General features: G+C 64.0%; 110 protein-coding genes (2 of these 110 running past the window's edge). 78 read left to right on the top strand and 32 right to left on the bottom strand.

From position 1 onward, the window contains the following. Positions 1-3,749: the 5' portion of a YhdP family protein gene (locus ACKVEX_RS03265; protein ID WP_473214246.1), read on the bottom strand. 64 nt of this gene lie to the left of the window's left edge; only the first 3,749 of its 3,813 coding nucleotides appear in the window; the start codon lies at positions 3,747-3,749; the stop codon falls past the left edge of the window. Positions 3,750-3,942: 193 nt separating this feature from the next. Between ACKVEX_RS03265 and glnE the strand changes: the two genes are divergently transcribed. The 5 genes from glnE to ACKVEX_RS03240 all read left to right on the top strand — a co-directional run bounded on the left by glnE (position 3,943) and on the right by ACKVEX_RS03240 (position 10,629). Next, positions 3,943-6,648: a bifunctional [glutamate--ammonia ligase]-adenylyl-L-tyrosine phosphorylase/[glutamate--ammonia-ligase] adenylyltransferase gene (gene glnE / locus ACKVEX_RS03260; protein WP_473214245.1), complete on the top strand. Its 2,706-nt coding sequence runs from the start codon at positions 3,943-3,945 to the stop codon at positions 6,646-6,648. Between the two features lie 111 nt (positions 6,649-6,759). Next, entirely contained in the window at positions 6,760-8,274 is a 1,515-nt protein-coding gene (locus ACKVEX_RS03255) for a CYTH and CHAD domain-containing protein (RefSeq protein ID WP_473214244.1), read from the top strand. Between the two features lie 85 nt (positions 8,275-8,359). Then, positions 8,360-8,812 carry a SixA phosphatase family protein gene (locus ACKVEX_RS03250; protein ID WP_473214243.1) on the top strand — a complete coding sequence of 151 codons (453 nt, stop codon included), beginning with the start codon at positions 8,360-8,362 and terminating at the stop codon, positions 8,810-8,812. A 140-nt stretch (positions 8,813-8,952) separates the two neighbouring features. Next, positions 8,953-9,516: a DUF2062 domain-containing protein gene (locus tag ACKVEX_RS03245; RefSeq protein ID WP_473214242.1), complete on the top strand. Its 564-nt coding sequence runs from the start codon at positions 8,953-8,955 to the stop codon at positions 9,514-9,516. A gap of 186 nt (positions 9,517-9,702) precedes the next feature. Then, complete coding sequence (locus ACKVEX_RS03240; RefSeq protein WP_473214241.1) at positions 9,703-10,629, top strand: hypothetical protein; 927 nt, start codon at positions 9,703-9,705, stop codon at positions 10,627-10,629. Positions 10,630-10,728: 99 nt separating this feature from the next. Here the strand turns inward: ACKVEX_RS03240 and mnmA are convergent, their stop codons facing one another. From mnmA to ACKVEX_RS03225, 3 genes are read right to left on the bottom strand one after another with little or no spacing between them, the layout of a single operon-like run. After that, positions 10,729-11,826, bottom strand: coding sequence for a tRNA 2-thiouridine(34) synthase MnmA (gene mnmA, locus ACKVEX_RS03235; RefSeq protein ID WP_473214281.1), 1,098 nt, complete (start codon positions 11,824-11,826; stop codon positions 10,729-10,731). Between the two features lie 16 nt (positions 11,827-11,842). Next, on the bottom strand, positions 11,843-12,550 hold the full coding sequence (locus ACKVEX_RS03230; RefSeq protein WP_473214240.1) for a hypothetical protein: 708 nt from the start codon (positions 12,548-12,550) through the stop codon (positions 11,843-11,845). Next, positions 12,547-13,002: an NUDIX hydrolase gene (locus ACKVEX_RS03225; protein WP_473214239.1), complete on the bottom strand. Its 456-nt coding sequence runs from the start codon at positions 13,000-13,002 to the stop codon at positions 12,547-12,549. Before ACKVEX_RS03225 ends, ACKVEX_RS03230 begins: the two co-directional genes overlap by 4 nt. 437 nt (positions 13,003-13,439) lie before the next feature. Here ACKVEX_RS03225 and ACKVEX_RS03220 point away from each other — a divergent pair, with 437 nt between their 5' ends. From ACKVEX_RS03220 to ACKVEX_RS03160, 13 genes are all read left to right on the top strand, one after another. Beyond that, positions 13,440-14,801 (top strand): Na(+)-translocating NADH-quinone reductase subunit A, encoded by a 1,362-nt coding sequence (locus ACKVEX_RS03220; RefSeq protein WP_473214238.1) that lies wholly within the window; start codon positions 13,440-13,442, stop codon positions 14,799-14,801. Beyond that, positions 14,801-16,015, top strand: coding sequence for an NADH:ubiquinone reductase (Na(+)-transporting) subunit B (locus ACKVEX_RS03215; RefSeq protein ID WP_473214237.1), 1,215 nt, complete (start codon positions 14,801-14,803; stop codon positions 16,013-16,015). Before ACKVEX_RS03220 ends, ACKVEX_RS03215 begins: the two co-directional genes overlap by 1 nt. Further along, positions 16,002-16,829: a Na(+)-translocating NADH-quinone reductase subunit C gene (locus ACKVEX_RS03210; protein ID WP_473214236.1), complete on the top strand. Its 828-nt coding sequence runs from the start codon at positions 16,002-16,004 to the stop codon at positions 16,827-16,829. Before ACKVEX_RS03215 ends, ACKVEX_RS03210 begins: the two co-directional genes overlap by 14 nt. A gap of 3 nt (positions 16,830-16,832) precedes the next feature. Further along, positions 16,833-17,495, top strand: a complete 663-nt coding sequence (locus ACKVEX_RS03205) for an NADH:ubiquinone reductase (Na(+)-transporting) subunit D (RefSeq protein ID WP_473214235.1) — start codon at positions 16,833-16,835, stop codon at positions 17,493-17,495. After that, a complete protein-coding gene (gene nqrE, locus ACKVEX_RS03200) occupies positions 17,496-18,104 on the top strand; it encodes an NADH:ubiquinone reductase (Na(+)-transporting) subunit E (protein WP_473214234.1) in 609 nt (202 codons plus the stop codon). Between the two features lie 19 nt (positions 18,105-18,123). After that, positions 18,124-19,344 carry an NADH:ubiquinone reductase (Na(+)-transporting) subunit F gene (gene nqrF, locus ACKVEX_RS03195; RefSeq protein WP_473214233.1) on the top strand — a complete coding sequence of 407 codons (1,221 nt, stop codon included), beginning with the start codon at positions 18,124-18,126 and terminating at the stop codon, positions 19,342-19,344. A gap of 53 nt (positions 19,345-19,397) precedes the next feature. Further along, a complete protein-coding gene (gene nqrM / locus ACKVEX_RS03190; RefSeq protein WP_473214232.1) occupies positions 19,398-19,589 on the top strand; it encodes a (Na+)-NQR maturation NqrM in 192 nt (63 codons plus the stop codon). Between the two features lie 17 nt (positions 19,590-19,606). Continuing rightward, a complete protein-coding gene (locus tag ACKVEX_RS03185; RefSeq protein WP_473214231.1) occupies positions 19,607-20,005 on the top strand; it encodes a CBS domain-containing protein in 399 nt (132 codons plus the stop codon). Positions 20,006-20,206: 201 nt separating this feature from the next. Next, complete coding sequence (locus ACKVEX_RS03180; protein ID WP_473214230.1) at positions 20,207-21,127, top strand: branched-chain amino acid transaminase; 921 nt, start codon at positions 20,207-20,209, stop codon at positions 21,125-21,127. A 10-nt stretch (positions 21,128-21,137) separates the two neighbouring features. Next, entirely contained in the window at positions 21,138-21,332 is a 195-nt protein-coding gene (locus ACKVEX_RS03175; RefSeq protein ID WP_473214229.1) for a zinc-finger domain-containing protein, read from the top strand. Positions 21,333-21,376: 44 nt separating this feature from the next. Then, a complete protein-coding gene (locus ACKVEX_RS03170; RefSeq protein ID WP_473214228.1) occupies positions 21,377-21,817 on the top strand; it encodes a YybH family protein in 441 nt (146 codons plus the stop codon). Beyond that, the gene (locus ACKVEX_RS03165) at positions 21,814-22,815 is read left to right on the top strand and encodes a YheT family hydrolase (RefSeq protein WP_473214227.1); all 1,002 of its coding nucleotides are present in this window, start codon (positions 21,814-21,816) and stop codon (positions 22,813-22,815) included. Before ACKVEX_RS03170 ends, ACKVEX_RS03165 begins: the two co-directional genes overlap by 4 nt. A gap of 92 nt (positions 22,816-22,907) precedes the next feature. Continuing rightward, on the top strand, positions 22,908-24,296 hold the full coding sequence (locus tag ACKVEX_RS03160; protein ID WP_473214226.1) for a phosphomannomutase/phosphoglucomutase: 1,389 nt from the start codon (positions 22,908-22,910) through the stop codon (positions 24,294-24,296). 10 nt (positions 24,297-24,306) lie between these two features. Here ACKVEX_RS03160 and alaS read toward each other — a convergent pair whose 3' ends face one another. Then, positions 24,307-26,928, bottom strand: coding sequence for an alanine--tRNA ligase (alaS, locus tag ACKVEX_RS03155; protein ID WP_473214225.1), 2,622 nt, complete (start codon positions 26,926-26,928; stop codon positions 24,307-24,309). Between the two features lie 124 nt (positions 26,929-27,052). Here alaS and ACKVEX_RS03150 point away from each other — a divergent pair, with 124 nt between their 5' ends. The 5 genes from ACKVEX_RS03150 to ACKVEX_RS03130 all read left to right on the top strand — a co-directional run bounded on the left by ACKVEX_RS03150 (position 27,053) and on the right by ACKVEX_RS03130 (position 32,840). Next, positions 27,053-27,604, top strand: a complete 552-nt coding sequence (locus ACKVEX_RS03150) for a cob(I)yrinic acid a,c-diamide adenosyltransferase (protein WP_473214224.1) — start codon at positions 27,053-27,055, stop codon at positions 27,602-27,604. 354 nt (positions 27,605-27,958) lie between these two features. Further along, entirely contained in the window at positions 27,959-28,939 is a 981-nt protein-coding gene (locus ACKVEX_RS03145; RefSeq protein WP_473214223.1) for a TAXI family TRAP transporter solute-binding subunit, read from the top strand. Positions 28,940-29,040: 101 nt separating this feature from the next. Then, on the top strand, positions 29,041-31,248 hold the full coding sequence (locus tag ACKVEX_RS03140) for a TRAP transporter permease (protein WP_473214222.1): 2,208 nt from the start codon (positions 29,041-29,043) through the stop codon (positions 31,246-31,248). Between the two features lie 117 nt (positions 31,249-31,365). Continuing rightward, complete coding sequence (locus ACKVEX_RS03135) at positions 31,366-31,842, top strand: universal stress protein (RefSeq protein WP_473214221.1); 477 nt, start codon at positions 31,366-31,368, stop codon at positions 31,840-31,842. Then, positions 31,839-32,840 carry a TAXI family TRAP transporter solute-binding subunit gene (locus tag ACKVEX_RS03130; RefSeq protein WP_473214220.1) on the top strand — a complete coding sequence of 334 codons (1,002 nt, stop codon included), beginning with the start codon at positions 31,839-31,841 and terminating at the stop codon, positions 32,838-32,840. Before ACKVEX_RS03135 ends, ACKVEX_RS03130 begins: the two co-directional genes overlap by 4 nt. A 66-nt stretch (positions 32,841-32,906) precedes the next feature. On the opposite strand, the gene aroG is transcribed toward ACKVEX_RS03130, so the two are convergent. Further along, positions 32,907-33,992 carry a 3-deoxy-7-phosphoheptulonate synthase AroG gene (gene aroG / locus ACKVEX_RS03125; protein WP_473214219.1) on the bottom strand — a complete coding sequence of 362 codons (1,086 nt, stop codon included), beginning with the start codon at positions 33,990-33,992 and terminating at the stop codon, positions 32,907-32,909. A gap of 169 nt (positions 33,993-34,161) precedes the next feature. On the opposite strand from aroG, the gene msrP reads away from it, so the two are divergent. Both msrP and ACKVEX_RS03115 read left to right on the top strand, forming a co-directional pair. Beyond that, positions 34,162-35,106, top strand: coding sequence for a protein-methionine-sulfoxide reductase catalytic subunit MsrP (gene msrP, locus ACKVEX_RS03120; RefSeq protein WP_473214218.1), 945 nt, complete (start codon positions 34,162-34,164; stop codon positions 35,104-35,106). Positions 35,107-35,117: 11 nt separating this feature from the next. After that, positions 35,118-35,792, top strand: coding sequence for a protein-methionine-sulfoxide reductase heme-binding subunit MsrQ (locus ACKVEX_RS03115; RefSeq protein ID WP_473214217.1), 675 nt, complete (start codon positions 35,118-35,120; stop codon positions 35,790-35,792). 137 nt (positions 35,793-35,929) lie between these two features. On the opposite strand, the gene mog is transcribed toward ACKVEX_RS03115, so the two are convergent. Then, complete coding sequence (gene mog, locus ACKVEX_RS03110; protein ID WP_473214216.1) at positions 35,930-36,520, bottom strand: molybdopterin adenylyltransferase; 591 nt, start codon at positions 36,518-36,520, stop codon at positions 35,930-35,932. Next, the gene (gene yjgA, locus ACKVEX_RS03105; RefSeq protein WP_473214215.1) at positions 36,517-37,092 is read right to left on the bottom strand and encodes a ribosome biogenesis factor YjgA; all 576 of its coding nucleotides are present in this window, start codon (positions 37,090-37,092) and stop codon (positions 36,517-36,519) included. Before yjgA ends, mog begins: the two co-directional genes overlap by 4 nt. 60 nt (positions 37,093-37,152) lie before the next feature. On the opposite strand from yjgA, the gene pmbA reads away from it, so the two are divergent. Continuing rightward, entirely contained in the window at positions 37,153-38,493 is a 1,341-nt protein-coding gene (gene pmbA, locus ACKVEX_RS03100) for a metalloprotease PmbA (protein WP_473214214.1), read from the top strand. Positions 38,494-38,724: 231 nt separating this feature from the next. After that, on the top strand, positions 38,725-39,825 hold the full coding sequence (locus ACKVEX_RS03095) for a TRAP transporter substrate-binding protein (protein ID WP_473214213.1): 1,101 nt from the start codon (positions 38,725-38,727) through the stop codon (positions 39,823-39,825). Positions 39,826-40,102: 277 nt separating this feature from the next. Here the strand turns inward: ACKVEX_RS03095 and ACKVEX_RS03090 are convergent, their stop codons facing one another. Together ACKVEX_RS03090 and ACKVEX_RS03085 are read right to left on the bottom strand one after the other, a co-directional pair. Next, complete coding sequence (locus tag ACKVEX_RS03090) at positions 40,103-41,494, bottom strand: TRAP transporter large permease (RefSeq protein WP_473214212.1); 1,392 nt, start codon at positions 41,492-41,494, stop codon at positions 40,103-40,105. Positions 41,495-41,500: 6 nt separating this feature from the next. Further along, positions 41,501-42,055, bottom strand: coding sequence for a TRAP transporter small permease subunit (locus ACKVEX_RS03085; RefSeq protein ID WP_473214211.1), 555 nt, complete (start codon positions 42,053-42,055; stop codon positions 41,501-41,503). 175 nt (positions 42,056-42,230) lie between these two features. Between ACKVEX_RS03085 and ACKVEX_RS03080 the strand changes: the two genes are divergently transcribed. From ACKVEX_RS03080 to ribD, 4 genes are all read left to right on the top strand, one after another. After that, positions 42,231-42,866, top strand: coding sequence for a histidine phosphatase family protein (locus ACKVEX_RS03080; protein ID WP_473214210.1), 636 nt, complete (start codon positions 42,231-42,233; stop codon positions 42,864-42,866). Positions 42,867-42,986: 120 nt separating this feature from the next. Continuing rightward, complete coding sequence (gene glyA, locus ACKVEX_RS03075; protein WP_473214209.1) at positions 42,987-44,237, top strand: serine hydroxymethyltransferase; 1,251 nt, start codon at positions 42,987-42,989, stop codon at positions 44,235-44,237. Between the two features lie 84 nt (positions 44,238-44,321). After that, complete coding sequence (nrdR, locus tag ACKVEX_RS03070) at positions 44,322-44,837, top strand: transcriptional regulator NrdR (protein ID WP_473214208.1); 516 nt, start codon at positions 44,322-44,324, stop codon at positions 44,835-44,837. Beyond that, positions 44,818-45,921 carry a bifunctional diaminohydroxyphosphoribosylaminopyrimidine deaminase/5-amino-6-(5-phosphoribosylamino)uracil reductase RibD gene (ribD, locus tag ACKVEX_RS03065; protein ID WP_473214207.1) on the top strand — a complete coding sequence of 368 codons (1,104 nt, stop codon included), beginning with the start codon at positions 44,818-44,820 and terminating at the stop codon, positions 45,919-45,921. The genes nrdR and ribD overlap by 20 nt, the downstream gene beginning before the upstream one ends. Before the next feature lie 161 nt (positions 45,922-46,082). On the opposite strand, the gene ACKVEX_RS03060 is transcribed toward ribD, so the two are convergent. From ACKVEX_RS03060 to gpmA, 5 genes are read right to left on the bottom strand one after another with little or no spacing between them, the layout of a single operon-like run. Then, positions 46,083-46,832 (bottom strand): HesA/MoeB/ThiF family protein, encoded by a 750-nt coding sequence (locus tag ACKVEX_RS03060; protein ID WP_473214206.1) that lies wholly within the window; start codon positions 46,830-46,832, stop codon positions 46,083-46,085. 53 nt (positions 46,833-46,885) lie between these two features. Then, a complete protein-coding gene (locus tag ACKVEX_RS03055; protein ID WP_473214205.1) occupies positions 46,886-47,335 on the bottom strand; it encodes a hypothetical protein in 450 nt (149 codons plus the stop codon). A 25-nt stretch (positions 47,336-47,360) separates the two neighbouring features. Next, on the bottom strand, positions 47,361-48,746 hold the full coding sequence (locus ACKVEX_RS03050; RefSeq protein ID WP_473214204.1) for a S41 family peptidase: 1,386 nt from the start codon (positions 48,744-48,746) through the stop codon (positions 47,361-47,363). A 43-nt stretch (positions 48,747-48,789) separates the two neighbouring features. Continuing rightward, complete coding sequence (locus ACKVEX_RS03045) at positions 48,790-50,046, bottom strand: murein hydrolase activator EnvC family protein (RefSeq protein ID WP_473214203.1); 1,257 nt, start codon at positions 50,044-50,046, stop codon at positions 48,790-48,792. Between the two features lie 42 nt (positions 50,047-50,088). Then, positions 50,089-50,838, bottom strand: coding sequence for a 2,3-diphosphoglycerate-dependent phosphoglycerate mutase (gene gpmA, locus ACKVEX_RS03040; protein WP_473214202.1), 750 nt, complete (start codon positions 50,836-50,838; stop codon positions 50,089-50,091). A gap of 262 nt (positions 50,839-51,100) precedes the next feature. Here gpmA and ACKVEX_RS03035 point away from each other — a divergent pair, with 262 nt between their 5' ends. From ACKVEX_RS03035 to ACKVEX_RS03010, 6 genes are read left to right on the top strand one after another with little or no spacing between them, the layout of a single operon-like run. Next, entirely contained in the window at positions 51,101-51,439 is a 339-nt protein-coding gene (locus ACKVEX_RS03035) for an ArsR/SmtB family transcription factor (protein WP_473214201.1), read from the top strand. 33 nt (positions 51,440-51,472) lie between these two features. Continuing rightward, a complete protein-coding gene (locus ACKVEX_RS03030) occupies positions 51,473-51,907 on the top strand; it encodes a rhodanese-like domain-containing protein (RefSeq protein WP_473214200.1) in 435 nt (144 codons plus the stop codon). Then, the gene (grxC, locus tag ACKVEX_RS03025) at positions 51,904-52,167 is read left to right on the top strand and encodes a glutaredoxin 3 (RefSeq protein ID WP_473214199.1); all 264 of its coding nucleotides are present in this window, start codon (positions 51,904-51,906) and stop codon (positions 52,165-52,167) included. Before ACKVEX_RS03030 ends, grxC begins: the two co-directional genes overlap by 4 nt. 46 nt (positions 52,168-52,213) lie before the next feature. Continuing rightward, positions 52,214-52,687 (top strand): protein-export chaperone SecB, encoded by a 474-nt coding sequence (gene secB, locus ACKVEX_RS03020; protein WP_473214198.1) that lies wholly within the window; start codon positions 52,214-52,216, stop codon positions 52,685-52,687. Positions 52,688-52,694: 7 nt separating this feature from the next. Further along, entirely contained in the window at positions 52,695-53,141 is a 447-nt protein-coding gene (locus ACKVEX_RS03015; RefSeq protein ID WP_473214197.1) for an SH3 domain-containing protein, read from the top strand. Positions 53,142-53,145: 4 nt separating this feature from the next. Next, the gene (locus tag ACKVEX_RS03010; RefSeq protein ID WP_473214196.1) at positions 53,146-54,132 is read left to right on the top strand and encodes an NAD(P)H-dependent glycerol-3-phosphate dehydrogenase; all 987 of its coding nucleotides are present in this window, start codon (positions 53,146-53,148) and stop codon (positions 54,130-54,132) included. Between the two features lie 102 nt (positions 54,133-54,234). On the opposite strand, the gene ACKVEX_RS03005 is transcribed toward ACKVEX_RS03010, so the two are convergent. After that, the gene (locus ACKVEX_RS03005) at positions 54,235-54,699 is read right to left on the bottom strand and encodes a tRNA (cytidine(34)-2'-O)-methyltransferase (protein WP_473214195.1); all 465 of its coding nucleotides are present in this window, start codon (positions 54,697-54,699) and stop codon (positions 54,235-54,237) included. A 1-nt stretch (position 54,700) separates the two neighbouring features. Then, positions 54,701-55,393 carry a double zinc ribbon domain-containing protein gene (locus ACKVEX_RS03000; protein WP_473214194.1) on the bottom strand — a complete coding sequence of 231 codons (693 nt, stop codon included), beginning with the start codon at positions 55,391-55,393 and terminating at the stop codon, positions 54,701-54,703. 158 nt (positions 55,394-55,551) lie between these two features. Here ACKVEX_RS03000 and ACKVEX_RS02995 point away from each other — a divergent pair, with 158 nt between their 5' ends. Together ACKVEX_RS02995 and ACKVEX_RS02990 are read left to right on the top strand one after the other, a co-directional pair. Next, positions 55,552-56,445, top strand: a complete 894-nt coding sequence (locus ACKVEX_RS02995; protein WP_473214193.1) for a methyltransferase domain-containing protein — start codon at positions 55,552-55,554, stop codon at positions 56,443-56,445. Continuing rightward, on the top strand, positions 56,442-57,095 hold the full coding sequence (locus ACKVEX_RS02990; protein ID WP_473214192.1) for a pyrimidine 5'-nucleotidase: 654 nt from the start codon (positions 56,442-56,444) through the stop codon (positions 57,093-57,095). Before ACKVEX_RS02995 ends, ACKVEX_RS02990 begins: the two co-directional genes overlap by 4 nt. A 16-nt stretch (positions 57,096-57,111) precedes the next feature. On the opposite strand, the gene hemB is transcribed toward ACKVEX_RS02990, so the two are convergent. Both hemB and yihA read right to left on the bottom strand, forming a co-directional pair. Continuing rightward, positions 57,112-58,128: a porphobilinogen synthase gene (gene hemB / locus ACKVEX_RS02985; RefSeq protein WP_473214191.1), complete on the bottom strand. Its 1,017-nt coding sequence runs from the start codon at positions 58,126-58,128 to the stop codon at positions 57,112-57,114. A gap of 164 nt (positions 58,129-58,292) precedes the next feature. After that, positions 58,293-58,997 (bottom strand): ribosome biogenesis GTP-binding protein YihA/YsxC, encoded by a 705-nt coding sequence (gene yihA, locus ACKVEX_RS02980; RefSeq protein ID WP_473214190.1) that lies wholly within the window; start codon positions 58,995-58,997, stop codon positions 58,293-58,295. Positions 58,998-59,118: 121 nt separating this feature from the next. On the opposite strand from yihA, the gene ACKVEX_RS02975 reads away from it, so the two are divergent. Beyond that, positions 59,119-59,733: a c-type cytochrome gene (locus tag ACKVEX_RS02975; RefSeq protein ID WP_473214189.1), complete on the top strand. Its 615-nt coding sequence runs from the start codon at positions 59,119-59,121 to the stop codon at positions 59,731-59,733. Positions 59,734-59,803: 70 nt separating this feature from the next. Here the strand turns inward: ACKVEX_RS02975 and ACKVEX_RS02970 are convergent, their stop codons facing one another. Then, entirely contained in the window at positions 59,804-60,619 is an 816-nt protein-coding gene (locus ACKVEX_RS02970) for a ferritin-like domain-containing protein (protein ID WP_473214188.1), read from the bottom strand. Between the two features lie 321 nt (positions 60,620-60,940). On the opposite strand from ACKVEX_RS02970, the gene moeA reads away from it, so the two are divergent. The 3 genes from moeA to phoU all read left to right on the top strand — a co-directional run bounded on the left by moeA (position 60,941) and on the right by phoU (position 63,701). After that, positions 60,941-62,194: a molybdopterin molybdotransferase MoeA gene (gene moeA, locus ACKVEX_RS02965; RefSeq protein WP_473214187.1), complete on the top strand. Its 1,254-nt coding sequence runs from the start codon at positions 60,941-60,943 to the stop codon at positions 62,192-62,194. A 33-nt stretch (positions 62,195-62,227) separates the two neighbouring features. Further along, positions 62,228-62,899, top strand: a complete 672-nt coding sequence (rpiA, locus tag ACKVEX_RS02960) for a ribose-5-phosphate isomerase RpiA (protein WP_473214186.1) — start codon at positions 62,228-62,230, stop codon at positions 62,897-62,899. Positions 62,900-62,999: 100 nt separating this feature from the next. Then, the gene (phoU, locus tag ACKVEX_RS02955; protein WP_473214185.1) at positions 63,000-63,701 is read left to right on the top strand and encodes a phosphate signaling complex protein PhoU; all 702 of its coding nucleotides are present in this window, start codon (positions 63,000-63,002) and stop codon (positions 63,699-63,701) included. 139 nt (positions 63,702-63,840) lie between these two features. Here phoU and ACKVEX_RS02950 read toward each other — a convergent pair whose 3' ends face one another. The 5 genes from ACKVEX_RS02950 to ACKVEX_RS02930 all read right to left on the bottom strand — a co-directional run bounded on the left by ACKVEX_RS02950 (position 63,841) and on the right by ACKVEX_RS02930 (position 69,716). Next, positions 63,841-64,113 carry an oxidative damage protection protein gene (locus ACKVEX_RS02950; protein ID WP_473214184.1) on the bottom strand — a complete coding sequence of 91 codons (273 nt, stop codon included), beginning with the start codon at positions 64,111-64,113 and terminating at the stop codon, positions 63,841-63,843. A gap of 4 nt (positions 64,114-64,117) precedes the next feature. After that, positions 64,118-65,899, bottom strand: coding sequence for a sensor domain-containing diguanylate cyclase (locus ACKVEX_RS02945; protein WP_473214183.1), 1,782 nt, complete (start codon positions 65,897-65,899; stop codon positions 64,118-64,120). After that, positions 65,896-67,224, bottom strand: a complete 1,329-nt coding sequence (gene argA, locus ACKVEX_RS02940) for an amino-acid N-acetyltransferase (protein WP_473214182.1) — start codon at positions 67,222-67,224, stop codon at positions 65,896-65,898. The genes ACKVEX_RS02945 and argA overlap by 4 nt, the downstream gene beginning before the upstream one ends. A gap of 114 nt (positions 67,225-67,338) precedes the next feature. After that, a complete protein-coding gene (pap, locus tag ACKVEX_RS02935; RefSeq protein ID WP_473214181.1) occupies positions 67,339-68,826 on the bottom strand; it encodes a polyphosphate:AMP phosphotransferase in 1,488 nt (495 codons plus the stop codon). A gap of 140 nt (positions 68,827-68,966) precedes the next feature. Further along, entirely contained in the window at positions 68,967-69,716 is a 750-nt protein-coding gene (locus ACKVEX_RS02930; protein ID WP_473214180.1) for a 16S rRNA (uracil(1498)-N(3))-methyltransferase, read from the bottom strand. 166 nt (positions 69,717-69,882) lie between these two features. Between ACKVEX_RS02930 and ACKVEX_RS02925 the strand changes: the two genes are divergently transcribed. The 7 genes from ACKVEX_RS02925 to fba all read left to right on the top strand — a co-directional run bounded on the left by ACKVEX_RS02925 (position 69,883) and on the right by fba (position 77,936). Then, a complete protein-coding gene (locus ACKVEX_RS02925) occupies positions 69,883-70,440 on the top strand; it encodes a thioredoxin family protein (RefSeq protein ID WP_473214179.1) in 558 nt (185 codons plus the stop codon). A 1-nt stretch (position 70,441) separates the two neighbouring features. Beyond that, on the top strand, positions 70,442-71,251 hold the full coding sequence (locus ACKVEX_RS02920) for an inositol monophosphatase family protein (RefSeq protein ID WP_473214178.1): 810 nt from the start codon (positions 70,442-70,444) through the stop codon (positions 71,249-71,251). A gap of 55 nt (positions 71,252-71,306) precedes the next feature. Then, positions 71,307-72,182, top strand: coding sequence for a phosphoribulokinase (locus ACKVEX_RS02915; protein ID WP_473214177.1), 876 nt, complete (start codon positions 71,307-71,309; stop codon positions 72,180-72,182). Between the two features lie 102 nt (positions 72,183-72,284). Beyond that, the gene (gene tkt, locus ACKVEX_RS02910; protein ID WP_473214176.1) at positions 72,285-74,300 is read left to right on the top strand and encodes a transketolase; all 2,016 of its coding nucleotides are present in this window, start codon (positions 72,285-72,287) and stop codon (positions 74,298-74,300) included. 75 nt (positions 74,301-74,375) lie between these two features. Beyond that, positions 74,376-75,392: a type I glyceraldehyde-3-phosphate dehydrogenase gene (gene gap / locus ACKVEX_RS02905; RefSeq protein WP_473214175.1), complete on the top strand. Its 1,017-nt coding sequence runs from the start codon at positions 74,376-74,378 to the stop codon at positions 75,390-75,392. Between the two features lie 84 nt (positions 75,393-75,476). Next, a complete protein-coding gene (locus tag ACKVEX_RS02900) occupies positions 75,477-76,661 on the top strand; it encodes a phosphoglycerate kinase (RefSeq protein ID WP_473214174.1) in 1,185 nt (394 codons plus the stop codon). Positions 76,662-76,871: 210 nt separating this feature from the next. After that, the gene (gene fba / locus ACKVEX_RS02895; protein ID WP_473214173.1) at positions 76,872-77,936 is read left to right on the top strand and encodes a class II fructose-bisphosphate aldolase; all 1,065 of its coding nucleotides are present in this window, start codon (positions 76,872-76,874) and stop codon (positions 77,934-77,936) included. A gap of 267 nt (positions 77,937-78,203) precedes the next feature. Here the strand turns inward: fba and ACKVEX_RS02890 are convergent, their stop codons facing one another. Then, entirely contained in the window at positions 78,204-78,581 is a 378-nt protein-coding gene (locus tag ACKVEX_RS02890; RefSeq protein ID WP_473214172.1) for a LysR substrate-binding domain-containing protein, read from the bottom strand. A 66-nt stretch (positions 78,582-78,647) separates the two neighbouring features. On the opposite strand from ACKVEX_RS02890, the gene fumC reads away from it, so the two are divergent. Together fumC and ACKVEX_RS02880 are read left to right on the top strand one after the other, a co-directional pair. Next, on the top strand, positions 78,648-80,048 hold the full coding sequence (fumC, locus tag ACKVEX_RS02885) for a class II fumarate hydratase (RefSeq protein ID WP_473214171.1): 1,401 nt from the start codon (positions 78,648-78,650) through the stop codon (positions 80,046-80,048). 128 nt (positions 80,049-80,176) lie between these two features. Beyond that, positions 80,177-81,409, top strand: coding sequence for an EAL and HDOD domain-containing protein (locus ACKVEX_RS02880; protein WP_473214170.1), 1,233 nt, complete (start codon positions 80,177-80,179; stop codon positions 81,407-81,409). A gap of 88 nt (positions 81,410-81,497) precedes the next feature. Here ACKVEX_RS02880 and ACKVEX_RS02875 read toward each other — a convergent pair whose 3' ends face one another. Next, positions 81,498-82,433 (bottom strand): DUF3179 domain-containing protein, encoded by a 936-nt coding sequence (locus ACKVEX_RS02875; protein ID WP_473214169.1) that lies wholly within the window; start codon positions 82,431-82,433, stop codon positions 81,498-81,500. Positions 82,434-83,026: 593 nt separating this feature from the next. On the opposite strand from ACKVEX_RS02875, the gene ACKVEX_RS02870 reads away from it, so the two are divergent. The 6 genes from ACKVEX_RS02870 to ACKVEX_RS02845 all read left to right on the top strand — a co-directional run bounded on the left by ACKVEX_RS02870 (position 83,027) and on the right by ACKVEX_RS02845 (position 87,039). Further along, complete coding sequence (locus ACKVEX_RS02870) at positions 83,027-83,536, top strand: cytochrome c peroxidase (RefSeq protein ID WP_473214168.1); 510 nt, start codon at positions 83,027-83,029, stop codon at positions 83,534-83,536. A 19-nt stretch (positions 83,537-83,555) separates the two neighbouring features. Further along, positions 83,556-84,359 (top strand): DUF6969 family protein, encoded by an 804-nt coding sequence (locus ACKVEX_RS02865; RefSeq protein ID WP_473214167.1) that lies wholly within the window; start codon positions 83,556-83,558, stop codon positions 84,357-84,359. A 74-nt stretch (positions 84,360-84,433) separates the two neighbouring features. Continuing rightward, positions 84,434-85,363 (top strand): HD-GYP domain-containing protein, encoded by a 930-nt coding sequence (locus ACKVEX_RS02860; protein WP_473214166.1) that lies wholly within the window; start codon positions 84,434-84,436, stop codon positions 85,361-85,363. A gap of 57 nt (positions 85,364-85,420) precedes the next feature. Next, positions 85,421-86,044 (top strand): sigma-70 family RNA polymerase sigma factor, encoded by a 624-nt coding sequence (locus ACKVEX_RS02855; RefSeq protein ID WP_473214165.1) that lies wholly within the window; start codon positions 85,421-85,423, stop codon positions 86,042-86,044. After that, complete coding sequence (locus ACKVEX_RS02850) at positions 86,044-86,232, top strand: zf-HC2 domain-containing protein (protein ID WP_473214164.1); 189 nt, start codon at positions 86,044-86,046, stop codon at positions 86,230-86,232. The genes ACKVEX_RS02855 and ACKVEX_RS02850 overlap by 1 nt, the downstream gene beginning before the upstream one ends. Before the next feature lie 30 nt (positions 86,233-86,262). Next, positions 86,263-87,039: a YiiX/YebB-like N1pC/P60 family cysteine hydrolase gene (locus tag ACKVEX_RS02845; RefSeq protein WP_473214163.1), complete on the top strand. Its 777-nt coding sequence runs from the start codon at positions 86,263-86,265 to the stop codon at positions 87,037-87,039. Here the strand turns inward: ACKVEX_RS02845 and ACKVEX_RS02840 are convergent. Beyond that, the gene (locus ACKVEX_RS02840) at positions 86,991-88,427 is read right to left on the bottom strand and encodes a hypothetical protein (RefSeq protein WP_473214162.1); all 1,437 of its coding nucleotides are present in this window, start codon (positions 88,425-88,427) and stop codon (positions 86,991-86,993) included. The two genes, ACKVEX_RS02845 and ACKVEX_RS02840, sit on opposite strands and share 49 nt — an antisense overlap. Positions 88,428-88,728: 301 nt before the next feature. Here ACKVEX_RS02840 and ACKVEX_RS02835 point away from each other — a divergent pair, with 301 nt between their 5' ends. The 7 genes from ACKVEX_RS02835 to gor all read left to right on the top strand — a co-directional run bounded on the left by ACKVEX_RS02835 (position 88,729) and on the right by gor (position 95,472). Beyond that, positions 88,729-89,700, top strand: coding sequence for a hypothetical protein (locus tag ACKVEX_RS02835; RefSeq protein WP_473214161.1), 972 nt, complete (start codon positions 88,729-88,731; stop codon positions 89,698-89,700). A 187-nt stretch (positions 89,701-89,887) separates the two neighbouring features. Then, positions 89,888-90,151, top strand: coding sequence for an EF-hand domain-containing protein (locus ACKVEX_RS02830; RefSeq protein WP_473214160.1), 264 nt, complete (start codon positions 89,888-89,890; stop codon positions 90,149-90,151). Between the two features lie 30 nt (positions 90,152-90,181). Beyond that, positions 90,182-90,793 carry a TlpA family protein disulfide reductase gene (locus tag ACKVEX_RS02825; protein ID WP_473214159.1) on the top strand — a complete coding sequence of 204 codons (612 nt, stop codon included), beginning with the start codon at positions 90,182-90,184 and terminating at the stop codon, positions 90,791-90,793. Between the two features lie 194 nt (positions 90,794-90,987). Then, positions 90,988-92,208: a patatin-like phospholipase family protein gene (locus ACKVEX_RS02820; protein ID WP_473214158.1), complete on the top strand. Its 1,221-nt coding sequence runs from the start codon at positions 90,988-90,990 to the stop codon at positions 92,206-92,208. Positions 92,209-92,218: 10 nt separating this feature from the next. After that, on the top strand, positions 92,219-92,719 hold the full coding sequence (locus ACKVEX_RS02815; protein WP_473214157.1) for a DUF302 domain-containing protein: 501 nt from the start codon (positions 92,219-92,221) through the stop codon (positions 92,717-92,719). 112 nt (positions 92,720-92,831) lie between these two features. After that, positions 92,832-93,947: a YeeE/YedE family protein gene (locus tag ACKVEX_RS02810; protein ID WP_473214156.1), complete on the top strand. Its 1,116-nt coding sequence runs from the start codon at positions 92,832-92,834 to the stop codon at positions 93,945-93,947. A 151-nt stretch (positions 93,948-94,098) separates the two neighbouring features. Next, a complete protein-coding gene (gor, locus tag ACKVEX_RS02805) occupies positions 94,099-95,472 on the top strand; it encodes a glutathione-disulfide reductase (protein WP_473214155.1) in 1,374 nt (457 codons plus the stop codon). Between the two features lie 83 nt (positions 95,473-95,555). On the opposite strand, the gene ACKVEX_RS02800 is transcribed toward gor, so the two are convergent. The 3 genes from ACKVEX_RS02800 to ACKVEX_RS02790 form a co-directional block, all read right to left on the bottom strand. After that, positions 95,556-96,533, bottom strand: a complete 978-nt coding sequence (locus ACKVEX_RS02800) for a glutathione S-transferase family protein (protein ID WP_473214154.1) — start codon at positions 96,531-96,533, stop codon at positions 95,556-95,558. Positions 96,534-96,626: 93 nt separating this feature from the next. Beyond that, the gene (locus tag ACKVEX_RS02795) at positions 96,627-97,757 is read right to left on the bottom strand and encodes an FAD-dependent oxidoreductase (protein ID WP_473214153.1); all 1,131 of its coding nucleotides are present in this window, start codon (positions 97,755-97,757) and stop codon (positions 96,627-96,629) included. A 96-nt stretch (positions 97,758-97,853) separates the two neighbouring features. After that, positions 97,854-98,636, bottom strand: coding sequence for a DUF3047 domain-containing protein (locus ACKVEX_RS02790; protein ID WP_473214152.1), 783 nt, complete (start codon positions 98,634-98,636; stop codon positions 97,854-97,856). A gap of 186 nt (positions 98,637-98,822) precedes the next feature. On the opposite strand from ACKVEX_RS02790, the gene arsS reads away from it, so the two are divergent. From arsS to ACKVEX_RS02760, 6 genes are all read left to right on the top strand, one after another. Then, on the top strand, positions 98,823-99,776 hold the full coding sequence (gene arsS, locus ACKVEX_RS02785) for an arsenosugar biosynthesis radical SAM (seleno)protein ArsS (RefSeq protein WP_473214151.1): 954 nt from the start codon (positions 98,823-98,825) through the stop codon (positions 99,774-99,776). Further along, the gene (locus ACKVEX_RS02780; RefSeq protein WP_473214150.1) at positions 99,773-101,947 is read left to right on the top strand and encodes an FAD-dependent oxidoreductase; all 2,175 of its coding nucleotides are present in this window, start codon (positions 99,773-99,775) and stop codon (positions 101,945-101,947) included. Before arsS ends, ACKVEX_RS02780 begins: the two co-directional genes overlap by 4 nt. Next, entirely contained in the window at positions 101,944-102,618 is a 675-nt protein-coding gene (locus ACKVEX_RS02775) for a TIGR04283 family arsenosugar biosynthesis glycosyltransferase (protein WP_473214149.1), read from the top strand. The genes ACKVEX_RS02780 and ACKVEX_RS02775 overlap by 4 nt, the downstream gene beginning before the upstream one ends. Then, positions 102,615-103,289: a TIGR04282 family arsenosugar biosynthesis glycosyltransferase gene (locus ACKVEX_RS02770; protein ID WP_473214148.1), complete on the top strand. Its 675-nt coding sequence runs from the start codon at positions 102,615-102,617 to the stop codon at positions 103,287-103,289. Before ACKVEX_RS02775 ends, ACKVEX_RS02770 begins: the two co-directional genes overlap by 4 nt. A 133-nt stretch (positions 103,290-103,422) precedes the next feature. Continuing rightward, the gene (locus ACKVEX_RS02765; protein ID WP_473214147.1) at positions 103,423-104,073 is read left to right on the top strand and encodes a YiaD family glycine zipper/OmpA-like lipoprotein; all 651 of its coding nucleotides are present in this window, start codon (positions 103,423-103,425) and stop codon (positions 104,071-104,073) included. 186 nt (positions 104,074-104,259) lie between these two features. Further along, a complete protein-coding gene (locus ACKVEX_RS02760; RefSeq protein WP_473214146.1) occupies positions 104,260-105,021 on the top strand; it encodes a tetratricopeptide repeat protein in 762 nt (253 codons plus the stop codon). A 61-nt stretch (positions 105,022-105,082) separates the two neighbouring features. Here the strand turns inward: ACKVEX_RS02760 and ACKVEX_RS02755 are convergent, their stop codons facing one another. After that, positions 105,083-105,775 (bottom strand): sulfotransferase family 2 domain-containing protein, encoded by a 693-nt coding sequence (locus ACKVEX_RS02755; RefSeq protein ID WP_473214145.1) that lies wholly within the window; start codon positions 105,773-105,775, stop codon positions 105,083-105,085. Positions 105,776-105,971: 196 nt separating this feature from the next. Here ACKVEX_RS02755 and ACKVEX_RS02750 point away from each other — a divergent pair, with 196 nt between their 5' ends. From ACKVEX_RS02750 to xth, 7 genes are all read left to right on the top strand, one after another. Further along, positions 105,972-107,264 carry a DUF3422 family protein gene (locus ACKVEX_RS02750; protein WP_473214144.1) on the top strand — a complete coding sequence of 431 codons (1,293 nt, stop codon included), beginning with the start codon at positions 105,972-105,974 and terminating at the stop codon, positions 107,262-107,264. Between the two features lie 50 nt (positions 107,265-107,314). Continuing rightward, the gene (locus ACKVEX_RS02745) at positions 107,315-108,238 is read left to right on the top strand and encodes a phosphoribosylaminoimidazolesuccinocarboxamide synthase (RefSeq protein ID WP_473214143.1); all 924 of its coding nucleotides are present in this window, start codon (positions 107,315-107,317) and stop codon (positions 108,236-108,238) included. A 79-nt stretch (positions 108,239-108,317) separates the two neighbouring features. Continuing rightward, positions 108,318-109,577: an MFS transporter gene (locus ACKVEX_RS02740; protein ID WP_473214142.1), complete on the top strand. Its 1,260-nt coding sequence runs from the start codon at positions 108,318-108,320 to the stop codon at positions 109,575-109,577. A 118-nt stretch (positions 109,578-109,695) separates the two neighbouring features. Next, the gene (locus ACKVEX_RS02735; protein ID WP_473214141.1) at positions 109,696-110,469 is read left to right on the top strand and encodes a DUF2189 domain-containing protein; all 774 of its coding nucleotides are present in this window, start codon (positions 109,696-109,698) and stop codon (positions 110,467-110,469) included. A gap of 210 nt (positions 110,470-110,679) precedes the next feature. Next, positions 110,680-112,737 (top strand): M3 family metallopeptidase, encoded by a 2,058-nt coding sequence (locus ACKVEX_RS02730; protein ID WP_473214140.1) that lies wholly within the window; start codon positions 110,680-110,682, stop codon positions 112,735-112,737. A gap of 258 nt (positions 112,738-112,995) precedes the next feature. Continuing rightward, on the top strand, positions 112,996-113,613 hold the full coding sequence (locus tag ACKVEX_RS02725; RefSeq protein ID WP_473214139.1) for a LysR substrate-binding domain-containing protein: 618 nt from the start codon (positions 112,996-112,998) through the stop codon (positions 113,611-113,613). A gap of 74 nt (positions 113,614-113,687) precedes the next feature. Further along, a protein-coding gene (gene xth / locus ACKVEX_RS02720) for an exodeoxyribonuclease III (protein WP_473214138.1) crosses the window boundary here: on the top strand, positions 113,688-113,774 show its beginning. It continues 678 nt past the right edge of the window; only the first 87 of its 765 coding nucleotides appear in the window; it begins with the start codon at positions 113,688-113,690; its stop codon lies beyond the right edge, outside the window.

The raw sequence follows: 113,774 nt of genomic DNA, 5'->3' as shown, positions 1-113,774 counted from the left end.
ATTGCGTAGCTGAACGCGAACATCCGTTCGATCGGATCGCTGAGCATCCTTTGCGCCAGCAGCGCAACCACGCCGGCCACCGGATTGATCAGACCGGCCGCAGCACCGATCGCGACCGACTCGGACAGCGTGGGCTGAACGATGACGCGAAGGTCCTGGGTCTCCTCCGCCACGTTGGCGCTTCCTGTCACCCAGACCTTGGCGGCCGGACCGCTGATCTGCAGATCCTCCGTGCGCATCACGCCCGAATCCATCGAAATGCTACCGGAAATGAGATCGAAGGCGAACCCTTCGCTGAACACGTCCCGAAAATCCAGCGTCAGACGGCGCGGCAAGGACTGCAGGCTCAGGATGCCGAGGAGACGACCCACACCGGGCTCGAGTTTGCGGAACTGCCCCTTGCTCGCCTTCAACTCGATCGCGCCCGACAGCGAAGGATAGTCGATGCGCAGCGGCGTGCCACCCCAGGCGGCGCTGCCCTCCATGCTGGCGACGCCTCCGTCGATCACCGCGGGATACCCGAGCCGATCCAACAATGCCCCCGCATCGTCGGTCGCGAGCGCGAACGACAACTCGGTCCATGGCGTGGCTCCGGGTCGCCACCAGCCGGCGCCGCGCAACTGCCCCTGCTCGGCAGAGAGCGTCAGCGCATGCAACCTCCACAGCGCGCCCTCGTTGCTCGCATTCAGCTCGAGCCGCCCCAGATCCATGCCGCCCAGCGAGAACTGGTCGGCAATGATGTCGAGCGACGGTAACCGCCGAAGCGGTTCGGCGGCCGCGCGATCCCGCTCGGATGACGGCTGCGGCTTCTCGTCGCCGCCGATCTCCAGACGTTCGAAGCGGGCCTGAAGCGCTCCGCCGCCTCTGTCATCCCAGACGAAGTCGCCCTGAGCCCGCCTGCTCGACATTCGACCTCGCATACCCACCTCGTCGGCCGTCGCCGCAAGCGTGAAAGCATGCAGTTCCATATCGAAAACCTTGAGCCGCGCAATCTCGACATCGACCGCCCCGATCAGGCCGGCACCCGGGAGCGGCGCATCCGCCTCGTCGACCGACGCATCCGCATCGATCAGGTCCCGCCATGTATCCAGATCGAACTCGTCGAGCTTCGCGGACAGCATCAGGCCGCGTTCGGCCAGTTGAAGCGGCGCGAACAGACTCACTCCGCCACGCACGGAGGCCGCGCCGGATTCCAGCCGCCGCCGGAAGATGTCGAGCGCTCCCCGCCCCTGCAAGTCCGCTCGAAGCTGCGCGACCGCGCCGCGCTCGGTCAGATCGAGCGACAACGCCAGTGGCCACGCTTCGGTGGCGCGCTTGTTGAATGGAGCGGGGAGACTGGATGCGATACCGTCGAGCCCGCTTGCGACCCGCACGGTCACGGCATCCCTGAGAAGCTCGATGCTCGCGCTCCAGGCGGTGGAGCCGGACAGATGGGACAGCACCGGCCAGTCGTGTTGCTCGCGCAGCGCGCGCATGGCGATGCCGCCCGCGACCTCGAACCGGATGCCGCCTTCCGCACGGGTCGTCGCGTTCAGTCGCAGCGGCTCGCCCAGCGCACGCGCACTCGCGTCGCCGATGGTCAGCGAGTTTTCCGTAAATGACACCCGGCCTCGAGCGTCGGTGAGTGGCGGAAAACCCTCCATCAGCTCGAACCGGTTGCCGCTGAAGCGATACTCGCCCTTGACCGTGGCGTTCAGGATCTCGCTTAGCGGCAGCACCAGGGTCAGGTCGAGATCACCGCTTCCGGCTGCCCGAATGTGGTCGGTGAAGCCGCCGAGATAGGTGTGCAACGGACTTTCGGCGATGAATGCAAGAAAATCCGGGGTCGCACCCTGCGCTCGACCGGTGAGAGTCATGACCCCACCCTCCGGCGCACCGAGTCTCGGCACTTCGGCGATCACGTCCAGCAGTTCCACCCCCAGTATCCGGCCGCTGTCAGCCGACATGCGCATGCCCGACCCTTCGAAGCGGATCTCGCCGTTGATCCCCTCGATGGCCGGCCACAGCTCGCCGTAGCGCAGCGAGGCGTCACCGACGCGTACCGTCACCAGAAACTGCCCGCCCCGGCCCTCCTCGAACGGAAAATCCGCCAGGTTCCCGCGCAAACGCAGCCGCGCGTCCGGCACGGCACCAGCAATCAGCGCATTCCGCAGCCATTCGCGCGCACGGGCGTTCACCTGAAGGGGCATGTATCGCCACACTGCCGCCCCATCGGCGCGGGTCAGGCGCGCCGCGATGTCGATCTCGCCGCGCCCGCCGCCGACCGTCCGGTAGGTGCCTGAGCCGGAGCCGGCAGCATCCGGGTTCTCGAAGCGCAGTCCATCGAGCGAGAACGCCCACTCGGATTCATGCCGTGTCCAGCCACCGTCGGCCTGCAACGTCGAAAAACGCATCACCGGCTCCGGCAACACGCGCGGCATCTCTATCGCAGCATCGCGACTGTCGAGGCGAAAGCGGCCACTGACCTGGTCACCGTTCAACTCGCCCGATATCCGGTCGACACCCGGAATCGTCCCGGAAGGGCGCCATGCGATGCCGTCGAACTGCGTCCGAACCTTCCATTGTGGCCAATGCCCGTCCAGGTCTCGCCATTCCAGGTGCAATTCAGTCAGTGTCCCGGCCGGTCGGAGCGCTTCGATCCGACTTCGTGCGGTTTCAGCCAGTGGATAATGGGCAATCCATCCCGCCAGCACGTCCAGGTCGACTCTATTCACACTCAGACTGCCGCTCGCCAAAGGCCGATCGGCCCCCGACACTGCATTGAGCTCGAGCGTGAGCGGTACCAGCCGGATCGACTCGCCAGCGCGGATCTCGAGCTCGGACGTCGCCAGCTCGAAGCCATCCGATCGCGGACGATAGGCAATCCGTCCGCGCAACACTTCGAAAGCGAGCTCAGGGCGCTCGTCATCGAGGCGCAACAGGCCATCGACCATGGCGAGCTCGGTATCGATCGACATCAGTCGGCCAGCGTCGACATCGAGCCACGCGTGCAAGGACCCGAAGGCACCCTGCAGCACGGGCGGGGAAAACCATGGACGCAGTCCGGCCAGGTCGACGTCGTCGATCGCGACATGCACCTGGCCGGTCCAGTCGCTCGGATCGGAAGCGATCCCGCCGACGAGATCACCACGAATCTCGAGCTTTCCACCGATCTCGATCGGGGGTCGGGTGCGCACAGCGAAACGATGACGTCCGCCGACCGAGGTCAATCGCAGGTCGACTGAATCCAGTTCGAGGGCTGGTGCCCCGCGCAAGGCGTCCGTCCAGCGCACGCTTGCGTTCCAGATCATGACTTCGCGATGGCTCAATGCCCATCCGACAAAACCCGAACCCGCTGCCCCGGATCCGACCGGAACCCCGGCAACGAAGATTCGGCCATCGGCGTCCCGTCGCAGTCCGAGATGCGGGGCATCGACGACAAACTGATGGAAGCGGATCTGACCACTCAACAGCGATGACCACGACAAGACCGCATCGACACGCTCGAGTCTGAATTCGGTCGCCCCCTGCGCATCGAGCACGCTCAGACCCGACACATGAAAGCGTGGACGCAGGCCCTGCCAGTCCGCCGACAACGACTCGATGCCGACCGACATACCGATCGCACGTCCGAGCGCGCGTTCGATCTGAGGCCGATAGTCATGCACACCGGGGATGAAGACCTCCCGAATCACCAACAGCAGCAAGCCTGCCAGGAAAAAGGCCAGCACGAACACGTTCATCAGCATGCCGGTCCATCTCGAGGGCATGCGGCGCGGCGCGGCTGCGTCTGGATCAGACGGGAACGGTGGGTCGGTTGTCATCTTCAACATTGTAAGGCGGACCGTCGATCACACCGGGCGGCCCCGCCTTCGCTACAATCGATCGCATGGCTGCTCGGGGTCACCCGGATGCCCACACATCGGGTCGATCATTCTAGCAACGAACCGGAATCACGCTTCCATGTCCTTCGACATCTCCCTCCTTCCTGCCCCGGTGCAGCATGCGGCCGGCCTGTCGCGGTTCCTTTCCCGCATGCTGCAGAGCCGAGCCTGGCTGCCGCAAACGCTCGCTGCCTCGGTCGATCGCACGCTCGACACCGACGCAATGCAGGCCTTCCTCGCCGAGCGCAGGCTATGTGAGGACAATCTCGCCCCGGCCCTGCGCGATCTGCGCACGTGGGTGCTGTGTCATCTCGCGTGCCGGGATCTGAACGATGTCGCCGACCTGGCCGAGGTGACCGAGTCCATGACCTGCCTCGCCGAGGTCGCGGTCCGTTCGGCACACGATATCCTGCGCGAGTCGTTGGTCCTGCGCTATGGCGAACCGCTGTCACCGGCGGGTTGGGTGCAGGAGTTGCTGATTATCGGCATGGGCAAGCTTGGCGGACGCGAGCTGAACGTCTCCTCCGACATCGACCTGATCTTCGTCTATCCGGAGGACGGCGATACCGGGGGCAAGAAGATCATCAGCAACTTCGAGTTCTTCGAACGACTCGGAAAGCGCATCATCAAGACCTTGTCCGAGGTCACCGAGCACGGCCAGGTCTTTCGCGTGGACATGCGGCTACGCCCGAACGGGGATTCGGGCTCCCTGGTCTGCTCCTTCGACACGCTCGAGAACTATTTCATCACGCAGGGGCGGGAATGGGAGCGTTACGCCTGGATCAAGGCCAGGGTACTGAACGGCGAGCGCTACCAGGAACTCGAGGACATCGCCCGCCCGTTCGTGTTCCGCAAGTATCTGGACTTTGGCGCGTTCAACGCGATGCGTGACCTCCACAGCCAGATCCGTCGCGAAGTCGCGCGCCGGGACCGAGCCCACAACGTCAAGCTCGGGCCGGGCGGCATCCGCGAGATCGAGTTCATCGCCCAGGTCTTCCAGTTGATACGGGGCGGCCGGGATCGCGAACTGCAGATTCGCCCCACCCTCAAGGTTCTGAACGAACTGGCGTCACGCGGCATCCTGACCCCTTCAGCGGTGAAGGAGTTGTCGGAAGCCTATGTGTTCCTGCGCCGTCTGGAGCACCGTCTGCAGTATCTCGACGATGCGCAGACCCACGACCTTCCGGAAACGAGCGAGGATCGCCGCCTCATCGCCGCGGCGACCGGCCACAACGACTACGATGCACTGTGCGCCGAACTGGACGCGCACAGGAGAGCGGTCAGTCACCATTTCGACGACGTCTTCAGCGATCCGAGCGACGAGGACCACGCCCTCGATTCGGTGTGGACGTCTGCCGAGCACGGTGATCAGATCGACCCGATCCTGGCGCGGCTCGGTTATAAAGATCCTCAGGCAGTCGCCCGCCGACTGGCCGCCATCCACGAGAGTCCGCGTTACCAGCAGTTGCCGCCGCGCAACCGCAGCCGCCTCGATGCGCTGATGCCCCGCGTGGTCGAGGCCGCTGCCGCCACCCCGATGCCGGACGACACGCTGTCTCGCTGCCTGAGCCTGCTCGAGACGATCACCCGCCGCGGCGCCTACCTGGCCTTGTTGCAGCAGTACCCGAATGCGCTGAGGCGCGTCGCCGACCTGATGAGCGCATCCAGCTGGGCAGCGGATTATCTGACCCGTCACCCGATCCTGATGGATGAACTCCTGGACGATCGCAACCTGGAAGCGGAGCCGGACTGGGAGACGCTGGAGGCGGAGCTCCGCGCGGCGCTCGATGCGATCGAGCCGGACATGGAACACCAGATGGACATGATGCGCGAGCAGCACCATGCGCAGGTTTTCCGTCTGCTGACCCAGGACATCGCCGGCAAGCTGACGGTGGAGCGGCTGGCCGACCATTTGTCGGCCCTTGCCGATCTGATTCTCGAACTGACGCTGCCGCCGGTATGGCGCAAGATCCGCAAGCGTCATCGCGACGATCCGTGCTTCGCGGTGATCGCGTACGGCAAGCTCGGCGGCAAGGAGCTCGGCTACGCGTCGGACCTGGATATCGTGTTCCTGTTCGACGACGCCGCGCCGGAGGCGATCGAGGTCTATTCGCGCTTCGCACAACGCATCAATACCTGGCTGTCCACCCGCACCGCCGCCGGCATTCTGTTCGAAACCGATCTGCGTCTGCGACCCAACGGCAATTCCGGTCTGCTGGTCACCTCGCTCGAGGCCTTCCGCGCCTACCAGCTCGAATCCGCCTGGGTCTGGGAACACCAGGCCCTGACCCGTGCCCGCTTCGCCGCCGGGGACAAGACGCTGGGTGCCGCCTTCGAACGCATCCGCTGCGAGGTGATGCGCCAGCCCCGGAACCTCGACACGCTGAGAGCCGAGGTGCTCACCATGCGGCGCAAGATGCGCGATGCGCATGCCAACAAGAATGCGCGCTTCGAACTCAAACACGATGCCGGCGGACTGATCGATGTCGAGTTTCTGATCCAGTATCTCGTGCTCGGCCATTCGCATGCACATCCGGAACTGACGGCCAACCTCGGAAACATCGCGCTGCTGCGCATCGCGGGCGAACTGGGTCTGATCCCGACCGACCTTGCGGCAAGCTGCGGTGACAGCTATCGCCTGTTGCGTCGCCTGCAGCACCGCCAGCGCCTCAACGGCCAGGCGTCGAGCGTCGCACCGGCAGAGACCGCGTCGGCCCGCGAACCTGTGATCACACTGTGGAAGAAAGTCATGGGAGAGGATCAGTCCGCGGCGAAGGGCGAATGAACCAATTCGATGCAAGACTAAGCCGGTGGCACAGGCTAGAATGAAAGCCCAGCACTCTTGATGAGCATTCCATGGTCTTGCCACTCCCTCGCAACGGTAATCGATAGGCATATGGCCCAGGAAATCGAACTCAAGCTCGGCCTGGCGCGCAGATCCCTGCCTGCGCTGCGCCGGCATCCCATCGTGCAGGCCGCGACCAAACTCGGCAACGCGGCAACCCTGGAAAACACCTATTACGACACCTCGGACCTCAGGCTCAGGGAGCGCAAGATTGCGCTGCGCACCCGTCGCCATGGGCGTCAGTGGTTGCAGACGGTCAAATGTGCGGCCGAATCCACCGCCGGTCTGTCCCAACGACCGGAGTGGGAACAGTCCTTTTCCGGGAGCTTCGATTTCTCGGCGATCGACCGGACGGATGTACGCAAGCGGCTGACGCAACTGCACGACGATCTCGTGCCGGTGTTCTCGACGCGCTTCCGTCGCGAAACCCGACTGTACGCGCCGGACCCGAAGGTGCGCATCCTGATGATGATCGATACCGGGGAGATCGTCTGCGGCGAGCATGTCGAACCCATCTGCGAGCTGGAGCTCGAACTCGAGCAGGGCAAGCCGATCGACCTTTTGCTGCTCGCGTGTCGCCTCGCAGCCGACCTGCCCCTGATACCCAACGACGTCAGCAAGGCCGAGCGAGGCTATGCACTGCACCTGGGGCTGACACCCCGGCCGCTGCGGGCGGCACCGTCCGACATTCGCCCGGACCAGAGCCCGGTTGAGGCGTTTCAGGCGCTCGCCTCCTCCTGTGTCCGGCAATGGCAGGCCAATGCGAGCGGCGCAGTGGGCAGCCTGGACCCGGAGTTCATCCACCAGTTGCGGGTCTCCCAGCGTCGGCTGCGCTCACTGATCCGCCTGTTCTCCCCCGCATTGCCGGAGGCGTTCGTGACCGACTGGAGCGATCGGCTGCGCGATAACGCCAACAGCTTCGGTGATGCCCGCGACCTCGACGTGCTGTACGAGGAGGTTCTTTCACCGGTTGCGGGAAGCAATCCCGAAGAGGATTCCGCGCTTGCGCGACTGCAGGGCCTCGTCCATGCGGCCCGCGATCGCGCGCGCGGCGAGGCCCTGCAGAGCCTCGATCCGGCCGCGCAGGGCCGGCTGCTGATCGGCTTCATCGCCGCACTGTATGCCTTGCCGACCAACAACCTGATCGGCGCGGCCGACCTGCGCGTTTTCGCCAGGCTGCAGATGTCACGTCTGCAAAAAAAGATCCGGCGACGTTTCGAGGCCGCCCAGGATCTGGTGCCCGCCAAGCTGCATGCACTCAGGATCGCGCTCAAGCAGCTTCGCTACGGCATGGAGTTTTTCGGGCCGCTGATGCCGGCCAAGAAGGCGGCGCGCTTCCTGCGGTCGCTCACCCGCGCGCAAAATGCGCTCGGCTTCATCAACGACGTAGACGTCGCCCGCAATCGACTCGCCGACTATGCGGCCGACGACCAGGAACTGCGCGCGGCTGCTGCATTCGTCTGCGGTTGGCACGGGCCCCGATACGCAAAACTTTGCCGTCAGTCCATTCGCGACCTGGAGCCGCTTATGAAGGGCCACGCCCCATGGAACGCGAAACCTACGTGACGGTCTTCCTCAATCCGGGCCGTCACATGACTGCAACATCCGACATCGATACTCGCGGGTTCGATCGACTGGAATGATTGATGCTATGGATTTACTGTTGTGGCGCCATGCCGAAGCGGTCGAGGGTTCGCCCGACCATGGTCGTGAGCTGACCCTGCGCGGCCACCGGCAGGCCGAATGCATGGGCGCCTGGTTGCGAAAGAAACAGCCCAAACGACTCAAGGTACTGGTCAGTCCGACGGTTCGGACCCGCCAGACGGCCAGCGCCTTCACGGAAGATTTCGAGATCGTCAGTGCGCTCGGCCCTGAGGGCAGCGTTGCCGACATTCTGGCGGCAAGCGGATGGCCGGACTCCAGCGGCGCATGCCTCATCGTCGGGCATCAACCCACGCTCGGTCGGCTTGCGTCACTGTTGCTTTCCGGAGCGGAAGCGGACTGGACGGTCAAGAAGGGCGCGCTGTGGTGGTTCTCGAACCGGGTGCGCAACGGAGAAACGCAAACCGTGCTGCGCGCAATGCTCCCGCACGATCTGGTGTGATCGGCGATTCAATGCTCCGAACCGGCGGGCACTTTTCGACCGACCGGACAGTCAATCGGATTGAGCCGGGGAAGGAACTGTCGCATATCGGACGATCCTCCCCCGATATACAATGAGGGCCGAACGACGAGAACCGACAGATGAAGCGCTTCCTGCCCACCCGAGACAGCATCAAGCAAAATCGCCTGCTGAGGTGGCTCGGGCCGCGCATTCACGATCCGGTTCTTTGGCACATCAACCGTAACTCGGTGGCGAAGGGTGTGGCGATCGGTGCGTTCTTCGGCCTCATGGTTCCGATCGCGCAGATTCCGGCTGCTGCGATCGCTGCGCTGATCCTGCGCGGCAACCTGTGGATCGCCGCGATCGCGACGCTGATCAGCAATCCGTTCACCTATGGCCCGATCTATATTTTCGCGTATCGGCTCGGCAGCACCATCCTGCCGCCGGCGGTCGCGAGCGGCGCAGTCCCCGCAGAGGACCACGCGACGACCACGCTGCAGTGGCTGATCGACGCGATACACTGGTTGACCGGTATCGGCCGGCCCCTCGTTCTGGGCATGTTGATCATGGCGGTGACAGCCGCGGTGGTCGGTTACTTCGGCATGCTGCTGATATGGCGGATCAAGGTGATCATCAAGCGCCGCCGCCAGCGCAGCGAGCGCAGTGCCCGGATCGCGGTGGGTCGCGCGTCCGACATCTACTGATCCCCCTCCGCGGGTCGGTGCTCAGGCACCTCCATCCCCCGCCTTTGCCTGCGTTTCCGTCCATGTCGGCCAAGGGGGCTTTTTTGCCGTGCACAACAAGCGTATCCTTGGTCCCCTCAACAGAGCCGGGAGTGGTCTTGAGTACCTCGCTCACGCGCGGAAAGGCGAGGACACAACCGAACGATCATGAAGAAGCCCATAGCCAATGGCACCATCCGCAGCATTGCGGGCGTCAAGCGTGTCCATTACGATGGATACTGGATCAAGGCATACGAGGCTCCGCAGGATTCGCTGAAAGCCAAGCGTCGGCTGATCGAGGCTCTGACCAGGCGCCTGTTCAACCATGTCGAACATGGCATCAACATCCCGGGCAAACGCCTGAAGGAAGCGCGCCAGGCCTTCGAGGAGGAACTCGACCCGGAGCGTCGTCGCGTCAAGGGCGCGATGCTCGCCGGTGCGCTTTTCAATCGGGCGACCGACATCTTCACCAAGCTGGTCGACCTGCAGGAAGAAGGTGTCGAGGTCGAACAGGACAGCGCCCTGATGCGCGAATGCGGGCAATGTCTGCAGGAGTCGCTGAATCTCGGAAAACTGGTCCGCCACATCAGCGGTGACGAAGGGATCGACGAACTCTGGGGCGAACCCTTCCGCGCCTTCTCCATTCCGATCGAATCCTTCTACGAGAGCCGATACATCAAGATCGCGCAGACACTAAGGGACATCGATCGCATCGCCGCAGTGATGATCGCAACTTTTTCTAATAACCCATTGTTCCCCGGCGTCGAGACAAAGGTGCGCGAGTTTGCCGAGTCGGCCAAAATCAAGTGCGAGACGCTGCGAACCGACCCGAACATCTTCGACATATGGACCGACTTCGCGGTCGCTTCCGAGCACCTTGCCGCATTCACGCCGCATCTGGTGATCGCGCCCACACCGGAAACGTTACAACTCGCGACCGACGGCATGCAGTTGATCAATCAGGGTCGGGAACTCGTCGGCTACATGACCCGTGCGCGCGTGACAATGCCCAAGAGTACGCGCGAATTCACCGAACGTTGCGAGCACTACGCCGAACTGAGCCTGACGCGCCTGAAGACGCTGTCGGCCGCCTGAACGTCCGTGGGACCGCCGAGGCGGGCCCGCCCCCACACCCTTTCGTCCAGGGCTGCCGAGCCCGAGCGGTGACACGCGCATCGAGCGCGCACCCTCGACTCAGACGATGACGCCGCCGCCCAGACACACGTTGGATTCATACACGACGACGCTTTGACCGGGCGTCACAGCCCATTGCGGCTGGGCGAAGACAATCTCTGCCCGCTCCGCGTCGACCGCATCGATCTCGCACGGCATGTCCGGACTGCGATAGCGCGGCTTGGCCGTATAGACCCAGTGTGTGTGCGGATCGCGGCCGGCGATCCAGTTCAACTGCGTCGCGACCAACCGGTCCCGCAGCAGCGCCGGATGGTCATGTCCCTGCACGACATACAGGCGGTTCGCCGCAACGTCCTTGCCCGCTACATACCAGGCCTCGTGTTCTCCGGCCTCGTCCTGCCGCCCTTTGATGCCGCCGATGTGCAGGCCCTTGCGCTGGCCGATGGTGTGGTACATGAGCCCCTGGTGCTCTCCGATGACGCGATCGTCGTCCAGACAGCGGATCTCGCCCGGCGTCGTCGGCAGATATCGCATCAGGAACTCCCGGAACGGGCGCTCGCCGATGAAACAGATGCCGGTGGAGTCCTTCTTCTCCGCGACATGCAGACCCGCTTCGGCCGCGATTCGGCGCACGTCCCGCTTGTAGAGTCCACCGAGCGGGAACAGCGTCTTCGCCAGTTGGGCCTGATTCAGCCTATACAAAAAATAGCTCTGATCCTTAGTTCCGTCCTCGGCCTTGAGCAACTGAAACTCGGCACGACCATCATTGACCCATTCGCGCACCCGCGCATAGTGCCCGGTGGCAATACGTTCGGCTCCGAGTTGCATCGCGTGGTCCAGAAAGCAGCGAAACTTGATCTCCGAGTTGCACAATATGTCCGGATTGGGCGTGCGGCCCGACTGATACTCGGCCAGGAAGTCGGCAAACACCCGATCCTTGTACTCCTGCGAAAAATTGACGACCTCGAGGTCGATGCCGATCACGTCGCAGACCGAAGCCACGTCGACCAGGTCCTGGCGGGTCGAACAATACGCATCGTCGTCGTCGTCTTCCCAATTCTTCATGAACAAGCCCGTGACCCGATAACCCTGCTGCTTCAGCAACAAGGCCGTCACCGAAGAATCCACGCCGCCCGACATGCCGACCACGACCTTCATTCCCGCACCAGCGGCATCAATAGACATTCGGCCCTCCCCCTCTCAACCACTCGGCCAGCGGCAAGACGATCGCAGGCTCACCATGATCGACGAACCAGCTGTCCACTGCGAAACGCGCAGCGTCGCGCGGTGGGGTTTCCGCAGTACCGCCAGCAGGCCGTGGTAAATCGTCGAGCACGTCTTCACAGTCACACAGAGCCAGCAGTATCGGCACATGATCCGGCACCATGCCGGGCGAGTGCGTCGACGCGAGCAGGTCGGCCTCGAGTTCTTCGATGACCGCCGAAAAATGCTGAAAGATCAAACGCTGGCGCCGCGCCGGATCGCGCACGCGATGAAAACGCAGCCAGGCACGCTCCTCGATCAGGTTCAAAAAACGACTCGTCGTCGTCGAATGATCGATGCAATCCATCCGTCCGGCCACCCCGGCGTCGAGCAGGTTGCCTGCACGATCGGCATGGATAGGCGACTGCGCACCGGCAGCGCGATACAGCTCACCCAAGACCCGCGCGAGTGCCTCACGCTCGGCCGCCGCATCCGATGACGATCCGAGCAGCATTTTCACCTTCGACATCGTGCCTTCATCGAACAGCACCTCCGCCTCGGACAGGCAACCATAATCGAAACACACCTCGACGCGTGCGGGCAACACCGACGCCACGGCGGCGGACGACAGCATCGTCAGCCAGCAGCACAGCAGGACCTTGCGGAGACCCCGCCTCATGCCGTGAAGTCCCTGACCAGGTCGAGCGGAAAACGGCGGCCCGAAATCCAGTCCGCGCAGCATTGCAGCACCAGCGGGCTTCGGTGGCGGGCGACACTTGCCCGCAGGTCATCGAAGGACATCCATAATGCGCGCACGATGCCGTCGTCGAGGCGGTGCAAGCCTGCTGCGGGGTCGGCTGTTCCACCGAACGCGAATCGCAGGTAGGTCAGATCCCCCTGAGGCCTGGGCCATCGATAGACACCGACCACACACGACGGGACAAATTGGTGCGCCGTCTCCTCCATCGTCTCGCGCACGGCGGCATCGACCAGCGACTCTCCCAGCTCGAGATGCCCGGCAGGCTGATTGAGGCGCACACCCTCCGCCGTCTCCTCCTCGACGACGAGGAAGCGGCCTTCCCGCTCCACGATGGCCGCAACGGTAACGTTCGGCTTGAAGCTTCTGTCCATCACACTCCTCGGTGCGCACGCGCCGCGCATGGCCCTGCCACCTACGCCGGCAATCCGCACGATCGGAAAAGAACGGATTCTATCCCGACAGGCCGGTCGTCCGCGACCTTCCGTGCAGGCACAGCTCCACACCGCGCCGGTGCGCGGTGGGCCGCTCGGTCCGCGCACGCAAACGAGCGCTGCCCGTGAGCGGGGCACCCTCGCGCAAGCGTTCATCGGGCGCGACCGCCGAAACGGCACCCCATCGTTATTTCAGTCCTTATATAACCACCAACTGTTTGATGACAGGGGCGCAAAAAAGTAATATTGAGCAGTTTTGTACTGCTGGCCCAAAACGCACTTTAGCGAATGCTTGAGTCAATCGGGAGGCTGACCAGGGTATTCCGCCGATTGCGCGAACGACGAGCCGGCTTTCGTCAACCAGGATCGAGACCTCTATGCACATAAAGATCAAGAAAGGCCTGGATCTGCCGATCGGCGGAAAACCCGAGCAACGCGTACATGTTGCTCGCGCTGTCAGGCACGTGGCGCTCCTGGGCGTTGATCATGTCGATCTCAAGCCCACCATGCTCATCGCCGAAGGCGACAGGGTCAAGACGGGGCAGGTGCTCTTCGAGCATAAGAAGCTACCCGGGGTCTGCTTCACCGCACCTGGAGCGGGCGAGATCATCGCCATCAATCGCGGCGCGCGCCGGATGCTGCAGTCGGTCGTGATTCGCCTGGACGACACCGAGGACCAGGAGGTCTTTGCGTCCTACCCGGCCGACAGGCTCGATAGCCTCACCAACGAACAGGTCGTGGACAACCTGCTCAAGTCGGGCTTGTGGACTGCATTGCGCACCCGTCCATTCGGCAAGCTGCCCGATCCGACCACCCGACCGGCCGCAATCTTCGTCACTGCGATCGACACCAATCCGCTCGCCGCCGACCCGGCCCCGATCATCGAGGCGGAGGGCGAGGCGTTCGCTCAGGGGATCACGGTGCTCTCCCGTCTGACCGAGGGCAACGTCTGGGTGTGCAAGGCAGCAGACGCCCAGTTGCCGGATGCGAAGATGTCGGCCAGGGCGCAGGTCGCAAGTTTCGACGGACCGCATCCGGCCGGCCTGCCCAGTACACACATCCACTTCCTCGATCCGGTGAACGCCCACAAGACGGTGTGGCACCTGAACTATCAGGACGTGATCGCGATCGGCAAGCTGTTCACCACCGGCCACGTCCCGACCGAACGCATCGTTGCGCTCGGCGGCCCCCAGGTCAAGGAGCCGCGGCTGTTGCGCACCCGGCTCGGCGCCTGCATCGAGGAACTCCTGGAAGGCGAACTCGTCGAGGGCGACAATCGGGCCATCTCCGGGCCGGTCTGGTCCGGTCGTCGCGCCGCGGGCTGGTCGTCCTACCTGGGCCGACACCATCTGCAGATCAGCGTGCTCAAGGAAGGCAACCAGCGCGAGGTGCTCGGCTGGCTCAACCCGGCCGGCGCGACCAAGTTCTCGTTCCTGAACGTGATGCTGTCCAGTTTCAAACGCCAGGCCGCGGAACCGATCGCCTTCACCACCTCTCAGAACGGTAGTCCGCGCGCAATGGTTCCGGTCGGCACGTTCGAGGACGTCATGCCGCTCGACATCCTGCCCACGCAGTTGCTTCGCTACCTGCTGGTCGGTGACACCGACATGGCTCAGAAGCTCGGCTGCCTGGAGCTTGATGAAGAAGATGTCGCACTGTGCTCCTTCGTCTGCGTCGGCAAGTACGACTACGCGCCCGTGCTCCGCAAGAATCTAAACCAGATTGAGAGGGAAGGCTGATGTCCGCGATTCGACGCTATCTCGACAGTATCGAGCCGCAGTTCCACAAGGGCGGCCGGTTCGAAAAGTATTACGCAGTGTACGAGATGGTGGATACCTTTATGTATTCACCGCCGGACACGACCCGCACCGCACCCCATGTGCGCGACGGCATCGACCTCAAGCGAATGATGAGCTACGTGGTCGTCGCCCTGATCCCGTGCATTCTGTGGAGCTGGTTCAACAGCGGCTATCAGGCCAACCTGGCACTGGCCGAACTCGGGGTGACGCGCGGCGACTGGCGCGGCGGCCTGTTGTCCATGCTCGGCATCGGTTTCAACCCGGGCAACATCTTCGCCAACATGGTGCATGGCTTCCTGCTGTTCCTGCCCATATACCTGACCACGCTGATCGTTGGAGGCCTTTGGGAGGTCCTGTTCGCGACGGTGCGAAATCACGAAGTCAACGAGGGCTTCCTGGTCACGTCGATGCTGTTCACGCTGACCCTGCCGCCCGAGATGCCGTTGTGGATGGTCGCGGTCGGGATCAGCTTCGGGGTGGTGATCGGCAAGGAGGTTTTCGGCGGCACCGGCAAGAACTTCCTCAATCCGGCGCTGACCGGGCGGGCCTTTCTGTATTTCGCCTATCCTACCGAGATCTCCGGCGACCAGGTCTGGGTCGCGGTCGACGGGTACTCCCATGCCACCCCGCTCGGTCTCGGCGAGACCGGCGGCATGGCGGCGATCGCGGACAGCGGGTTGAGCTGGTTCCAGGCGTTCGTTGGACTGATGCCGGGTTCGCTCGGCGAGACCTCGACGCTGATGATTCTGATCGGCGCGGCGTTCCTGCTCTACACCCGCATCGCCTCCTGGCGGATCATGCTCGGGGTGGTACTAGGCGTGATCGGTACGTCGCTGCTGTTCAATCTGCTCGCAACCGATGCGCGGCCGATGATGGCGATGCCGTTCCACTGGCACTTCGTCGTCGGCGGACTGGCCTTCGGTCTGGTGTTCATGGCGACCGATCCGGTGTCGGCTTCGATGACGAACGCGGGGAGACTGGCCTTCGGCATCCTGATCGGCTTCATGACCGTGCTGATTCGCGCGATCAATCCTGCCTTCCCGGAGGGCATCATGCTGGCGATCCTGTTCGCCAACCTGTTCGCACCGCTCATCGACTATGTCGTCATCCAGAACAACATCCGACGGAGGGAGCGCCGCCATGTCAGCGCCTGACCAGCAATCCGCCAGCAATCCGCTGGCGTCCATCCTCGCCCTGCCGAACGACAGCCCGAAGAAGACCGTCTTCATGGCGCTCGCCGTCTGTCTGTCATGTTCGGTCGTTGTTGCCTCGGCCGCGGTCGGCTTGCGCCCGCTTCAGGTCGCGAACCAGGAAGCCGACAAGATCCGCAACATCGTGGCAGTGGCCGGCGTGCAGCGCCCCGGACAGACCGTGCAGGAGGCGTTCCAGAGCGTCGAGGCGTTGATGATCCGTCTCGCCGATGGCACCGAGACCGATGCCCATCCGGTCAGCGGCTTCAGCATCGAGGCCGCGAGCAAGGACCCCTCGATGTCCCGTGCGCTGAGCCGGGCCGAGGATCGTGCGAACATCAAGCGCCGGCCGGAATTCATGCCGGTGTACAAGGTGCGCGGAACCGACGGCGACATCGAGACGCTGATCCTGCCGGTTCATGGTGCGGGCCTGTGGTCCACGCTTTACGGCTTTCTCGCGCTCGAAGGCGACCTGCGCACCATTCAGGGCCTCAAGTTCTACCAACACGCCGAAACCCCCGGCCTGGGCGGCGAGGTAGACAACCCCAACTGGCGCAATCTTTGGCGCGGCAAGGTCGCGTTCAACGATGCAGGTGAACCGTCGATCGAGCTGATCAAGGGCACGGTGGACGCGAGCACGCCCAACGCCGAGCACCGTATCGACGGACTCGCCGGTGCGACGCTGACCGGGCGCGGCGTCGAGAATCTCATCAACTTCTGGCTTGGCGATCAGGGCTACGGCCCCTTCCTAGCCCGCCTGCGCAACGAGAGGGGATAAGCCATGGCCAACGCCACCAAGGACCTAGTCTACAAGCCGATTGCGGACAACAACCCGATCATCCTGCAGGTGCTCGGGATCTGCTCGGCGCTCGCAGTGACGACCAAGATGTCGACAGCGCTGACGATGGCCATCGCACTGACGGCCGTGCTGTGCGCATCGAACGTGCTGATCAGTATCATCCGCAACCACATCCCTGCCAGCATCCGGATCATCATTCAGATCACGATCATCGCGTCGCTGGTGATTCTGGTCGATCAATTGCTGAAGGCCTTCGCATTTGGCCTGTCCAAGGAACTGTCGGTCTTCGTCGGACTGATCATCACCAACTGCATCGTTCTCGGGCGCGCGGAAGCCTTCGCACTGAAGAACCCCCCGCTGCCCAGTTTCTGGGACGGTCTCGGCAACGGTCTCGGCTACAGCGCCATCCTGCTGCTCGTCGGCTTCATCCGGGAGTTGTTCGGCTCGGGATCCCTGTTCGGCCTGCAGATCCTGACCCTTGCCAAGGACGGTGGATGGTACGTACCCAATGGCATGCTGCTGCTGCCACCAAGCGCGTTCTTCATCATCGGCCTGATCATATGGGGCGTCCGCGCCTGGAAACCCGCCCAGGTCGAGAAGCCCGACTTCGAGATTCAGGCGGCCCACCGCCCGGAGGTGTCTTAAATGGCCAACTATTTCAACCTGTTTATCAGCGCGGTCTTCGTAGAGAACCTCGCGCTCGCGTTCTTTCTCGGGATGTGCACCTTTCTGGCCATCTCCAAGCAGGTCAGTGCGGCCTTCGGACTGGGCGTAGCGGTGGTCTTCATCCAGACCCTCACCGTTCCGGTAAACCACCTGATCTATTACTACCTGCTGCGTGACGGCGCGCTCGCGTGGGCCGGCCTCCCGGAAGTCAACCTGAGCTTCCTCGGCCTCATCAGCTATATCGGCGTCATTGCTGCCCTCGTGCAGATCCTTGAGATGTTCCTCGACAAGTACGTACCCGCGCTGTACAACGCGCTCGGCGTGTACATGCCGCTGATCACCGTGAACTGCGCGATTCTCGGAGGCACGCTGTTCATGGTCGAACGCGACTACAATCTGGGCGAGAGCATCACCTACGGCATCGGCACCGGCGTCGGCTGGGCGCTCGCGATCACCGCCCTGGCTGGTATCCGGGAGAAACTCAAGTACTCCGACATTCCAGCCGGCCTGCAGGGGCTGGGCATCACGTTCATCGCAACCGGTCTGATGTCGCTCGGCTTCATGGCCTTCTCCGGTATCCAGCTCTGACGCGACGAGGTATCCATCCATGACTGAAATCATCCTAGGTGTGTTCTTCTTCGCGGCGATCGTGCTGCTGCTGGTGTTCGTGATCCTCAGCGCGCGTACCAAGCTGGTCGCGACCGGCAACGTGAAGATCAACGTCAATAACGAAAAAACCATCGAAGTACCGGTCGGCGGCAAACTGCTGAATGCGCTCGCGGGCGCGCAGCTCTTCGTCGGGTCGGCCTGCGGCGGAGGCGGCACCTGCGCACAGTGCCGAGTCAAGGTTTTCGAGGGTGGTGGCGCGATCCTCCCGACCGAAACCGGCCACATCAACAAGCGCCAGGCCCGCGAAGGCGAGCGCCTCGCCTGCCAGGTCGCGGTCAAGCAGGACATGAAGATCGAGGTCCCGGAAGAGGTCTTCGGCGTGAAGAAGTGGGAGTGCACGGTGCGCTCCAACGACAACGTGGCAACCTTCATCAAGGAACTGGTGCTGGAGTTGCCCGAAGGGGAGCATGTCGATTTCCGGGCCGGCGGCTACATCCAGATCGAGTGTCCGCCACATGTGGTCGACTTCAAGGACTTCGACATCCAGGAGCGCTTCCACGAGGACTGGGACCGGTTCAATGTGTGGCAATACACGTCGAAGGTCACCGAGGACACGGTGCGCGCCTACTCGATGGCCAACTATCCGGAAGAGCGCGGCATCATCATGCTGAACGTGCGGATCGCGACGCCGCCGCCGCGCGCCGAAGGCGTGCCTCCAGGCAAGATGTCCTCCTATATCTTCGGACTGAAGCCAGGGGACAAGGTCACGATTTCCGGCCCGTTCGGCGAATTCTTCGCCCGCGATACCGACGCCGAGATGGTCTTCATCGGCGGCGGGGCGGGCATGGCGCCGATGCGCTCGCACATCTTCGACCAGCTGGGCCGGATCAAGACAAAGCGCAAGATTTCGTTCTGGTACGGGGCGCGCTCGAAGCGCGAGATGTTCTATGTCGAGGACTTCGACACGCTCGCCGCCGAGAACGAAAACTTCGAATGGCACGTCGCACTGTCGGATCCGTTGTCGGAGGATGACTGGAAGGGCTACACCGGGTTCATCCACAACGTCCTGTATGAAAACTATCTCAAGGACCATCCGGCCCCGGAGGATTGCGAGTACTACATGTGCGGACCCCCGATGATGAACGCCGCGGTCATTCAGATGCTGCTGGATCTCGGTGTCGAGCGCGAGAACATCATGCTCGACGATTTCGGCGGATAACCGTCCTTGCGGCCCGGCGTTCGCGTCGTACCGGCACCAACCGTGGAGGTTTCATGGGTACATTCCTCGTCACATTCCTCGTAATGAGTCTTGCGATCGTTGGCATGGCCGTCGGGGTGATCATGAATCGCAAGCCCATCGCCGGCAGTTGCGGCGGAATGGACAAACTCGGCATCGAATGCGAAGCAGGTTGTGACAAACCCTGCCCGAAGCGCCTCGCGCGACAACACGCTGAACAACACTGATAACGGCACAAGGGGAGATGATGCTTCATTCTCTGCTCGTCAAGGACTACATGTCCGGAGATCCGCTCGCGTTCGCACCGGAAATGGATGTGCTTGATGCGATCCATCAACTGCTCAAGCATGAGATGACCGGTGCGCCGGTCATCGACCACCTTGGCAAGGTCGTCGGCTTTCTGTCGGAGAAGGATTGCCTGAAGGTCGCGCTGAGTGCGTCGTACTACAAGGAACGCGGCGGTCGTGTCAGCGAATTCATGACCACCAACGTGATCACGCTGGAGGGCGACGCGTCGCTGACCGAGGCCGCAGAGCTGTTCGTGGCGCAACACTTCCGCTGCTATCCCGTAGTCAGCGAAAGCAAGCTGATCGGGCAACTGTCGCGCAGGAACATCCTGAAGGCGCTCGAAAAGCTCTGGTGATCCGGAGCGACCCCGCATGCACGAAGGGACAGGGGCACCTGTCCCTTCGTGCTTTCCGGCGGAGATGCCCTCGCGGCTGCAATTTCGCGCCCCTGGTCGGGGCAAGCCCGCACCGCGGCGCGAAGTTTGCGCTAAAATCGCGGATCGTCCTGCGCCTCGATCGGCGCACGCATACCAACAACACCGCTGGAGATTTTCACCATGTCCATGGCTGACCGCGACGGTTTGATCTGGTACGACGGCAAACTCGTGCCATGGCGCGATGCGACCACGCATGTGCTGACGCACTCTCTGCACTACGGTCTCGCCGTCTTCGAAGGTGTCCGTGCATACAACACGGTCAAGGGCACCGCGATCTTCCGGCTCGCCGAACATACACAGCGCCTGATCAACTCGGGCAAGATCTACATGATGGACATCCCGTACAGCAGGGATGAACTCATGGAGGCCCAGCTCGAAGTGGTGCGGGCCAACAAGCTCGAGTCCTGCTACATCCGGCCGATCGCCTTCTATGGTTCCGAGAAGATGGGCATCTCGACACGCGGCTCGACAGTGCACGTCTCGATCGCCGCCTGGCCGTGGGGTGCATATCTGGGCGAAGAGGGTCTGGAAAAGGGGATCCGCGTCAAGACCTCGTCCTATGCGCGCCATCATGTGAATGTCACGATGCCGCGCGCCAAGGTCGCCAGTACCTACGCGAACTCGATTCTGGCCAACCTCGAAGTCACCGCCGAGGGCTACGATGAAGCCCTGTTGCTTGACACCCAGGGTTTCGTCGCCGAAGGCGCGGGCGAGAACCTGTTCGTTATCAAGGACGGCAAGATCTACGAACCCGAGATCGCGTCTGCGCTGACCGGGATCACCCGCGACTCGGTCTTCCGGATCGCTGCCGAAATGGACCTGCAGGTGCAGTCCAGGCGACTGACCCGCGACGACATCTATATCGCCGACGAGGCCTTCTTCACCGGAACCGCGGCCGAGGTGACCCCGATTCGCGAACTCGACAACCGGGTCATCGGCACCGGCAGGCGTGGTCCGATCACGCAGAAGATCCAGTCACGCTTCTTCGAGGTCGTCAACGGGCGCGCACCCGAGTACGAGAGCTGGCTGGCGTTCGTTTGAGGAGTCGATCATGAATGAAACGCGCAACAAATCTGTCACGGTATCGATCAAGGATCTTCCGCTCGCGTGTCCGCGCCCGAATGCGCCGCTCTGGGCTCAGCATCCACGCGTCTTTCTCGATGTCGTCAAGGAAGGCGAGGTGGTGTGCCCGTACTGCAGTGCGCGTTACGTGTTCACAGGCGATCACCCCAAGGGGCATCACTGAAACCCACGGCCACGCGCGTTTTTCCTGGCAATGCCCATTCCACCGTGACATCCGGCAGACCCACCTTCAACTCGGCTGCGGAAGTGGAAAGCGCCTTCTACGAGGCGCTTGAGCGCTCTGACCTCGATGCGATGATGAACCTCTGGTCCGAGGACGAGGAAGTCGTGTGCATTCATCCCGACGGGCCGCGATGGGTCGGGCTGAATGCGATCCGTGAGTCCTGGCGAAGGCTGTTCACAGGTGGCGCGCGGCTGATCGTGCGCACCTCGCATCAGGTCATCAGCAACAGCATGCTGCTGACCGTGCATAACGTGCTGGAGCATGTCGCGATCGAAGGCGACGATCAGTTCCATCCGCCCATGATCGCGACCAACGCCTATGTTCGCGGTCCGACCGGATGGCGCATGGTCCTGCATCATGCCTCCCCGGCGTCCGAAGCGCTCGCCATGGGCAGCGCCAGCGGCAACCCGCGAATGATGCATTGAGCGCCGGGCACCCCGCGAACCTTGCCGGGCTAGAACCCGCCTTCCATGCTCCACTCTGGCTGCCCGGCGGACACGCACAGACCATCTTTCCGCTGACCCGCCGTGGGGCACCGCCGCCCTACCGGCGCGAGCGTCTCGAAACGCCGGATGGCGACTTCATCGATCTGGACTGGCTTGTCGGCATCCATCTTCCGGAAGCACCGCTGGTGGTACTGTTCCATGGACTAGAGGGATCAAGTCGTTCCCACTACGCACGCAGCCTGATGCGCGCCATCGCGCGACGAGGCTGGCGTGGCGTCGTACCCCACTTTCGGGGCTGCTCGGGCGAACCCAATCGGCTGGCCCGAGCCTACCATTCCGGGGACAGTGACGAGATCGACTGGATTCTGCGGGCACTGAAACCGGCCGCAGGCTCAGCCCCGCTGTTCGCGGCCGGCGTGTCACTGGGCGGCAACGCATTGCTGAAGTGGCTCGGGGAGCGTGAGCGCGATGCAGGCGCCGTCGTGGCCGGTGGCGCGGCGATCTGCCCACCGCTGGATCTGACCTTGTCCGGGCATGCACTCGAACGCGGGTTCAACCGGATCTACACGCTGAACTTCCTGCAGACCCTGCGTCGCAAGGCGCTCGACAAGCTGGCACGCGATCCAGCGCTGTTCGATCCGGCACGGCTGCGCGCAGCGACCACGCTGCGGCAGTTCGACGACGTCTACACGGGTCCGGTTCATGGCTTCACCGGCGTTCGCGACTACTGGACCCGCGCCTCCAGCAAACCCTGGCTCAAAGGCATCACGACGCCGACCCTGCTGCTCAATGCGCGCAACGATCCCTTCGTCCCGCCCGACGCACTCCCGGCCCCTGCCGAACTGTCGGGCCAGGTCGTCTTCGAATGCCCGCTGGCCGGCGGCCATGTCGGTTTCCTGTCGGGACCCTGGCCGGGCCATATCGACTGGATGCCGCAGCGCGTGCTGGAATTCTTCGATCGGCTTCACAAAGCCTGAGGCTGACGGCATGACGCTCGTGACGGACTGAGATGTGGTGCCCATGCCCATGCGATAATCGCGCTTCACTCATCAACCTGCCGCACGCCGACATGACCACATTCAGCCCCGTTCCCGCTCCCGAGATCTTCAAGGCCTACGATATCCGCGGCATCGTCGACAAGACGCTGACCGAAGATGCGGTCAGAGCGATCGGGCGGGCGATCGGTTCCGAGGCGGCGCGCCGCGGACAATCGACGATCGCGGTCGGGCGTGACGGTCGACTGTCGGGACCATCGCTTGCCGCGGCCCTGGCCGACGGGATCCGTGCCGCCGGAATAGACGTGATCGACATCGGTTGTGCGCCGACACCGCTGACCTATTTCGCCGCATTCCATCTCGACACGCATTCGTGCGTCAGCGTCACCGGCAGTCACAACCCGCCGGACTACAACGGGCTGAAGATGGTTCTCGGCGGCGAAACCCTGTATGGCGAAATGATCCAGGATCTGCGCCGGCGCATCACCGACAATGACTTCAGCACCGGGCAAGGTGCGCTCCGATCCACATCGGTCAAGGAAGCCTATCTTTCACGGGTGACTTCGGACGTGCGGCTGGCGCGCCCGATCAAGGTGGTCATCGACTGTGGCAACGGTGTGGCCGGAGCGGTCGCACCCGAACTGCTGCGCGCGCTCGGCTGCGAAGTCGTCGAACTGTTCTGCGACGTCGACGGCACGTTTCCGAATCACCACCCAGACCCGTCCAAACCCGAGAATCTTCAGGACCTCATCAGGACGCTGCGTGACACGGATGCCGAACTCGGTCTCGCGTTCGACGGCGACGGTGATCGCCTCGGGGTCGTGACCCGGGACGGCGAGATCATCTACCCGGACCGCCAGTTGATGCTCTTCGCCGCCGACGTGCTGACCAGGGTGCCGGGCGGCGAGATCATCTATGACGTCAAATGTACCCGCAAGCTGGCCGACTGGATCCGGGCCCATGGAGGCAAGCCAACCATGTGGAACACCGGTCACGCGCTGGTCAAGGCCAAGCTGAAGGAGACCGGGGCGCCGCTCGCCGGAGAGATGAGTGGCCATGTGTTCTTCAAGGAGCGCTGGTTCGGTTTCGACGACGCGCTCTACACCGCCGGCCGGCTGCTCGAGATCCTGTCCCGCCATCCCGATCCATCTGCGGTCCTGAAGGCTCTGCCGAATTCGATCAGCACACCCGAACTGAACATCGCGATGCGCGAAGGCGAGCCCTTCGAACTGGTGAAGCGCCTGCGTGAATCAGCCGACTTCGGCGCACCGGACGAGATAATCACGATCGACGGCGTACGGGTGGAGTATCCGGACGGCTTCGGCCTGGCACGGGCCTCGAACACGACCCCGGTGGTCGTGCTGCGCTTCGAGGCCGACGACGTGCAGGCCCTGGGCCGGATCCAGAATCAGTTCCGCGTCGCCATCGAACGCGTCTGGCCAGGGCTCGCGCTGTCCTTCTGACCGCGCACGTTCAGAGGCGCGCGGCCACCCAATCGCCGACGCTGGCAAGCGCCGCGGGCAGCTTGGACGGGTCGGTGCCCCCGGCCTGGGCCATATCCGGACGGCCGCCGCCCTTGCCACCGACCTGCTGCGCGACCATGTTCACCAGCTCGCCGGCCTTGATCCGCGCGGTCATGTCGGGTGTGACGCCCGCGATCAGGGTCACCTTGCCCTCCCTGACCGACGCGAGCACGATCGCCGCGCTTCCGAGCTTATCCCTGAGCTTGTCCATGGTCTCGCGCATCGCCGGCACGTCGGCGCCTTCCAGCGTCGTCGCGAGCACCTTGCAGCCATTGATCTCTCGTGCCCCGGCCACGAGGTCGTCACCCTGGCTGCTGGCCAATCTGGATTTCAAGCGCGCCAGTTCCTTTTCGAGCGCACGCACGTTCTCCAGCATTCCTGTCACCCGTTCGGCCAGGTCGTCCGGCTGCACCTTCAGCAGCGCCGATACGCCCTGCACCCGTCGCTCCTGCTCCTGCACATAGCGCAGCGCGTTGGCCCCGGTGACCGCCTCGACCCGACGCACGCCCGCCGCCACACCGCCTTCGGTCACGATCTTGAACAAGCCGATATCGCCGGTGCGCCCGACATGCGTTCCACCGCACAGTTCGACCGACGAGCCGATGCTGAGGACCCGTACCTCGTCGCCATATTTCTCGCCGAACAACATCATCGCGCCGGTCTTCTGCGCGGCTTCGAGCGACATCGCCTCGGCCCGGGTTTCGGCGTTGTCGAGGATCTCGCGATTGACCAGTTCCTCGACTTCCCGGATCTCCTCGGCGGTCATCGGTGCGTGATGCGTGAAATCGAAGCGGGTCTTGTCCGGATCGACCAGCGAACCCTTCTGCTGCACGTGCGCCCCCAGCACCTCGCGCAAGGCCTTGTGCATCAGGTGCGTGACCGAATGGTTGCGGGCGGTGGCGTCTCGCGCGGCGGCGTCCACGCGGGCGCCCACGCCCTGCCCGACCGACAGGCTGCCGGTCCGGACGATGCCGTGATGGCCGAATACGGTCGCCTGGATCTTCTGCGTGTCCTCGACCGCAAAGATCCCTGCGCTGCCGCGCAGCTCACCGCGGTCGCCGACCTGGCCGCCCGATTCCGCGTAGAACGGGGTGTGATCGAGCACGATGACGCCGAGGTCGCCCTCGTCGAGCTGATTGACCGGCGTGCCATCCTTGTACAGCGCCAGAACGCTGGCGCGCGTCTCCAGCGTCGCATAACCCTCGAAGGCCGTTTCGGGCCCACCATAATCCAGGCTGGCCGCCATCCGGAACCTGCCGGCTGCCCGCGCCTGCTCACGCTGCCGGCTCATCGCCGCATCGAAGGCAGCCGAGTCGACCGTCACGCCCCGCTCCCGGCACACGTCGGCGGTCAGATCGAGCGGGAAACCGAAGGTGTCATGCAGCTTGAAGGCGGTCTCGCCGCTGAAGCGCTCTTCTCCACGCTTGTGCATGGCGGCGAGCTCGGCCTCGAGGATGTCCATGCCGTTGTCGATGGTCGCCAGGAAGCGCTCCTCCTCCTGCCTCAGCACCGCGACGATGCGCGTCTGGTCGGTCTTGAGCTGCGGATAGGCTTCGCCCATCTCGGCCGCGAGATCGGGCACCAGGCGGTGGAAGAACGCGCCGCGTGCGCCCAGCTTCCAGCCGTGCCGGATGGCGCGTCGAATGATCCGGCGCAGCACGTAACCCCGACCCTCGTTGCCCGGAATGACGCCGTCCGCGATCAGGAAACAACAGGCCCGGATATGATCGGCGATCACCTTGAGGCTGGGACTGGCCGGGTCCGCACACCCGGTCTCGCGCGCGGCCGCGCCGATCAGACTCCGGAACAGATCGATCTCGTAGTTCGCATGAACGTGCTGCAGCACTGCCGAGATGCGCTCCAGACCCATGCCGGTGTCGACGCTGGGCTTGGGCAGCGGATGCATGACGCCGTGCTCGTCGCGGTTGAATTGCATGAAAACCACGTTCCAGATCTCGATGTAGCGGTCGCCGTCCTCCTCAGGCGACCCCGGCGGCCCGCCCCAGATCTCGGGACCGTGATCGTAGAAGATCTCGGTGCAGGGCCCGCAAGGACCGGTCTCGCCCATCATCCAGAAATTGTCCGACGCGTAGCGCGCACCCTTGTTGTCGCCGATGCGGATGACCCGCTCGCTCGACACCCCCATGTCGCGCGTCCAGATGTCGTAGGCCTCGTCGTCTTCCGAATAGACGGTGACCCACAGCTTGCTCTTGGGAAGTTTGTAGACGTCGGTCAGCAGTTCCCACGCGTAGCCGATCGCGTCGCGTTTGAAATAGTCGCCGAACGAGAAATTGCCGAGCATCTCGAAGAAGGTGTGATGACGCGCGGTGTAACCGACGTTCTCGAGGTCGTTGTGCTTGCCGCCGGCGCGAACGCACTTCTGCGACGTGGTCGCGCGGGTGTAGGGCCGTTTGTCGAAACCGAGGAACACATCCTTGAACTGGTTCATGCCGGCATTGGTGAACAGCAGCGTCGGATCGTCCTGCGGCACCAGCGAACTGGACGAGACGATCTGGTGTCCCTTGGAGGCGAAGTAGTCGAGGAACTTTTTGCGGATTTCGGCGCTTTTCATGGATACTCTGACTGTGCGAAGACGAGGAAACCGGCCCAACCGGCGAGTCAGCAAGTTTATCATGCGCCCCTCCGCCGATTACGAACCGGCTCGGCGCGAAACCCGAGATCAAAGGAAGGCTTGAATGGGACACCGACTGTCGAAGATCTACACCCGCACCGGCGACGCCGGCACCACCGGACTGGGCGACGGCAAGCGTGTGTCCAAGAACAGCCTGCGCATCCACAGTCTGGGTGACGTCGACGAATTGAACGCGGTGATCGGTTTGCTGTTGTGCGAGGAACTGCCCGACGACGTTCGCACGCTGCTGACCGACGTGCAGCACGACCTGTTCGACCTCGGCGGTGAAGTCTGCATCCCCGGCATGAGCATGATCACCGGCAAGCAGGTCGACAAACTGGAGCACGAACTCGATCGCCTCAACGACGACCTCGAACCCCTCAAGGACTTCATCCTGCCCGGCGGCACGCGCCCGGCCGCGCTGGCTCATCAGGCGCGCACGGTGTGCCGCCGTGCCGAGCGCATGCTGGTCGCCCTGACCCAGGAGGAGGCGATCAACGACGGGCCCAGACAGTATCTCAATCGCCTGTCGGACCTGCTGTTCGTGCTCGGCCGAGTACTGAATCGCGCCGGCGGGCGCGGCGACGTGCTGTGGCAGAAGGGCAAGAACGCCTGATCCCCGAAGCCCGGATACGGGGTATCCACAATTGCCGCCCAGCCCCGGGCGGCCTAGTCTTGCATCCAACAGGTTTTCGGATGCAACGACAATCCGCATCGAGCCCCGGCAGGCAGGTCACCGGCATAGTCCGATCGCCCCGACCCGGGCGGGGGCAACAAGCCGAGTCTTGCCTCCCGGCCTTGGTCGGTGCGATCGTCACGACCGAAATACCGGCGCATCGAATCGGCTGACTTCGTTGATCAGATGCGCGCCGAATGGGTTGCGCGGCATGCACATGCGAGCATGTCCGCGTGGTTCATCCTTGCGATTCCATCGCTTGCACTAGTACTTAGACAACACAAGGAGACAGCAATGAAAGGACTCGTCAAAACGTTGGTGGCGGTCGCCACCGGGGTCGCCGTGGTCAGCGGCGCGGCCGTCGCGCAGGATCGCACTGGCTGGCCGCGCGACCTCACCGTCGGCACCGCAAGTCAGGGGGGCACCTACTTCGTGTACGGCAACGGCGTCGCCAGCTTCATCGGCGAATCCCTCGGCCTCAACTCCAGCGGCGAAGTCACCGGCGGTCCGGTGCAGAACGTGACGCTCGTGCAGATGAAGGAGCACGGGATCGGACTGGTCACCATGGGCCCGATGTATGAAGCCTGGAACGGCAGGAGTGATCTCGCTCCGGGCCTGCCGCACACCGATGTGCGCGCACTGTTTCCAATGTACCAGACGCCGTTCCAGTGTGTCTCCATGGCCAACTCTGGCATCAAGTCGGTGAGCGATCTTGGCGGCAAGCGTGTCAGCGTCGGCCCTGCAGGTGGCACCCCGGGCACCTACTGGCCGCGCTTCATGGAAACCCTCGGCGTCCAGGCGCGTCAGTCGAATACCGGCGCGGCCGACGCCGCCAGCCAGCTCAAGGATGGCCTCCTCGACGCCTTCTGCTTCGCCGCCGGCATACCCATCTCCGCGTTCAGCCAGTTGGCAGCCGAAGCCAACGTGGTGATGTTCGGCTTCAACGACCAGGAGCTTCCGGTCATCCTGGAAAAGCACCCGGAAGTGTCCGCCCTGACCATCCGGGCCGGCACCTACGCGGGCCATGACTACGACCAGAACACCGTGGCCATGTGGAATTTCGCCGTCGCCCACAAGGACATGCCGGACAGTCTGGCCTACGAGGTCACCAAGCTGGTGATGGATAACCACGAGCGGATGATGCAGGTGCACAGCGCCGCGCGTGAAACCCTGCCCGAAAACGTGGACAAGAACAGTTTCCTGCCCTTCCACGCCGGTGCCGTGCGTTACTACGAGGAGACAGGTGTGACCATCCCGGCAAGCCTCAGGGACTGAGCACCACGCGCACTTGAAATCGACGGGCCAGACACCACGGCAGCACCGGTGCTCTGGCCCTTTTTATAAGCAAATCGAGAACAGCACCGGGAGGCACCCCAATGACCAGCCAGACACCCCGAACGGCGACGACCGCCGCCGCGGACGGCATTGATTTAGAGATAGTCGAGAAGGACAACATCGCCGCCGGCGTCGATGCCGAGGTCGTCGTTTCCAACCAGCGGGTGTTCACCGGCAAACCTGGGCTGATCTTTGCCACATTCTGCATTCTCTACACCGCCTTTCACATCGGGGTCATGAACCTCTATCCCCTGGAGACATGGGTCTATCGTCTGACGCACGTGGCTGCGGGCCTGGCGCTCGGCTTCATCTTCTTCTCGGCCAAAGCCTTTCCCGCCGAACCTGCGGGCAGGCAGTCCGTCACCCCGCTCGAGTGGCTTCTGCTGGTACCGGCCGCAGTGCTGATCGTCACCGCGCTGGGGCAGATCTTTCTCGCCATCGTCACCGGTGATCTCGTTCAGACCGGTGCCCCGAAGGAAAAGATGTTGATGACCTTCGGATATCCGCTCATTGCCGGAACCGTGCTCGCACTGCTGGCCTCGTGGATCTCGCCGACCCGAAACCGTGGCGGTGTCGCGACGCCCGATGTCCTGCTCGCGCTCGCCGCTATCACGGTCGGCGCCTACATCATCGCCCACGCGGAATTTCTGCGTATTCGCGCCCAGGTATTTCCGCACGTCAACGATATGTACGCATCAGTCGCCGGCATTGTGCTGATTCTGGAGATGACACGGCGTCTGGCGGGCCTGGCGCTCGTTGCGATCGTCGCCGTGTTCATCGCCTACGGTTTCGTCGGTCCATGGCTGCCCGGGGTGCTGGAGCATCGGGGCTATGCGCCGGCGCGCTTCTTCGCCTTCTTATACACGGACAACGGTGTGCTCGGGCCGACCACCGCGATCTCCTCGACCTACATCATTCTCTTCATCACGTTCGCAGCCTTCCTGCAGGCGAGCCGCGTCGGCGAATACTTCGTCAATTTCGCGTTTGCCGCAGCCGGCGGCGCGCGCGGCGGTCCCGCCAAGGTGGCCGTGTTCTCATCCGCGCTGATGGGCACCATCAACGGCACCTCGGCAGGCAACGTGGTCTCGACCGGCTCCCTGACCATTCCGTTGATGAAGAAGGTGGGCTACAAGCCCCAGACCGCGGCCTCGATCGAGGCGGCCGCATCGTCGGGCGGGCAGATCCTGCCGCCGATCATGGGGGCCGGCGCGTTCATCATGGCCGAGATCACCGGCATCGCCTATGCCGACATCGTGATTGCCGCCATCATTCCAGCAGCACTGTACTTCCTGTCGATCTACTTCATGGTCGACAAGGAAGCGCTCAAGAAGGGCATGCGCGGCCTGCCGCGGGAGGAACTGCCCGAGTTCTCCAAGCTCGCCCGTCAGGTCTTCCTGTTCATTCCGATCTTCACGCTGATCGGCGCCCTGTTCCTCGGCTACTCGGTGATTCGTGCCGGCACGCTGTCGATGGCGGCGGCTGCCGTGGTGAGCTGGTTTACGCCGTTCCGGATGGGTATCAAGGAGATCCTTTACGCTTTCGAGATCGCGGCCCGCATGTCGCTGCAGCTCGTGGCCGTATGCGCCGCGGCGGGGGTCATCGTCGGCGTGATCGCGCTGACCGGTATCGGCACCCGATTCTCGTCGATGCTGCTGGAACTCGCGGGGCAAAGCCAGTTGATCGCACTGTTCTTCGCGATGTGCGTATCGATCATCCTCGGCATGGGCATGCCGACCACCGCAGCCTACGCCGTGGCGGCCAGCGTCATCGCGCCAGGCCTGATCCAGTTGGGCATCGAGCCGCTGATCGCACACTTCTTCATCTTCTATTACGCGGTGATGTCGGCAATCACCCCCCCGGTGGCGCTGGCGGCCTATGCCGGCGCGGCCATCGCGCAGTCGGATCCGATGAAGACCAGCGTCGAGAGCTTCAAGATCGGACTGGCGGCCTTCGTCGTGCCGTTCATGTTCTTCTACTCGGCGCCGCTGCTGATGCAGGGCGAGTGGCACCAGAACCTGCACGCCTTCGTGACCGCAGCCTTCGGCATCTACCTGCTGGCGTCCGGCATTCAGGGCTGGTTCTTCGGCGTGGTCGGCTTCGTTCTGCGCATCGTGCTCATTCTCGCCGCGCTGGCCATGATCGCGGGTGGTGTGATGACGGACGTGATCGGTCTTGCTGCAGCGGGGCTGGTCTTCGTGATCCAGCAAAAGCTCCTCACTCCGAGAAACGCAGCCAGGGGACTCGACTAGACGGCACCGGGCATACGGTAAAACCGGGTCGCATCGCTCGGGACAACGCCCCCGGGACGCCGCGCCATGGATACCAGGCTCGCGCGCCTGGCCGAATCAGAACGCAAGGAGAATCGAATGTATAAGCACGTGTTCATCGCCATCGACGACAGCCGTACCTCGCAGAAAGCGCTGGACGAGGCAATCGCGGTCGCCAAGGCTCACGAGGCGGTGCTCGAGATCGCGCACGCGATCGACGAGCAACTGGTCCACGTCTTTCATGCCGGAGGGGTCTCGACCACCAGCGCCAAGCAACTAAAGCACGTGCTCGAGACGGGCGGTCAGGACGTGCTGAGCAAGGCCGTGAAGAAGGCGCAGACTGCCGGCGTGAACGCCAAAACCCACCTGCTAAAGGGGCACGGGGAGCACACCGACGATCTGATCGCCGATGCGGTCAGGAAGTCGGGTGCGGATCTCCTCGTGGTCGGTTCACACGGGCGCCGTGGCGTGCGTCGACTGCTGCTGGGTAGCGTGGCCGAGAACCTGGTGCGAAAGGTCGGGGTGTCGGTGCTGGTCGTGCGTGGCCATGATGACGAGGCCGATACGAAGACATGAGTGCCTGCGCGCGAGCCCTGATCGTACGGGGCCTCCGTCATGCGGCCCTGACCTTGGCGCTGGGCCTGGGTATCGCGACGTCTGTGGCGGCCCAGGTGCAGCGGCTCGCCCTGTCGGGCGGACCCGACGGTAGTGTCCCGCAATTCGTCGGCGACGGACTGTCCACGCTGTTGTCGCGCAAAATCGAGGGGATCGGGGTTTCCTACGCTGCGTCGGCCGGTTCAATGGAAAACCTGCGTCGTGTCGGCAACGCCGGCGCAGACTTCGGCATCGTCTATGCAGGCGACCTGTACCGGAGCATGCAGGATCCAGCCGATGAAATCACGCAAACGACCCGGAACGTTCAGGTGATTTCGTCGCTTTACGGCATGCCCGCGCATCTGGTGGTACGCGCCGACTCAGGCATCACCCGCGTTGACCAGTTGGCAGGCCGACGCGTCGTCGTGGGTGCGGCCGGATCTGCAGTCGCGGCCTCGGCGCAGCATTTCTTCGACAGCCTGGGCATCTGGCAAAAGATAAACGCTCAGTTCATCCCGCCCGGGCAAGGCGTTGCCGCGCTGCTGGAAGGCCGCGCCGAGGCGCTGTGGATCGTCGCCGAGCTGCACAACACCCCTGTCACGCAGGCAGGCCTGAGCGGCCAGTTCAGCATGCTGCCGCTGCTCGACGCCGCGAGACAGGGCGCGCTGCTGACCGAGCATCCGTACTACGTTCCGGTCACGATCGCCGCCTCGACCTATCCCGGCATCGACTACGACGTGACGACCTTCCAGGACTCGGCGCTGTGGGTCGCCGGCGCGCATGTCGGCCAAGACCTGACCTACCAGGCGGTCGCGGAGGTGTATTCCAGCAACGGTCTGGAATTCATGCATTCGGTCTCGGCCGCCCTCCAGACCATGATACCGGCCAACGCACTGACCGGCGTCATCTCTCCGCTGCACCAGGGTGCCCGGCTGTTCTGGGAAGAACAAGGCCTGATCCCGAGCGAGGCGAAGCGTTGATGCCAGAGCCGCCAGCCGAACGGTTCGAAGGCCGTGGTGTATGGCCGCTGCTGCTGCCGCGAGCGCTTACTCCAGCGCCGCTGCGCGCGCGACCCGGCGCGCCCGCACACCCTCGGCCAGCTTGTCTAGCACACTGACGCTGTCGTCCCAGCCAATGCATGCATCGGTGATGCTCTTGCCGTACTCCAGTTCCTTGCCCGGAACCAGATCCTGGCGGCCTTCCTTCAGGTAAGACTCGACCATGACGCCGACGATACGATCCTCGCCGCCGGCCATCTGGGCGGCGACGTTCTCGGCAACCTCGATCTGAAGCATGTGCTGCTTGCGGCTGTTGGCATGCGAGCAGTCGATCATGATCTTGGGCGGCACGCCGGCGGCTGCCAGATCACGGCAGGCGGCCTCGACGCTGTCGGCGTCGAAGTTCGTCGACTTACCGCCGCGCAGGATCACATGGCAATCCTCGTTGCCACGCGTCGTCACGATTGCGGAATGCCCCGCCTTGGTGACCGACAGAAAATGATGCGGCGCCTGCGCCGCCTTGATCGCATCGACTGCGATCCGCACGTTGCCATCGGTCCCGTTCTTGAACCCGACCGGACAGGACAAACCCGACGCGAGTTCGCGATGAACCTGGCTTTCGGTGGTGCGGGCACCGATCGCCCCCCATGAGATCAGATCCCCGATGTACTGCGGCGTGATCATGTCCAGGAATTCGGTGCCGGCCGGCAGTCCGAGTTCATTGATCTCCCAGAGCAGCTTGCGTGCGAGTCTGACCCCCTCGTTGATCTTGAAGCTGTTGTCCAGGTAAGGATCGTTGATCAGGCCCTTCCAGCCGACCGTGGTGCGCGGCTTCTCGAAATACACACGCATGACGATCAGCAGGTCGTCCTCGAGCCGATCGGCCTCCGCCTTGAGACGGCGCGCATATTCGAGCGCGGCATCGGCATCATGAATGGAGCAGGGTCCGATGATGACCAGCAGACGATCATCCGCGCCGAACAGAATGCGGTGGATCGCCTGACGGGTCTGATAGGCGACTTCGGCTGCGGCCTGCGACGCGGGGAATTCCCGCAGCACGTGGGCTGGCGGGATCAATTCCTTGATCTCCTGGATACGGACGTCGTCGATGTGAATCTTTACCGATGCGGACATAATGCGACTCTGCTCAATCGTTTTTCAAGCTCTCAAGTTTAGCGCATTCGACGCGCCGGCAGTCGGTGCGGAAACCAAGCGGCGATCGCATGGTCGCATTGCTGTATTCACAACAGCGCAGCGACAACGAGCGCCACGCCACCCCAACCCCGCCCGTCAGGACCTCACCATGCTGATCAAGCGCCCCGCAGACATCGCTCCCTCCGAGATCACGCCCCGCGAGCTGTTCGCCGACCGCCGTCGCTTTCTGAGGGATGCAGGCATCGGCACGCTCGCCGGCGTGGCCGGAATGGGCGGATTCGCCAACCTGGCGTTCGCGTCGCCGCAAGGACTCGGACCCCTCACCCCCAGCCCGTTCAGGACCGACGAAGACAAGACCAAGCTGGATTCGATCACCTCGTACATCAACTTCTACGAATTCGGCACCGACAAGTCGGATCCGTTGCAGCACGCACACAAGATGAAGGTGCGGCCGTGGACCGTGTCGGTCGAAGGTCTGGTCGGAAAACCCCGCACTTTCGACATCGACGACCTGCTCAAACTCGCGCCGCTCGAGGAACGGATTTACCGCCTGCGCTGTGTCGAGGCGTGGTCCATGGTCATTCCGTGGGTCGGTTTCCCGCTCGCGTCCCTGCTGAAGACGGTCGACCCGCTCGGCAGTGCGAAGTATGTCGAGTTCGTCACCCACTACGACCCGGAGATCATGCTCAGACGCCCGGTCATCGACTGGCCCTACACGGAGGGCTTGCGCCTGGACGAGGCGATGCATCCATTGACGCTGCTGTCGGTCGGACTGTACGGCGAGGTGCTGCCCAATCAGAACGGCGCCCCGATCCGCCTGGTGGTGCCCTGGAAGTACGGCTTCAAGAGCATCAAGTCAATCGTCACGATCCGGCTGACCGAGCATGAACCGGCGACCGCGTGGAACAAGGCCGCACCGCAGGAGTACGGCTTCTACTCCAACGTGAATCCGGATGTGCGCCACCCGCGCTGGAGCCAGGCGACCGAACGGCGCATCGGCGAATTTCGTCGCCGCGACACGCTGATGTTCAACGGCTATGCCGATCAGGTGGCGCACCTGTATCAGGGCATGGATCTGAAGAAATTCTACTGAGCCCACCCCACATGGATCTTCGCAGTCCGAGTGCGGGCCAGATCGCCGCGCTCAAATCCGCCCTCTTCGCCCTGTGCACCTTGCCGGCGGTGCTGCTCGCGTTCGGTTGGTTCGACCAGACGCTGGGCGCCAATCCAATCGAAACGGTGACGCACACCACCGGGGAATGGACGCTGCGATTCCTGCTGATCACGCTCGCGGTCACCCCGTTGCGGCGACTGACCGGCTTGCACTGGCTGTTGCGCATGCGCCGCATGCTCGGACTTTTCGTGTTCGCCTACGCCTGCCTGCACTTCAGCGCCTATGTCTGGCTGGACCTTTATTTCGACTGGAACGCGATCGCACTGGACATCCTCGAGCGGCCTTTCGTCACAGTCGGCTTTGCCGCTTTCGTGCTGCTGATCCCACTGGCGGCCACCTCGAACAAGGTGGCGATCCGGCGCATGGGCGGACGCCGATGGCAGAACCTGCATCGATCCGTCTACGGCATCGCGATTCTCGCGATCGTGCACTACTGGTGGCTGGTCAAGGCGGATCTGCTGCAGCCGGCGATCTACGCGGGCCTGCTGGCAGCGCTGCTCGGGGCGCGCGCATGGTGGCGGGAAGTCGAACGGCGACGCCAGCTATCGCAGACGCCGGCCGTGCCGGCATTCAAGGGCAAGGTCATCCGCATCGTGCCAAAGTAGTCCAACCCGGACAGCCCGACGGATCGGAGCCCGAGTCACCGCGCGTTCATCCGAAAAGCGTCCCTGCCATCGATCGGATGAAGCGCTCGGGACCACTGCGATGATGCGCCCCACCCTGCCGGCAGACCGCGAACCGATCAGGTCGTCCTCGGTCGCAGCGCGTGCTTGGGCCGGAAGACCTTGATCACCGACTCGTCGGTCTCGACATACGGACCGCCGATCAGGTCGATGCAATACGGGATCGCGGCGAAGATCCCGACATGGCGCACCCGGCCGTCGGCGTCGCGCACGCCTTCGAGCGTCTCGCGGATGGACTTCGGCTGCCCCGGCAGATTCACGATCAGGCTGCTGCCCCGCACCACCGCGACCTGGCGGGACAGAATCGCGGTCGGAACGAAATTGAGGCTGATCCGCCGCATCTCCTCGCCGAATCCCGGCATTTCCCTGTGCCCGACCGCCAGCGTCGCCTCCGGGGTCAGGTCGCGCGGCGCCGGTCCGGTTCCGCCGGTGGTCAGGATCAGCGAGCAGCCCGCGTCGTCCGCCAGCTCGATCAGCGTGCGCTCGATCAGCGGCCGGTCGTCCGGGATCAGTCGCAATTCGGCGCGCCACGGCGACGTCAGCGCCTTGCCCAGCCAGTCCTGCAAGGCCGGGATGCCTTGATCCTCATAGGTTCCATCGGACGCACGGTCACTGATGGATACCAGGCCGATCGTGATCTCTTCGCTCATTGCTGCTCCTCGTGATCATCCGCCGCTGCACCGCCGTCTGCGCCCTCATCCAGCGTACGCAACACCCTGAACAACTCCCGGTACGCGCGCGGTGGCTTCTGAACTTCGCGCTCCTTCAGCGCATTGCGCCGCAGGACCCGCAGATGCTGCAGATCGGCATCCGGCCAGACCTCCGCGATCCGGCCGATCACCGTCTCGTCTTCGAGAAACTCGTTGCGCAGCCGTTCCAGGCGATGCTGGCGTGCGATCTCTGAACGGGACAGCCCCTTGAAGACATCGAGCTGCGCCTGGATCGGCTCCGGATCGATGTGACGCATCAAGCGCCCGATGTACTGCATCTGGCGCCGCCGTGCTTCGTGCTTGGTGAAACGCTTCGCATCCTTGACCGCGAGCAGCAGATCGTCCGGAATCGGAACCTTCGCGAGCTGGTCCGCGGACAACGCCACCAGCGCCTCACCCAGGTCCTGCAGTCTGTGCATGTCGCGCTTGCGGCTGCTCTTGCTCGGGCCGCGCCAGACTTCCTCGTCAGGCTGCGGCGCATCCTGGTCGGACACATCGGGTCGGTCGATCATCGGCTTAGGGGTCATGGGTTCGGGTTAAGATTATAACCTTTCGTCCACAAGCACTCGCCCATGTCCGATCAAGGCTTTTCATTCACGTCCGACCGACTCCGCGAGATTGCGGTCGAGGTCCTGGAGCATGCGCGCGCCGTCGGCGCCAGCGCATGCGAAACCGATGTATCCGAGGGTTTCGGTCAGACCGCCTCGGTGCGCAAGGGCGAAGTCGATACCATCGAGTACAACCGCGACAAGGGCGTCGGCGTCACCGTCTACCTGGGTCAGCAACGCGGTCATGCGAGCACGTCGGACTTTTCGCCGCAGGCGCTGCGCAACACCGTCGAAGCCGCACTGTCCATCGCGCGATTCACGGCGTCAGACCCCTGTGCCGGCCTGCCGGATCCCGGACTGCTCGCGCGCGACTGCCCGGATCTCGACCTCCACCACCCGTGGCCGCTACCGATCGAAGACGCGATCGCGATGGCGCGCGAATGCGAACGGGCGGCCTACGCCGTCAGCCCACGGATCACCAACTCCGAGGGTGCGAGCGTGTCCACGCAACAATCCCACTTCATCTCGGCCAACAGCGCGGGATTCATCGGCGGATACGCCAGTTCCCGTCACGGCGTGTCGTGCTCGGTGATCGCCGGCGAAGGCGACGAAATGCAGCGCGAATACTGGCACGACTCGCGTCGTGACGCTCGGGACCTTTTGTCGGTGGACACGATCGGTCGCCGAGCCGGCGAACGGGCACTGGCGCGTCTGGGCGCACGCCAGATCGACACCTGCGAGGTACCGGTGCTTTTCGAAGCGCCGATTGCGGTGACGCTGCTCGGCAACTTCGTGCATGCGGTGAGCGGCGGCGCACTGTATCGCAAGTCGTCCTTTCTGCTCGACAGCCTCGGGCAGCAGGTGTTCTCGCCGGTGATCACGATCCGCGAACGTCCGCACGAAAGAAAGGCCTTCGGGGCCAGTCCGTTCGACGATGAAGGCGTCGCCACCCATGCACGGGACGTCGTCGTCGACGGCGTGTTGCAGGGTTATTTCCTGTCGAGCTATTCGGCGCGCAAGCTCGGCATGCAGACCACCGGCAATGCCGGCGGCTCCCACAACATGGTCGTCGAACCGGGCGAACTCGACCTCGAGGGTCTGATCCGGAAGATGGATCGCGGCCTGCTGGTGACCGAACTGCTCGGTCACGGCGTGAATTACGTGACCGGCGACTACTCGCGCGGCGCGGCCGGCTTCTGGGTCGAGAACGGGCGCATCCAGCATCCGGTCGAGGAGATCACGATCGCCGGCAACCTGCGCGACATGTTCCGCGACATCGTCGCCGTAGGCAACGATGCGCTGCCGCGCAGCGCCAAGCACTGCGGTTCGGTGTTGATCGAGCGGATGAAGATCGCGGGTAGTTGAGCCCCCGGTGTCGATGCCCCGTCAGTCGTCGCCCGCACGGCAGTCGAGTCGCCCCCGAAGATGGCGCGTCGAGCCGCGCGTCGCAAGGCGACTGAGCGGCCATCCCGGACAGGCGCCGTCCGACCGTATCGACCCGGATCATTAGGGTTTTCCGCGCTTCCATGCTTCGCGCCAGTCCCTATAATCGGCGGGTATTTCAAACATCCACATCGAGGAGAGGAGTGAAGACACATGGATAGGAGATCGTTCATCAAACGGGCCGGCGCAGCGGGCGCCGGTGTCGCCGCAGCGACGGTCGCCGCGCCGGCGATCGCGCAACGCAAGACGACCTGGCGCATGGTGACCACCTGGCCACGCAACTTCCCCGGCCTCGGCGTCGGCGCGCAGCGTCTGGCCGACCGAATCACCGCGGCCACCAATGGCGAGCTGACCATACAGGTGTTCTCGGCCGGCGAGATGGTTCCCGCGCTGCAATCGATCGACGCTGTCATCGACGGCAGCGCCGAGATGATGCATGGGGCCGCCTATTACTGGCAAAACAAGAGCGTCGGCCTGTCGTTCTTCACCGGCGTGCCGTTCGGCATGACCAGCCGCGAGCTCGCCGCGTGGGTGCGCTACCTCGGCGGCCAGGAGGCGTGGGACGAGATCTACGACCAGTTCGGCCTGCAGGGCTTTCTGTCCGGCGACACCGGCACCCAGGCCGGTGGCTGGTTCCAGAACGAACTGAAAGGCATCGAGGACATCCAGGGCATGCGCTTCCGCACGCCGGGCCTCGGCGGTCAGGTGTGGCAGAAGATGGGCGCTTCGGTGACCAACCTCGCCGGTGGCGAGATCTTCCAGGCGCTGCAGTCCGGTGCGCTGGATGCGGCCGAATTCGTCGGCCCGTACAACGACCTGGCGCTCGGCTTTCACCAGGTCCGCAAGCACTACTACACCTCCAGCTTCATCGAGCCGGGTCTGGCCACGGAACTCGTTGTGGACAAGGCCAAGTTCCAGGCGCTGCCGGCCAATATCCAGGCCATCGTGCGTGACGTGTGCCAGGCGGAATATGATCAGGTCGCATCCGACTTCTATGCGAACGACCCGCGCGCGCTCGCGACGCTGATCAATAATCACGGCGTGATCACCCACCCACACTTCCCGGACAGCATTCTGGAGGCCGGCGCCAAGGCCTCCATGGAACTGCTGGCCCAGATTCGCGAAACGGGTGACGTACTGACCAAGAAGACGGCCGAAAGCTTCGTGTCGGCCCTCAACCTGCTGCGCGAACGTACCGAAGGAACCGACATGGGGTTCCTGGAAGCGCGTGAGAAACACTTCAAGCTCAGCTGATCTCGACCGCCCGAAGAAACCGGAGGCACGCCTCCGGTTTTTTTATGCGCAGAAGAAACGGAGCGCATGACGCGCTCCGCAGCACCCGGCCCGAGTGACAGGCCCTAGGAGGCTGTCGGACTTGAGGCTGATCTACTGCGCCGGTGGGAGAAGCGGTCCATATCTGCCCGATTTTTCGTTGCATAGAACCACTATGCGCCTCAAAATCGACCAGATCTGTCCTCGCTTTCCCACCCGGCTCGTGACGATCGCTCAAGTCCGACAGCCTCCTAGCAGCTCAGCGGCTCAGCACGCTGGGCAGCCAGGTCACGATCTCGGGGAAGATGAACAGCAGCGCGATCGCAACGACCTGCAGGACCACGAACGGTATCGCCCCACGATAGATCATGCCGGTGGACACGCTGTTGGGTGCCACGCCGCGCAGATAGAACAGCGAGAATCCGAACGGCGGCGTCAGGAAGCTCGTCTGCAGGTTCACGCCGACCATCACGCCCACCCACACCGGATCCAGCCCCAGCGTGAGCAGAATCGGCGCGGTGATCGGGATCACGATGAAGATGATCTCGAAGGTATCGAGGATGAAGCCCAGCACGAACATGATCAGCATCACGACGATCATCGCGCCGATCGCGCCCCCCGGCAGGCCGGACAGGAACTCATGCACCAGGTTGTCGCCACCCATCTGGCGGAACACCAGCGCGAACACCGATGCGCCGAACAGGATGATGAAGATCATCGACGTGATCGACGCGGTCGAGATCACCGCTTCGCGCAGCACCGTGAAGGACAGTCTCCAGCGCAGCGCGGCCAGCACGATCGCTCCGACCGCACCGACCGAAGCGGCTTCGGTCGGCGTCGCGATGCCGCCCAGAATGGAGCCGAGCACCGCGACGATCAGCAGCAGCGGCGGCACCAGCGCGGTGAACACCTCCTTCATGAGGCCACGCCGTTCCGCCTCCGGCACCGGTGTCGCGGGGCAGGACTTGGGGTCGATCAGGGTCTTGATGAAGACCCACATCAGATACAGCACGACCAGCATGAAGCCCGGCAGAAAGGCCCCCGCGAAGAGATCACCGACCGACACCGGGGTCGGTGCGAAATTGCCCTTCGCCATCTGCACCTGGGCGTTGATGCCGCCCAGCATGTCGCCCATGAAGATGAGCACGGTCGAGGGCGGAATGATCTGTCCCAGCGTACCGGACGCGCAGATCACGCCGCTCGCGAGCTTGGGATCGTAACCGGCCCGCATCATCGCCGGCAGCGAGATCAAGCCCATCGTGACCACGGTGGCGCCCACCACTCCGGTGGAAGCGGCGAGCAGCGCACCGACGATGATGACGGAGTAACCGAGGCCGCCGCGCATGTTGCCGAACAGTTTGCCCATCGTCAGCAGCAGTTGTTCGGCGATCTTGGAGCGCTCCAGCATCACGCCCATGAAGATGAACAACGGCACCGCGACCAGCACCTCGTTGGTCATGTAGCCGACGTAACGACCGGCGAGCGCCGCGAAGTTCGACGGATCGAAGACTTCGAAGTGGTATCCGACCAGCGCGAACAGCAGGGACGTGCCGGCCAGCGTGAACGCCACCGGGAAACCCAGCATCAGCATGCCTATGACGCCGAAGAACATCAGGCCGGCGAGGATTTCACCGATCAGAACGGGATCCATCCTTGCTCACTCCTTGTCGTATTGGTAGCCGAAGTCGGCCGGCACCAGATCCTCGCGATTCGCGATGATCAGGATAGAGCGGATCAACACGGCCAGCCCCTGCAGGGCCATGAGCGCGGTGAATACCAGCAGGAAGCTCTTCAGGATGAACAGCCCGGGCATGCCGCCGATATTCGCGGAGCCCTCCATGAAACGCCACGAACGCTGGACATACGGCAGGCTGTAGATCGTCAGGATGTACGTGAACGGCAGCAGGAACAGGCACACGCCGAGCAGATCGGCAATCGCCTTGCGCCGAATCGAGGCCGGCCGGTAGAAGATGTCCACCCGCACATGCTGATTGCGAAACAGCGCGAAGCCCGCAACCGCGGTGAACATCGCGCCATTGAGCCAGACGTAGAGGTCCTGCATCCACAGCCGCGTGCTCCCGAACACATAGCGCTCCACGACGACCGCAAAACACACGAGCACGATCGCCAGCGACAACCATGAAAACAGGTTCCCGACCAGCTTGTTCAGCGCGTTGATCGCACGCATGACAAACGCAAGAAGCTTGAACACGATCACCCCACCCGGTATTCGTCGCCCGCAATCGACCGCTTGCCAAGGCAGCGACACTGCCCGATACGACGCTTGACGCCCTTCACATGTGCGCCGATTCTATCTCAGAACCGAGACCCGAGAAGGACGGGAAAACCCGCAATCCGACGCCTTGAAACCGGAGGAACCGATGCTGATGACCCGGCTCTGTCTCGTTCGCCACGGCGAGACCGCCTGGAACGCCGAGCGACGCCTGCAGGGGCATGTCGACGTCCCGCTCAATGAGACCGGGCTGGAGCAGGCATGCGCGACCGCCGATGCGCTGGCCACACATGCGTTCAGCGCGCTCTATTGCAGCGACCTCGCGCGGGCGCGGCAGACTGCCCAGGCGACCGCGATTCGGATCGGGCTCACCCCGACAACGCTGACCGGCCTGCGCGAACGTCACTACGGCGTGTTCCAGGGACTGACCTACGACGAGGCGGCCAACCGCTTTCCGCAGGCCTATGCGCGCTTTCAGCGGCGCGACATCGACTTCGCCATTCCCGAGGGTGGTGAGAGTCTGAGTGCCTTCAGCCGGCGCGTGTCGGCCGCGCTCGACGACATCGCACGACGACACGCAGGCGAACCGATACTGATCGTCACCCACGGCGGCGTGCTCGATGTCGCGCATCGCATCGCCACCGGCAAACCCCTGGACACGCCACGCGACTTCGAGATCCCGAACGCTGCGCTGAACTGGATCGAACACCGCGACGGCATCTGGAAACTCATCGCATGGGCCGAGCGTAGCCATCTGGTGGGTAGTCGCGACGAATTGCCGCACGGATGAGACGACTGGATCAGGCTTGAATGGCCGCCTTCCCCGCTTGCTGTCGTACAGCCGCATTCCGCGCGAAATAGCCCACGTGATAAGATTCTGCCTTTATATCCATCGCTTCGAGTGCCGCACATGTTCGCTTCGCAAGACACCATCGCCAAGGTCGACCCCGAGCTCTGGGCCGCAATCACCGCCGAAAACCGTCGCCAGGAGGATCACATCGAACTGATCGCCTCGGAGAACTACGTGTCACGGGCGGTGATGGAGGCCCAAGGCTCGCAACTGACCAACAAATATGCGGAAGGCTACCCCGGGAAGCGCTACTACGGCGGATGCGAATACGTGGATGTCGCCGAGCAGCTCGCGATCGATCGCGTCAAGCAGTTGTTCGGCGCCGAGGCTGCGAACGTGCAGCCGAACTCGGGTTCGCAGGCCAACCAGGCCGTGCTGATGGCCTTCGCGAAGCCGGGCGACACGCTGTTGGGCATGAGTCTGGCCGAAGGCGGGCACCTGACCCACGGCATGAAGCTGAACATGTCCGGCAAATGGTTCAATGCGGTCGCCTACGGACTGAACGACAAGGAAGAGATCGATTACGACGCGATGGAGGCGCTGGCCCACGAACACAAGCCGCGCATCATCATCGCCGGCGCATCGGCCTATTCGCTGCGCATCGATTTCGAACGCTTCGCCAAGGTCGCCCGGGACGTCGGCGCAATCTTCTGGGTCGACATGGCGCACTACGCCGGTCTGATCGCGGCCGGCTACTACCCGAACCCGGTGCCGCACGCGGACGTGGTCACCTCGACCACGCACAAGACCTTGCGCGGACCTCGCGGTGGCATCATCCTGATGAAGGCCGAACACGAGAAGGCGATCAATTCGGCGATCTTCCCGGGGCTGCAGGGGGGTCCGCTGATGCATGTCATCGCCGCGAAGGCGGTCGCGTTCAAGGAGGCGGCCGAACCCGGCTTCCGCAATTACCAGGAGCAGGTCATCGCCAATGCGCGCGTGATGGCGCGGGTGCTGTCCGAGGAGCGCGGCATGCGCATCGTGTCCGGCCGCACCGAAAGCCATGTCTTCCTGGTCGACCTGCGCGCGAAGCACATCACCGGCAAGGATGCCGAAGCCCTGCTCGGCAGGGCGCATATCACCGTCAACAAGAACGCGATCCCGAACGACCCGGAAAAGCCCTTCGTGACGTCCGGCATCCGCATCGGCTCCCCGGCCATGACGACGCGCGGATTCACCGAGATCGAAGCCGAGCAGGTCGCGCACCTGATCGCCGATGTGCTCGACACGCCGAACGACGAGGCCGTGCTCGACCGGGTCCGGAGCAAGGTTGCGGCCTTGTGCGCACGCCTTCCGGTGTATGGTGACTGACCCGACATTCACGCTCCATGACGGCGGACCGCGAAGGCCGCAGGTCCGGCAGACCGATGCAGGCCTGGCGGCTTATCTCCGACCATGAAATGTCCGTTCTGCTCGGACCCGAACACCCAGGTCACCGATACGCGTGAAAACGAGGAAGGCGACGTCGTCAGACGTCGTCGTCGCTGCATGCGCTGCGACAAGCGTTTCACGACCTATGAGCGCGTCGACCTGAAGATGCCGCACGTGGTCAAGCGCAACGGCAATCGAAGCGAGTTCGATCACGACAAGCTCGCCGGGAGCATGAAGCTCGCGCTGCGCAAGCGCCCGGTGACGCTCGAAGCGGTGGAAGCCGCGATCGGTCGGATCGAGGCCAGACTGCTGTCGCTGGGAGAGGCCGAGATTCCGAGCGAGAAGATCGGCGAGTTGGTCATGCGCGAACTGAAGCAGCTCGACAAGGTCGCCTACATCCGTTTTGCGTCGGTCTATCGCAACTTCGCCGACGTCGACGAGTTCTCCGAAGTCATCCGTGAGGTGCAGGCCCGCCCTCGACGGGGACGCCCGCCGAAGAAAACCGAAGCACCGCCGGAAGATGACCTTTTCGGCCGCTGATCATGCTGCGATGGCACGCGCACTCAGGCTCGCCGAGCGCGGCCTCGATACCACCACGCCCAATCCGCGGGTCGGTTGCGTGCTGGTCAGCAACGGCGTCATCGTCGGCGAAGGATGGCATCGACGCGCAGGCGAACCGCATGCCGAGACGATCGCGCTGTCCGCAGCCGGCGATTCGGCGCGTGACGCCACGGCCTATGTCACGCTGGAACCCTGTTCTCATTTTGGACGGACGCCACCCTGCTCCGACGCGCTGGTTTCGGCGGGAGTGACACGGGTCGTGTGCGCGATGCACGACCCGAACCCGCTGGTATCCGGGCGCGGCCTCGAGCGTCTGCGCGCGAGCGGCATCCGTACCGAGGTCGGACTCCTGGAAGCCGAGGCGCGCGAACTCAATATCGGCTTCGTGTCACGCATGACCCGCGGGACACCATGGCTGCGCCTGAAGGCGGCGACCACGCTGGATGGCAAGACGGCGCTCAACAACGGCGTCAGCCAGTGGATCACCGGTCCGGCCGCACGCCGGGACGGCCATCGCTGGCGTGCGCGCGCCTGCGCGATCCTGACCGGAATCGGCACGGTCAGGGAAGATGACCCCAGCCTGACGGTGCGCGGCATCGACTGCGAGCGGCAACCGATGCGGGTGTTGATCGACGCCCGGCTGGAGGTGCCGCTGTCCGCGAAGATACTGGCTGATGGACACTGTCTGGTCGCCTGCGCGGGGGGTGACGCGGAGCGCGTCGCAGCACTCGAGGATCTGGGGGTTCAGATCGTGATGCTGCCCAATCCAGCCGGCAAGGTCGCGCTTCCCGAACTGATGAAGGAGCTTGGTCGACGCGGATTCAACGAAGTTCACGCCGAGGCCGGCTTCAAGCTGAATGGATCCCTGCTCCGGGAAGGCTGCGTGGATGAACTGTTGCTGTACATGGCCCCGATGCTGTGCGGGGACGACGCACAGGGGCTCTTCAATCTGGCCGCGATGACCGGCCTGGATCAGGCAACCCGACTCGACATCCGGGATGTGCGCAGCATCGGCCCGGACATCCGGATCGTCGCACGACCGCAGACCTGTCCGAGCGCCTAGGAGGCTGTCGGACTTGAGGCTGATCTACTGCGCCGGTGGGAGAAGCGGTCCATATCTGCCCGATTTTTCGTTGCATAGAACCACTATGCGCCTCAAAATCGACCAGTTCTGTCCTCGCTTTCCCACCCGGCTCGTGACGATCGCTCAAGTCCGACAGCCTCCTAGCGTCCGCCGCAGACGGTGCAGTCTGGATCACGCCCCAGCACGATGCTCCGCCATTCCATCGCGAGGCCATCGAGCAGCAGCAGGCGCCCATCCAGGGTCGTACCGCAGCCGACGATGAGCTTGAGGGCTTCGGCGGCCTGAGTCGTGCCGATGATGCCGGTCAGCGGCGCAAACACGCCCATCACCGCGCATCGCACTTCGTCGACTTCCTGACCTTCCGGAAAAAGGCAGTGATAGCACGGACTGTCGGATTGCCTGAGGTCGAACACCGACACCTGACCATCGAATCGAATGGCCGCGCCCGACACGAGCGGCTTGCGATGCATGACGCAGGCACGGTTGATCGCGTGCCGGGTATCGAAATTGTCGGTACAGTCGAGCACCACGTCGGCCAGTGCCACGTGCTCTTCGAGCGCAGCCGCCTCCAGTCTCAACGCGACGGTTTCGACCCGGATGTGAGGATTCAGTCGCAGCAGGGTTTCCCGACCGGAAACGACCTTGAGCTTGCCGACATTGTCCTCGGAGTGCAGGATCTGGCGCTGCAGATTGGTCAGGTCCACGGTGTCGCCATCACACAGGACCAGCGTGCCGACACCGGCCGCGGCGAGATAAAGCGCCGCCGGAGAGCCCAGGCCACCGGCGCCAACCACCAGCATGCGGGCACCGATGATTGCATCCTGACCCTCGATGCCGATCTCGGGCAGCAGGATATGCCTGCTGTAACGCAGAAGCTGTTCGTCGTTCATGCGCAGCTCATCGTAGACACGGCACACACCTCGGCACAACCGGCACAAGGCCGCTATTTGTATTCACGCAATTCCGGTGGCGTGTCGTCATGATCCCCATGCGGATGCTGATCATAGACCTTGATGTAGACCTCGTTGGACTTCTTGATCAGCCGCTCGGGCGACTCCAGGTTATGACGCTGGGTCTCCTCACAGAAATACACCAGTGCCCTCACCAGCTTGGAATAGAGGGCATTGTCGAGGTGAAAGCCGGCTTCGCGCAGTGCGTTCTCCAGGCCTTCGAGCGAGTAATCGAGCACCGAATAACGCACATTCAGCGACCGTTCACGATCACCCTCGCCGACCACCAGCCCCTTCAGCATCCGCAGGGACTGTAGCGCCTGGGCGGTCTGACCCGGCGGCAAGGTCGCAAAGCGGATCACGCGCTCCTTGATCAGGCCCGCACCCACGACCGGATGATTGTGATTCCGTCCGGCCAGTTTGTATGCGGTTTCCCGGCGCATCGCCCAATCCCCTTCGGCAAAGCTCTCAGTTGCTATTCTGGACGATCTCCTCACCCTTGAGAAGCTTGATCGCCCGAGCCAGCTGGTAGTCATCCGCGCCGCCCAGTTCGAAGCGCGGTGTCGGCGCCGCCGACTCGCCATCGTCGTCGACCGGTGCGGTCTCACCTTGCTCGCTCGTCGCCTTGACTTGGGCCTCCTCATCCGTGCCGTTGCCCAAGTGGCCTTGCAGATCCGCCTCGCGTACCCGTCGAGCGGAACCGTTCTCGCTTTCTTCGACCACGTGGTCCGGTTCGATGCCCTTGGCCTGGATAGACCGACCACTCGGCGTGTAATAGCGTGCCGTGGTGAGCTTGATCGCCGTATTGTTGTTCAGCGGCAGGATGGTCTGCACCGAGCCCTTGCCGAAAGTCTGCGTACCCATGACGACCGCTCTATCATGGTCCTGCAGCGCACCCGCCACGATCTCGCTCGCCGACGCGGACCCGGCATTGACCAAAACCACCATCGGCACCTCACGCGCCGCGGCCGGCAGCTTGCGCAGGAAATCGCCCCGCCTGCCGCGAACATAGTCCTCCGGCGCAGCGCGATATTCACGACGGGCGTCCGGCGTCCGGCCATCGGTGGAGACCACCAGCGTGTCGCGCGGCAAAAAGGCTGCAGCGACGCCGACCGCACCATGGAGCAGACCACCCGGATCATTGCGCAGATCCAGCACCAGACCCTTCAGCGGGCCCTGCACGACCAGCCTGTTCAAGTGCTCGACCACCGCCTCGGCCGTATTTTCCTGGAACTGCGCCACACGCAGATAACCGAAGCCCGGTTCGATGATCTTCGAGCGTACGCTTTGCACGCGAATGACCTCACGCGTGATCCTGACCTCGAGCGGCGCGCTTTCGCCCTCGCGCACGACGGTCAGCAGAATGCTCGTGCTGGGCTTTCCGCGCATGCGCTTGACCGCATCGGCAAGGCTCATGCCCTTGACCGGCGTGTCGTCGAGCTTGATGATCAGGTCACCGGCCTTGATGCCGGCCCGAAACGCGGGGGTATCCTCGATCGGCGAGACCACCTTGACGAAACCGTCCTCCATGCCGACCTCGATGCCGAGCCCACCGAACTCGCCCTGAGTCCCCTCGCGCAGCTCCCGAAAGGCCTCGACGTTCAGATAAGCCGAATGCGGGTCGAGCCCGCTGAGCATGCCGCTGATCGCATGGTTGATGAGCTTGCCATCCTCGACCGGCTCCACGTATCCCTGCTTGATCGCATTGAACACGTCCGCGAATGCGCGCAGTTCTTCGACCGGCAACGGAGCGACGGCGGATCGGTCGGCGCTGGCCGAGAAATTGAGACTGATCAGCACGCCGGCGAGCAGGCCGGTCAGGATCAGACTGAGTTTTTGTAGCTTGCTGCGCATGACGACTCCATCCTCTTGTGGGCGAGCGGCAGATGACCGATCGCTACCTTGCACCAATCCATTTCATCGGGTCCATCGGCTCACCCTTGTGCCTGACTTCGAAGTATAAACCCGATTCCTGACCACCTCCGCTCGCCCCGACACTGGCGATCGGCGTACCTCCGGAGATCCTGTCGCCGACGACTTTCAGCAGCGCGTCGTTGTTCCCATAGATGGTGAGGTAGTCGTCGCCATGATCGACGATGATCAGATTGCCGTAACCCCTCATCCAGTCGGAGAAGACGATCTCTCCGGCTGCGACCGCGACGACGTCCTCACCACCGCCCGCACGAATGAAAATGCCCCGCCACCGGGTACCTCCTTCCGCCCTTGGAGCACCGAAGCGTCCAATGAGTTCGCCCCTGACTGGAAATCCCATCGTTCCGCGCAACTGAGAGAAGCGAACACCGGTCGGCGTCGGTCCCGCGAGCTGCCGCGCCTCACGGACCGCGGCTGCCGGGCGGCTTGCCTCCGGGCGGCTGCGTGGCGCCGACATCGCCGATGCATCAGGCCGGTCTCCCGCCGCGGCGCGCGCGCGCGCCGCGCGTTCGCTCGCCTGCCTCGCCAGCACCTCGACCAGGCTGGCGAGCCGCTGCTCGTTCTCGCGCAGACCACGCACCTCCTCCCGCTGTCCGGCCAACTGCGCTGCGAGTTGCTCCACTGCGACCGCTCTGGCTGCGCGCGTGCGGTCGAGCGCCCCCTGACGCGCAAGCTGCTCGGCTTTGAGCTTCACCAGCTCGTCACGGCGCTGGGCAATCGACGCGGCAAGCGCCCGCTGCGCCGCGAGATCGGTCCGCAAACCCTCGATCAGTTCGAGCCGGGCGCGTCCGAGATGCTCCAGGTAGCGTGCGTTCCTGGCCAGCTGATTGGGGTCGCCGCCCGCCAGCAACGGCGCCATGTCCCGCCCGCCATGAATGTAATGGCGCCGCAGCCAGCCGGCGAGTTCGGCCTGCCGCTCTGCGATCCGCGCCTCGACGGCGACTTTCTCGGCCTCCCGATCGATCAGATTCCGCTCCGCCGCAGCCAGTTCGTCGGTCAGCTCGCGCAGTCGGCGGTTGGCCGCGGAGACCGCCCGCTCGGCGCGGGCCAGACGTTCGGCAGCCGCGCTGCGACTCGATTCGGTCTCGCCGATCGCCTTTTCCAGCTCCGCGATGCGACGCTGCATCGCCTCGAGATCGGCCCGCCCGGTGACCACATCGGGATCGGCCGAAGCGGACTGAAGACCGCCGAGACACAGCAGCGCGACGAGGGTGACACGCACACCCCGGAAACCTCGAATACTGGCCCGTCTCACCGGATATCGTCAGGTGTGCGCCTTGCCCTGGCCGGCGACCGCCGCCTCGGCTGCACGAATGGTCTCTTCATCTGCCAGGTAATAGCTGCGGACCGGCCTGAGATCGGCATCCAGTTCATACACCAGCGGCTGCCCGGTCGGAATGTTCAGCCCGACGATGTCCGCGTCGGAAATGCCGTCGAGATACTTGATCAGCGCCCGCAGGCTGTTGCCGTGCGCCGCGATGAGGATGCGTCGGCCTTCGAGGATGCGCGGCATGATCTCGGTTTCCCAGTACGGCACGAAACGCGCAACGGTGTCCCTCAGGCATTCGGTCCGGGGGAATCGCCCCTTGGGTAGTGACGCGTAACGCGGGTCGTCGTACGCCAGTCTTTCATCGCCGTCGGCAAGCGCCGGTGGTGGCGTGTCGTAGGAACGGCGCCAGATCAACACCTGGTCGTCGCCATACTTGGCCGCAGTCTCGGCCTTGTTCAGACCCTGCAGCGCGCCATAATGGCGCTCGTTCAGCCGCCACGAGTGCCGCACCGGCAACCACAGCGCATCGAGTTCCTCGAGCACGATGTTCAGCGTCTTGTTCGCGCGCTTGAGCACCGACGTGTACGCGAGGTCAAAAACAAAGCCCTTGTCCTTCAGCAACTGACCGGCCTGCCGTGCTTCCTGCACGCCCTTTTCGGTCAGATCGACATCGGTCCAGCCGGTGAATCGATTGTCCTTGTTCCACGTGGACTCGCCATGGCGAAGCAAAACGATCTTGTACATGAGCTCTCGGAATGAAATGATGGCAAAGGATGTTGAGGCGCATCGCTGCGCCAGCCGCAGCATTACGGCGATCGAGTCCCGTCTGCCTCGATTCGCCGGGCTATCGACCGGTACTGACGAATCTCGCGCTTCATCGCGCCGCGATATTTTATACTACTCCCTTTGCCTTGATGCCCGGTCTGGATAGGTAGCGACAGAATCGACCGATCCGGACACCTGTTCATCCGACGCAGAAGGCGAAACAACGAGGTGTCAACGCATCGTGGATAACAACGCAATCATCGACCTGATGGACAAGCACGAGCACATCGAGACGGCGGCTCGGGCGCTCAAATCCATCGCTCATCCGCTGCGACTGAAGATCCTGTGCGTACTGGGCGAGGATGAAGTGTGCGTGCAGGACATCGTCGATGCGGTCGGCACCTCGCAAAGCAATATCTCGCAGCATCTCGCGATCCTTCGCGACAAGGGTGTCCTGCAGACCCGCAAGGATGCCAATCGCGTCTATTACCGGGTCGGCGACCAGCGGACACTTCAGCTAATCGTGCTGATGCGCGAGGTCTTCTGCGGCATTCCGCATACCGACAACAATCATCACTGAAACTCGACGACGGTCACAACGGAGCATCACGACGTGGAATTCTTGCAGGCCAACTGGTATTGGGCAGCCCTCGCCGCGGTGAGCGGCGGCTGGCTGCTCGTCGAAATGATCCGCAGCGCAGGAGACAAGTCCCAGCTCTCCGCTGTCGAGGCGACCTTGTTGATCAACCGTGAGGACGCGGTGGTGATCGATGTGCGTGACCAGGGCGAATACACGCAGGGGCATATCCCGAACGCGCGCCATATCCCGCTTTCCGAACTTCCGAAGCGCACCGCCGAGCTCGAAAAGCTCAAAGAACGTCCGCTCATCCTGTGCTGCGCAAGCGGCATGCGCTCGGCGTCGGCGGCGTCCAAGCTCAGGAAGGAGGGATTCGACAAGATGTTCAACCTGCGCGGCGGCATGCTCGAATGGGAGAAGGCCGGGCAGCCGGTGAGCCGCAAGAAGAAGGAGAAAGAGAAATCAAAATGAACAGTCCCCCTGTCCGCATGTATGCCACAGCGGTGTGCCCATACTGCATCCGCGCCGAACAGCTGTTGCAGCGCAAGGGCGTGGTCGATCTCGAGAAGATTCGGGTCGACCTCGATCCTGAACAACGCGACCAGATGATGAGGGTCAGCGGTCGCCGGACCGTTCCACAGATCTTCATCGGCGACTTCCATGTGGGCGGCTGTGATGACCTGTTTGCCCTCGAACGCAGCGGCAAGCTCGATGCCTTGCTGAACCCGTGACGAACCGACTCACCCATTCACATTCACACCCACCTCAGGCCGAACAATGACTGAACAAACTCAACCCGTATTCTCGATCGAAAAACTCTACGTAAAGGACTTGTCGCTGGAAGTGCCGAACGGCCCCAAAGTCTTTCTGGAGCGTGAGAACCCGCAGGTGAACGTACAGTTGCGCACCGATGCGAACACGATCGAAGAAGGCATTTTCGAAGTGACGCTGACGGTCACGGTGTCGGCCAAGCTGCCCAGCGACAAGACCCTGTTCATGATCGAAGTGGCCCAGTCCGGCATCTTCCAGATCCGTAACGTGCCGCAAGGCGATCTGGAGCCGGTCATGATGATCGGCTGCCCGAACATCCTGTTCCCCTACGCCCGCGAAGCGGTCTCGGATGCCGTCACCCGTGCCGGATTCCAGCCGGTCATTCTGGCTCCGGTCAATTTCGAGGCCTTGTACCAGGCTCAGAAGCAGAAACGTGACGCAGCTCAGGCCGATGCTTCGGGCGAGATCAAGATCCAGTGATATCGAGATGAAAACGCTACTGCGCACCGCCCTGCTTGCCGCCATGACGGTCCTGCCCGTCGCGGCGGCATACGCGATCGAGTTCCGCTCGGTCGGCGTACCCTCGATTCTGTACGACACGCCATCCGATCAGGGAAAGCGGATGTTCATCATCGCACCCGGCACGCCGGTCGAAGTGGTGGTGGAACTCGACGCCTGGACCAAGGTTCGGGCGCCCGGTGGTGCGATCACGTGGATCGAGCGGCGCGCGCTCACTCAGAAACGGACCGTGCTGGTCACGTCGGACAGCGCCATCGTTCGTACCGCCCCGCAAGCGGGTGCCCCGGCCGCGTTCGAGGCCGCGCGCGATCTGGTGCTGGAACTCGTCACGGCGCCGGTGGCGGGCTGGGTGGAGGTCCGTCACCGGGACGGGACCACCGGTTTCGTGCGCATCACCGAGGTCTGGGGTCTGTGAACCCATGCGGATAGCGGTCTTCGGCGCCGGTGCCTGGGGAACCGCCCTCGCGGTCGCTTTCGCGCGCGCCCACGAGGTCACCTTGTGGAGCCACAGATCGAAGCAGGCCCAGGCACTCGCGACGGTGCGCGTCAATGCGCGCTATCTGCCGGGGGTCGTGTTTCCTGAAAAACTGACCGTCAGCGCCGATTTCGACCAAACCGCCATCGGCGCCGACCTCCACCTGGTGGTAACGCCGCTTGCAGGTTTGCACGAGACGGTCAGCGCATTGTATGCGCGCGCGCCCGGCACCCCGTTGCTATGGGCATGCAAGGGCCTGGAGGCCGGAACCGGCCGTCTGCCCCACGAGATCGTCTTCAGCATCGTCGGGCAGGATGCCCCCTGCGGCGTGCTGACCGGCCCGAGCTTTGCGGCCGAGGTCGGCGCGGGGCAACCCACCGCGGTCACGCTCGCAGCTTTGGACCAGGATTTTGCCGCGCACTGGGTCCAGGTCCTGCATCAGCCGAGATTCAGGATCTATGCGAACAACGATCTGATCGGCGCAGAGATCGGCGGTGGACTGAAGAACGTCATTGCGATCGCGGCCGGTGTCTCGGACGGCCTGGGTTTCGGTCTCAACGCCCGCGCCGCGCTGATCACGCGCGGTCTGGCCGAGATCACGCGGCTGGGGGTCGCGCTCGGCGCACGCGCGGAGACGCTGATGGGGCTGGCCGGCATGGGCGATCTGATCCTGACCTGCACCGGCGACCTGTCGCGCAATCGTCGCGTCGGACTGGCGCTGGCGCAGGGCAAACCGCTCGCTGACATTCTACGCGACCTCGGCCATGTGGCCGAAGGGGTGCCGACGACCCGGGCCGCGGTCCGACTCTCCTCTGCGCAAGGGGTCGAGATGCCGATCAGCGAGGCGATCGACGCGCTGCTGCACAGCGAGCACATCGGCCCGCGCGATGCGGTCGAACTGCTGCTGGCGCGCGAACCGCGCCACGAGTAGATCAGCCTCGTCCGTCGTGCGGAGGAATCCGGGGCGTTCAGGGGCCCCGTCGCCCCACGTAAAGGCAGGAAGTCGCCCAGACCAACTGCGCTACTTAAGCGCTCAGGTCCCGCCCCGAAATCCCGTCTGTCGCCAGGCCTCGAAGACGACGACCGCTACCGTGTTGGCAAGATTCATGCTTCGGTTGGACGGCAGCATCGGCAATCTCAGCACCTGGTCCGACGGCAGCGAATCGAGCAGTTCCTGCGGCAGCCCCCGCGTCTCCGGTCCGAACACGAAAGTGTCGCCCGGCTCGAAGACGGGCTCATCGTATCGAACCTTGCCGCGGGTGCTGAGCGCGAACACCCGATTCCCCGTCACGGCTGCCATGCATGCGTCCCAGTCCTCATGAACACTGACCTGGGCGAGATCGTGATAATCGAGGCCGGCGCGCGTGAGCTGGCGATCGGTCAGGTCGAAACCGAGCGGTCGGACGAGATGAAGACGCACCCCGGTATTCGCCGCAAGGCGAATCGCATTGCCGGTATTGGGCGGAATCTCGGGCTGGTACAGAACGATGTTGAACATGTCACACGGGAGCCGGGGTTCGGGCGACGACCAGATTCTCGACTCGGGCCGCACCGTGCCGCTTAAGGCATGTGGCCAGCGCTTCGAGGCTTGCACCCGTGGTCATCACGTCGTCGACGACTGCGACATGACGGCCATGCAGTCCGACGCGGCACGCAAAGGCGCCTCGCATGTTGGTCCTTCTGTCGCTCAATGGCAAGTCGGCCTGGGCTGCCGTATCGACCACCCGTTCCACGACGAAGCCCTCGGGCGACCTGCCGTAGCGACGAGCAAGAGGCCGGGCGATCTCCATGGCCTGGTTGAAACCGCGCTGGCGCAGCCTCGCCGGATGCAGCGGCATGGGCAGGATAAGGTCCGGCGCGGGCGAAAGTGGAAACTCGGCCAGCATCGCGCCAAAATGCCCCGCAAGCGCAAGCCGGCCCCGGTACTTCAGGGCCTGCACGAGACGGTCGACCGGAAAGCGATACAGATACAGCGCGTGCGTCGCATCGAAAGGTGGCGGTTTGCGCAGGCAGGCGCCGCATACGTTGGCGTGCGCGCTGGGTAGCGCGCACACCGGGCAGCAGTCGGCCGGCTGGTAAGGCATGGCGACCGCACATGCGGCGCACACCGGCGATCCCGCATCCGACTGACCGCACACCAGGCAATGCTGCGGGATCAAATGCTGGAGGATACGATCGAAGCGATTGTGCATCCGTCACTCCCGTGAGTTTGACAAGGCCGCAGGCGATCACCGAACATGCCGGACCGCCGACACGACACACATTTTATGCCATACGCTTGTACCTACATGTCCGATGCGGGTTCGATGATCCGAAACATCCCCTTTTGCAAGGGCGAGAGGTCCGACACATGACCGGCACTGCCGAATTCGCGCTCGATCGCGACCTGGTTCGACGGCGTTTCAGCCGCGCGGCTAAGACCTATGACGACAGCGCAGTGCTGGCGCGCGAGATCGCGCGTCGCATGGACGAACGGCTGGACTACATACGGATCGACCCCCGGTGCATCCTCGACATCGGCTGCGGCACCGGCGCCGACCTGGCTCGCCTGGGCGAGCGCTATCCGACGGCCGCCCGATACGGCATCGATTTCGCGCTACCGATCCTCCCGCGCCCGGACCCGAGCCCAGGCCTGCTCGGACGTCTGCTGCGTGCCGAGCGCAACGGGCCGCGATGGCTGGGCGGCGATGCGACGGCCTTGCCGCTCGCACGTGGCAGCGTGTCGCTGGCCTGGTCGAACCTGATGCTGAACTGGCTGACCGACCCCTTGCCAGCACTCGCGGAGATCCACCGGATCCTCGAAGTCGGCGGTCTGATGATGTTTTCCACGCTCGGGCCGGACACGCTCAAGGAGTTGCGCGAGGTGCTGCCGGACCGGTGCGGCGACCGGGTGCATCGTTTCATCGACATGCACGACATCGGTGACGCACTGGTGAAGGCCGGCTTCTCCGATCCGGTCATGGACATGGAAGTGATCACGATGACCTATCCGAGCATCGATCGCCTGCTCGCGGATCTCAAACAGTCCGGCTGCACGAACGCATGCACCGGCCGACCAAGAGGCCTGTCCGGCCGTGCCGGCTGGGCTCGGGCGCAGCAGGCACTCGAATCCGGCCGCCAGCAGGGCGGCATTCCGGTCACCTTCGAGGTGGTGCAGGGGCACGCCTGGAAGGCCGCACCGAAAACCACCGAAGACGGCCGCGCGGTGGTGCGTTTCATGGATCGGCCGGGGGGCCCCCGATGAGTCCACAGGGACCCACCACCTGGCTCTTCGATCTCGACAACACGCTGCACAACGCCAGCGCGCACATCTTTCCGCACATCAACCGCAGCATGACCGCCTATCTCGTGCAGCATCTCGCGCTCGACGAGGCCGAAGCGAATGCATTGCGGCTGCACTACTGGAAGCGCTACGGGGCCACGCTGCTCGGGCTGGTCAGACACCATGGCACCGACCCGTGCCACTTCCTGCAGGAGACCCATCGTTTCGAGCGACTGCATTCGATGATGGTGTTCGACCGTGCGCTGCGCACGATGCTGAAACGGCTTCCCGGTCGCAAGATCGTGTTCTCGAACGGTCCGCAGCGCTATGCGCGAGAGGTGATCGAAGTGATGGGCATTGCCCCCTACCTGACCGACGTCTATGGTATCGAGCAAATGCGCTTTCACCCCAAGCCCGGCATACAGGCCTACCGATACCTGCTGCGCGACCACCGCCTGAACCCGAGGCAATGCATTCTGGTCGAGGATTCCCGCGAGAACCTGCGCACGGCCAAACGCCTCGGCATGAAGACAGTGCTGGTCGGACGCGGCTCGGGCCAGCCCGCCTATGTCGATCTGAAGCTGGATTCCATTCTCGACCTGAGGCGGGCGCTGAGCCGACTGGGGCCCTGAGCGCTACGCTCCGGATTCAGCGGCCGTTTTTCAGCCAGCGCGCGGCATCGAGTGCGAAGTAGGTCAGGATGCCGTCGGCTCCGGCGCGCCTGAACGCCAGCAGCGCCTCCATCACGCAGGCCTCTTCGGCCAGCCAGCCCTGCGCGATCGCGGCCTTCAGCATCGCATACTCGCCACTGACCTGGTACACGTAGGTCGGGACCTGCAATTCGGACTTCACGCGGCGCACGATGTCCAGATACGGCATGCCCGGCTTCACCATGAACATGTCTGCCCCCTCGGCGATGTCGAGCGCCACCTCGCGGATGGCCTCGTCGCTGTTGGAGGGATCCATCTGGTAGGTGTATTTATTGCCCTTGCCGAGATTGCCTGCCGACCCCACCGCATCGCGGAAGGGACCGTAGAAGCTGGATGCGTACTTGGCCGAATAGGCCAGGATGCGCGTGTGGATGCGACCGTTCGCATCCAGTTCGGCCCGAATACGCCCCACCCTGCCGTCCATCATATCGGACGGCGCAACGACATCCGCACCGGCCTGCGCGTGGCACAGCGCCTGTTTGGCCAGCGCCTCCAGCGTCTCGTCGTTGAGCACGTAGCCGGATGGATCGTCCGGCGCGATCAGCCCGTCCTGCCCATGGCTGGTGTAGGGGTCGAGGGCGACGTCGGTGATCACGCCAAGTTCCGGAAAGCGCGCCTTCAGGCCCTGAACCACGCGCGGCACCAACCCTTCGGGATTCCAGGCCTCTTCTGCGCCGGGCGTCTTGTCCGCGACATCGATGACCGGGAACAGCGCCATCGCCGGCACACCGAGTTCGAGCATTTCCTCGGCCACCGCATACAAACGGTCGAGCGTGACCCGATTCACGCCAGGCATGGACGGCACCGCCTCGGTGCGGGACGCGCCATCGAGCACGAACACCGGGTAGATCAAATCGTCGCTGGACAGTCGGGATTCACGCATCAATCGACGCGAAAAGTCGTCGCGTCTCATACGTCGCATCCGGGTCGTGGGAAAATGGCCGGGGGCTCGCATAGTCTTGCATTCCTCGATTCAGGTTACGGATCGGATCGACCGATCGCAGGCTTACAAATCGTTGTAACTGGAGCACGGCACTCGGGAACTTCGAACGCCCTGCAAAATCTCAATGTTCGGATGAGCCAAGCCATCCCCCGCTTTCCCTCCCTGAGCGGGTGCCTTCATGATGAGGCGTTTGACCCCGGGTCTTCTTCCCCTTTGACCCGGGGTCTTTCTTTTTCCGTGACGGATCCGGCGACCTCCTCGACCATGGCGGATTGTGCAGCAACGTCTCCCAGGCCCAACCAGCCCGCCACGACCTGCTCGACTTCGTCGGCACCGATCCTCTTCAGGCTGGAGAACAGTTGAACGCTGACCTGCGAACCCATGTCGGCGAGCTCGCGCTGAACGAAGGCCCTGGCCGCACTGGCCTGGTTGCGCGAAAGCTTGTCGCACTTGGTCAGCAGGATGTGCATCGGGCGCCCAGACGGTGCGAACCATCCGATCATCTGACGGTCCAGCGGTGTGAGCGGATGACGCGAATCCATGATGAGCACCAGGCCGATCAGGTTCTCACGGCTGCGCAGGTAGGTCTCGAGCAGATTCTGCCACTGACGACGAATGCTCTCCGGAACCTTTGCATAACCATAGCCGGGCAGATCGACCAGTGCGGCGCCGGAGTTGAGCCGAAAGAAATTGATCAGCTGCGTGCGTCCGGGGGTCTTGGATACGAACGCGAGCCGGGTGTGCCCGGCAAGCGTATTGATCGCACTCGACTTCCCGGCATTCGATCGCCCCGCAAACGCGATTTCCGCTCCTTTGGGCGGCGGCAGCCCGGAGGGCTTGGCAATGGAAATCTCGAATTGTGCGTTGCGAAAAATGGGCATTGAGGCCTTGTGCTGGACGGCATCCAGAAGGAGAAAAAGCCTGATTGCATCGCGCAAAAACAGCTTCTTATTATAGAATAGCAACTTTGAGACAACCGCTCACGGCTTTTCCGAGGACACTATGATCAAGCGTTCCCTGCTGATTTCGCTGCTGCTGGTTGCTGGCAACCTTCAGGCCCAGGCTGCCACCGACGCCAAACAGACCGTCGAGACGGTTTGCGCGGCCTGCCATGGCCTGGACGGCAATAGCGTGCTACCAGAAAACCCGAAACTCGCTGGTCAGATTCCCGAGTACCTGTACAAGCAGATGCGCGACTATTCGTCCATCGATGGTGCGCCGCCCGCTCGCGAGAACGCGATCATGAACGCGATGATCGCAAGCCTCGATGACGACGCCAAGCGCGAGGTCGCAGCCTATTTCGCGTCTCAGGAACTCAAGCCCGAGGCGGCCAGGAATCTCGACACCCTCGAACTGGGTCAGAGCATCTGGCGCAGTGGCATCATGGCCAAGGGCTTACCCGCATGCGCCGCCTGTCATGGCCCCGCCGGCGCCGGCCTGCCAGCCCAATATCCGCGTATCGCGGGTCAGTACGCAGAATACACGCTGCTTCAGTTGCAGCACTTTAGGGAGGGGGTTCGCGCCAACGACCCGGCAGAGATGATGCGCTCGATCGCACTGAAGATGACCGACGCCGAGATGCGCGCAGTCGCCGACTACGCGGCTGGCTTGCGCTGACCGATCGCAGGTCTGAAAAGGGTGGCCTGGCCACCCTTTTTTCGTCCGCGCTCGCCGCTACGGCGTCGGATCAACGTCGCGCCAAGGCGGTCAGGTGCGCTAGTTCCTGGACCGAGAACCCGGCAGCCAGCCTCGCCGCATCGTGCATCGGGGGTTGAGGTCTGGGTGCATCGAAGCTGTCGATCAGGTCCAGATAGGTCTGCTCGGGCTCGAGGCCCCGCTCGGCACACAGCCGCTTGAACCATCGATCACCGAGTGCGACATGACCGACTTCATCACGCAAAATGATGTCGAGCACGGCGACACTTTCCGTGTCCCCGATCTTTCGGAGTTTGGCGATGATCGGCGGCGTCGCGTCCAGGCCTCGCGCTTCCAGCACCCGCGGAACCAGGGCCATCCGTGCGAGCGGATCGCCCGCCGTCTTGCAGGCCATCTGCCACAGGCCGTTGTGCGCGACGAAATCGCCATAGTCGAAGCCAAGTGCGCGCAACCGGTCTCGTACCAGGCCGAAATGCATCGCCTCCTCCGCTGCGACCTGCAACCATCCCTGATGAAACTCGGCGGGAAAAGAGCGAAAGCGCATCACGCAGTCCAGCGCCAGATTGATCGCGTTGAACTCGATATGCGCGATCGCATGGAGCAAGGCTGCATGCCCCTCCGGCGTGGTCACCCGCCTTCTGGGCACCCGTTGTGGATCCACCAACTCGGGGCACCGGGGCCGACCGGGTTTCGACACGGGGTCGGGATCATCCACGCCCTGCTCACTCACGCAACGCCCGGTGCGCCAGTCGTCCAGCACACGCAGCACTGCCGCGCACTTGTGGTCGGGATCATCGATCAGGAGCGCCGCTGCTGCGCGCCGATGCACCGATACAGAAGAACTCATCGCACCCATCCGTGCAGAAACCGCAATTCGATGCTGGCGCCCAGCGGCATGTCCGTGCCCATCTGCACGCGTGTCGCAACACGCCCCGAAGTCTATCAGGTCGGACACATACGCGACCAAGCGCCTTCGCACCTCGGCAGGCAGGGCTCCGTCCGGCGGATATAATTCCGCTTGCAGCCGACCCAAGGGGTTGGCGCTCGAGACACACTCGGACGTCCCGACAGCCACGTCAGGGGTGAATCGTCCGGTTGGATCCTGGATAATGACGGCATTCGAGACCGACTCACGTTGGCCTGGCACACACCGAAATCAGGACTGCAAATGAAGAGCACGCCCTCGCCCGATCGACCCACGACCTCGTCGAATCTCACCGTTGCCGAGGCGCGACACAGCATCCTGTCGCAACTTGCACCGGTCGCAGGCTGGGAGTGTGTCCCGGTCCGGCAGGCACTCGACCGCTTCCTCGCCGAGGATGTGATCGCACCGTGCAATGTTCCGGCTCACGACAATTCGGCGATGGACGGCTATGCGGTGCGCTTCGACGATCTGTCGGTCGACATCGACACATCGCTGACCGTCGTCGGGACAGCCTTCGCAGGCAAGCCGTTTTCCGGTCTCATCGGCACAGGCCAGGCAGTCCGAATCATGACCGGCGCCGCAATTCCACAGGGCGCCGACACGATCGTAGTGCAGGAGATCACGCGCAGCGACGGCAGACAGGTGATCGTTCCGCCGGGGCAGAGACGCGGGCAAAATCTGCGCCGTGCAGGCGAGGACCTCGCGCTGGACGGTGTCGCCATCCCGGCCGGGCGCCGTTGCGGTCCCGCTGAACTCGGTCTGATCGCGTCACTCGGCATCGCCGAAGTGACGGTCAGACGTCGGCTGCGCGTGGCGTTCTTCTCGTCCGGTGACGAGATCGCGTCGATCGGCAAGCCGCTTGCGCCGGGTCAGATCTACGACAGCAATCGCTACACGCTGTTCGGAGCGCTGACACGACTCGGCTGCGAGATCATCGACATGGGCGTGATCCGCGACGACCCCGCCGCGCTCGAAGCGGGCTTCCGCTCCGCAGCCGATTGCGCCGACGTGATCCTGACCAGCGGCGGCGTATCGGTCGGTGAGGCGGACTTCGTCCGGGAACTCGTCAACCGGCTCGGTCGGGTCGATTTCTGGAAGATCGACATCAAGCCCGGAAGGCCGATGGCGTTCGGCCGGATCGGCGATGCGTGGATGTTCGGCCTGCCCGGCAATCCGGTGGCCGTGCTGGTCACGTTCTATCAGTTCGTGCAGGACGCGCTGCTGAAGCTAGGTGGGGCAGACCCGGTCCCGGAACCCGCCCTTTTTCGCGTACCCTGCATCGATGCGATCGCCAAGCGCCCCGGGCGCCGTGAATTCCTGCGGGGCCGGCTCATCGAGGACGACAGGCAACGCAGGGTCACGGTGGCTGGCGCCCAGGGTTCGGGTATTCTCAAATCGATGTCCGACGCGAACTGCTTCATCGTGCTGCCGGAGTCCTGCGGCGACGTCGAGGCAGGCGCATCGGTCGACGTGCAGATGTTCGACGGCCTCGTATAGCCAAACCCCCAACCCTCTCTGGAAGACATGCGCATGACGCAGGATGAACTCAAGAAGGCCGCCGCGATGGTCGCCCTCGAGTATGTCGAGGACGAATCAGTCGTCGGTGTCGGCACCGGCTCGACGGTCAATCATTTCATCGACGGACTCGGGCAGATCCGCGACCGGATCGCCGGTGCCGTTTCCAGCTCGGAGGAGAGCACCGCCCGTCTGGCCGCGCTCGGCATCCCGGTCATCGACCTGAACGACGTGACCAACCTACCGGTCTATGTCGATGGTGCGGACGAGATCGATGATGGATTCAACATGATCAAGGGCGGCGGCGGCGCGCTGACCCGTGAGAAGATCGTCGCCGAGATCGCCACCCGGTTCATCTGCATCTGTGACGCCAGCAAGCGCGTAAGCTTTCTCGGGCGTTATCCGCTGCCGGTCGAGGTCATCCCGATGGCGCGCGCGCTGGTCGAGCGGGAACTCCGCAGGCTGGGCGGCGAACCGGTCCTGCGGGCGAACTTCATGACCGACAACGGCAACCTGATCCTGGATGTACACGGACTCCGCATCACGGCACCGGCCGAGCTGGAGAGCGAGATCAACCAGATCCCGGGCGTCGTCACCAACGGCCTGTTCGCCCGTCGTGGCGCAGACCTGTTGCTGCTCGCCAGCGAGAGCGGTGTCGAACGCCTCGTCGCGCAACACAATGTCTGACCGCTCGTCGGTTTCGTGAGCACGCAGTCTGCGTGACCGAAACATTGACGTAACAATCCGCTGATAGCCTCGTGTCGTTGGCGCCAAAGGTAAATGAATCATGAAGAAACACACATTCGAACAGTTCGACGTGGAGCTCGAATCCCTGCAGAAGCGCGTGCTGATGCTCGGTGAGGTCGTGTGCCAGCAGGTGCTCAGAGCAATGGACGGCTTGGCCAACAACGACATCGATCTGATCGAGGATGTGATCAAGACCGACAAGGCGATCAATCGAGAGGAGGTCGCACTCGACGAACAGTGCATCGAGATGATCGCGCGCCACGCGCCGACCGCGAACGATCTTCGGCTGATCATGAGCGTGATGCAGATGGGCACCGATCTCGAGCGGGTCGGCGACGAGGCCAAGAAGATCGCAAAGGCGGCCCGCCTGATCGTGGAGTCCGAATCCGCATTCGTACCCAAGGTCGAGTTGCACTATGTCTCCGAGATGGCGGTCGGCATGCTCAGGAGCGCACTCGATGCCTTCGTACGCCGGGATCCCACCGCATCGGCACAGATATTGCGCCAGGACAAGGAAGTGGACGCGATCTTCAAGGGCATCGTACGCCAGCTGGCGACCTTCATGATGGAGGATCCGCGCCTGATCACGCGCTCGCTCGATGTGCTGTTCATCGCGAAGTCCATCGAACGGGTCGGCGATCATGCCACCAACGTGGCCGAGCTAGTCGTCTACATGGTCAAGGGTCGCGACGTTCGCCATGACAGCATCGAAGACGTGGAAAGACAGGCGCGAGGGCAGTGATTTCGCGGCCCGAACGCGTCGGAAACGATTCATGACTGAATCGGCATCCCCTGGCTGACAGCCCGATCACGGGCCGCTCAAGCAAAACGCCCGAGTATTGTCGGGCGTTTTGCTTCTGGTCTCTGGCGATTCGCCCCGGTCAGCTCGACGGCGGCACGTAGCCCCCAACCTGGTCCGCCCCCTCGCCGAAGAAATGCTTCTCCATCTGCTCGGCCAGATACTTGCGCGCACGTGCATCCATCAGATTCAGACGGTTTTCGTTGATCAGCATGGTCTGGTACTTGACCCACTGCTGCCACGCTTCTTTCGAGACATTCTCGAAAATCCGCTTGCCGAGTGCACCCGGTACCGGCGGCAGGTCCAGCCCTTCCGCCTCCCGTCCCAGTTTCACGCAATTGACGATACGTGCCATGTCTTCAGTCCTCTCTGCGGTTGTACGCCTGATTCTTCGAGTGCGACATTCTAGCCGATTCATCCGAGCCCTTCGGCGCGATCGTCCAGCGATTGCGCCCCGAGGCCTTGGATCGATACATCGCTTCGTCGGCTGCCGCGATCAGGGATTCGGCCGTGGTCGCATGGCCCGGATAGAGCGCAATGCCGAGGCTCGCGGTAAGCTTGACCGGACTCCCGTCGAAGTTGAACTGCAGGGCCGCGACACCCTCGACGATACGTTTCGCCAGTTCGAACAGGCCCGCCACATCGGCATCCGGCACCAGCACCGCGAATTCGTCCCCCCCGAGCCGGAAGAAGGTTTCGTTGCGCCGGATGATGCCACCGACCTCGCGGCTCATCCTGACCAGGACCTCGTCCCCGGCCTGATGCCCGAACTCGTCGTTGATCGGCTTGAATCCGTCCAGATCGAAGATCAACAGGCCCACCGAATACTCCCGGCGCTCGGCATCCGCGAGCACACGATTGAGGTCCTCGTGGAAACGCCGCCGGTTGTAAAGGTCGGTCAGCGGGTCGCGCTCGGCCAGTTCGACCAGGCGTTCCGCGGTGCGCCGTTGCTCGGTCACGTCCTCGTAGATCCAGACCCGACCGATGCCGCGCGTGCCCGGCGACCCCTCGACCACCGCCGACAGGTCGGTGACGAGACGACCATCCTTGAACCGGATCTCGCGCGAGGATTGGCCGGCCCCGTCGGCGATCACGTTCTGTATGCTTCGGAAATAGATCTCGGGTTCCTCGAGCAGCGTGGCCACCCGGTTCTGAAGCACCACGTCGCGCATGCCGATCAGGTTCTCATCCGGCGGGAAGCCCCAGATGTCGAGCATCGCGCGATTGTAGTAGAGCACCCGATGATCCCGATCCATGAACAGGATGCCGAGTCGAATCACGTTCAACAATGCGGTCAACCGCTTCCGTTCATCGTTGCTGCGCGACAGGTAATGTTCGCGCAGGGCCTGTGAACGGCGCAACTCGGCCACGGTTTCCAGCAGCTTGTACTCGGTTTCCTTGCGTGTCTGTACGTTCTCGGCCGACAGCCTCAGTCCAACCGGTCGACCGTCCCGTTCGACGCGGCGCCAGCGACAGGCCACCCAACAGATTCCTCCGCCGGCGCCACGCAGACGCATCTCGAACGACTCGGTCTCGCCCTGCTCGGCAACGCGCTTCACCACACCACGGCAAAACCCCAGGTCCGAATCGTAGGCGAGTAACGTGAGCGGATCGTCTGCCGCCAGGCAGTCGGCACGAGAAATGCCCGTCACGTCCTCGACCGACGGACTGATCCACACCAGGCGCGAGTCGGGATCGAACAAGGCCTCGATGCCGTACACGCCTTCGGCGATTTCACGCAGCAGGTCCGCCTGCCGCACCGCGGCGTCGATGCGTTCCAGCATCGCGGCCGAAGCCATCTCGGCGCCAGGCCGATCAACCGCCACAATCGCGTCCAGCCGGTCGAGCCGACGCGACAGCACATGTTCGCCCCGTTCGCGTGTGCAAGTACGGCCGTTGACATGCGCATGGGTCATCAACGTGACTGGCAGCCCGACCAGCAACGTCATCGCGAGCAAGAGCACCCACCATGCCCCGCCTCCCACCGCGACCGCGACCGCTGCCGCAACGAACGTGCCTCCCCCCACGCCAAGCCCGGCCATCACCGACAGAACGAGCGCCCGCCTGCTCCGGCCATGCGCATCCGAAACATGCGCGCCGTCGGAGCGTTCGAGCGGAGATCGATCCGGCGGGTCGCTCATAGGGCCTTCACGAACACCTTGGAGCGACGCTGGTAGTTGTACAGCTCTCGCTTCTGGCGCGGAAGTGCATCCAGCCCGATCTCCGTAAAACCGCGCTCCCTGAACCAGTGCGCGGTCCGGGTCGTCAGCACGAACAAGCGCTCCATGCGCTGCATGCGGGCACGCTGCTCGATGCGTTTGAGCAGGTGGTCCCCGAGCCCGACGCGCCGATATTCCGGCGTGACCGCGAGGCATGCGAGCTCGGCTGCACGCTCGTCACTGAAGGGATAGAGCGCCGCGCAGCCGACCAGCACGCCGTCATGCTCGACCAGTGTGAAGCGTTCGATTTCCTGCTCCAGCAGTTCCCGACCACGGCGCACCAGTGTACCGTCGAGTTCCATCGGCGTGATCAGCGCGACCAACGCGCCCACATCCTCGAACGACGCCTCCCGGAAGCGGAACAGCGGGTCCCGAGACACGACCGTGCCGACCCCGGAATGGGTGAAGAACTCGAGCAACAGCCCGCCGTCCTTGTCGTGATCGATCAGATGCGCCCGCGCGACGCCGCGCCGCACCGCCCTGACGGCGCACGGCAGATAGAGGTGCAGATCCTCGGTCAGACCCTGGCCGGCTTCGAACATGCGTTCCGCTTCGTCGGCGGTGACCGAATCGATCAGATGTCCGGCCTCATCGAGCAGACCGGGAGCATCGCACAGGTAGATCAGTTTCTCTGCTCGCAGCGAGATCGCTACTGCCTCGGCAACCTCCTCCACGCTGAGGTTGAAAATCTCGCCGGCGGGCGAGACCCCGAGTGGCGAGATCAGCACGACGTTGTGCTGGTCGAGATCGGCATTGATCTCGTCCGCGATGATCTTGCGCACCGCGCCGGTGAACTGGAAGTCGACGCCATCGACCACGCCGACCGGACGGGCCGTGATGAAATTGCCCCCCGTGACCCGCATGTAGCTGCCAGCCATCGGCGTATTCGGCAGGCCCTGCGACAGCAGGGCCTCGACCTCAAGCCGGGTCACCGCCATCGCGGCCTTCACGCATTCCAGCCCGGCCGCGTCGGTGACTCTTAGACCGTTGTGATAGCGTGGTTCCAACCCGCGACGGGCCATCTCGGCCTCGATCTGCGGGCGCGCGCCATGCACCAGAACCAGGCGAATACCGAGCGCGACGAGCAGGTTGCAGTCGTAGGCCAGGCGCTGGGCGCGGTCACCGCCCGCGACCTCTCCGCCGAATCCGATGACAAAGGTCTTGCCGCGAAACGCATGGACATAGGGCGCCGCGCCTCTAACCCAGGCGACGAACTGCGCAGTTGAATCGATTTCAGTGTGCGGCATGCTGAAGGGCCAGAAAGCGCTGGGTCATCGGAACGATCCAATTCTAGCGGAATGACGCGCGCTTGAGCGCCAGGCTGCAGCCTACACGCCCGGTGCGACGCGACAGGCGTCGACTCAGCGTCCGAAAGCGGCCTCGAGCCGCTCGCACACGGTACGCAGGACCTTGATGCGGGCGAAATACTTGTCGCCCGCCTCGACCACCGTCCACGGCGAGGCTTCGGTGCTGGTCCGGTCGATCATGTCGCATACCGCACGCTCGTAGTCGTCCCATTTCTCGCGATTGCGCCAATCCTCGTCGGTCAGTTTGAAGCGCTTGTGCGGTTCCACCTCTCGCGCCTGAAAGCGGGCGAGCTGTTCATCCTTGTCGATCGCGAGCCAGAACTTCACGACGATGACACCGTCGTTGGTCAGTTCATCCTCGAAATCGTTGATCTCGGCATAGGCGCGCATCCATTCTGCCTCAGAACAGAAACGCTCCACCCGCTCCACCAGGACGCGCCCATACCACGAGCGGTCGAAGATCGCGGCACGCCCCCGTCGCGGAATCTGACGCCAGAAACGCCACAGATAGGGCTTGGCGAGTTCCTCGTCGGTCGGCGCGGCGATCGGTATGACGCGGTAGCGCCGAATGTCCATCGCGGCGGTCACGCGCCGGATCGCCCCGCCCTTGCCGGCCGCATCCACGCCTTCGAACACCAGCACCAGCGAACGGTTGGCGAAGGCCTGGTCGCGGGTCAGCAGCGCCAGACGTCCCTGCAGCACCTCCAGCAGTTCCGAATAGTCCTTCTTCGGAAGCGGCTGATTCAGGTCCAGCGTGCTCAGATAGTTGCGTTCGTCCAGCTGTGTCGGAAGCGGCGGTGCGGTCTGACGCGGCGCCCAGTGATGCGTGACCGCATCGAGGCGGCGGCGCATCGAGTCGAGCAGGGTCCGGCCCACCAGAAGCGCCCTGAACCGCGGGTCCGTTCCATCGACGATGATCCACGGCGCCTCGCCGCTGCTGGTCCTGCGCAGCGCATGCTCGGCCGCATCGCGATAGCGGTCGTACAGCTTGTAATAGCGCCAGTCGGCCTCGGTCACGCGCCAGCTGGTCTTGGGATCCTTCTGAAGCTCCTCCAGGCGCGTTTTCTGCCCCTTTTTCGGGAGATGGAACCAGAGCTTCAGCAGCAGCACGCCCTCACGCACCAGCATGGTCTCGAAACGGTTGATCTCGTCCAGACGCTGGTCGAGTTCGGCTTGCTTGATGCGTTTTTCGACACGATCGTTGATCGGCTCGTTGTACCAGTTACCGAACAACACGCCGATCTTTCCCTTGGGTGGCAGGGCCCGCCAGAAGCGCCACATCGGCGGCCGCTCGGCCTCTTCGGAGGCGGGCTCATCGAAGGCCCAGGCCTCGATGTGGCGAGGGTCCATCCATTCGTTCAGCTGATTGACCGTCTCACCCTTGCCCGCGCCGTCGATGCCGTTGATCAGCACCACCACCGAAAAGCCCTTGTTCTCCATCAGCTCGAACTGCAGATCGAGCAACTGGGCCCGTAATTCGGGCAATGCCGCGTCGAAGTCGGCTTTCGAAGTCTTGTGGCCAATTTCTGCGGATTCGAACATCGCCTCTCCTCTTCGAACGGCCGGACACACAGGCAAGCCGCCGTTTGCCGACTCGCCCGACATGAAAGCCGGCTAACCGTGCCTGCCAGCCGTCGCGATCGATCATGCCTGCAATCTTCGCCCCCTTGCAAGGGACAGCCTCAGAAATCGCCCCAGATCGCCTGCAATGCGGCCAGCGCGGCAAGTCCGGCGGTTTCGGTGCGCAACACCCGTTTCCCCAGCGAGATCGGGTCGCAACCCCGATCGATGCAGACCGCACGCTCGATATCCGACCAGCCGCCTTCGGGGCCCACGAAAAGGTGCACCGCCCCCTCCGGTGGGCTGAGCGTGCGCAGCGACACTTCGGCCGACGGGTCGAGCACGAGCTTGCGCGCCGGCGCAGGCATCGACGCGTCCACCCGCGTGCCGACCCGATCCAGATACTCCGTCAGGTCGATCGGCTCGCAAAGCTGCGGGATCCGGTTGCGACCGCTCTGCTCGCACGCCGAAACGATGATCTGCCGCCAGTGGGCGACCCGCCTGGCTGAACGTTCGGCGCTCAGTCGCAGCACCGACCGCTCCGCCCGCAGCGGCACGATGCCGCAGACACCGAGCTCGACCGCCTTCTGCACGATCCAGTCCATCTTGTCGCCGGCAGCCAGGGCCTGCACCAGGACCAGCTGCAGCGGCGACTCCCGATCGACATCGCAGCGCGCATCCAGACGCGCATGCCAGGTCTTGCCCCGCCCGAAGAGGGTCGCACGCGTCTCGCCGCCACGACCGTCGAACAGCACGATGGAGGCGCCCTCGCCGAGGCGCAGCACCCTGACCGCATGATGCGCCAGCGCGTCGGGAAGACGGCATTCGCCGGACTCGGGCAGTGGATCGGAATGAAAGAATCGGGGCGTCATCGTCGAGGGCGATATCGGGCTTGGGGGGATCTGCCGCCGGAACCAGGGTCAATGGGTGCGCGCGCCGAGGGGAGAGCGGACCTGCGCTCGCGTACGCCCGAGCCTGCGCCCATCACGCGACCATCCGGGCTATTATAGGGACGGAAATCCAATCCGGAGTGAAGCGATGGTAGCCAAGACGACCCCCGTCTGTGATTTCGGCTGGGCCGCGCCCGATTTCGATCTCCCCGGCGTCGATGGCCGGCGCCACTCGCTGGCCTCGGCCCGCGGACCACGTGGCCTGCTGGTGATGTTCATCTGCAACCACTGTCCCTATGTGAAGGCCGTCATCGACCGCATCATCCGCGACACGCGCGAACTCACTCAGATCGGTGTGAACAGCATCGCGATCATGTCCAACGACCCGGCCGTTCATGCGGAAGACAGCTGGGATAACATGGTCGAGACCGCCACACGGCTCGATTTTCCGTTTCCGTACGTGCTGGACCAGACCCAGCAGGTGGCAAAGGCCTACGGGGCGGTGTGCACGCCCGACTTCTTCGGCTTCAACGACGAGTTGCTGCTCCAGTACCGAGGTCGCCTGGACGCATCCGGTCGCAGCCCGGCAGCACCGGATGCGCGCCGCGACCTGTTCGAAGCCATGAAGCAGGTCGCGGAAACCAGCGTAGGCCCGGCCGAACAGGTCGCGAGCATCGGTTGCTCGATCAAATGGCGGGAGGACTGACATGCCGACTGCCGCACACCGACTCGCCCGCGCCCGCGCGCTCGAATCCTTGGTCCGCGATATCGCGCGGGAAGTGATCCTGCCCCGCTATCTCAAGAGCGCGCGAAACCGCAAGCCGGATGGATCCCTGTTCACCGAGGCCGACCTCGAATCGCAACGGCGTTTCGTGGAGGAATTGCCCAAGCTATTGCCCGGAGCAGTTCTCGGCGAGGAGATGAGCCGGGAGGAGCAGGCCCGGGCGTGGACCGACAGCCGTCCCGGCCTGTGGTGCATCGACCCGATCGACGGCACCACCAACTTCGCCAATGGCATTCCGTTCTTCGCGGTGTCGATCGCGTATCTGGTCGATCACCAGCCGCGCTTCGGGGTCGTGTACAACCCGGTGACCGATGAGTCCTTCTATGCCGCGAAGGGCGCCGGCGCCTATCTGAACGGCACCGAACTGCCCTTGCGCTCCTCCGCGCACGGCCTGGGCGACGCGGTCGCCGGCATCGATTTCAAGCGCATCAGTCATCATCTGGGTGACGAACTGGCGGTGCGCCCACCCTATTATTCGCAGCGCAACTTTGGATCCAGTGCGCTGGAATGGTGTTTCGTCGCGGCCGGGCGTCTCGACGTCTATCTGCATGGCGGACAGATGCTGTGGGATTATGCGGCCGGGCATTTGATCCTCACCGAGGCCGGCGGGACGGCGGCCGCGCTCGACGGCGGCTCGCTGATGGCCGGTCCTGCGGTCAAGCGGGGCGTGATCGCAGCCGCAAGTCCCAGCCTGTTCGCCGAATGGCGCAACTGGGTATCGGCACATTCCTGACGGCAAGGTGCAAATCCGGCCACGTTCGCGCCTTCGACCCTCCTCCGGAGTCAGCATGTCCACCAAGCATCCGATCATTGCGGTTACCGGCTCGTCCGGAGCCGGCACCACGACCGTCAAGCACACGTTCGAGGCGATCTTTCATCGCGAGAACGTCAATGCCGCGATCGTAGAGGGCGACAGTTTCCATCGCTACACGCGCGACGAGATGAAGCGGCTGATCGACGAGGCCGAGGCGCGCAGCGCCCGTGGCATCAGCCACTTCGGGCCCGAAGCGAATCTGCTCGAAGAGCTCGAAGCGCTGTTTCGCAATTACGGGGAATCGGCCGTCGGTCGGAAGCGCTGCTACATTCACAACGAGGAGAAGTCCGTTCGCTGGAACCTGCCGATGGGGACCTTCACGGAGTGGGAGGATCTGCCGGTGGGAACCGACTGCCTGTTCTACGAAGGACTGCATGGCGGCGTAACGACCGACACTGTCGATGTCGCGCGCCACGTCGACCTGCTGATCGGCGTGGCCCCCACGATCAACCTGGAATGGATCCAGAAACTGCACCGGGATACGCGGGAGCGCGGATATTCACTGGAGGCGGTACAGGACACCATCCTGCGTCGCATGCACGACTATGTGCATTACATCGTGCCGCAGTTCTCTCGCACCCACATCAACTTCCAGCGCGTGCCGGTCGTCGACACGTCCAACCCGTTCATTGCGCGCGATGTCCCCAGCCTAGCCGAATCGATGGTAGTGATCCGTTTCAGGGATCCGCGCGGTATCGACTTCCCGTACCTGCTCAACATGATCCATGAGGCATTCATGTCGCGGGCCAACTCCATCGTGATTCCGGGCGGAAAGCTCGACCTCGCGATGCAGCTGATCCTGACCCCGCTGATCTGGAAATTGATGGAAAAACGTCGGAAACTCCGATGATCCGACCTTCGACCCCATGCTTGGACGCGATCGACCGACCTACCGTGAAGCCGGGTTTTCGGCGATAATCGCGGTTTTATTCGAGCGCCCACCCCCTCCACCATGTCAGACGCCCGCCGCATCACCCCGCCCCAGTTCAACCCGATCACCGGCGCGATCCGCGCATTGGCCATGGATGCGGTGCAAAAAGCCAAGTCCGGTCATCCGGGTGCGCCAATGGGCATGGCCGACATCGCCGAGGTCTTGTGGCGTCACCATCTGAAGCACAACCCGGCCAATCCGGAATGGCCCGACCGCGATCGCTTCGTGCTGTCGAACGGGCACGGTTCGATGCTGCTGTACGCACTGCTGCACCTGACCGGCTACGATCTGCCGATCGACGAACTCAAGCGTTTCCGCCAGTTGCACAGCCGCACCCCCGGCCACCCCGAGCATGGCTACGCGCCGGGCGTGGAGACCACCACCGGTCCGCTCGGTCAGGGCATCAGCAACGCAGTCGGCATGGCGATCGCCGAAAAGGTCCTCGCGGCCGAGTTCAACCGGCCGGGCCACGACATCATCGATCATCGCACCTGGGTGTTCCTCGGCGACGGCTGCCTGATGGAAGGCATCTCGCACGAGACCTGTTCGCTGGCCGGCACGCTCGGCCTCGGCAAGCTGATCGCGTTCTACGACGACAACGGGATCTCGATCGACGGTCATGTGGACGGCTGGTTTACCGACGACACACCCAAGCGCTTCGAGGCTTACGGTTGGCAGGTCATCCCGGACGTTCAGGGCCATGATGCCGGCGCGATCGAAGCGGCCATCGGCGCGGCGCTGGCCAACACCACGCAACCGACGCTGATCTGCTGCAAGACCGTGATCGGCGCCGGGGCACCGAACAAGCAGGGCAGCCACGACGTCCATGGCGCACCGCTGGGCGACGCGGAGATCGCCGCGACCCGTGCACACATCGGCTGGAACCTGCCGCCGTTCGAGATTCCGGCCGAAGTCTATGCCGCATGGAACGCGCGCGAGGCCGGCGCGAAGGCGGAATCCGACTGGAACACGCGCCTCGACGCCTACACCGCAGCCTTCCCCGAACTCGCCGCCGAACTCCGGCGGCGCATGAGCAACACGCTGCCACACAACTGGGCAGCTCACGCCGCAGCGGTCATCGCGCAGTTCGACGACCAGGCCGAAAACATCGCCAGCCGCAAGGCCAGTCAGAACAGCATCGAGGCCTTCGCCCCCGCGCTGCCCGAGCTGATCGGCGGCTCGGCCGATCTGGCCGGATCCAATCTCACGCTCTGGTCGGGCTCGCGCGGCGTCACCCGGGACGACGGCGGCAACTACATTTACTACGGCGTGCGCGAGTTCGGCATGGCGGCGATCGCCAACGGCCTCGCGCTGCACGGTGGCCTGATTCCCTATACCGCCACCTTCCTGATGTTCAGCGATTACGCCCGCAATGCGCTGCGCATGGCCGCGCTGATGAAGCAACGCCAGATCTTCGTGTTCACGCATGACTCCATCGGCCTCGGCGAGGACGGTCCGACCCATCAGCCGGTCGAGCATGCGGCCAGCCTGCGCCTGATTCCGAACATGGACGTATGGCGTCCGTGCGACACCGTCGAATCGGCGACCGCCTGGGCCTGTGCGATCGAGCGCCGCGACGGCCCCTCGGCGCTGCTGTTCTCGCGCCAGAACCTGCCCTTTCAGACCCGCGACGCGAAGCAGATCGACGCGATTCGCCGCGGCGGCTACGTGCTGTCCGAAGCCTCGGATGCATCGCCGAAGGCGGTGATCATCGCCACCGGCTCCGAGGTGGGCCTGGCCATGGCCGCCCAGAAGGCGCTTGCCGAACAGGGTATCTCGGTGCGCGTCGTGTCCATGCCATGCACGAACATTTTCGACCGGCAGGATGCGACCTACCAGGTTTCGGTTCTGCCCGCCGGGGTGCCGCGGGTGGCGATCGAGGCCGGCGTCACCGACGGGTGGCGCAAGTATGTCGGCCTGGAAGGCGGCGTGATCGGCCTGGACCGCTTTGGAGAATCCGCGCCGGCCGGCGAATTGTTCGAATATTTCGGAATCACCACCGAAGCGGTCGTCACTGCGGTCAGACAGCGGCTCTGAGCGCACACCGGTAAACGTCTGTCGTCCGGCGCGGACGGCGCAAATCTGCTGTTGCATTCATCGGGAGAGTCAACCATGCCAATCAAAGTCGCCATCAACGGGTACGGGCGAATCGGTCGTTGCACGCTGCGCGCGATTTACGAACTGGGTCTGCGAGAGCAGTTCGAGGTCGTCGCGATCAACGCGTCCGGCGACATCGCGATCAACGCGCATCTGACCCGCTATGACACCACGCACGGGCGTTTCGGGTTTCCGGTCGAGACCGATGGCGAGCGCGCGATCATCGTCGATGGCGACCGCATCCCGTTCTTCTCCACGAAGAACCCGCTCGACATCAACTGGGGCGATCTTGGCGTGGACGTGCTGCTCGAGTGCACCGGCGCCTTCACCAGCAAGGCCAAGGCCCAGGTGCATCTCGACCAGGGTGCGAAGAAGATCCTGATCTCGGCACCCGGCGGCGACGATGTGGACGCGACCATCGTCTATGGCGTGAATCACGACATCCTGACCGGTGCGATGACCGTGGTGTCGAACGCGTCGTGCACCACCAACTGCCTGGCCCCGGTCGCCAAGGTCCTGCAGGATGCGATCGGCATTGAAAATGGCCTGATGACGACGATCCACGCCTACACCAACGACCAGGTGCTGGTGGATGTGCGCCACAAGGACCTGCGCCGTGCACGCGCCGGCGCGCAGAACATCATCCCGACCAAGACCGGCGCGGCCAAAGCGGTCGGACTGGTACTACCCGCACTGAAGGGCAAGGTCGACGGGTTCGCGTTGCGGGTACCGACGATGAACGTATCGCTGGTCGATCTCACCTTCACCGCCAGCCGCGACACCAGCAAGGACGAGATCACCGCGCTGATGAAGGAAGCGGCCAACGGTTCGATGAAGGGCGTGCTCGCGGTCAACGAGGATCCGCTGGTGTCCAGCGACTTCAACCACGACAGCCATTCGTCGGTCTTCGATGCGACCCAGACCCGCGTCATCGACGGCAAGCTGGTCAAGGTGCTGGCCTGGTACGACAACGAATGGGGCTACTCCTGCCGCATGCTCGACGCCGCCCGGGTGTTCGCCGAAGCGAAGTAGGCGTCCCAGCATTCAAGCCGTGCCCTGCCCTGCAGGGCATTTTTTCATCCGCGATACGCCCCTCCCACCAACGGATCAAGGATCATGCAAGTCAAGAAACTCTCCGAACTCGATGTCCGCGGCACCAAGGTCTTCATTCGCGCCGATCTCAACGTACCGCAGGACGAGGCCGGCAACATCGTCGAGGACACCCGCATCCGTGCGTCGATACCGTCCATCCAGTACTGCCTCGACAACGGCGCCGCGGTCATGGTGACGTCCCATCTCGGCCGTCCGACCGAAGGCGAGGTGCGCGCCGAGGACACGCTGATGCCGGTGGCGGTGCGCCTCGGGCAGTTGCTTGGCAAGCCGGTGAAGCTGATCATCGACTGGGTCGATGGCGGTTTCGACGTCGCCCCCGGGCAGGTGGTACTGCTCGAGAACTGCCGCTGCAACAAGGGCGAGAAGAAGAACAGCGAAGAACTCGCGCGCAAGATGGCGGCGCTGTGCGACATCTACGTGAACGACGCGTTCGGCACCGCCCATCGCGCCGAGGCCACTACGCACGGCATCGCCGGCTTCGCGCCCGTGGCCTGTGCTGGCATGCTGATGGGGGCCGAGATCGACGCGTTGTCCAAGGCGACCGAGAATCCGGCGCGGCCGCTTGTCGCGATTGTCGGGGGCGCCAAGGTGTCGACCAAGCTGACCATCCTGAAGACGCTCGCCGAAAAGGTCGATCAACTGATCGTCGGCGGCGGCATCGCCAACACCTTTCTGCTCGCATCCGGCAAACGCATCGGCGAGTCGCTGGCCGAACCCGAACTGGTCAAGGAAGCGCAGGCGATCATGGACATCATGAAGGCGCGGGGCGCCGAAGTGCCGCTGCCGGTCGATGTCGTCGTAGCGGACGAGGTGTCGGCGCTGGCGCGCGCGAACCGCATCCCGGTGGACGAGGTCGGTCCGCACGACCGCATCCTCGACGTCGGACCCAAGTCGTCGGCACGGCTGGCCGACATCATCGCGCACGCCGGGACCATCGTCTGGAACGGGCCGGTCGGTGTGTTCGAGCACGACCAGTTCGCTGGCGGTACCAAGATGATGGCCTCGGCGATCGCGCACTCCGAAGCCTTCACGATCGCCGGAGGCGGCGACACGCTGGCCGCGATCGCGAAATTCGACATCGCACAGGACGTCGGCTATATCTCGACCGGCGGCGGAGCCTTCCTCGAGTTTCTGGAAGGCAAGACCTTGCCGGCGATCGCGGCGCTGGAAGCCCGGTACGAGAACTGAGCCGCAGGCGGACACCCCGAGTCGGCCACCGCGAGGTGGCCGTTTTCATGTGCACGAGCTGCCTGTACCGATCGGTCGCCCGAGGCCTCCGTCCGCGGGACACGAATGGTCGGCGTGACACCTGCATCTGACAAGCAACCGAGCGCAGCGGTAAAATAACAGTCCAGATCACCCGCGCCCGAAGCGGCGCCGCGCCAACGGAGAAGCACGATGCCCCTCGTTTCAATGCGACAACTGCTGGATCACGCCGCCGAGCACACCTACGGCCTGCCGGCCTTCAACGTGAATAATCTGGAACAGGTGCAGGCGATCATGGAGGCTGCGGCCGAGACCGACAGCCCGGTGATCATGCAGGCCTCGGCCGGCGCTCGCAAGTACGCGGGTGAGGCTTTCCTGCGTCATCTGATCGACGCCGCGGTCGAGGCCTACCCGAACATCCCGATCGTGATGCACCAGGACCACGGCCAGTCGCCGGCCGTGTGCATGACCGCGATTCGCTCCGGCTTCACCAGCGTGATGATGGACGGTTCCCTGCTCGAGGACGGCAAGACGCCTTCCGAATACGCTTACAACGTCGAGGTTACGCGCGAGGTGGTCAAGTTCTCGCATGCGATCGGCGTCACCGTCGAGGCCGAACTCGGCTGCCTCGGTTCGCTCGAGACCGGCCAGGCCGGTGAGGAGGACGGGCACGGCGCGGAGGGTACGCTGGATCACTCGATGCTGCTGACCGACCCGGATCAGGCGGCGGACTTCGTGAAACAGACCGATTGCGACGCACTCGCGATCGCGATCGGCACCAGTCACGGCGCCTACAAGTTCACCCGCAAGCCCACCGGCGACATCCTCGCGATCGAGCGGGTCAAGGCCATCCACAAACGCATCCCGAACACGCATCTGGTCATGCATGGTTCGAGTTCGGTGCCGCAAGACCTGCTCGAGATCATCCGCCAGTACGGTGGCGACATGAAGGAGACCTATGGCGTGCCGGTCGAGGAGATCCAGACCGCGATCAAGTTCGGCGTGCGCAAGATCAACATCGACACCGACATCCGCCTCGCGATGACTGGCGCGGTACGCAAGTTCCTGTTCCAGAATCCGTCCAAGTTCGATCCGCGCGAGTTCAACAAACCGGCGCGCGAAGCGGCCAAGTTCGTGTGCAAGGCCCGCTTCGAGGCATTCGGTTGCGCCGGTCAGGCCAGCCGGATCAAGGCCGTGCCGCTGGAGCGGATCGCCTCCCGCTACCAGTCCGGCGAGCTCAGGCAGGTGGTGCGCTGACGGCGCGTTACATGGCAAGGCTGCGGCGTCCGACGCACCGCGACGTGGTCGTCAGCGAACCCGCAGCCGTCGGGCCGGATCGACGAGACTGAACCGATGCCCGCGCGCCACTGCTTCGCCTACGGCACGCTGATGTGCCCGGAGACTGGTACTTCGCAGACTTCCTGAACACAGGCAAGGCCGAGTTCATGCGGCGTTTTCTGGGTTTTACCCGCCTTTGAGCGAATGAGAAGCCTGTTTCGATCAGTCCGGATCCGGCTTATACCGCTACCTGTGCCTCTCCCGCCTGCATGATCGCACGCCCTCGCACTGCAGGCAATCGACCAGTGCCTCGACGGCAAGCGTGGGCGTCCAGCCTGCATACAGCAGCAGGTTCCATTCCCGTTCGATCGGGGTGTGACGGACATCGAGCCGCACGAGGCGTCCTGACTCGCGCTCCATTCCGAAGGTGTGGTGTGACAGAAACGCCACCCCCAAGCCTGCGATGGCAGCCTGTTTCAAGGTTTCATTGCTGCCCATTTCGTCGGCACGCAGCACTTTCACCCCGTGTGCACGCAGAAAGCGCTCCATGTTGCCGCGCGTGCCGGACCCCTGCTCCCGCAGCAGCAGGCGTTCGCCGGCGAGCGCACCGGGCAAAAAGCGCATTCCACATCCTCGATCGCCATCCATTTCGCCCGGCAGCCGGACTACGGCTGACCTAGAATGGGGAGCATGAAGACCCGCATCGAATCCGATTCCATGGGCGAGATCCGTGTTCCGGCGGACCGCTACTGGGGCGCGCAGACCCAGCGCTCCCTGGGCAACTTCGACATCGGCACGGAGCGCTTCCGCATGCCGTCGAGCATCGTGCATGCGATGGGGGTGCTGAAGAAAGCCGCCGCGCTGGCCAATGCGGAACTCGGTGAGCTGCCGCAGGGCAAGGCGAGCTTGATCGCACGCGCCGCCCAGGAGGTGATCGCGGGCGATCTGGACGATCATTTCCCGCTGGTCGTGTTCCAGACCGGTAGCGGCACCCAGTCCAACATGAACGCGAACGAGGTGATCGCCAACCGTGCCAACGAGCTGGCCGGCTCCAGACTCGGCAGCAAGCAGCCGGTACACCCCAACGACGATGTCAATCGCGGCCAGTCGTCGAACGACACCTTCCCGACCGCGATGCACGTCGCAATCGTCACCGCACTGCACCGGGAGCTGCTGCCGCCACTGCTGCAGTTGCGCGATACGCTGGCGACCAAGGCGGACGACTTCGTCGGGATCGTGAAGACCGGCCGGACCCACCTGATGGACGCGACCCCGATCACGCTGGGTCAGGAGATCGGCGGCTGGGTCGCCCAGATCGATTTCGCGCTCGACGTCATCGAAATGGCCCAGGCGGGGCTACATGAACTGGCGATCGGTGGCACCGCGGTCGGCACCGGGTTGAATGCGCATCCGCAGTTCGGAGAGCGATGTGCGCATTTCATCGCGACCGAGACCAGCCAGCCGTTTCGAAGCGCCCAAAACCGTTTCGCCGCGCTGTCCGCGCACGATGCGCTGGTGAACTTCAGCGCCGCGCTGCGCACCTTGGCCGGCGCGCTGTTCAAGATCGCCAACGACGTGCGATGGCTTGCGAGCGGCCCGCGCACCGGCATCGCCGAACTGCTGATCCCGGAGAACGAACCGGGCAGCTCGATCATGCCCGGCAAGGTGAACCCCACCCAGGCCGAGGCCCTGACCATGGTTTGCGCGCGCGTGTTCGGCAACGACGCGACGGTCGCATTCGCCGGCACCCAGGGGAATTTCCAGCTCAACGTCTACAAGCCGGTCATGGCCCACGGTGTGCTCGAAAGCATTCGTCTGCTGGGCGACGCGGCCCGCTCCTTCGACCGGCACTGCGCCATCGGCATCGAACCCAATCTCCCGCGCATCCGCGAGAACCTGGCGCGCAACCTGATGCTGGTGACCGCGCTGAATCGTCACATCGGCTATGACAAGGCCGCCGAGATCGCGAAGAAGGCACACAAGGAAAACAAGACACTCAAGGAGGCTGCGCTGGAACTGGGCCATCTGAGCGAGGCGGATTTCGATCGCTGGACCGACCCGATGGCGATGACACACGGCACCCGGGCATGACCGATGACGCGCATCCCCGCCGACGCGGGGATGACTGATGAAGCCGGTGCCCCTGCCGTGCCCGAGGGGATCGCGTCGTCACTTCACTTGCAGTAGCATCACGCCCGGTTTCCCGCAGATGACGACCCATGGCGCGCAACGACGTATTCCTCGGCCGGCAGCCGATTCTCGATCGGAACGGCGAGCTCTTCGCTTATGAGCTGCTGTTCCGGGCCGGGCAGGTCCCCGACAGCAACGTCACGGACGACCTGCATGCGACCGCCAACGTCATCAGCCACGCATTTGGTCAACTCGGGGCCGAGGCGGTGCTCGGGTCCGCGCTGGGTTTCATCAACGTCAGCACCGAGATGCTGCACAGCGAGGTGGTCGAGTTTCTGCCGCCCGACAAGGTCGTGCTCGAGCTCCTCGAAACCGTTGCAGCCAGCGAGCCGGTGCTGCAACGCTGTCTCGACCTGAAGAAGGCCGGCTTCAGGATCGCGCTGGACGACTTCGTGTTCGACGAATCCTTCGTCGAACTGCTGAAGATCGTCGACTTCGTGAAGATAGACCTGACTCTTCACCAGCCTGACGAACTCGCGGAAATCGTTTCGCGACTCAGACAATGGCCCGTGTGCCTGCTTGCGGAGAAGGTGGACACGCGCGAGCAGGCCGAGCACTGCAGAGCGCTGGGCTTCGAGCTCTTCCAGGGGTACTACTTCGCGCGCCCGGTGATCCTCAGCGCCAGACGTCCCGATCCATCGACGAATCTGCTGGTCGAACTGCTGCAACTGTTGCTCGGCGACGGCGAATCGGCACAGATCTTCGACACCATCAGGCGGGACCCGGGACTCACCTACAACCTGCTCCGCCTGGTCAATTCGGCCGCCGCAGGGTTTGCGCGTCCGATCGACTCGGTGTCGACCGCAGTGGCCGCGCTCGGTCGCAGACAGTTGCAGCGATGGGTCCAGTTGCTGCTGTATTCGCAGGACAAAGGGGTCTCCTATCCGAGCCCGCTGATGGAGATGGCGGCCAGCCGTGGCAAGACGATGGAGGGCCTGGCCCAGCGCCAGGGGCTGGCGCCCGCCGATCTGGATACCGCGTTCATGACGGGCACGCTGTCGCTGCTCGACAACGTGATGAAGCAGTCGATGCGCGAGATCGTCGCCCGGATCAACCTGTGCGCAGAGGTCCGTGACGCACTGCTCGAACGTGGCGGACCCTTTGGCATCCTGCTCGCGCTGGTCGAATGCATCGAGCACAGTGATCTCGACCGGGCGTCACGGCTGCTGAAGGACGCGCCCGGGCTGAGCCTGGCGGACCTCACCGCCGCCGAACTCGACGCGATGCGATGGGTCGTCGCCTTGCACGGCAGGCGCACCTGAACCCCCACATCCATCCCGGCAGAGATCGGATAGCAGCGGTGCAGCACGCACGCGCCACACCGCGACCGACCGGCTGGGGGGGCGGTCGCTACTGCCCGAACACACGCGTATCCGGGTTGAACGCCACCCAGGCGAACCAGAACGCGATGAGGCTGGGAATCTCCTCGCCGTCGTCACCGAAGACACGAGCTGTGCGGGCTTGCGGATCGAATTCGAGCCGCAGCACTTGCCCGCCAACGGTATCCTCGATCACTCTGGCGGGATTGCGGTCGAGCGCCGTGAAGGGATAGGCCATGCTCTCGCCCGCGATCGTCACGCCAATGACCTGCTCCTTAGGATGCAGGCGTGCGTCGGCATGGCGCACCGGAAACATCAGCGACTCGCTTTCGACGTAGTCCGAATAGGGGTCGCGCCGGTAATCCCTGCGATGACCGGTGTCCGGCGACAGCACCTTGGTATCCGGGTGACGCGCCCGCCAGTCGGACCAGGTCGTGTGCGCGGTCGGCAGAAACGCCAGCCGGGCACCTTTCATTGGGCCACTGACCGCCTCGCTCATGATCTGCGACCACAGCGACTCGGTCTGACGGTCATACAGCAGAACGTCGCTGTTGTAGAGCAGTCCGGATACGCCAAGCGTGAGATCCCGTCCATCCACACGCGTCGAGAAAACCATTCCGGTTCCACACAGCGGGCAGAACGTCACCGCGATCGGCTCGCCACCGATGCGATCATTGACCACCTCGTGCCAGTTCAGGATCGCAATCGGATAGGCGCGCGCAATGCCCGACCGGTGAAAACCGAGCACGCGGTCGTCCGGTTTCAGAAAATCCGCTTCGGCCGCCGCCACGAAGCGAGGCTGGTCGATGGACGGTATTCCGTCGCGAGGCGGTCCGCCATGATGGATCTCGTCGATGGGAACACTGGCCCCGGTGAGGTCGAAACCGTTCTTCTGCACCGCCCAGGCGGACAGACTGATCACGGCCAACAAGGCCGCCAGAGGCACCGATATCCACGATCTGTTCATGACCTGACTCCTGCCAATTGATGCCGTCGAAGCATGTCAATGGATGGCTCCGTCGGACGAAGCTCGACCCGCGTCGAAGTGCGTGCACTCCCGCACGCTCGTCCCTTGGTCGGACGGCAAGGCGCGCAACTTACACCGGCGCCAAAAAAGCTTGGTTCCCGTTGTAAGGACAGGACGTCATGGCCGACCAACTAGGGGACGCGTACTCAACGCGTGCAACCCGATTCGCAGACAACCTACCCAGGAGGGACCTAGCCATGAACCAGACAAGAACCCATCGAGCCAACCACGCCTTCGCCGCGATGCTGTCAGCCGGGCTGATCAGTGCCGCAATCGGACTGCCGATGGCTCATGCCCAATGCAGGCCTTGCGCACCGCGCCCGACCTCACGCGCCGCAAATCCTTGTGCTGCGAAGAACCCGTGCGCTGCGAGGAACCCGTGCGCTGCGAGGAACCCGTGCGCTGCGAGGAACCCGTGCGCTGCGAGGAACCCGTGCGCTGCGAGGAACCCGTGCGCTGCGAGGAACCCGTGCGCCGCGAGGAACCCGTGCGCGGCCAATCCTTGCGCGGCCAATCCCTGTGCGGCAAAGGCCGTGAAACGCCCGGCAAACTACCGACCCTACGTGGCGGATCAAGTCGAACTGCTTGCCGAGGGTCGGCGACTGTTCAACGATACATCACTGTCCAGCAACAACCTCAGCTGCGCGACCTGTCACTCGAACCAGATGGGCTACATGCCGACCTTCACGCAAGCCTATCCGCACGCGGTGCAGATGGCATCCGACATGTTCAACATGGACGAAGTCCATCTGGATGAAATGGTGCAGCTGTGTATGGTCGCACCAATGGCTGCAGCGCCGCTGGCCTGGGATTCACGCGAATTGGCCTCGCTCGTCGCCTACCTGGAGCAGGATCAGAAGCGCTTCATCGCCAAAGGTCCGAATCCTTGCGCGGCCAACCCGTGCGCGGCCAACCCGTGCGCTGCGAGGAATCCGTGCGCTGCGAGGAATCCGTGCGCTGCGAGGAATCCGTGCGCTGCGAAGAACCCGTGCGCCGCGAAGAATCCTTGTGCAGCCCGCAACCCCTGCGCAGCCAAGCGCTAAAGCACGGACTCACCCCGACATGACGACCACCGGTGCACCATTGGAGCAATCGACGACCTTGCCCGCGCTCGAACGCCATTTTCCCGATCCGGCAGCGCTGAGCGCGGTCGAGCGGCGGCGCATGCTCGAGGCCGGTCGTGAGGCGCTCGAGTGCCGCCGGGTCCTGAGCCGGGGTGGGTTGAATATCGTCGGCGAAGTCCTTCGCGGGCAGGGCGAATTCTACGAGATGCAGCACTACCCGCGGGACGACGTTTTCGATGAGACGAGCCGGGCGCAGTATTACTATCATGCGCATAGAGGCCCGGTCGAACACGGACACTTCCACTGTTTTCTGCGAGCCGGCAATCTGCCGGACGGCGCGCAACCGGTCGATTGGCCGAATGCGACGGAGAAATGGCCCGAGGGCGACGACGCGATCAGCCATCTGGTGGCGATCTCGATGGACGCCTGGGGAGAACCGATCGGCCTGTTCGCGACAAACCGCTGGGTGACCGACGAGACCTGGTACGCGGCCGACGACGTGATACTAATGCTGGACCGCTTCGAGATCGATCATGCCGCACCGTCCTGGCCGGTCAATCGCTGGCTCGGGGCGATGCTCCGACTGTATCGACCTTGGATCGTCGCGTTGCTGCGGCATCGTGATGAAGTCGTCGCGATGCATAGGCAGGCGCATCCGGAAAAGGACATTCTGGAGGACCGGACCCTCGAGATCACGGGCTATCTGCCGATCTCCATCCAGGATACGCTCGACATGCTCGATGCCGGTTCGGGCGATCCACGACGGCCGGCCGACATATCCAGGCTCGCAAACGAAGGCTGACGGCGCGCAGGCCGGGCTTGGCGCCGACGTAGGACCGGGCGCTTCAACCCGACTATGGTTCGAGGAGTTCGATCATGGGCATTCGACAAGGTCTGCTGAGATGGCTGGGACAGGAAGAGGCGCCACCGGCCGTCCAGGGTCACGACCTGCTGGCGAGTCTGCTGGTGATGGCCTGGATGATCGAGGCGCGTGATCCTTACACGGGCGGACACCTTTGGCGCGTGTCGCGATTCGCCGAACTTCTGGCTGAGCGGGCAGGCCTGACCGACCTGCAGATAGCATGCGCAGCGGTAGGCGGTTTCCTGCACGATCTGGGCAAGATCGGGGTGCCGGATGCGATACTGCGCAAGCCCGCCAGTCTCACCGAGGCAGAATACGACCTGGTACGCACACACCCCGCCATAGGCGAACGGGTGCTTGCAGCTCACCCGCTCGCGGGCCTGGTACGCGACGCGGTCGCGTGTCACCACGAGCGCCCGGACGGCCTTGGCTATCCGCGCGGACTGCATGGACAGGACATTCCGCTCGTCGCCCGCATCGTGTCGATTGGCGACGCGTTCGACGCGATGACCAGCACCCGACCATATCGCCGCGGCATGTCCATCGACGATGCACTCGCCATCATTTCCGATGCCCGGGGCAGCCAGTTCGACGACACCCTGGTCGGCGACTTTCTGTCACTCAAAGGAACAGGTGCACTCGAGCATATCGTGGGTTATAGTGACGACGGCATTCCATTGCAAACCTGCGTGATGTGCGGACCCACCCTGGCCCTGACCGCGATGCACGGCCGGGGAGACCTGATTCATTGCCGATCCTGCGGTAGTGAGTACCGCTTGATCGATGAAGAATTAGGTTCGGTCGGCGTCGTTCCGACCGGCAAAACGGGCACGGCCGCGCAACTCACGCCGGTCGCGGACATCGCACTGATCGCCCGCACTGTGCGTGATGCAGCTTCCAGAGCGGCATTCGGCAGGCTGCTGGAGCGGCCCCACGTAATCTGATGGACCGACACCACTCGCCATGAAAATGTCATCACACCCGCACAGGAGCGCAAGACAATGAAAGTCCCAAGAGGCCGGGACGGTGGCATTCGATGGGATGATCCATCGATCGCCGGCATCCGACGCGACATGCTGCGTTTTGCGCAGATGCAACTGCGCGATTCGGCCTCGGCCGAGGACATGGTGCAGGAAGCCCTTATTGCCGCGATGAACAACGAGGAGGGGTTCGCCGGTCGTGCGGCCCTCAAGACCTGGATGTTCGCGATCCTGCGCAACAAGATCGTCGACCACATCCGTAAATCCTCGCGCGAGGTCGTTCGGGCCGACCTGTCGGACGGTTCGGACGAAGGCGACGCGCGCATCGACGCGATGTTCAACCGCAAGATGATGTGGTCGTCCGGATACTGGAACGAGGAGGATGGCCCGTCGACCTGGTCCGATCCGGATGCGGCCCTTTCGCAGAAGCAGTTCTGGGCGGTCTTCGATGCCTGCGTCAACCATCTCCCCGAAAAGACCGCCCGCGTCTACATGATGCGTGAGTTTCTCGATCTCGATACCCCCGAGATCTGCGAACAACTGGGCATCTCGACCAACAACTGCTGGGTGATCCTGCACCGCGCCCGTACGGGCCTGCGGGCCTGCCTTGAAGATCACTGGTTCAAGGGAGGCGCTGCAGCCTGATGCTGAACTGCAAGCACGCCACCCGCCTGATGTCCGAAGAACTGGATCGTCCGCTCAGTCTGCGCGAGAAGATCGCGCTGCGCTTTCACAACATGATGTGCCGCTACTGCTCCAACTATCGCATCCAGATGGCCTTTCTGAAAAGGGCGGCGAAGCGCGTTCGCGACGGGATGGACCCCCGGGACTGAACCGCATGCGTCGCCTGTCGGAGCCTAACAATGGGACTGATCCTGGATCGCGCGGGCCAATGGCTGGGAAACTACCTTGCCACGCCGTCTCATGTGCATCGCGCCAGCGCAGGAACGAGCGCCGAGGCGCTGCGGGACTCTCTGCAACCGGCCGACGTATTGCTGGTGGAGGGGGATTCGCGCGTCAGCACCGCAATCAAGTATCTGACGCAGTCAACCTGGTCTCACGCGGCCCTTTACGTCGGTGACGCACTCACAGGTCAACCCGGTCGGGGCCAGCACGCTTTCATCGAGGCGGACATCGTAGAAGGGGTCCGAAGCGTGGGACTCTCGGCCTTCGCAGGACTGCACACGCGTATCTGCAGACCGGTCGGTCTAAGCGACGACGACCGACACAAGCTCATCGACTTCGCGATCCGGCGTATCGGTCATCAATACGACCTGCGCAACGTTTTCGATCTGGCCCGATATCTGCTGCCACAGCCGCCCGTACCGGTCAGGTTCCGACGCCGCATGCTCGCGCTCGGCAGCGGCGATCCGACCCGTGCGATCTGCTCGACGCTGATCGCTCAGGCCTTCCAGTCGGTGCGCTACCCGATACTTCCGGAGGTCTCTCACGGTCCAAGCCGGGATCGGGACTGTCCCGGCTGCATCGAGGCACGTCATCACATCCGCCATCACAGCCTGTTTGCACCGCGCGACTTCGACGTGTCCCCCTACTTCGAGATCATCAAGCCCACGCTCGCCCACGGCTTCGATTACCGCGCGATGGTCTGGGACGCAGACGACGCCGGCCCGGAGGCGTGACCCGCGGCACCGCCGGATCGCCTCGATGCCAGGGCGAACGTGACGAAGCCGATCACCAGAATGAGCACGGTGACCACCAGCAGCTTGCTGTAGCTGTGCTCGACGCCGGTCAGCGGTCCGATGATCGAGATGCGCTTCGAGTTCTCGAGAAAATACAGCGCCGAGCCCGCGATTGCCGCGACGAAGGTGAGCTGGAAAGCCCAAGGCTTCACGTCACGGTCGAGCAGGATGGAGTACACGATGACCGGCGTCAGGAACAGCGAGGCCGTGCCACTGACCGCCACGGCCGCGAACAGGTCGTCACTGCCGACAAAAACCAGCGCCAGGCCCCCGAGCGCGAACACGAGCATCGCGATACGTCCGCTGCGGGTGCGCCCGCCGCCCATGCCCATGTCCACCACCGCAAGCTTGGCCGCGCTGGCGAAGGTCGAATCCATCGTAGATGCGGCCGAAATCACGAGGGCACCGGCGAGCACCAGCATGGCCGGCTCACCCATCAGACGCGCAAGCGTGGCCAGCAGCACCTCATCACCTTCGCGATTCAGGCCTGCGAACACCCCCAGCGCACCGAACGCCACGATGCACAGCACCGAGATCCAGAACGCATGGAGAAAGCTGCGGCGGGTGGTCTGGCGATCCGCGATGAAGCCGCGATCCATCATCACCGGATCATGCATCGGGTAGCTCAGAACCTGCAGCAGCGCGACCACGAGCAAGACCCACCCGGGCGAGCCGAGTTCAGGACTGCTCGCCAGCGAAGCCGACAGATCGAAAGCCGGATGCGCCAACATCATCGCGAACAGCACGGCCAGCAATACCGCCAGCAGACTCATCTGCAGCACATCGGTGCGAAGCGAAGCGCGCAAGCCGCCGTTCATCGAATAGAACAGCGTCACTGCAGCCACTGCGACGATCGAGAGCGTATAGCCGACGGAACCGGCCGCACCGAACACGATACCGACCACCAGCAGGTTCGCGAAAACCTCGGTCAATAGGCGCATGCCGAGCAGAAAATTGAAACAGGCATTCCCGAGCCGCCCGTAGCGCGCATGCAGGAACGATTGCATGTTGCCGACGCCGTGACGGAAACGAAGGCGGTCGACGATCAGCCAGCCGGTCAGAAACGATCCGTAATAGGCCGCGTAGGCGATCACCCCGGCAATGCCGTAGAAGTATCCGAGAATCGCGGCATTGAGAAGCGAACGCGCGAAGATCCAGGTGGTGACCTGCGACAGGGTCAGCGTCCATGCGCCCGGCGCGGCGCCCACATCGCTCTTGCCTCTGAAAAAACCCTCTACCGTACTCGTTCTCGGCGCGACCAGCACGCTGAGCAGCGCAAGCGCCAGCAAGGCTCCGCCGAGAACCGCAGTGTCTATTCCTTGCATCATTCTTCCCCGAACAGAATCGTTGAAAACCGCGCGAGCAGGTCGAAAGCCGGCCGTAACCGGGGCGCGCGGCAAAGCCGATGTTTCGGCATGCCTCCCCTAGGTCGCACCAGACCGGTTTTCCTTACACCCAGTGTGCGGGAACCTGTAAGTTTCCACGGCCGGTTGCGACTGACGACCGATACTCCTTGCGGCGACGCCACGACGGCGGCACGAAACGCAGCAACCCACGGACGGTGACGCGATGCGGAAAAGTCATACGCCGGAACAAAACCCGCCGCCACGGAAAACGCAAAGGATACACGTGAGCGAACAACAACCCGGTCGAACCTGCCCGATCCGATACCGATACGGCCCCGCCGCGATCGCACGCACGCCCGCCGTCGAGACGGAAACGCTCTATGTGATCGGCGGGCTATACGGCAACCTGCCTGCGCTGGATGCGGTCGAACGGCTCGCGGCAGCCGAGAATGGCCCGGTCGTACTGTGTTTCAACGGCGATTTCAACTGGTTCGACGTGGACGAGCCTACCTTCAGGCAGATCAACATGCGCGTGCTTAGGCATGACGCCCTGGCCGGCAACGTCGAAGCCGAACTGGCATCGAGCGCAGCCGGCGATGACTGCGGCTGCGCCTATCCGGACAGCGTGGATGACGCCATCGTAGAACGCTCCAATCGAATTCATGCCCGGCTCAAGCGATGCGCGTCCCTACACCCCCACTTGCGCGACGCGCTGGCTCGGCTTCCGATGTTCGCCCGCTATCGGATCGGCAGTCTTGACGTCGGGGTGGTCCATGGCGATGCGGAATCGCTGGCTGGATGGCGCTTCGACGCAAGCACGCTCGACGCACCCGGCGGACTCGACTGGCTTGCCGATGCGGCGCGCCAGGCCGATGTCGACGTCTTTGCGAGCAGCCACACCTGTCTGCCGGCGCTGCGAACGGCGCTCTGCCGAGACGGACGAATCCGTGCGGTCATCAACAACGGGGCCGCCGGCATGCCCAACCTGCGTGGCACGCATTACGGCATCATCAGCCGCATCGGAACCACGCCCTCCCCCCATCCGCCACTCTATGGCGAGTCGATCGAAGGCGTTCATGTCGACGCGTTGGCTGTCGAGTTCGACCCGATCGCATGGATCGCCGCCTTTGTGGCGAACTGGCCGGAAGGCAGCGACGCGTGGCAATCCTACTTCAGGCGTCTCGTCGAAGGGCCGGACTGGAGCATTCCACGCGCAGCAGGCCGTCAGAGCGCGATCGGACGACTCGCGCGTTGAGCCACTACGCGTTCAGGCAGCCGACCTCTGATTGCAAATAAATGATGTTGGCCTGCTTTCAGGTGTAAGGAACGGGGATGTGGTTCGACTAAGGATCACCAAGTGCGTACATGTTGATAGTCTCGATTGAAGATCAGCAAGTGGGCACTTGTGGATACCTCAACCCGAAGCTTAAAGGAGACACATCATGAAACTCGCTCATTCACTGTCCGCAGCTTTTCTTTCCGTCGCTTTGCTGGGCGGCTTCGCGGCGCCCGCCTTCGCCGACATTCCGACGGCTCCGAAGAACATCAGCGTCATCGACACCAACAACAACGGTCGAATCGAGAAGGAGGAGTTCCTCGCCTACATGAGCGCGTCCTTCGACGATCTGGCCGGCGACAAGGGCTATTGCACCTTCGAAGAGGTCAAGGAAGGTTTCCGTCGCTTGCACGAGCTGCCGACGCCGTAATCGACGTCAAGCACGCGACGGGCAGCAGCGATGTTGCCCGTCGCGCAAAGTTTTCCCACGTCGCCAGGGCCGAACGGCGATCAACTGCCAACCGGAGCCGGACAAATGAGCATGAGCATTTTTCGAACGCTCGTAGTCGCGTTCACCTTCATCACGCTGGCGCACGCTGGAAGCGCCCATAGCCAAGTCGAGGTCGGAGACGGCGTGCCACGCACCAAGCTGCTCCTGATCGATGGTACGACGCTCGATCGCCGAGCGCTCGAGGACAAGGTCGTACTGACTGTTTTCTGGGCGACCTGGTGTCATATCTGCATGCGTGAACTTCCGGAGTTCCAGAAGCTGCGCGACCGCCACCATTCGGACGGATTCGAGGTCCTGGCCCTTTCGGTCGACGAGACACTCTCCCCTGTGCAGGACTACGTGGCACGAAGCGGCTTTACGTTTCCGGTCGCGATGCGCACGGCTTCGCTGAAAAAGGCGTGGGGGCCGGTGCAGGGCACACCACTGATCTACATCAGCGATCGCAGCGGCACGGTAAAGGCTCGCTACCTCGGCGCGACCGAAATCGGCGCACTGGAGCAGACGATCATGTCGCTCCTCGCAGCGAATAACGCGTCTCAGCGCGAATCCGTCCAGCGATAAGCTTCGAATACCTCGCCCGGATGACGGCCGGGGTGTGGCTCGTCCATTGCTCGATACCACCCGATGCCAGCCGCAGCCTCTGCTGTACAAGACCGCTGTAAGGAAACCCCGTTCTGTGCGACGAAACTTGGACACTCTCACATCAGAGTGGCAAGGAGACGGGCTTCTTGAACGACACGTCGGAGCAAGGACGGATGGAACAGAAATCCACATCGATCGGCCTTAGAACCGTGCTGCTGCTTCAGGGCGGCGGCGCGCTGGGCGCGTATCAGGCCGGCGTATTCGAAGCCCTGGACCGCTCCGGCCTCGCCCCTGACTGGGCGGTGGGCACGTCCATAGGCGCGATCAACGCCGCGCTGATCGCCGGAAACCGGCCACACCGACGTCTCGAGCATCTCTATGAATTCTGGGCGCGGGTCGGACAGCGCTGGGCAGGATTCGACGCCCTCCCCTCAGGCACATTCGCGCCGTTCGAAGGCTTGACCGGCCTGATGCAATCGGCCAGAACGATGGCCTTCGGGATACCCCATTTCTTCCGGCCGCGCTGGCCCGGTCCTTTCGCGTTCGGCCTGCCCACCGATCCGGCACAGGCAAGCTTCTACGACGTCCAGGCCCTGCGGCACACACTGCTCGAACTGGTCGATTTCGATTACCTCACTCACAGTGACACACGCCTGTCGGTGGGCGCGGTCGACATCGAAACCGCCGAGATTACCTACTTCGACTCGCGCTCGACACGCCTGAGTGTCAAGCACATTCTCGCAAGCTGCGCGCTCCCGCCGGCTTTCGCTCCGGTCGAAATCGAAGGCCGCCACTACTGGGATGGCGGCATCCACTCGAACACGCCGCTGGAATGGATTCTGCGCGACCCGCCGAGGCTGGACTCGCTGTGCTTTCTGGCGACGCTGTGGCCCGCCCACGATACGGTTCCGAACACGCTCACCGACGTAATGCGTCGCGCCAAGGAGATCCGTTTCGCGAGTCGCGCCAGAACCTTGATCGACCTGGAGCAGGAGTTGCATCGCCTTCGCCACTATGTCGCAATGCTCGCTGACCGCTTGCCGGACGATCAGAAAGACCGTCCGGACGTCACCGAGATGCGAAGCTTCGGTTGTCGAAGCGTGTTTCATCTGGTGCGACTCGAAGCACCGAAACTGCAGCACGAACGCGAGGACAAGGACATCGATTTCGCCCCGGAACGCGTCGGCATGCGCTGGTCCGCAGGCTGCCACGACGGACTCCGGGTACTGGCCGAGCGCGCCTGGGCGCATCCGGTCGATGTCGACACCGGCATCGTCATCCATGACTATACGCAGCCCGAACCGGACACGACCGGCACGGACCCACCGACACGGCGCCAAGCCCAGGCCGAACAGGACCCCAGGCAGCCCGCCACGCCGACCATTACCGACTGAGGATACGAACATGACCCATACTGCCGTCGCAACAAACCGCGCCCCGCATCACCTTCTGCAATGGCTGCTGGCACTGACCCTGATCGCATTGATGACGCTGACCACCTCGTCACACGCGGCCCCAGACGGCACCCGGTCCGTTGCCACGCCCCACTCGTTCGCCGACCTCCAGGCACGGCTGGAACACGCGATCGACGCGAACGGCCTGGTGGTCGTCGCTTCGGCCAGTGCGAGCCGGGGTGCCGCAACACGCGGCGTCACGATTCCGGGCAACATCGTGCTGATGGTGTTCCGCAACGACTTCGCGGTGCGCATGCTCGAGGCCAGCATACCGGCCGGCATCGAGGCCCCGCTCAGATTCTATGTGACCGAGAATGCCGACCAGTCGGCCACGCTCGGCTGGCGCACGCCGAGCGCCGTGTTCGCGCCCTATGGCAATGCGCAACTGGACGCGCTCGCACGCGAGCTCGACGACATCTTCGATGCCATCGTCCGCGACGCCACACGCTGAGACCACCCCGGCCAGGACCGCAAGCGGCACGGAATACGCGTCGGTGCCGTCGGCGATTGAACCGCAGGCAATCGACCCGCGCCGGAATCGCGCACCACGCAGACTCGTCGGAATGGCGCTGTGGGCAGCCGTGACCGCGCAGTGCGCGTGGCAGGCCTTCAGTCTGCGTGGCGCCGATCACGCCGTGCTGTTCCTGATCGGGTTGATGATGGGTGCGGTGCTACTGCGCACCGAGTTCGGATTCACCGGCAGCCTGCGCCGCTTCGTTACCGGCCGAGATCCCGCATCGCTGAAGGCGCCGCTCGCACTGATCGCACTGACCACGCTGCTGTTCGCACCGGTTCTGGCCGACGGCGGCGCGCTGGGTCGCAGCGCATGGCCCGCCGCCGCTCCGCTCGGACTTCAGGTCGCGATCGGTGCGCTGTTCTTCGGCGTCGGCATGCAACTCGGCGGCGGTTGCGGGTCCGGGACGCTGTTCAGTCTCGGCGGCGGCAACGGCCGAATGCTTGTCGTCATCGCGTTCTTCTGCGCGGGCTCCTTCATCGGGAGTCTGCACATGGGCTGGTGGGCCGGGCAGTTCCAGTTCGACGCCATCGTGCTTGGCGAGTCGTTCGGATGGATGCCGGCGGCAGGACTGCAACTCGCCGCGATCGCCACCCTTTGGTGGTGGATCATGCGCCGCCAGCCACGCGCCCGCTCGCCTGCGGCTACGCCACGACAGAATCACGATCGCTGGCCGATGGCCGTCGGTGTGGGGGCACTCGCCGTGCTCAACCTGGCCACGCTGCTGATGGCCGGTCACCCGTGGAGCATCACCTGGGCCTACACTTTGTGGGGTGCCAAGGGCGCCGCCCTGCTGGGCTGGGATCCCGCATCGTCAGCGTTCTGGCAGGCACCGTTCCAGTCATCGGCGCTGGCAGCGCCGATTCTTCATGACATCACATCTCTGATGGACGTCGGGATCGCCCTCGGGGCGGCCGGTATCGCACTGGCGGCCGGCAAATGGAGCGTGCGTATGGATGCCCGCCCCGGCGCGCTGGCCGCCGCGGTCCTGGGTGGCTTGCTGATGGGCTACGGCGCCCGCATCGCTTTCGGATGTACGATAGGGGCGCTGGTCTCCGGAACGGCGTCGACCAGCGTGCACGGCTGGTTGTGGTTCGTTGCGGTCCTGCCCGGCGTGTGGCTGGGCGCGCGACTCAGGCCCCGTTTCGGCCTGAACACCGCGTGACAGGCAGCGCCCGGTCAGCGGGGGACGCGCCTGACACACCGACGCCCGCCGACGCTCGTTCATCATCGGGTCTGTTCACAAGTCCGGGGGCAGCGCCGCACCGTGCTGCGCTCGCACGATCTTGGATCCCCATCATCCTCAAGGAAAAACCATGAACGATTTCGACTGCGACCTCTTCGTGATCGGTGCCGGTTCCGGCGGCGTGCGCGCCGCCCGCGTCGCGGCGCGCCTCGGCGCACGGGTCACCATCGCCGAAAATCACCGCTTCGGCGGCACCTGCGTGATCCGCGGCTGCGTACCGAAGAAGCTGATGGTGTACGCATCGCATTTTCGCGATGATTTCGAGGACGCGGCCGGTTTCGGCTGGTCTCCGGTTTCGCCGGAATTCTCATGGCCTGCGCTGATGGAGGCCAAGAACCGCGAAATCGAACGACTCAGCGCCATCTACCGGCGCCTGCTCGCGGATGCCGGCGTGACCAGCGTCGAGGGGACCGCGCGCGTGGTCGCACCAGATACGGTGGAGGTCGGCGGACGACGCTTCAGAAGTCGTCATATCCTGGTGGCCACCGGCGGCTGGCCGTTCAAGCCCGACATTCCGGGCGTGGAGCATGCGCTGACCTCCAACGAAGTCTTCGAACTGGGCGAGCAGCCGCGGCGCATCCTGATCGTCGGGGGCGGCTATATCGCGGTCGAGTTCGCCGGCATCTTCCATGGCCTGGGCTCGCAGGTCACGCTCAGCTACAGGGGCGATCAGATTCTGCGCGGCTTCGATCGGGACGTGCGCGACCACCTGGCAGAGGAGATGCGTAACAACGGCATCGGAATCGCGCTGAACAGCGACCTGCACGCGATTCGCAAGCGCAGCGACGGGCGCCTCGACATCGAGGTCAGCGGCATCCCCGGTGCGACGGGCGCCTGGGATGCAGTGATGTATGCGACCGGCCGGGTGCCCAACACATCCGGACTCGGACTGGAGTCGGTCGGAGTCGGATTGGACGAGGCCGGTGGGGTGATCGTGGATCGCCTATCCGCCACCACCGTACCGGGCATTCACGCGGTCGGCGACGTCACCAACCGGATCGCGCTGACACCGGTCGCGATCCGCGAAGGCCAGGCACTGGCCACCACGCTGTTCGGCGGGCAGCCGAGTTCGGCCGACCACGAAACGGTTCCGTCGGCCGTATTCAGCCAGCCGCCCATAGCAACCGTCGGTCTGACCGAAGAAACCGCACTCGAGCGCCATGGCGACGTCGATGTATATACCACCCGTTTTCGCCCGATGCGGCACACGCTGTCCGGTCGCGCGGGACGCACGCTGATGAAGTTGATCGTCGACCCCGCGACCGACCGCGTGCTCGGTGCTCACATGGTCGGTCCGGACGCGCCGGAGATCATCCAGGGCATCGCGATCGCGGTGAAGATGGGTGCGACCAAGGCCCACTTCGATGCGACCGTCGGCATCCACCCGACCGCGGCCGAGGAGTTCGTCACGCTGCGCGATCCGGTGCGCAAGCAGCGCTGCTGATTCGGCGACCGACAACCGGGCCAACCGCCTTGGTCGGCTATCGAGCCATGCGCCGGCCGGCACGATCGGTCGGCAGCGCGACGCTACGACCGGCCTCTCCCATGCGGCGCCCACAGATCCAGCACCGGACCGACCGGCACGACTCCGGTCGGATTGATCATGTGGTGACTGCGGTAGTAATGCACCTTGATGTGTTCGAAGTCGACCGTCTCGGCCACGCCCGGCCACTGGTAAAGCTCGCGGGTGTAAGCCCACAGGTTCGGGTAATCGACGATCCTGCGGATGTTGCACTTGAAATGCCCGTGATAGACCGCATCGAAGCGAATCAGCGTCGTGAACAGGCGCCAGTCGGCCTCCGTGATTCGATCGCCCAGCAGGTAGCGATCGCTGGACAGACGCTGCTCGAGCGCGTCCAGCGCGTCGAACAGCGCGGTGACCGCGTCCTCATAGGCCGCCTGGCGGGTGGCGAAACCGGCGCGATAGACGCCGTTATTCACCGTCTTCAGCACCCACGCATTCACGGTGTCGATCTCGGGCAGCAGGTCCTCGGGCGCATAGTCTCCGGGCAGTGCGCCGACGCCATCGAAGGCGCTGTTGAGCATGCGGATGATCTCCGATGACTCGTTACTGACCGGTTGGTCGGTTCGACGATCCCACAGTACCGGGACCGTCACCCGGCCGGTGTAGTCCTCGCGCGCATGACGATAGAGTTGGTGGAGCCGGTCGATAGAGTGCAGCGGATCGGGCACCACGCCCTCGCCGGGCTCGAAGGTCCAGCCCTGCTTGCCCATGTAAGGATTGACCACCGACACCGGGATCATGTCCTCGAGCCCCTTCAGCTTGCGGAAGACCAGCGTTCGATGGGCCCACGGACAGGCGAGTGCGACATAGAGGTGATATCGCCCGGGTTCGGCCTTGAAACCGCCCTCACCGCTCGGCCCCGGACGGCCGTCCGCGGTGACCCAGTTGCGAAACTGCGATTCGCTTCGCACGAACTCGCCCTTGGTCGATTCGGTGTCGTACCACTGGTCCACCCAGTCCCCTTCCACCAGCAAACCCATCGTGTCTCCTCCCTGACGAGCGGAAATGAAGCCGCTCACTCTTCACCGGCATGCAGCAATCGTCGAGATCGATCCAGATAGACGCGTGTCGCGTCAGCGTGGCCCTGCGCCGTAACGCGCGACGAATGCCCGGTCGATCCGATCTTTCCAGCGCCACACCCACTCACCCCACCATGCAAACGCACCCCACGCGGCCAGCGCATCGCCATCGCCGGTGCTGAGCAGATACAGGGCCCTGCGCTGGGGCGTCCAGGCCCGCAGTTCATCGCCCTTCAGGGACGCAATCAGATTGTGCGCCAGCGGCGGCCCGGCCCGGACCGCGAACACACCGGACTTGGGTCGAACCGCCGCGTAGGCCGCGCAGTCACCCACCGCAAACACGCCGGAATGCGAGGATGACTGCAAGTTAGGCAGCACCTGGACAAAACCGTTCCGGTCGGTCGCCAGTCCCGACCGGGACAGCCACGGATGGGCCGACGCGCCGGTCAGTTGCAGGACATCGGTGGCCGCGACTGTCCGGCCGTCGGACAGACGGACATGGTCCGCTGCCACGCCGGTCGCGCGGGCGCTTCCGTACCATGCGATGTTCCGTTTCCGCAGCAGGGATGCGACCCGCCACTGCATCAGGCGCGGCAGTCTCGACAGCGGACGCGGCGCCGAGCCGGCGATACCGAGACGCACGCCCCGGCCCGATTCGTCGCGACACGCCATGCGCCTCAAGCGAACGTCGAGCGCAAATGCGATCTCCACTGCGGCAGCGCCGTCGCCGACGATCACGATACTGTCGGACCGGCCGACCCTGACCCTTTCGAGCAGATCCGATACCGCCGTGATGAAGTCCTCGATCGGTCGCGCTCGAATCGCATGGTGGTCGGCACCCGGGATCGGCTCGGCCGCGGTAACCGACCCGACATCGAGCGACAGCAGGTCGAACTCCAGATGCTCCCCGTCGTCGCACTCCAGCACCCGCGCGTCGGCCTCGAGCTTCACACAGCTCTTGCGCACGAAGCGAACCCCGGCCCGTTCGGCCAGGCCTGTCAGCGGCAGCATGCACGCGTCGAGCGGATAGATTCCGGCGATCCAGCCCGGCAGCATGCCCGAGTAGACCTGCCGCTCGAACGGGCTCAGCAGCGTAATGTCGACGCCCTCGGGTCGGGACCGGGCCAGCCTGTCGAGCACATGCACATGAGCATGCCCGCCGCCCGCCAGCACGAGTCGTTTCATCCGGAACGGATCCGACGATCTAGCGGAGGCGCGTCGCGGAAGCACGTCATCGCCGCGCCGCCGCCGGAACGCGGCGAGGAGAAACCATCCGCGCAGTCAAGATCCAGACCCTGATTCGGGCTTCTCGAACAGGATGTCACCGAACAGCGTGGTCACCGATTCACCGGTGTTGTCGGTATCCGCACTGATCGCGATACCGACGATGGGCGGTGCGGGCTCACCGAAAACGCGCTCGAAGTCCGCAGCGACGTCGCGCCGGATTTCGACCCACTGCCCGGCCCGCTCCGCCCCCTGCTCGACGACGATCATCTGCACCCGGTCCGTGTACGGGTTGGGGCCGGACTCGCCGACCGCCTGCGCCGTACCCCATACATAGGCGATCGCCGCGGTCGGAAGTTCGGCCCCGTGCAGTCCGCGCGCGAGCGAAATCTTGATCCGGTCGCCAAGCGGCAGCTTGGCGACCGGATAATCGAACAGTACGTACACCCGACCAGCGTAGTCGTCACCTGCCTTGCGGGAGAAATCCGAAGCAGCCACCGGATTGGAGACCTTCCAGCGCCAGCTGAGTATCGGCGTCGTCGCCGGATCCACGGCGAGCGGATGGAGCATCGTGGATGCGGCCGAATCCGATCGCACCCGCAGCACGGTCTGTCCATCGACATCGATCAGGTCGAAGCGGTTCTGCTGCTGCACGCGCGGCAGGGCTTGGTGAGACCATTCGCCCGGTAACTCGGTGCCACTGCTCGCGGCCGAAAACCGCGCCGGCGAAATCGCGGAGGAAGCCGCTACATCGACGGCCGCGAATGCGAGCAGACCGATCGTCATGCCAAGAACGGGCCTCAGAATCGAACGACGGTCGGCCCCGATGAGTTTTTCCACTTCCATATGTCACCTGTCAGAATGTTGTTGCGCTGCTTCAATTGTTGCGCTGCTTCAATTGTCGCGCATGACATGCAAACCTTACTCGAATGCACGACCAGAGATCGCAGACAAGCGTGTAAGGAATGCATTCGCCCAGGCGACAACACATGACAACCACACGCACTCAAACCAACGGATAAAAACATGCATGCAACGCTACCCCTGCTGCAAGCCACCGAATTCCCGCCGATTCGCCGCAAGACGCTTGACACCCTGCAGGTCAATCTGGGCTACCGGTGCAATCAGACCTGCCTTCATTGCCATGTGAACGCAGGCCCCAATCGCACCGAGATGATGGACAGTGACACGATGGCGCTGATTCCCGGGATCCTCGAAAAGCGCGGCATCGGCACGCTGGACCTGACCGGCGGTGCACCCGAACTGCACGAAGGTTTCCGTCAACTCGTACGGGCGGCGCGCGCGCTCGGTGTGCGCGTGATCGACCGCTGCAACCTGACCATCCTGTTCGAACCCGGTCAGCACGATCTCGCGGATTTTCTGGCCCATCATCAGGCCGAGGTTGTCGCATCGCTGCCCTGCTATTCGGCCGCCAATGTCGACAAGCAACGCGGCGACGGCGTGTTCGACAAGAGTATCGCGGCGCTGCAGCGGCTGAACGCCCTCGGGTATGGCCGGGAGGGCAGCGGACGGGTGCTGAATCTGGTCTACAACCCGATCGGGCCGACTTTGCCGCCCGCTCAGAATACGTTGCAAGCCGCGTACAAGCGCGAGTTGTTCGAGCACTTCGGAATCGTCTTCAATCAATTGTTCACGATCACCAACATGCCGATCCAGCGCTTCGGCAGCACGCTGATCTCCAAAGGCCAGTTCAACGCCTACATGCGCCTGCTGAAGGAGAACTATGCCGCTGGCAACCTGGACGGCGTCATGTGCCGCAGCCTGGTCAGCGCCGACTGGCAGGGCTATCTGTACGACTGCGACTTCAACCAGCAGCTCGGGCTCGCGCTGCCGGGTCGGGGCCGTCCGCATCTGCGCGACCTGTTCGAGCACGACCTGGCCAACCAGTCGATCCGCGTGGCGGACCATTGCTATGGCTGCACGGCCGGCCAGGGCAGCAGTTGCGGGGGTGCGCTGTGAAGCGCTGGCTGCTGCTCGGCGCGATCGCGCTCGCGGTGATCGGCTTCTTCGCGTTCGACCTCGGACGTTTTCTGACGCTAGACGCATTGAAGCAGGGTCAGGCCGACTTCGAAGCGCTGCGTGCCGCATCACCCTGGACGATCGCGCTGCTGTTCTTCGGGCTCTATGTCGTGGTCACGGCGCTGTCGCTGCCGGGCGCGACCATCATGACGCTCGCCGCCGGCGCGCTGTTCGGCCTGACCACCGGCCTCGTCCTGGTATCGTTCGCTTCGACCATCGGTGCCACGCTGGCCTTTCTGGTTTCGCGATACCTGCTGCGCGATGCGGTGCAGTCACGTTTCGGCGACAAGCTCGCGGCGATCAACCGGGGCATCGAACGTGACGGCGCGTTCTACCTGTTCACACTGCGCCTGGTTCCGATTTTCCCGTTTTTCCTGATCAACCTGCTGATGGGGCTCACGCCGATCCGCACGGTGACCTTCTATCTGGTGAGCCAGCTCGGCATGCTCGCTGGCACGATCGTGTTCGTGAATGCCGGCACACAGCTCGCCGCGATCGACAGTCTGTCCGGCATCCTGTCACCGACATTGATCGTGTCCTTCGCGCTGCTCGGCCTGTTCCCGCTGATCGCCAAGCGGATCGTCGATATCGTGCGCAAGCGCCGGGTCTACCAGCGCTGGACGCGTCCTGCCTCCTTCGATCGCAACATCGTCGTGATCGGCGCCGGCGCGGCCGGTCTGGTCACCGCATATATCAGTGCAGCGGTCAAGGCCCAGGTCACGCTGGTCGAAGCCCACAAGATGGGAGGCGACTGCCTGAACTACGGTTGCGTGCCGAGCAAAGCATTGATCCGCAGTGCAAAGCTGGCGCATCAGATCACGCATGCCGACCGCTACGGGCTCGAGCCCGGCACGCCCGCCTTCAGCTTCCGCAAGGTCATGGCGCGTGTGCATGACAAGATCCGGGCAATCGCGCCTCACGACAGCGTCGAGCGCTACACCGAACTGGGCGTCGAGGTACTGCAGGGCTACGCGACCATCGTCGACCCATGGACGGTGCAGATCGCGCTGAACGACGGCGGCACGCGCCGGCTCACGACCCGGAACATCGTCATCGCGGCCGGGGCGCAACCGGTCGTGACTGAACTGCCCGGCCTCGAAGACGTCGGTTTTCTGACGAGCGACACGATGTGGGACGCGCTGGCGCAACGGGATGAGCAGCCCGCACGCATGGTGGTGATCGGCGGGGGACCGATCGGCTGCGAACTGGCACAGGCCCTGGCCCGACTAGGGGTCGGCGTGACCCTGGTGCAGCGCGGCCCACGCATCATGCCGCGCGAAGATGCAGAAGTGTCGGCGCTTGCACAAAAGGCGCTCGAAGCCTCGGGCGTGGAGGTGCTGACGAACCATGACGTGTTGCGCTGCGAGCGCTCCGGCGAACGCAAGCGCGTGGTGATCAGGCACGCGGATGAGGGGGAGCGCAGCATCGAATTCGACGAACTGCTGTTCGCGATCGGGCGCAGCGCCAGATTGACCGGGTATGGCCTGGAGGCCCTCGGCATCCCCACCGAACGCACCGTGGTGACGAACGAGTATCTCGAGACCCTGTATCCGAACATCTTCGCCGCAGGCGACGTGGCCGGTCCATACCAGTTCACCCACACCGCCGCGCACATGGCCTGGTACGCCGCAGTCAATGCCTTGTTCGGTGATTTTCGCAAGTATCGGGTCGATTATTCGGTGATTCCGTGGGCCACCTTCATCGACCCCGAGGTCGCACGGGTCGGACTGAACGAGCAGGAGGCTCGGGACAAGGGCGTCGCGTACGAGGTGACCCGCTACGGCATCGACGACCTGGACCGGGCGATCGCCGACAGCACCGACTACGGCTTCGTCAAGGTGCTGACGGTGCCCGGCAAGGACAAGATCCTCGGCGTGACCATCGTCGGCGAGCATGCGGGCGACCTGCTTGCCGAATACGTGCTGGCGATGAAGCACGGCCTCGGGCTGAACAAGATCCTTGGCACCATCCACACCTATCCCACGCTGTCCGAAGCCAACAAATACGCGGCCGGCGAGTGGAAGCGTGCCCATGCGCCTCAGCGCGTGCTGGCGTGGCTGGCGCGCTTTCATGCGTGGCGACTGGGACGCCCCGGACAGGTCGGCACGTGACGGTCGGGATCGTGATGCCGGTACTCGACGAGGCGTACGCGCTGCCGGCCCGTCTCGAGGAACTGGCCCCCCTGCGCCGGCGCGGCGTGGAGTTGATCATCGTCGATGGCGGCAGCGACGATGACACGGTTTCGATAGCACGCTCGGCCGGGCTGGAACCGCTGACGAGTCCGCGCGGACGCGCGCGCCAGATGACCGCCGGCGCCGCGCGATGCGACGCCGACGTGCTGCTCTTCATGCACGCCGACACGCGGCTCCCACCCGACGCGGATCGCCTCGTCGTCGACGCACTGGCCGACGGACGTCACGTCTGGGGGCGGTTCGATGTGCGCATCGCCGGACGTTCCGGAATGCTTGCGGTCGTCGCGACGATGATGAATCTGCGCTCCCGCCTGACCGGCATCGCCACCGGCGATCAGGCGATCTTCGTGACCCGCGAAGCCTTCGACGCGGTCGGCGGATTCCCCGACCAGGCACTGATGGAGGACATCGAACTGTCGGCGCGGCTGAGGCGGCTGTCCCGACCTGCCTGCCTTCGCAACAAGGTGGTCACGTCCGGGCGGCGCTGGGAAACCCGCGGCGTATGGCGCACGATCGCGCTGATGTGGCGGCTGCGCTGGGCCTACTGGCGCGGAGTGGCGCCCGAAGTGCTCGCGAGGCTGTATAGATGACGAAAGCGGTCCGCATCATCGTGTTCGCCAAGGCACCGTGGCCGGGACACGCGAAGACGCGGTTGATTCCGGCGCTGGGCGCGGAGGGCGCAGCTTCATTGGCAGCCCTCATGTTGCGGCGCACGATGACCGCTGTCGTTACCGCCGGCGTAGGCCCGGTCGAACTGTGCGTGACGCCCGACGCCGGCGATCCCGCCTGGCGAGGTCTCATCCCGGACGATGTGCTGTGCAGCGACCAAGGCCCGGGAGACCTCGGCGAACGCATGGCACGGGCCAGCCGACGCGCGATCGAAGCAGGTGAAAAGGTCATTCTGATCGGCACGGACTGCGTGGAACTGTCGCCCGGACTGCTCATTGCGGCACGCGACGCGCTGACGGCCCATGACGCGCTGATTCACCCGACCGTGGATGGCGGCTATGCGCTGCTCGGGCTGAGCCGGTTCGACGACAGCGTCTTCGATGCGATCGCATGGAGCACCGACACGGTCGCCGAAACGACCATTGGACGCACTCGCGACCTCGGATGGTCGCTGATGATCGGTGAACGCCTGCATGACATCGACACGCCCGCGGACTTGTGCTGGATTTCAAGCATGGACCGGGATCTCGATCGGTCGCTACAGGACTTCGCCCCGGCCGGAACGCAACGGAGGGCCAGGTCGATCGGATAGCCCGTCCAAAAAATCCCGCACAGACGCCGGCATGCGTGCTTACAATTGCAGAAGAACCCGATACCGATGAATGCAGTCCAAGGACTCACAATCGGGATACTGCTACAACCATAAACCCTTGGGAGTCACGAAAATGAGAAAAGGCATATTGATAACCGCCGCATGCGTGATGACGCTGGTCGGCTGCGCCACCAACCCCTATCAGGGCGAGCGCGCGAAGACCGCTTCCGGCGCGACCATAGGTGCGATCGGGGGCGCCCTGCTCGGCACGGCAGTCTCGGGTTCCAGCGACAGGGGCAAGGGCGCATTGATCGGGGCTGCGGTCGGCGCGACCGTAGGCGGCCTGGTAGGCCGCCAGATGGACCAGCAGGAGGCCGAACTTCGCCGCCAGATGGCCGGCACCGGTGTCGAGGTCCAGCGCGAGGGCGACACGATTCGACTCCAGGCGCCTGAGAACATCACCTTCGATACCAACCGCGCTGACGTCAAACCGCAGTTCCGCCCGGTCCTGGATCAGGTCGCGATGAGCGTCAATCAGTATCCGGACACGATACTCAGGATAGAAGGTCATACCGACTCGGTCGGATCGGCCGCTTATAACCAGACCCTGTCCGAGAATCGGGCGCTGAGCGTACGCAGCTATCTGATGCAGAGCGGTGTCGCGCCGAGCCGCATCGAGGCCTACGGCTTCGGTCTGACCCGTCCGATCGCTGACAATTCGACCGCTGCCGGGCGGGCCCAGAACCGCAGGGTCGAGATGCTGATCATCCCGCTGCAGCAGTAGACCGCAGAACCGCGTCGACACGTCCGTCCGCTGCCACTTTGGACGGACGTATCGAACGAATTCACGCAATCTGACCGGGAATCGCCGAGCAGGTTGTAACATACGGGTTCAAGTGATTGACTTGGGAAGTCAAGCAGCATGGTCCCGTCAAAAAAACTGTGCTGTCCCAGATGCCAGGCGACCCTGGTGCGCGAATCAAAATGGGAGTCGCACACCGAAAAGCATTCCAATCTCGGGCTTCGACCGTTCCGGTGCGTCGGCTGCTCGCACCGTTTTCTGGCACCCGCGCCGGGACGCTCCGCCGGCGTAATGATCGCGATGGGCGGTGCCGCCGCATTTGCGTTGTTGTTGTTGGCGATGATCGTGACGTTCACGATCCGGCCCGACTCGGATCGTGAACGCAGCCCGAAAGTCGTCGACGCCTACGCGATCCTGAACGCCGAAACGCTTCAGGCGGCCGAGGACGGCAACGCCGAAGCGCAGTTCAGGGTCGGCAAGAAGCTGCTGCTGGAAGCCGCGCTCGATGGCCAGAAGGCGCCGGTGGCGCTGGTCTGGCTCCACAAGGCCGCCGAGAACGGACACGCCGCTGCGATGATACAGCTCGGCCGCATGTACCGTACCGGGGTCGGTGCGTTGCAGAACTACGACATCGCCGTGGAATGGATTCTGCGTGCGGCCCATGCGGAAGACCCGGAAGGCATGCTCGAGCTCGGTCGCTTCTACCGCGATGGCGTCGGCGTCGACAAGGATCCGATCAATGGCTATGTGTGGATGAACCGTGCTGCGGCGTCGCATCACCTCGAAGCCGCACGCGAGCGGGAGACACTGGCGCGCAGTATGTCGCCCGGGAATCTGCGCCAGGCACAGCGGCTTTCGCTGGAACCGTTCTCGCCAGACGACGGCATCAAGACGAGCGAAATCGCCGGTCAGAGTCTTCCACCTCGGTAGTGGCCTACTCGGTCTGCTGCGTGCGTCCCTGCCCACGATCGCTCGGGCCCTCGACAGACGATCACTTCAGAAGCGCCAGCACCGCCTCGATCTCGCGCTCGTAACCGAAGATTTCGATGTCTTCTGCATAACGCCGGACTGCCTGCTCTGCCGCAGCCCTGCTCAGCGGCAGGTCGGGCACCGCGAGCGGTTCGCCGGAAACTCGCCGGCTGCGCGCGGGAGGCGGCAGACCGAAACGGACTTTGAGCGGCAGCCAGTCTTCCTCGAACTGCTCGATCTTGCCCACGTAGTCGACGAGAAGCGCGCCGCCGGACGCCACGAAGCTGTGCTGCGAGCGAAAATGCTGATCCGCCCTTGCATCCGGGATCTCCGCGATACGCATGGCGAACTCGTCGAAGCTCATGCCGAACTGAATGCCATACGGCGACAGCGTGCACTTCTCGCGCCGTTCGGCCGCATTCACCACCTTGTCCCGGTAGCAGGAATGTAAACGCGTCAGCGGATTTCGAACGAAGGTGAACACGAACAGCGTCTTTCGACGCTCCTTGACACCGGTGATGTCGAGCGACAGCCGGATGCGCGCCTCGACGCGTTCCTTGACCGCTCTCCGCGACACGTCGGGCCGTCCAAGCAGAACCGGTGTCATCCTGTCCACGAAGCTGTTGCGAATCGAACTCGATGCTACCTTGGGCACCGGAAGATAGCCCAGACCGAGGTCCTCGAGCACCCACAAATCGCAACGATGTCGGCGCATGCGCCAATCCTTGGCAAATCGGCGCAACCAGTCGGGCGTCACTTCAGAGGGTACTTTCATCGAGAACGGACAAAAGCCGGCACCGCCGCCGGCGAAGGCATCAAGATCGATTGACCGGTTTATTATAGGCTCGTCTTTCGCACATGCATCGCCCTTCCCAACCCCGGCATTGCCCCCACCATCTACGGTCCCGCCCATGTCGCTGTTCGAGGAACATCCACTGCGCCGCAGTCTGAACGACGAGGTGCACGCACGGCCGCCGGTTCCGCTGAAGGCGCCGGAGTTCGTCACCTATCTCGCTTTCGTGCATGCGCACGGCAGCGCGGAACGGGAAGCGTCGCACCTGATGCAACTCGCGCTGCAGCTCGGCCTGCCGGTACCCGATACCGAATCGGGCCATGTATTCATTGATGCAGGGGATTTCAGGCTGAAGTGGGAGCGTCACAACGAATTCTCCAGTTATGCCTTCTTTCGACACATCGATGGCGTCGAGACAATGGACGAGTATGCGCTGCAGGTCGTGCCCGCACTCTGGCGGAAGGACATTCCTGGCCAGCTGATGGTGGCGACCCATGTCGAACTGCGCCCGGTGTCGCAGGTTTCGCCGGACGCGATCATGAGCCAGTTGTCGCCGCACGGACAGACCCAGATCGCGGCCAAGGTCGCCGATGGTGCAGGCTGGGTGTTCACCGATTTTCACATCCACGACGGCTTTTCACGCTACCTGCTCGTCGATGAATCCTTCACCCCGCGCCAGGCGGGGCGCATGGTCCAGCGCCTGCTCGAGCTCGAGACCTACCGGATAATGGCCTTGCTCGCCTTTCCGGTGGCCAAGTCGGTCGGCCGGCTGGTCTCCTCTGCCGAGGACGAACTGGCCGACCTGATGGACTGCATGGGCACAGCCGACAGTTCCGAGGACGAGCGCATGGTGCTCGGACGTCTGACCCGTCTTGCGGCCGAAGTCGAACGCTCGGTCGCGAAAACCACGTATCGCTTCGGCGCCGGAGCCGCATACTACCGCCTGGCGAGACAGCGCATCGATGAACTACGCGAGAGCCGGATACCCGGTTTTCCGACGATCCGGGAGTTCATGGAGCGACGTCTCGCACCGGCGATGGCGACCTGCGAGACCATCGCACGCCGCCAGGAGGAACTCTCGGGCCGGATCGCGCGAAACTCACAATTGTTGCGCACCCGAGTGGATATCGAGCTCGAACGCCAGAACCAGGCCCTGCTCGAGCAGATGAACCGGCGTGCCAAGCTGCAGTTGCGGTTGCAGGAAACGGTCGAGGGGCTGTCCATCGTCGCCATCACCTATTACGGGTCGCAACTCGTGAATTATCTCGCCAAGGGTGGCAAGGCGTGGATCGCGCCGCTGACGCCGGAGATCGTGACCGCAGTGGCGATACCCATCATCGCGGGCTTGGTGTTTCTCGGACTCCGACGCATGCGCGGCAGGCTCGCCGCCGAGGAAGCAGGCATGGAGTGACCTATAATCCCTGCCTGGATCCCCACTCCCGCCCTCCGGAAGTCATCACCGTGACCAAGACCCTGTTCGAATCCTCGATTTCCAGCCTGCCCCTGCTCGCGCGCGGCAAGGTCCGGGACATCTACGCCGTCGATGACGACCGACTGCTGATCGTCACCAGCGACCGCCTGTCGGCCTTCGACGTCGTGCTGCCCGACCCGATTCCGGACAAGGGGCGTGTGCTGACCGCGATGGCGCTGTTCTGGTTCGAGCGCCTGCATCATGTCATCCCGAACCAGCTCACCGGCATCGATCCGGAAAGCGTGGTCGCGCCGGACGAACGCGACCAGGTGCGCGACCGGGCGCTGGTGGTCAAGCGCCTGAAACCCCTGCCGATCGAGGCTGTGGTGCGTGGCTACGTAATCGGTTCGGGCTGGAAGGACTACCAGGCGAGCGGGACGATCTGCGGCATCGCGCTGCCGCCCGGGCTGAAGCAGGCGGCGAAGCTGCCGCAGCCGATCTTCACGCCGGCGAGCAAGGCCGATGTCGGCGATCACGACGAGAACATCTCGTTTGAGCAGGCCCGCGGCCGCTGCGCCGAGGCCCTGGCCGGCAGTGGCGCCGACGGCGCCGCGCTGGCGGCGCAGGCGCGCGACGCCGCACTCGCGCTGTACACCGAGGCAGCGGACTACGCATCGCAGCGCGGCATCATCATCGCCGACACCAAGTTCGAGTTCGGCGTCGACCGGGCTGGCAAGCTGCACCTGATCGACGAGGCCCTGACCCCGGATTCGTCCCGCTTCTGGCCGGCCGAGCACTATAGTGAAGACATCAGCCCGCCCAGCTTCGACAAGCAGTTCGTGCGCGATTATCTCGAAACGCTGACCTGGAACAAGAAGGCGCCCGGCCCGCATCTTCCGGCCGACGTGATCGCGCAGACCGCGGCGAAGTACCGCGAAGCCTTCGAGAAACTCACCGGGCGCACGCTGGACTGACACCGACCGGACGCACATGATGCGTCCGGCGCACAAGAATCAGGCGCAGCGCGGACACGCGGCGCCGACAGGAGACAGCATGAGCACCTCGGCCCCGGGCCGCAAGATCGCGCTCGCGATCGTCGTCGCCGCCTACGTTCTCTCGTTCTTCCATCGCTTCGCGCCGGCCGGCATCGCAACCGATCTCGCCGCGACCTTCCAGACCACGGCCGCGTCCCTGGGCGTGCTGGCGGCCACGTACTTCTACATCTACACGCTGATGCAGGTGCCGACCGGCGTGCTGGTCGACACCCTCGGTCCGCGTCGCATCCTGACGGTAGGCAGCCTGCTGGCCGCGGCCGGCAGTCTGCTGTTCGCGCTGGCACCGGATCTGACGATCGCGATGATCGGTCGCACGCTGATCGGCCTGGGCGTATCGGTGGTGTTCATCGCAATGCTGAAGTTGATCGCGGTGTGGTTCGACGAGCGGCGCTTCGCGACGATGGTCGGGCTGGCGATGCTGGTCGGCAATGCGGGTTCGGTGTTGGCCGGCACGCCGCTCGCCGCCGTGGCCGAGATCGTGTCATGGCGCATGGTCTTCGTCGGCGTGGCCGGCGTTTCGCTGGTGCTGGCCGCAGGCAGCTGGCTGCTGATCCGCGAGGACGCGGGCTCCGGCGCCGACAGGCCGCGCTTCGACCGCACCGCGATCATGAGCGCGCTGGCCGGCGTGCTGAAAAACCGCGACACCTGGCCCCCGGTTGTCGTCAATTTCGGCCTGACCGGCAGCTTCTTCACGTTCGGCGGCCTGTGGCTGACCCCTTATCTGAGCAGGATTCACGGCATGGACGCGGTCACCGCAGCCGGCCATCTGTCGCTGTACTTCGCCGGTTTCGCGGTCGGGTGCCTGGTGGTCGGGTCACTGTCCGACCGGCTAGGTCGGCGCAAGCCGGTGCTGTTCGGCAGCGGCCTGATCGTGTGCGCCTTCTGGGTCGTGTTACTGACGGCGATCACGCTGCCGCTGTGGCTGAGCCACACGCTGTTCGGCGTGATGGGTGTCGCGACGGCCGGTTTCTCGCTGACCTGGGCCTGCGCGAAGGAGGTCAATCCGCCCCAGTTGTCCGGCATGAGCACCAGCGTGACCAACATGGGTGGTTTCTTGGCGGCCGCGTTGATGCAGCCGGCCGTCGGCTTCGTGATGGACCTGGGCTGGGACGGCACGATGGTCGCCGGCGTACGGCAGTACGGCGAGCAGACCTTCATGCTCGGAATAGGCGTGATCGCGGCGCTGGCAGTGCTCGGAACCCTCGCGAGCCTGTTCGTGCGGGAGACCGGTTGCCGCAACGTGTGGAAGGCGAACTGACCGGCCGGGCGAACTTTGGCCCCGATCGAGGCTTCAAAGGGCTTGAGCGACCCGCAGCAGTGCAACGACAGCGCTGCCGGGCGCCGACCGATTCCCGCCTTGCTCAATGGAGGTCAACATGGCACAAACCGTCCACCCGCTCGATCGCCATTTCAACCTGCCGCACATCCGCGAAGTGGATACCGCCCGCCCGCTGCACTGGCTGAAACTCGGATGGGAGGATCTGCGCGAACATGCGTTCGCCAGCATCGCCTACGGGCTGTTCTTTGCGCTGCTGGGCTTTCTGATCGTCAGTTTCGCCGCGCCGCGGCCCTATCTGATCACCGCCTCGATCTCGGGCTTCTTCCTGATCGGTCCGCTGGCCGCGGCAGGCCTTTACGAGATCTCGCGTCGCAGCGCGGCCGGTCAGTCGGCCGATCTCGCGTCCTCGCTGCGCGGCATCCGCGACAGCCGCGAGTCCCTGCTGTCGATCGGCGTATTCCTGGCCATCGTGATGCTGGGGTGGGAGCGCGTGTCGGCCGTGCTGTTCGCGCTGCTGTTCCCGGGCGAGATCACCGAGGTCAGCGGTTTCCTGCGCACGGTGTTCCTGTCCGGTGAGCATCTGGGCTTTGCCGCCGCCTACGTGCTGGTCGGCGCGGTGTTCGCCGCGCTGGTCTTCATCGCGACGGTCGTGGCGGTGCCGATGCTGATGGACCGTGAGACCGATATGGTCACCGCGATGATGACCAGCGTGCGGGCCGCCGGGACCAACCCGCTGGCCATGCTGGTGTGGGCGGTACTGATCGTCGCACTGATCGGCATCGGTTTCGCGACGATGATGATCGGCATGGTGATCCTGCTGCCGCTGCTGGGACACGCGTCCTGGCATGCCTACCGCGATCTGATCGACTGAAAGAGTTGCGGCACCGGCGTCAGTCCCGGCCGGGGGATCTCACCGGATCCTCCGGCCGGCAGGCCGTTTCGCGCCCTCGATCAGGACGACAGCGCGGGGAAATGACGCGGGCGCGTAGAATCGAGGCCAACGAACCGAGGCGGCGACGGGGTCACTGACACCTCGCGACGCCGGGCTCCGGCACCCAATCCTGTAACCTGAGAGAACCGAATGAACAATCCGATGCTCGATTTTTCGTCCTTCCCCCGTTTCGACGCGATCCGGCCGGAACATGTCGAACCGGCGATCACGCAGCTGATCGCCGAGAACCGCAGCCTGATCGAACGCTTGCTCGAGAAACCCGACGCGCCGACCTGGGACGATTTCGTCGTCCCATTGACCGAAGCCGGCGAACGTCTGGGGCGGGCCTGGGGTGTGGTCGGTCATTTCCACAGCGTCATGGACGTCCCCGAATGGCGCGAGGCCTACAACCACATGCTGCCCGAGATCTCGCGTTTCTATGCCGAGGTCGGTCAGAACCTGAAACTGTTCGACAAATACAAGGCGCTGCATGACGGACCCGAGTTCGCAACGCTCGCCCCGGTGCGCCAGCGCATCCTCGAGCATGAACTGCGCGACTTCCGTCTCGCGGGGGCCGAACTCGCGGACGAAGTCAAACCCCGCTTCAAGGAAATCCAGGAAGAACTGTCTGCGCTGGCCGCGAAATTCTCCGAAAACCTGCTCGATGCGACCAACGCGCATGCGGAGTGGATAGCCGACCAGGCCCTGCTGGCAGGCTTGCCCAAGGACGTGATCGCCGCCGCCCGCACGGCGGCCGACAAGGCCGGCAAATCGGGCTGGAAGTTCTCACTGCAGATGCCGAGCTATCTGCCGGTGATGCAGTACGCGGACAACCGCGACCTGCGCGCCCGAATGTATCGCGCCTATGCCACCCGCGCATCCGAGTTCGGCCCGGCGGAACTGGACAACGGTGGACTGATCGGCCGGATCCTGGCGCTGCGGGCCGAGGAGGCTAAGCTGCTCGGCTATCGCAACTATGCCGAGGTGTCGCTGGTCGCGAAGATGGCCGAGAGCGCCGACGAGGTGCTCGGCTTTTTGCGCGAGCTGACCGCGAAGGCGAGGCCGTTCGCCGAACGCGATCTTAAGGAGCTTCGCACGTTTGCGGCGGATGAGCTCGGCCTGGATCCGCTCGAACCCTGGGATGTCGCCTACGCGTCGGAAAAGCTGCGTCAGACGCGCTATGCGTTCTCGGAGCAGGAGGTCAAGCAGTACTTCCCCGAGCCCAAGGTCATCGAAGGCCTGTTCGGCCTGATCCGAAAGCTCTACAGCGTGGACATCCTGCCCGAGGACGGCCCGCGCTGGGACCCGGCCGCGCATTTCTTCCGCATAGAACGCAATGGCGACACCATCGGGCATTTCTTCATGGACCTGCATGCGCGAGAGACCAAGCGCGGCGGCGCGTGGATGGATTCGGCGCGCAGCCGGCAGCTCACCACGCGCGGAGTGCAGACGCCGGTCGCGTATCTGGTGTGCAACTTCTCCGGCCCGTCGGAGGGCAAGCCGGCCACCTTCTCCCATGACGACGTGCAGACGCTGTTCCATGAAGCCGGGCACGGTCTGCATCACCTGCTCACGCAGGTCGACGAACTCGCGCTGGCCGGCATCCATGGCGTCGAGTGGGACGCGGTCGAGCTACCCAGTCAGTTCATGGAGAATTTCTGCTGGGAGTGGGATGTGCTCGAGGGCATGACCGCGCATGTCGAGACTGGTGAACCGCTGCCGCGCGCGCTGTTCGACAAGATGATCGCTGCCAAGAACTTCCAGAGCGGCATGCAGACGGTGCGCCAGCTCGAGTTCTCGATGTTCGACCTGCGCCTGCACAGCGAGGTCGACGCGTCCGACGGTCCGGTTCCGGTCGAACGCGTGCTGGCGCTGCTCGATGAGGTCCGGCGCGAGGTCGCGGTGCTGACCCCGCCCACCTGGCACCGCTTCCCGCACAGTTTCTCGCACATCTTCGCCGGCGGTTATGCGGCCGGCTACTACAGCTACAAGTGGGCCGAGGTGCTGTCGGCGGACGCCTTCGAAGCCTTCGAGGAAGCCGGTGCAGGCAAGGGCACGCTGCTCGATCCGGTCACCGGAGAGCGCTTCTGGCGCGAGATCCTGGCAGTCGGCGGCAGCCGCCCGGCGATGGAGTCGTTCAAGGCCTTCCGCGGGCGGGAACCGAAGGTCGACGCCCTGCTGCGTCACAGCGGCATGGTCGCAGCCTGATCGTTACCCTCCCCTTTCAGCCAAGGACGCCTGCCGGGGTGGCGCCGCAGCGGGTCAGCGATGCGAACAGGGACGGCAGCCGGTCGGGCAGGCTTTCTACCCTGACCACGATGGTTTAGCGGTTGGGCCCGAAGATGCGCGACACATAGGGGTCGGCCGTGGGATCGAGGGTCAGGCAGTAGCAGCACACCCTGGGCGTGCAGGCCCTCCACCGCCTTGCGGGCGTCCTGGCGCAGCGTCTGCGGATCGCGCTCGTCGATGTCCGGCGGGCTTCGCCTGGTCGCAATCACCACGGCATCGTATTTAGCACCCCGCCTCCTAGGTGAGTTCAGCCGCCGATACCCGGGCATCGAGGTGTCCCTTCGGGTCACGAACCGCGAACAGGTACTCGCCAGCATCGCGGACAACCTGGACGACATCTACATCCTCGGTCAGCCTCCGGAAGACATCGACGTCACCTCCACACCGTTCATGGACAATCCGCTGCTCGTCATCGCGGCACCTGAACACCCCCTCGCGCGGCTCGAGAACATAGCGCTGACAAGGCTCGCCGAAGAGCCCTGGCTGATGCGCGAGGCCGGTTCCGGCACCCGCAAGGCGATCGAGCGTCTATTCGACCAGCATGATCTCGTCATCCGCCCACGCCTGGAACAGGGCTCTAACGAAGCGATCAAGCAGGCGGTCCTCGCCGGCCTCGGTGTTTCGGCCCTGTCCAGCCAGGCCCTTGCGCTGCATCCGCCCGGCCAGTTCGCAATTCTGGATGTCGAGCATTTCCCGATCCGGCGTCACTGGCATGCGGCCTATCCCGCCGACCGCGAATTGTCGCCCACAGCGCACGCCTTCATGGCGTACCTGCTGGAGAACCTCGACCGCTGAAATCACCGTTTCTGCATGAAGCGGTGCCAAAAATCCGTATCATTGGGAACACCCTTCGGAATCCACGCGCATACATGAAGATCGCCACCTGGAACGTCAATTCACTCAAGGTTCGCCTGCCGCAGGTGCTCGACTGGCTGGCCGAGCATAGCCCGGACGCG

The sequence above is a fragment of the Denitraticella aggregata genome (assembly GCF_048158365.1).
In the GTDB taxonomy this organism is placed as follows: Bacteria; Pseudomonadota; Gammaproteobacteria; order Burkholderiales; family Rhodocyclaceae; genus Azoarcus_F.
Note: the sequence above shows the minus strand (reverse complement) of the source record. Positions and strands in the feature narration are given on the sequence as shown.

Excerpts from the sequence above, each read along its gene's own strand:
- glnE (WP_473214245.1), top strand. The coding sequence starts at position 3,943 with ATGTCCTTCGACATCTCCCTCCTTCCTGCCCCGGTGCAGCATGCGGCC.
- ACKVEX_RS03255 (WP_473214244.1), top strand. The coding sequence starts at position 6,760 with ATGGCCCAGGAAATCGAACTCAAGCTCGGCCTGGCGCGCAGATCCCTG.
- ACKVEX_RS03250 (WP_473214243.1), top strand. The coding sequence starts at position 8,360 with ATGGATTTACTGTTGTGGCGCCATGCCGAAGCGGTCGAGGGTTCGCCC.
- ACKVEX_RS03245 (WP_473214242.1), top strand. The coding sequence starts at position 8,953 with ATGAAGCGCTTCCTGCCCACCCGAGACAGCATCAAGCAAAATCGCCTG.
- ACKVEX_RS03240 (WP_473214241.1), top strand. The coding sequence starts at position 9,703 with ATGAAGAAGCCCATAGCCAATGGCACCATCCGCAGCATTGCGGGCGTC.
- mnmA (WP_473214281.1), bottom strand. The coding sequence starts at position 11,826 with ATGAAGGTCGTGGTCGGCATGTCGGGCGGCGTGGATTCTTCGGTGACG.
- ACKVEX_RS03230 (WP_473214240.1), bottom strand. The coding sequence starts at position 12,550 with ATGAGGCGGGGTCTCCGCAAGGTCCTGCTGTGCTGCTGGCTGACGATG.
- ACKVEX_RS03225 (WP_473214239.1), bottom strand. The coding sequence starts at position 13,002 with ATGGACAGAAGCTTCAAGCCGAACGTTACCGTTGCGGCCATCGTGGAG.
- ACKVEX_RS03220 (WP_473214238.1), top strand. The coding sequence starts at position 13,440 with ATGCACATAAAGATCAAGAAAGGCCTGGATCTGCCGATCGGCGGAAAA.
- ACKVEX_RS03215 (WP_473214237.1), top strand. The coding sequence starts at position 14,801 with ATGTCCGCGATTCGACGCTATCTCGACAGTATCGAGCCGCAGTTCCAC.
- ACKVEX_RS03210 (WP_473214236.1), top strand. The coding sequence starts at position 16,002 with ATGTCAGCGCCTGACCAGCAATCCGCCAGCAATCCGCTGGCGTCCATC.
- ACKVEX_RS03205 (WP_473214235.1), top strand. The coding sequence starts at position 16,833 with ATGGCCAACGCCACCAAGGACCTAGTCTACAAGCCGATTGCGGACAAC.
- nqrE (WP_473214234.1), top strand. The coding sequence starts at position 17,496 with ATGGCCAACTATTTCAACCTGTTTATCAGCGCGGTCTTCGTAGAGAAC.
- nqrF (WP_473214233.1), top strand. The coding sequence starts at position 18,124 with ATGACTGAAATCATCCTAGGTGTGTTCTTCTTCGCGGCGATCGTGCTG.
- nqrM (WP_473214232.1), top strand. The coding sequence starts at position 19,398 with ATGGGTACATTCCTCGTCACATTCCTCGTAATGAGTCTTGCGATCGTT.
- ACKVEX_RS03185 (WP_473214231.1), top strand. The coding sequence starts at position 19,607 with ATGATGCTTCATTCTCTGCTCGTCAAGGACTACATGTCCGGAGATCCG.
- ACKVEX_RS03180 (WP_473214230.1), top strand. The coding sequence starts at position 20,207 with ATGTCCATGGCTGACCGCGACGGTTTGATCTGGTACGACGGCAAACTC.
- ACKVEX_RS03175 (WP_473214229.1), top strand. The coding sequence starts at position 21,138 with ATGAATGAAACGCGCAACAAATCTGTCACGGTATCGATCAAGGATCTT.
- ACKVEX_RS03160 (WP_473214226.1), top strand. The coding sequence starts at position 22,908 with ATGACCACATTCAGCCCCGTTCCCGCTCCCGAGATCTTCAAGGCCTAC.
- alaS (WP_473214225.1), bottom strand. The coding sequence starts at position 26,928 with ATGAAAAGCGCCGAAATCCGCAAAAAGTTCCTCGACTACTTCGCCTCC.
- ACKVEX_RS03150 (WP_473214224.1), top strand. The coding sequence starts at position 27,053 with ATGGGACACCGACTGTCGAAGATCTACACCCGCACCGGCGACGCCGGC.
- ACKVEX_RS03145 (WP_473214223.1), top strand. The coding sequence starts at position 27,959 with ATGAAAGGACTCGTCAAAACGTTGGTGGCGGTCGCCACCGGGGTCGCC.
- ACKVEX_RS03140 (WP_473214222.1), top strand. The coding sequence starts at position 29,041 with ATGACCAGCCAGACACCCCGAACGGCGACGACCGCCGCCGCGGACGGC.
- ACKVEX_RS03135 (WP_473214221.1), top strand. The coding sequence starts at position 31,366 with ATGTATAAGCACGTGTTCATCGCCATCGACGACAGCCGTACCTCGCAG.
- ACKVEX_RS03130 (WP_473214220.1), top strand. The coding sequence starts at position 31,839 with ATGAGTGCCTGCGCGCGAGCCCTGATCGTACGGGGCCTCCGTCATGCG.
- aroG (WP_473214219.1), bottom strand. The coding sequence starts at position 33,992 with ATGTCCGCATCGGTAAAGATTCACATCGACGACGTCCGTATCCAGGAG.
- msrP (WP_473214218.1), top strand. The coding sequence starts at position 34,162 with ATGCTGATCAAGCGCCCCGCAGACATCGCTCCCTCCGAGATCACGCCC.
- ACKVEX_RS03115 (WP_473214217.1), top strand. The coding sequence starts at position 35,118 with ATGGATCTTCGCAGTCCGAGTGCGGGCCAGATCGCCGCGCTCAAATCC.
- mog (WP_473214216.1), bottom strand. The coding sequence starts at position 36,520 with ATGAGCGAAGAGATCACGATCGGCCTGGTATCCATCAGTGACCGTGCG.
- yjgA (WP_473214215.1), bottom strand. The coding sequence starts at position 37,092 with ATGATCGACCGACCCGATGTGTCCGACCAGGATGCGCCGCAGCCTGAC.
- pmbA (WP_473214214.1), top strand. The coding sequence starts at position 37,153 with ATGTCCGATCAAGGCTTTTCATTCACGTCCGACCGACTCCGCGAGATT.
- ACKVEX_RS03095 (WP_473214213.1), top strand. The coding sequence starts at position 38,725 with ATGGATAGGAGATCGTTCATCAAACGGGCCGGCGCAGCGGGCGCCGGT.
- ACKVEX_RS03090 (WP_473214212.1), bottom strand. The coding sequence starts at position 41,494 with ATGGATCCCGTTCTGATCGGTGAAATCCTCGCCGGCCTGATGTTCTTC.
- ACKVEX_RS03080 (WP_473214210.1), top strand. The coding sequence starts at position 42,231 with ATGACCCGGCTCTGTCTCGTTCGCCACGGCGAGACCGCCTGGAACGCC.
- glyA (WP_473214209.1), top strand. The coding sequence starts at position 42,987 with ATGTTCGCTTCGCAAGACACCATCGCCAAGGTCGACCCCGAGCTCTGG.
- nrdR (WP_473214208.1), top strand. The coding sequence starts at position 44,322 with ATGAAATGTCCGTTCTGCTCGGACCCGAACACCCAGGTCACCGATACG.
- ribD (WP_473214207.1), top strand. The coding sequence starts at position 44,818 with ATGACCTTTTCGGCCGCTGATCATGCTGCGATGGCACGCGCACTCAGG.
- ACKVEX_RS03060 (WP_473214206.1), bottom strand. The coding sequence starts at position 46,832 with ATGAACGACGAACAGCTTCTGCGTTACAGCAGGCATATCCTGCTGCCC.
- ACKVEX_RS03055 (WP_473214205.1), bottom strand. The coding sequence starts at position 47,335 with ATGCGCCGGGAAACCGCATACAAACTGGCCGGACGGAATCACAATCAT.
- ACKVEX_RS03050 (WP_473214204.1), bottom strand. The coding sequence starts at position 48,746 with ATGCGCAGCAAGCTACAAAAACTCAGTCTGATCCTGACCGGCCTGCTC.
- gpmA (WP_473214202.1), bottom strand. The coding sequence starts at position 50,838 with ATGTACAAGATCGTTTTGCTTCGCCATGGCGAGTCCACGTGGAACAAG.
- grxC (WP_473214199.1), top strand. The coding sequence starts at position 51,904 with ATGAACAGTCCCCCTGTCCGCATGTATGCCACAGCGGTGTGCCCATAC.
- secB (WP_473214198.1), top strand. The coding sequence starts at position 52,214 with ATGACTGAACAAACTCAACCCGTATTCTCGATCGAAAAACTCTACGTA.
- ACKVEX_RS03015 (WP_473214197.1), top strand. The coding sequence starts at position 52,695 with ATGAAAACGCTACTGCGCACCGCCCTGCTTGCCGCCATGACGGTCCTG.
- ACKVEX_RS03010 (WP_473214196.1), top strand. The coding sequence starts at position 53,146 with ATGCGGATAGCGGTCTTCGGCGCCGGTGCCTGGGGAACCGCCCTCGCG.
- ACKVEX_RS03005 (WP_473214195.1), bottom strand. The coding sequence starts at position 54,699 with ATGTTCAACATCGTTCTGTACCAGCCCGAGATTCCGCCCAATACCGGC.
- ACKVEX_RS03000 (WP_473214194.1), bottom strand. The coding sequence starts at position 55,393 with ATGCACAATCGCTTCGATCGTATCCTCCAGCATTTGATCCCGCAGCAT.
- ACKVEX_RS02995 (WP_473214193.1), top strand. The coding sequence starts at position 55,552 with ATGACCGGCACTGCCGAATTCGCGCTCGATCGCGACCTGGTTCGACGG.
- ACKVEX_RS02990 (WP_473214192.1), top strand. The coding sequence starts at position 56,442 with ATGAGTCCACAGGGACCCACCACCTGGCTCTTCGATCTCGACAACACG.
- hemB (WP_473214191.1), bottom strand. The coding sequence starts at position 58,128 with ATGCGAGCCCCCGGCCATTTTCCCACGACCCGGATGCGACGTATGAGA.
- yihA (WP_473214190.1), bottom strand. The coding sequence starts at position 58,997 with ATGCCCATTTTTCGCAACGCACAATTCGAGATTTCCATTGCCAAGCCC.
- ACKVEX_RS02975 (WP_473214189.1), top strand. The coding sequence starts at position 59,119 with ATGATCAAGCGTTCCCTGCTGATTTCGCTGCTGCTGGTTGCTGGCAAC.
- ACKVEX_RS02970 (WP_473214188.1), bottom strand. The coding sequence starts at position 60,619 with ATGAGTTCTTCTGTATCGGTGCATCGGCGCGCAGCAGCGGCGCTCCTG.
- moeA (WP_473214187.1), top strand. The coding sequence starts at position 60,941 with ATGAAGAGCACGCCCTCGCCCGATCGACCCACGACCTCGTCGAATCTC.
- rpiA (WP_473214186.1), top strand. The coding sequence starts at position 62,228 with ATGACGCAGGATGAACTCAAGAAGGCCGCCGCGATGGTCGCCCTCGAG.
- phoU (WP_473214185.1), top strand. The coding sequence starts at position 63,000 with ATGAAGAAACACACATTCGAACAGTTCGACGTGGAGCTCGAATCCCTG.
- ACKVEX_RS02950 (WP_473214184.1), bottom strand. The coding sequence starts at position 64,113 with ATGGCACGTATCGTCAATTGCGTGAAACTGGGACGGGAGGCGGAAGGG.
- ACKVEX_RS02945 (WP_473214183.1), bottom strand. The coding sequence starts at position 65,899 with ATGAGCGACCCGCCGGATCGATCTCCGCTCGAACGCTCCGACGGCGCG.
- argA (WP_473214182.1), bottom strand. The coding sequence starts at position 67,224 with ATGCCGCACACTGAAATCGATTCAACTGCGCAGTTCGTCGCCTGGGTT.
- pap (WP_473214181.1), bottom strand. The coding sequence starts at position 68,826 with ATGTTCGAATCCGCAGAAATTGGCCACAAGACTTCGAAAGCCGACTTC.
- ACKVEX_RS02930 (WP_473214180.1), bottom strand. The coding sequence starts at position 69,716 with ATGACGCCCCGATTCTTTCATTCCGATCCACTGCCCGAGTCCGGCGAA.
- ACKVEX_RS02925 (WP_473214179.1), top strand. The coding sequence starts at position 69,883 with ATGGTAGCCAAGACGACCCCCGTCTGTGATTTCGGCTGGGCCGCGCCC.
- ACKVEX_RS02920 (WP_473214178.1), top strand. The coding sequence starts at position 70,442 with ATGCCGACTGCCGCACACCGACTCGCCCGCGCCCGCGCGCTCGAATCC.
- ACKVEX_RS02915 (WP_473214177.1), top strand. The coding sequence starts at position 71,307 with ATGTCCACCAAGCATCCGATCATTGCGGTTACCGGCTCGTCCGGAGCC.
- tkt (WP_473214176.1), top strand. The coding sequence starts at position 72,285 with ATGTCAGACGCCCGCCGCATCACCCCGCCCCAGTTCAACCCGATCACC.
- gap (WP_473214175.1), top strand. The coding sequence starts at position 74,376 with ATGCCAATCAAAGTCGCCATCAACGGGTACGGGCGAATCGGTCGTTGC.
- ACKVEX_RS02900 (WP_473214174.1), top strand. The coding sequence starts at position 75,477 with ATGCAAGTCAAGAAACTCTCCGAACTCGATGTCCGCGGCACCAAGGTC.
- fba (WP_473214173.1), top strand. The coding sequence starts at position 76,872 with ATGCCCCTCGTTTCAATGCGACAACTGCTGGATCACGCCGCCGAGCAC.
- ACKVEX_RS02890 (WP_473214172.1), bottom strand. The coding sequence starts at position 78,581 with ATGCGCTTTTTGCCCGGTGCGCTCGCCGGCGAACGCCTGCTGCTGCGG.
- fumC (WP_473214171.1), top strand. The coding sequence starts at position 78,648 with ATGAAGACCCGCATCGAATCCGATTCCATGGGCGAGATCCGTGTTCCG.
- ACKVEX_RS02880 (WP_473214170.1), top strand. The coding sequence starts at position 80,177 with ATGGCGCGCAACGACGTATTCCTCGGCCGGCAGCCGATTCTCGATCGG.
- ACKVEX_RS02875 (WP_473214169.1), bottom strand. The coding sequence starts at position 82,433 with ATGAACAGATCGTGGATATCGGTGCCTCTGGCGGCCTTGTTGGCCGTG.
- ACKVEX_RS02865 (WP_473214167.1), top strand. The coding sequence starts at position 83,556 with ATGACGACCACCGGTGCACCATTGGAGCAATCGACGACCTTGCCCGCG.
- ACKVEX_RS02860 (WP_473214166.1), top strand. The coding sequence starts at position 84,434 with ATGGGCATTCGACAAGGTCTGCTGAGATGGCTGGGACAGGAAGAGGCG.
- ACKVEX_RS02855 (WP_473214165.1), top strand. The coding sequence starts at position 85,421 with ATGAAAGTCCCAAGAGGCCGGGACGGTGGCATTCGATGGGATGATCCA.
- ACKVEX_RS02850 (WP_473214164.1), top strand. The coding sequence starts at position 86,044 with ATGCTGAACTGCAAGCACGCCACCCGCCTGATGTCCGAAGAACTGGAT.
- ACKVEX_RS02845 (WP_473214163.1), top strand. The coding sequence starts at position 86,263 with ATGGGACTGATCCTGGATCGCGCGGGCCAATGGCTGGGAAACTACCTT.
- ACKVEX_RS02840 (WP_473214162.1), bottom strand. The coding sequence starts at position 88,427 with ATGATGCAAGGAATAGACACTGCGGTTCTCGGCGGAGCCTTGCTGGCG.
- ACKVEX_RS02830 (WP_473214160.1), top strand. The coding sequence starts at position 89,888 with ATGAAACTCGCTCATTCACTGTCCGCAGCTTTTCTTTCCGTCGCTTTG.
- ACKVEX_RS02825 (WP_473214159.1), top strand. The coding sequence starts at position 90,182 with ATGTTGCCCGTCGCGCAAAGTTTTCCCACGTCGCCAGGGCCGAACGGC.
- ACKVEX_RS02820 (WP_473214158.1), top strand. The coding sequence starts at position 90,988 with ATGGAACAGAAATCCACATCGATCGGCCTTAGAACCGTGCTGCTGCTT.
- ACKVEX_RS02815 (WP_473214157.1), top strand. The coding sequence starts at position 92,219 with ATGACCCATACTGCCGTCGCAACAAACCGCGCCCCGCATCACCTTCTG.
- ACKVEX_RS02810 (WP_473214156.1), top strand. The coding sequence starts at position 92,832 with ATGGCGCTGTGGGCAGCCGTGACCGCGCAGTGCGCGTGGCAGGCCTTC.
- gor (WP_473214155.1), top strand. The coding sequence starts at position 94,099 with ATGAACGATTTCGACTGCGACCTCTTCGTGATCGGTGCCGGTTCCGGC.
- ACKVEX_RS02800 (WP_473214154.1), bottom strand. The coding sequence starts at position 96,533 with ATGGGTTTGCTGGTGGAAGGGGACTGGGTGGACCAGTGGTACGACACC.
- ACKVEX_RS02795 (WP_473214153.1), bottom strand. The coding sequence starts at position 97,757 with ATGAAACGACTCGTGCTGGCGGGCGGCGGGCATGCTCATGTGCATGTG.
- arsS (WP_473214151.1), top strand. The coding sequence starts at position 98,823 with ATGCATGCAACGCTACCCCTGCTGCAAGCCACCGAATTCCCGCCGATT.
- ACKVEX_RS02770 (WP_473214148.1), top strand. The coding sequence starts at position 102,615 with ATGACGAAAGCGGTCCGCATCATCGTGTTCGCCAAGGCACCGTGGCCG.
- ACKVEX_RS02765 (WP_473214147.1), top strand. The coding sequence starts at position 103,423 with ATGAGAAAAGGCATATTGATAACCGCCGCATGCGTGATGACGCTGGTC.
- ACKVEX_RS02755 (WP_473214145.1), bottom strand. The coding sequence starts at position 105,775 with ATGCGCCGACATCGTTGCGATTTGTGGGTGCTCGAGGACCTCGGTCTG.
- ACKVEX_RS02750 (WP_473214144.1), top strand. The coding sequence starts at position 105,972 with ATGTCGCTGTTCGAGGAACATCCACTGCGCCGCAGTCTGAACGACGAG.
- ACKVEX_RS02740 (WP_473214142.1), top strand. The coding sequence starts at position 108,318 with ATGAGCACCTCGGCCCCGGGCCGCAAGATCGCGCTCGCGATCGTCGTC.
- ACKVEX_RS02735 (WP_473214141.1), top strand. The coding sequence starts at position 109,696 with ATGGCACAAACCGTCCACCCGCTCGATCGCCATTTCAACCTGCCGCAC.
- ACKVEX_RS02730 (WP_473214140.1), top strand. The coding sequence starts at position 110,680 with ATGAACAATCCGATGCTCGATTTTTCGTCCTTCCCCCGTTTCGACGCG.
- ACKVEX_RS02725 (WP_473214139.1), top strand. The coding sequence starts at position 112,996 with ATGTCCGGCGGGCTTCGCCTGGTCGCAATCACCACGGCATCGTATTTA.